The 96535-nt window shown below is 72.6% G+C and carries 92 protein-coding genes (1 of these 92 cut by a window edge); 38 read left to right on the forward strand and 54 right to left on the reverse strand.

Annotation, left to right across the window (positions count from 1 at the left end):
* The 3 genes from ACFYXC_RS07955 to ACFYXC_RS07965 all read left to right on the forward strand — a co-directional run.
* Window positions 1–336, forward strand: partial view of an SDR family NAD(P)-dependent oxidoreductase gene (locus ACFYXC_RS07955; RefSeq protein WP_388905410.1) — the 3' portion only. The gene continues 441 nt to the left of window position 1, outside the view; the window shows 336 of its 777 coding nt (coding positions 442–777); its start codon lies off the left edge, out of view; the stop codon is at window positions 334–336.
* 66 nt (window positions 337–402) lie between these two features.
* Window positions 403–1263: a pentapeptide repeat-containing protein gene (locus ACFYXC_RS07960; protein ID WP_388905412.1), complete on the forward strand. Its 861-nt coding sequence runs from the start codon at window positions 403–405 to the stop codon at window positions 1261–1263.
* Window positions 1264–1367: 104 nt separating this feature from the next.
* Window positions 1368–2093: a DUF2470 domain-containing protein gene (locus ACFYXC_RS07965; RefSeq protein WP_388905414.1), complete on the forward strand. Its 726-nt coding sequence runs from the start codon at window positions 1368–1370 to the stop codon at window positions 2091–2093.
* Between the two features lie 42 nt (window positions 2094–2135).
* On the opposite strand, the gene ACFYXC_RS07970 is transcribed toward ACFYXC_RS07965, so the two are convergent.
* The 4 genes from ACFYXC_RS07970 to ACFYXC_RS07985 form a co-directional block, all read right to left on the reverse strand.
* Window positions 2136–3206: a hypothetical protein gene (locus ACFYXC_RS07970; RefSeq protein ID WP_389548198.1), complete on the reverse strand. Its 1071-nt coding sequence runs from the start codon at window positions 3204–3206 to the stop codon at window positions 2136–2138.
* A gap of 84 nt (window positions 3207–3290) precedes the next feature.
* Entirely contained in the window at window positions 3291–4538 is a 1248-nt protein-coding gene (locus ACFYXC_RS07975; RefSeq protein ID WP_389548202.1) for an aromatic acid exporter family protein, read from the reverse strand.
* 82 nt (window positions 4539–4620) lie between these two features.
* A complete protein-coding gene (locus tag ACFYXC_RS07980; protein WP_388905417.1) occupies window positions 4621–5115 on the reverse strand; it encodes an FBP domain-containing protein in 495 nt (164 codons plus the stop codon).
* 111 nt (window positions 5116–5226) lie between these two features.
* A complete protein-coding gene (locus ACFYXC_RS07985) occupies window positions 5227–5613 on the reverse strand; it encodes a hypothetical protein (RefSeq protein ID WP_388905418.1) in 387 nt (128 codons plus the stop codon).
* A 262-nt stretch (window positions 5614–5875) separates the two neighbouring features.
* On the opposite strand from ACFYXC_RS07985, the gene ACFYXC_RS07990 reads away from it, so the two are divergent.
* Window positions 5876–6838, forward strand: coding sequence for a phosphotransferase family protein (locus ACFYXC_RS07990; RefSeq protein ID WP_389548466.1), 963 nt, complete (start codon window positions 5876–5878; stop codon window positions 6836–6838).
* Window positions 6839–6841: 3 nt separating this feature from the next.
* Here ACFYXC_RS07990 and ACFYXC_RS07995 read toward each other — a convergent pair whose 3' ends face one another.
* From ACFYXC_RS07995 to ACFYXC_RS08010, 4 genes are all read right to left on the reverse strand, one after another.
* Entirely contained in the window at window positions 6842–8200 is a 1359-nt protein-coding gene (locus ACFYXC_RS07995) for a GH1 family beta-glucosidase (protein WP_389548205.1), read from the reverse strand.
* Between the two features lie 50 nt (window positions 8201–8250).
* The gene (locus ACFYXC_RS08000; RefSeq protein ID WP_388905421.1) at window positions 8251–9090 is read right to left on the reverse strand and encodes a carbohydrate ABC transporter permease; all 840 of its coding nucleotides are present in this window, start codon (window positions 9088–9090) and stop codon (window positions 8251–8253) included.
* Window positions 9091–9175: 85 nt separating this feature from the next.
* Window positions 9176–10165 carry a carbohydrate ABC transporter permease gene (locus tag ACFYXC_RS08005; RefSeq protein WP_388905422.1) on the reverse strand — a complete coding sequence of 330 codons (990 nt, stop codon included), beginning with the start codon at window positions 10163–10165 and terminating at the stop codon, window positions 9176–9178.
* Between the two features lie 7 nt (window positions 10166–10172).
* Window positions 10173–11489, reverse strand: coding sequence for an ABC transporter substrate-binding protein (locus ACFYXC_RS08010; RefSeq protein WP_389548209.1), 1317 nt, complete (start codon window positions 11487–11489; stop codon window positions 10173–10175).
* A 168-nt stretch (window positions 11490–11657) separates the two neighbouring features.
* Between ACFYXC_RS08010 and ACFYXC_RS08015 the strand changes: the two genes are divergently transcribed.
* Both ACFYXC_RS08015 and ACFYXC_RS08020 read left to right on the forward strand, forming a co-directional pair.
* The gene (locus tag ACFYXC_RS08015) at window positions 11658–12998 is read left to right on the forward strand and encodes an ROK family protein (RefSeq protein WP_389548211.1); all 1341 of its coding nucleotides are present in this window, start codon (window positions 11658–11660) and stop codon (window positions 12996–12998) included.
* 141 nt (window positions 12999–13139) lie between these two features.
* The gene (locus tag ACFYXC_RS08020; protein ID WP_389548214.1) at window positions 13140–13439 is read left to right on the forward strand and encodes a hypothetical protein; all 300 of its coding nucleotides are present in this window, start codon (window positions 13140–13142) and stop codon (window positions 13437–13439) included.
* 337 nt (window positions 13440–13776) lie between these two features.
* Here ACFYXC_RS08020 and ACFYXC_RS08025 read toward each other — a convergent pair whose 3' ends face one another.
* Window positions 13777–14454: an HAD family hydrolase gene (locus ACFYXC_RS08025; protein WP_389548217.1), complete on the reverse strand. Its 678-nt coding sequence runs from the start codon at window positions 14452–14454 to the stop codon at window positions 13777–13779.
* Window positions 14455–14505: 51 nt separating this feature from the next.
* Window positions 14506–15543 (reverse strand): PHP domain-containing protein, encoded by a 1038-nt coding sequence (locus tag ACFYXC_RS08030; RefSeq protein ID WP_389548220.1) that lies wholly within the window; start codon window positions 15541–15543, stop codon window positions 14506–14508.
* A 195-nt stretch (window positions 15544–15738) separates the two neighbouring features.
* On the opposite strand from ACFYXC_RS08030, the gene ACFYXC_RS08035 reads away from it, so the two are divergent.
* The 4 genes from ACFYXC_RS08035 to ACFYXC_RS08050 all read left to right on the forward strand — a co-directional run bounded on the left by ACFYXC_RS08035 (window position 15739) and on the right by ACFYXC_RS08050 (window position 18067).
* Complete coding sequence (locus ACFYXC_RS08035) at window positions 15739–15975, forward strand: hypothetical protein (protein WP_388905431.1); 237 nt, start codon at window positions 15739–15741, stop codon at window positions 15973–15975.
* A 599-nt stretch (window positions 15976–16574) separates the two neighbouring features.
* Window positions 16575–16937: a hypothetical protein gene (locus tag ACFYXC_RS08040; protein WP_389548223.1), complete on the forward strand. Its 363-nt coding sequence runs from the start codon at window positions 16575–16577 to the stop codon at window positions 16935–16937.
* 3 nt (window positions 16938–16940) lie between these two features.
* Window positions 16941–17693, forward strand: coding sequence for a hypothetical protein (locus ACFYXC_RS08045; protein ID WP_389548226.1), 753 nt, complete (start codon window positions 16941–16943; stop codon window positions 17691–17693).
* 2 nt (window positions 17694–17695) lie between these two features.
* The gene (locus ACFYXC_RS08050) at window positions 17696–18067 is read left to right on the forward strand and encodes a peptidase inhibitor family I36 protein (RefSeq protein ID WP_389548469.1); all 372 of its coding nucleotides are present in this window, start codon (window positions 17696–17698) and stop codon (window positions 18065–18067) included.
* 199 nt (window positions 18068–18266) lie between these two features.
* On the opposite strand, the gene ACFYXC_RS08055 is transcribed toward ACFYXC_RS08050, so the two are convergent.
* The 5 genes from ACFYXC_RS08055 to ACFYXC_RS08075 form a co-directional block, all read right to left on the reverse strand.
* Window positions 18267–19538 (reverse strand): RICIN domain-containing protein, encoded by a 1272-nt coding sequence (locus ACFYXC_RS08055; RefSeq protein WP_389548229.1) that lies wholly within the window; start codon window positions 19536–19538, stop codon window positions 18267–18269.
* Window positions 19539–19778: 240 nt separating this feature from the next.
* Window positions 19779–20399 (reverse strand): VanZ family protein, encoded by a 621-nt coding sequence (locus ACFYXC_RS08060; RefSeq protein ID WP_388905435.1) that lies wholly within the window; start codon window positions 20397–20399, stop codon window positions 19779–19781.
* Between the two features lie 172 nt (window positions 20400–20571).
* On the reverse strand, window positions 20572–21222 hold the full coding sequence (locus ACFYXC_RS08065; RefSeq protein WP_388905436.1) for a DUF4230 domain-containing protein: 651 nt from the start codon (window positions 21220–21222) through the stop codon (window positions 20572–20574).
* A 153-nt stretch (window positions 21223–21375) separates the two neighbouring features.
* On the reverse strand, window positions 21376–21756 hold the full coding sequence (locus ACFYXC_RS08070) for an STAS domain-containing protein (RefSeq protein WP_388905438.1): 381 nt from the start codon (window positions 21754–21756) through the stop codon (window positions 21376–21378).
* 353 nt (window positions 21757–22109) lie between these two features.
* Window positions 22110–23060 (reverse strand): NADP-dependent oxidoreductase, encoded by a 951-nt coding sequence (locus ACFYXC_RS08075; RefSeq protein WP_389548234.1) that lies wholly within the window; start codon window positions 23058–23060, stop codon window positions 22110–22112.
* Window positions 23061–23129: 69 nt separating this feature from the next.
* Between ACFYXC_RS08075 and ACFYXC_RS08080 the strand changes: the two genes are divergently transcribed.
* Complete coding sequence (locus ACFYXC_RS08080) at window positions 23130–24176, forward strand: GlxA family transcriptional regulator (protein WP_389548236.1); 1047 nt, start codon at window positions 23130–23132, stop codon at window positions 24174–24176.
* A 107-nt stretch (window positions 24177–24283) separates the two neighbouring features.
* Here the strand turns inward: ACFYXC_RS08080 and ACFYXC_RS08085 are convergent, their stop codons facing one another.
* The 3 genes from ACFYXC_RS08085 to ACFYXC_RS08095 form a co-directional block, all read right to left on the reverse strand.
* Window positions 24284–24850, reverse strand: coding sequence for a TetR/AcrR family transcriptional regulator (locus ACFYXC_RS08085; RefSeq protein ID WP_388905442.1), 567 nt, complete (start codon window positions 24848–24850; stop codon window positions 24284–24286).
* The gene (locus ACFYXC_RS08090) at window positions 24847–25209 is read right to left on the reverse strand and encodes a DUF1304 domain-containing protein (protein WP_389548240.1); all 363 of its coding nucleotides are present in this window, start codon (window positions 25207–25209) and stop codon (window positions 24847–24849) included. The genes ACFYXC_RS08085 and ACFYXC_RS08090 overlap by 4 nt, the downstream gene beginning before the upstream one ends.
* A gap of 84 nt (window positions 25210–25293) precedes the next feature.
* Window positions 25294–25491, reverse strand: a complete 198-nt coding sequence (locus tag ACFYXC_RS08095) for a helix-turn-helix domain-containing protein (RefSeq protein WP_389548472.1) — start codon at window positions 25489–25491, stop codon at window positions 25294–25296.
* A 267-nt stretch (window positions 25492–25758) separates the two neighbouring features.
* On the opposite strand from ACFYXC_RS08095, the gene ACFYXC_RS08100 reads away from it, so the two are divergent.
* The 5 genes from ACFYXC_RS08100 to ACFYXC_RS08120 are packed head-to-tail and all read left to right on the forward strand — an operon-like array spanning window position 25759 to window position 29896.
* Entirely contained in the window at window positions 25759–27276 is a 1518-nt protein-coding gene (locus ACFYXC_RS08100) for a sensor histidine kinase (RefSeq protein ID WP_389548243.1), read from the forward strand.
* Window positions 27273–27683, forward strand: a complete 411-nt coding sequence (locus tag ACFYXC_RS08105; protein ID WP_388905445.1) for a roadblock/LC7 domain-containing protein — start codon at window positions 27273–27275, stop codon at window positions 27681–27683. The genes ACFYXC_RS08100 and ACFYXC_RS08105 overlap by 4 nt, the downstream gene beginning before the upstream one ends.
* Window positions 27680–28051, forward strand: a complete 372-nt coding sequence (locus tag ACFYXC_RS08110) for a DUF742 domain-containing protein (RefSeq protein ID WP_388905446.1) — start codon at window positions 27680–27682, stop codon at window positions 28049–28051. Before ACFYXC_RS08105 ends, ACFYXC_RS08110 begins: the two co-directional genes overlap by 4 nt.
* Window positions 28032–28646, forward strand: coding sequence for an ATP/GTP-binding protein (locus tag ACFYXC_RS08115; protein ID WP_389548246.1), 615 nt, complete (start codon window positions 28032–28034; stop codon window positions 28644–28646). Before ACFYXC_RS08110 ends, ACFYXC_RS08115 begins: the two co-directional genes overlap by 20 nt.
* Window positions 28643–29896, forward strand: coding sequence for a cytochrome P450 (locus ACFYXC_RS08120; protein WP_389548249.1), 1254 nt, complete (start codon window positions 28643–28645; stop codon window positions 29894–29896). The genes ACFYXC_RS08115 and ACFYXC_RS08120 overlap by 4 nt, the downstream gene beginning before the upstream one ends.
* Window positions 29897–29998: 102 nt before the next feature.
* Here ACFYXC_RS08120 and ACFYXC_RS08125 read toward each other — a convergent pair whose 3' ends face one another.
* The gene (locus ACFYXC_RS08125; protein WP_389548252.1) at window positions 29999–31030 is read right to left on the reverse strand and encodes a 7-epi-alpha-eudesmol synthase; all 1032 of its coding nucleotides are present in this window, start codon (window positions 31028–31030) and stop codon (window positions 29999–30001) included.
* A gap of 297 nt (window positions 31031–31327) precedes the next feature.
* Here ACFYXC_RS08125 and ACFYXC_RS08130 point away from each other — a divergent pair, with 297 nt between their 5' ends.
* On the forward strand, window positions 31328–31720 hold the full coding sequence (locus tag ACFYXC_RS08130) for a VOC family protein (RefSeq protein ID WP_388905450.1): 393 nt from the start codon (window positions 31328–31330) through the stop codon (window positions 31718–31720).
* Between the two features lie 20 nt (window positions 31721–31740).
* On the opposite strand, the gene ACFYXC_RS08135 is transcribed toward ACFYXC_RS08130, so the two are convergent.
* From ACFYXC_RS08135 to ACFYXC_RS08145, 3 genes are all read right to left on the reverse strand, one after another.
* On the reverse strand, window positions 31741–32208 hold the full coding sequence (locus ACFYXC_RS08135) for a peroxiredoxin (protein ID WP_389548256.1): 468 nt from the start codon (window positions 32206–32208) through the stop codon (window positions 31741–31743).
* A gap of 63 nt (window positions 32209–32271) precedes the next feature.
* Window positions 32272–32568, reverse strand: coding sequence for a DUF4235 domain-containing protein (locus tag ACFYXC_RS08140; protein WP_388905452.1), 297 nt, complete (start codon window positions 32566–32568; stop codon window positions 32272–32274).
* Window positions 32569–32660: 92 nt separating this feature from the next.
* Complete coding sequence (locus ACFYXC_RS08145; protein WP_389548259.1) at window positions 32661–33677, reverse strand: glutathione S-transferase family protein; 1017 nt, start codon at window positions 33675–33677, stop codon at window positions 32661–32663.
* 101 nt (window positions 33678–33778) lie between these two features.
* On the opposite strand from ACFYXC_RS08145, the gene ACFYXC_RS08150 reads away from it, so the two are divergent.
* Complete coding sequence (locus ACFYXC_RS08150) at window positions 33779–34759, forward strand: cation diffusion facilitator family transporter (RefSeq protein WP_389548261.1); 981 nt, start codon at window positions 33779–33781, stop codon at window positions 34757–34759.
* 50 nt (window positions 34760–34809) lie between these two features.
* Here ACFYXC_RS08150 and ACFYXC_RS08155 read toward each other — a convergent pair whose 3' ends face one another.
* Window positions 34810–35259, reverse strand: a complete 450-nt coding sequence (locus ACFYXC_RS08155; protein WP_388905455.1) for a nitroreductase family deazaflavin-dependent oxidoreductase — start codon at window positions 35257–35259, stop codon at window positions 34810–34812.
* A 138-nt stretch (window positions 35260–35397) separates the two neighbouring features.
* Here ACFYXC_RS08155 and ACFYXC_RS08160 point away from each other — a divergent pair, with 138 nt between their 5' ends.
* The gene (locus tag ACFYXC_RS08160; RefSeq protein ID WP_389548263.1) at window positions 35398–35862 is read left to right on the forward strand and encodes a nuclear transport factor 2 family protein; all 465 of its coding nucleotides are present in this window, start codon (window positions 35398–35400) and stop codon (window positions 35860–35862) included.
* A 24-nt stretch (window positions 35863–35886) separates the two neighbouring features.
* Here ACFYXC_RS08160 and ACFYXC_RS08165 read toward each other — a convergent pair whose 3' ends face one another.
* Together ACFYXC_RS08165 and ACFYXC_RS08170 are read right to left on the reverse strand one after the other, a co-directional pair.
* Window positions 35887–37347: an aldehyde dehydrogenase family protein gene (locus tag ACFYXC_RS08165; protein WP_388905458.1), complete on the reverse strand. Its 1461-nt coding sequence runs from the start codon at window positions 37345–37347 to the stop codon at window positions 35887–35889.
* A 116-nt stretch (window positions 37348–37463) separates the two neighbouring features.
* A complete protein-coding gene (locus tag ACFYXC_RS08170; protein ID WP_389548266.1) occupies window positions 37464–38036 on the reverse strand; it encodes a TetR/AcrR family transcriptional regulator in 573 nt (190 codons plus the stop codon).
* A 105-nt stretch (window positions 38037–38141) separates the two neighbouring features.
* On the opposite strand from ACFYXC_RS08170, the gene ACFYXC_RS08175 reads away from it, so the two are divergent.
* A complete protein-coding gene (locus ACFYXC_RS08175; RefSeq protein ID WP_389548269.1) occupies window positions 38142–38600 on the forward strand; it encodes a nuclear transport factor 2 family protein in 459 nt (152 codons plus the stop codon).
* A 22-nt stretch (window positions 38601–38622) separates the two neighbouring features.
* The gene (locus tag ACFYXC_RS08180) at window positions 38623–39138 is read left to right on the forward strand and encodes a flavoprotein (protein WP_389548272.1); all 516 of its coding nucleotides are present in this window, start codon (window positions 38623–38625) and stop codon (window positions 39136–39138) included.
* A 35-nt stretch (window positions 39139–39173) separates the two neighbouring features.
* Here the strand turns inward: ACFYXC_RS08180 and ACFYXC_RS08185 are convergent, their stop codons facing one another.
* Window positions 39174–40019, reverse strand: coding sequence for an endo alpha-1,4 polygalactosaminidase (locus tag ACFYXC_RS08185; RefSeq protein ID WP_389548275.1), 846 nt, complete (start codon window positions 40017–40019; stop codon window positions 39174–39176).
* 286 nt (window positions 40020–40305) lie between these two features.
* On the opposite strand from ACFYXC_RS08185, the gene ACFYXC_RS08190 reads away from it, so the two are divergent.
* On the forward strand, window positions 40306–41322 hold the full coding sequence (locus tag ACFYXC_RS08190; protein WP_389548278.1) for an NAD(P)-dependent oxidoreductase: 1017 nt from the start codon (window positions 40306–40308) through the stop codon (window positions 41320–41322).
* A gap of 10 nt (window positions 41323–41332) precedes the next feature.
* On the forward strand, window positions 41333–41980 hold the full coding sequence (locus ACFYXC_RS08195) for an HAD-IA family hydrolase (protein ID WP_389548281.1): 648 nt from the start codon (window positions 41333–41335) through the stop codon (window positions 41978–41980).
* Between the two features lie 19 nt (window positions 41981–41999).
* On the opposite strand, the gene ACFYXC_RS08200 is transcribed toward ACFYXC_RS08195, so the two are convergent.
* On the reverse strand, window positions 42000–42827 hold the full coding sequence (locus tag ACFYXC_RS08200) for a phytanoyl-CoA dioxygenase family protein (protein ID WP_389548284.1): 828 nt from the start codon (window positions 42825–42827) through the stop codon (window positions 42000–42002).
* A gap of 64 nt (window positions 42828–42891) precedes the next feature.
* Here ACFYXC_RS08200 and ACFYXC_RS08205 point away from each other — a divergent pair, with 64 nt between their 5' ends.
* Window positions 42892–43815 carry a helix-turn-helix domain-containing protein gene (locus ACFYXC_RS08205; protein ID WP_389548286.1) on the forward strand — a complete coding sequence of 308 codons (924 nt, stop codon included), beginning with the start codon at window positions 42892–42894 and terminating at the stop codon, window positions 43813–43815.
* A 58-nt stretch (window positions 43816–43873) separates the two neighbouring features.
* On the opposite strand, the gene ACFYXC_RS08210 is transcribed toward ACFYXC_RS08205, so the two are convergent.
* Window positions 43874–45760, reverse strand: a complete 1887-nt coding sequence (locus ACFYXC_RS08210; protein ID WP_389548289.1) for a glycoside hydrolase family 9 protein — start codon at window positions 45758–45760, stop codon at window positions 43874–43876.
* Window positions 45761–45898: 138 nt separating this feature from the next.
* Window positions 45899–47113 carry an arsenic transporter gene (locus ACFYXC_RS08215; protein WP_389548292.1) on the reverse strand — a complete coding sequence of 405 codons (1215 nt, stop codon included), beginning with the start codon at window positions 47111–47113 and terminating at the stop codon, window positions 45899–45901.
* A 292-nt stretch (window positions 47114–47405) separates the two neighbouring features.
* Here ACFYXC_RS08215 and ACFYXC_RS08220 point away from each other — a divergent pair, with 292 nt between their 5' ends.
* Window positions 47406–50012 (forward strand): RICIN domain-containing protein, encoded by a 2607-nt coding sequence (locus ACFYXC_RS08220; protein WP_389548295.1) that lies wholly within the window; start codon window positions 47406–47408, stop codon window positions 50010–50012.
* Window positions 50013–50141: 129 nt separating this feature from the next.
* On the opposite strand, the gene ACFYXC_RS08225 is transcribed toward ACFYXC_RS08220, so the two are convergent.
* The gene (locus ACFYXC_RS08225; protein ID WP_389548298.1) at window positions 50142–51752 is read right to left on the reverse strand and encodes a cytochrome bc complex cytochrome b subunit; all 1611 of its coding nucleotides are present in this window, start codon (window positions 51750–51752) and stop codon (window positions 50142–50144) included.
* Window positions 51749–51946, reverse strand: a complete 198-nt coding sequence (locus ACFYXC_RS08230; protein ID WP_389548301.1) for a sigma factor — start codon at window positions 51944–51946, stop codon at window positions 51749–51751. Before ACFYXC_RS08230 ends, ACFYXC_RS08225 begins: the two co-directional genes overlap by 4 nt.
* A gap of 474 nt (window positions 51947–52420) precedes the next feature.
* On the opposite strand from ACFYXC_RS08230, the gene ACFYXC_RS08235 reads away from it, so the two are divergent.
* On the forward strand, window positions 52421–54286 hold the full coding sequence (locus tag ACFYXC_RS08235) for a ricin-type beta-trefoil lectin domain protein (protein WP_389548304.1): 1866 nt from the start codon (window positions 52421–52423) through the stop codon (window positions 54284–54286).
* Between the two features lie 69 nt (window positions 54287–54355).
* Here ACFYXC_RS08235 and ACFYXC_RS08240 read toward each other — a convergent pair whose 3' ends face one another.
* The gene (locus tag ACFYXC_RS08240; RefSeq protein WP_388905481.1) at window positions 54356–55525 is read right to left on the reverse strand and encodes a lactate 2-monooxygenase; all 1170 of its coding nucleotides are present in this window, start codon (window positions 55523–55525) and stop codon (window positions 54356–54358) included.
* A 123-nt stretch (window positions 55526–55648) separates the two neighbouring features.
* On the reverse strand, window positions 55649–56680 hold the full coding sequence (locus ACFYXC_RS08245) for a hypothetical protein (protein ID WP_389548307.1): 1032 nt from the start codon (window positions 56678–56680) through the stop codon (window positions 55649–55651).
* A gap of 683 nt (window positions 56681–57363) precedes the next feature.
* On the opposite strand from ACFYXC_RS08245, the gene ACFYXC_RS08250 reads away from it, so the two are divergent.
* Window positions 57364–57792, forward strand: coding sequence for a protease inhibitor (locus ACFYXC_RS08250; protein ID WP_389548310.1), 429 nt, complete (start codon window positions 57364–57366; stop codon window positions 57790–57792).
* Between the two features lie 166 nt (window positions 57793–57958).
* On the opposite strand, the gene ACFYXC_RS08255 is transcribed toward ACFYXC_RS08250, so the two are convergent.
* Window positions 57959–58345, reverse strand: coding sequence for an STAS domain-containing protein (locus ACFYXC_RS08255; protein ID WP_388905487.1), 387 nt, complete (start codon window positions 58343–58345; stop codon window positions 57959–57961).
* 314 nt (window positions 58346–58659) lie between these two features.
* On the opposite strand from ACFYXC_RS08255, the gene ACFYXC_RS08260 reads away from it, so the two are divergent.
* Entirely contained in the window at window positions 58660–59139 is a 480-nt protein-coding gene (locus tag ACFYXC_RS08260) for a hypothetical protein (RefSeq protein WP_389548313.1), read from the forward strand.
* A 184-nt stretch (window positions 59140–59323) separates the two neighbouring features.
* Here ACFYXC_RS08260 and ACFYXC_RS08265 read toward each other — a convergent pair whose 3' ends face one another.
* The 5 genes from ACFYXC_RS08265 to ACFYXC_RS08285 form a co-directional block, all read right to left on the reverse strand.
* The gene (locus tag ACFYXC_RS08265) at window positions 59324–60832 is read right to left on the reverse strand and encodes an MFS transporter (RefSeq protein ID WP_389548316.1); all 1509 of its coding nucleotides are present in this window, start codon (window positions 60830–60832) and stop codon (window positions 59324–59326) included.
* Between the two features lie 201 nt (window positions 60833–61033).
* Window positions 61034–63916, reverse strand: coding sequence for an NHLP bacteriocin export ABC transporter permease/ATPase subunit (locus tag ACFYXC_RS08270; protein WP_389548318.1), 2883 nt, complete (start codon window positions 63914–63916; stop codon window positions 61034–61036).
* A gap of 1 nt (window position 63917) precedes the next feature.
* Window positions 63918–66188 (reverse strand): NHLP family bacteriocin export ABC transporter peptidase/permease/ATPase subunit, encoded by a 2271-nt coding sequence (locus tag ACFYXC_RS08275; protein ID WP_389548321.1) that lies wholly within the window; start codon window positions 66186–66188, stop codon window positions 63918–63920.
* Complete coding sequence (locus ACFYXC_RS08280) at window positions 66185–66991, reverse strand: HlyD family efflux transporter periplasmic adaptor subunit (RefSeq protein ID WP_389548324.1); 807 nt, start codon at window positions 66989–66991, stop codon at window positions 66185–66187. Before ACFYXC_RS08280 ends, ACFYXC_RS08275 begins: the two co-directional genes overlap by 4 nt.
* 125 nt (window positions 66992–67116) lie before the next feature.
* The gene (locus ACFYXC_RS08285; protein WP_388905500.1) at window positions 67117–67332 is read right to left on the reverse strand and encodes a type A2 lantipeptide; all 216 of its coding nucleotides are present in this window, start codon (window positions 67330–67332) and stop codon (window positions 67117–67119) included.
* 630 nt (window positions 67333–67962) lie between these two features.
* Between ACFYXC_RS08285 and ACFYXC_RS08290 the strand changes: the two genes are divergently transcribed.
* Window positions 67963–69330, forward strand: a complete 1368-nt coding sequence (locus tag ACFYXC_RS08290) for a S1 family peptidase (RefSeq protein WP_389548327.1) — start codon at window positions 67963–67965, stop codon at window positions 69328–69330.
* A gap of 93 nt (window positions 69331–69423) precedes the next feature.
* On the opposite strand, the gene ACFYXC_RS08295 is transcribed toward ACFYXC_RS08290, so the two are convergent.
* The gene (locus ACFYXC_RS08295; protein ID WP_389548474.1) at window positions 69424–71586 is read right to left on the reverse strand and encodes a SpoIIE family protein phosphatase; all 2163 of its coding nucleotides are present in this window, start codon (window positions 71584–71586) and stop codon (window positions 69424–69426) included.
* Window positions 71587–71939: 353 nt separating this feature from the next.
* On the opposite strand from ACFYXC_RS08295, the gene ACFYXC_RS08300 reads away from it, so the two are divergent.
* The 7 genes from ACFYXC_RS08300 (at window position 71940) to ACFYXC_RS08330 (ending at window position 81920) form a co-directional block, all read left to right on the forward strand.
* Window positions 71940–74414 carry a SpoIIE family protein phosphatase gene (locus tag ACFYXC_RS08300; RefSeq protein WP_388905505.1) on the forward strand — a complete coding sequence of 825 codons (2475 nt, stop codon included), beginning with the start codon at window positions 71940–71942 and terminating at the stop codon, window positions 74412–74414.
* 60 nt (window positions 74415–74474) lie between these two features.
* Entirely contained in the window at window positions 74475–74984 is a 510-nt protein-coding gene (locus ACFYXC_RS08305) for a metallophosphoesterase family protein (RefSeq protein ID WP_389548330.1), read from the forward strand.
* 203 nt (window positions 74985–75187) lie between these two features.
* The gene (locus ACFYXC_RS08310; RefSeq protein ID WP_389548333.1) at window positions 75188–77269 is read left to right on the forward strand and encodes a GTP-binding protein; all 2082 of its coding nucleotides are present in this window, start codon (window positions 75188–75190) and stop codon (window positions 77267–77269) included.
* Window positions 77270–77382: 113 nt separating this feature from the next.
* Window positions 77383–79245, forward strand: a complete 1863-nt coding sequence (locus ACFYXC_RS08315) for a cellulase family glycosylhydrolase (RefSeq protein ID WP_389548336.1) — start codon at window positions 77383–77385, stop codon at window positions 79243–79245.
* 179 nt (window positions 79246–79424) lie between these two features.
* Window positions 79425–80870, forward strand: a complete 1446-nt coding sequence (locus ACFYXC_RS08320) for a M6 family metalloprotease domain-containing protein (protein ID WP_388905513.1) — start codon at window positions 79425–79427, stop codon at window positions 80868–80870.
* A 423-nt stretch (window positions 80871–81293) separates the two neighbouring features.
* Entirely contained in the window at window positions 81294–81575 is a 282-nt protein-coding gene (locus ACFYXC_RS08325; RefSeq protein ID WP_389548339.1) for a hypothetical protein, read from the forward strand.
* A gap of 120 nt (window positions 81576–81695) precedes the next feature.
* Window positions 81696–81920, forward strand: a complete 225-nt coding sequence (locus ACFYXC_RS08330; protein WP_389548342.1) for a hypothetical protein — start codon at window positions 81696–81698, stop codon at window positions 81918–81920.
* Between the two features lie 44 nt (window positions 81921–81964).
* Here ACFYXC_RS08330 and ACFYXC_RS08335 read toward each other — a convergent pair whose 3' ends face one another.
* From ACFYXC_RS08335 to ACFYXC_RS08370, 8 genes are all read right to left on the reverse strand, one after another.
* A complete protein-coding gene (locus tag ACFYXC_RS08335; RefSeq protein ID WP_389548345.1) occupies window positions 81965–83182 on the reverse strand; it encodes a hypothetical protein in 1218 nt (405 codons plus the stop codon).
* Between the two features lie 130 nt (window positions 83183–83312).
* Window positions 83313–84389 (reverse strand): polyprenyl synthetase family protein, encoded by a 1077-nt coding sequence (locus ACFYXC_RS08340; RefSeq protein ID WP_389548348.1) that lies wholly within the window; start codon window positions 84387–84389, stop codon window positions 83313–83315.
* Window positions 84386–85600, reverse strand: a complete 1215-nt coding sequence (locus tag ACFYXC_RS08345) for a tetratricopeptide repeat protein (RefSeq protein WP_388905524.1) — start codon at window positions 85598–85600, stop codon at window positions 84386–84388. The genes ACFYXC_RS08340 and ACFYXC_RS08345 overlap by 4 nt, the downstream gene beginning before the upstream one ends.
* A gap of 213 nt (window positions 85601–85813) precedes the next feature.
* Window positions 85814–86323, reverse strand: a complete 510-nt coding sequence (locus ACFYXC_RS08350; RefSeq protein WP_389548351.1) for a DinB family protein — start codon at window positions 86321–86323, stop codon at window positions 85814–85816.
* 67 nt (window positions 86324–86390) lie between these two features.
* Window positions 86391–86849, reverse strand: a complete 459-nt coding sequence (locus ACFYXC_RS08355) for a Zn-ribbon domain-containing OB-fold protein (protein WP_389548354.1) — start codon at window positions 86847–86849, stop codon at window positions 86391–86393.
* Window positions 86850–86953: 104 nt separating this feature from the next.
* Window positions 86954–87694, reverse strand: a complete 741-nt coding sequence (locus ACFYXC_RS08360; protein WP_389548477.1) for a TetR family transcriptional regulator — start codon at window positions 87692–87694, stop codon at window positions 86954–86956.
* Between the two features lie 194 nt (window positions 87695–87888).
* Complete coding sequence (locus ACFYXC_RS08365; RefSeq protein ID WP_388905531.1) at window positions 87889–88263, reverse strand: hypothetical protein; 375 nt, start codon at window positions 88261–88263, stop codon at window positions 87889–87891.
* 323 nt (window positions 88264–88586) lie between these two features.
* The gene (locus tag ACFYXC_RS08370) at window positions 88587–89522 is read right to left on the reverse strand and encodes a MurR/RpiR family transcriptional regulator (RefSeq protein ID WP_389548357.1); all 936 of its coding nucleotides are present in this window, start codon (window positions 89520–89522) and stop codon (window positions 88587–88589) included.
* Window positions 89523–89677: 155 nt separating this feature from the next.
* Here ACFYXC_RS08370 and ACFYXC_RS08375 point away from each other — a divergent pair, with 155 nt between their 5' ends.
* Complete coding sequence (locus ACFYXC_RS08375; RefSeq protein ID WP_389548360.1) at window positions 89678–90388, forward strand: ribonuclease H; 711 nt, start codon at window positions 89678–89680, stop codon at window positions 90386–90388.
* A gap of 135 nt (window positions 90389–90523) precedes the next feature.
* Entirely contained in the window at window positions 90524–90718 is a 195-nt protein-coding gene (locus tag ACFYXC_RS08380; RefSeq protein ID WP_388905538.1) for an antitoxin, read from the forward strand.
* Window positions 90719–90788: 70 nt separating this feature from the next.
* Here ACFYXC_RS08380 and ACFYXC_RS08385 read toward each other — a convergent pair whose 3' ends face one another.
* The 6 genes from ACFYXC_RS08385 to ACFYXC_RS08410 form a co-directional block, all read right to left on the reverse strand.
* Window positions 90789–91694 carry a hypothetical protein gene (locus tag ACFYXC_RS08385; protein ID WP_389548363.1) on the reverse strand — a complete coding sequence of 302 codons (906 nt, stop codon included), beginning with the start codon at window positions 91692–91694 and terminating at the stop codon, window positions 90789–90791.
* A complete protein-coding gene (locus tag ACFYXC_RS08390) occupies window positions 91652–92302 on the reverse strand; it encodes a helix-turn-helix domain-containing protein (protein ID WP_389548366.1) in 651 nt (216 codons plus the stop codon). Before ACFYXC_RS08390 ends, ACFYXC_RS08385 begins: the two co-directional genes overlap by 43 nt.
* A gap of 77 nt (window positions 92303–92379) precedes the next feature.
* Window positions 92380–93036 (reverse strand): DUF3105 domain-containing protein, encoded by a 657-nt coding sequence (locus ACFYXC_RS08395; RefSeq protein ID WP_388905541.1) that lies wholly within the window; start codon window positions 93034–93036, stop codon window positions 92380–92382.
* A 114-nt stretch (window positions 93037–93150) separates the two neighbouring features.
* The gene (locus ACFYXC_RS08400) at window positions 93151–93531 is read right to left on the reverse strand and encodes a hypothetical protein (RefSeq protein ID WP_388905544.1); all 381 of its coding nucleotides are present in this window, start codon (window positions 93529–93531) and stop codon (window positions 93151–93153) included.
* A gap of 70 nt (window positions 93532–93601) precedes the next feature.
* The gene (locus ACFYXC_RS08405; RefSeq protein ID WP_389548369.1) at window positions 93602–94777 is read right to left on the reverse strand and encodes a damage-control phosphatase ARMT1 family protein; all 1176 of its coding nucleotides are present in this window, start codon (window positions 94775–94777) and stop codon (window positions 93602–93604) included.
* Between the two features lie 19 nt (window positions 94778–94796).
* The gene (locus ACFYXC_RS08410) at window positions 94797–96209 is read right to left on the reverse strand and encodes a S1 family peptidase (RefSeq protein WP_389548372.1); all 1413 of its coding nucleotides are present in this window, start codon (window positions 96207–96209) and stop codon (window positions 94797–94799) included.
* Between the last annotated feature and the right edge of the window lie 326 nt (window positions 96210–96535).

Genomic DNA, 96535 nt, shown 5'->3' on the forward strand with positions numbered 1-96535 from the left:
GCCGAGCAGCACTTCGGGTCCCACGCGTACAGCGCGGCGAAGGCCGGCCTGGCCTCCCTCACCCGCACCGTCGCCGTCGAGGTCGCCCCGCGCGGGGTGCGGGTGAACTGCGTCGAGCCCGGCACCATCCGTACCGACGCCTGGGCCGGCCGCGGAGCGTTCCTCGACGCGGCCACCGCCCACTACCCGTTGGGGCGGGTCGGCGAACCCGCCGACATCGCGTCCGCCGTCGCCTTCCTCGCCTCGGCCGACGCGTCCTGGATCACCGGGGTGACACTGCCGGTCGACGGCGGCCTGCTGGTGAGCAACCTGGCGATGCTCCGCGACATGTCGTAGGCCGGTGCGGGCGGGCGCCGGAGCACTCCCTGATCAGTGCGGACGCGCGCTGCGTAGGGTGGAGGCATGCGAGACGAACCCGGTGGCACGGCACCCGCCCGCGCCGAGCTGACGGCGGACTGTGCCCGGTGTTTCGGACTGTGCTGTGTCGCGCTGCCCTTCGCCGCCTCGGCGGACTTCGCGATCGACAAGCCCGCCGGGAGCCCGTGCCGTCATCTCCGCACCGACTTCGGCTGCGGCATCCACCCGGAACTGCGGCAGCGCGGCTTCAACGGCTGCACGGTCTACGACTGCTTCGGCGCGGGCCAGAAGGTCTCGCAGCTCACCTTCGGCGGGGAGGACTGGCGCTCGGGCCCGGGGGAGCGCGCCCGGCTGATGTTCGACGTGTTCCGGTCCGTACGGCAGTTGCAGGAGCTGCTCCGGTACCTCACCGAGGCACTCGGCCTGCCGGCGGCCCGCCCGATCCGGGCCGAACTGCGCGGCGCGCTCGACCGGACCGAAGAACTCACCCGCAGGCCCCCGGAAGAGCTCGCCGAGCTGGACGTGCAGGCGGTCCGTCAGGACGTCAACGTGCTGCTGCTGCGCGCCAGTGAGCTGGCCCGCGCCGGTCACGGGAACGGCGGGAACGGCGGGAAGGGCAGGAAGAAGAAGGAGCGCCGGGGCGCCGATCTGATGGGGGCCCGGCTCAGGGGCGCCGATCTGCGCGGCGCCGACCTCCGTGGCGCCTACCTCATCGCGGCCGACCTGACGGACGCCGACCTGCGCGGCGCGGACCTGATCGGTGCCGACCTGCGGGACACCGACCTCACGGACGCCGACCTGACGGACGTCATCTTCCTCACCCCACCGCAGCTCGCGGCGGCCAGGGGCAGCGCGGGCACCAGAATCCCGCCGTCCTTCACCCGCCCCGGTCACTGGAGCGGGTGAGTCCGACGCCGACTGTCACAAAGGTGCCGTGACCGGCGCCGCGTGGTTGGCGTACACCCCGATCTTCGGTAGGTTAGGCAAGGCTTACCTAAGGGAGGTTTGGGATGGGTGACCGTCACAGCTGGACGGCCGCACCGGCCACGGCGGAACGTGCCCGGTCGGTGCTCGCCGCGGCCTGGTCCTGCGCGGTGACCGCGGAAGGCGGCCGGGAGGAGTTCATCGGCGTACACACCGTCGCGCGGGACGGCCGGGTGCTGCTGCACCTGCCGGACGACAGCGTGCTCACCACGGCCGCGATCTGCGCGCCACGCGGCGAGCCGTCCGCCGTACTGGAGTTCGCCGACGTCGCGCCCGTCCCCGTACGCCACCGCATCCGGGCGCGCCTCTGGATGGCGGGCTGGTTCGCACCGCAGGACGAGCACCTCACCTTCCATCCGACACGCGCCGTACTGCGCGAACCGGGTGGCGCGGTCGTCGTCGACCTCGACGAGTACGCCGCCGCCGAACCCGACCCCCTGACGCTCGCCGAGGCACAGCTCCTCACCCACCTCGCCGACGCCCACCCGGACGCGGTCGAGCGGCTCACCCGGCTCGTCGAACCGGACAGCCTGCACGGCGCCGTCCGGGTGCAGCCCCTCGCCGTCGACCGTCACGGACTCACGCTGCGCATCGAGCGCGCCCGCGGCCACGGCGACGTGCGGCTGCCCTTCCACCGGCCCGCGGACGACGTCGGACAGCTCACCGAGCGCATGCACGTCCTGCTCACCCAGGCCAGCACGGCGAGCTGCCCGCGTACGCTGCAGCGCCTGCGCACGGAGAGCGACGGGTGACGCGGACGCACCCGTCGCCCACCGGGGTGAGCGTGTTCGCCGTCACCAGTCGCCGTCGCCGACCGGCTTCCCCGGTGCGTCGCCCAGCGGCTTCACCTGGCCGGGCGACGGCGGCTCCCACGGCGTGTGGTCGTCGCCGAGCCAGTCGCCGACCGGCTTGACAGCGCTGAGCTCGTCCGGCGGAGCGAGATCCGTGGCGTCCTGGTCGTAGTAGTCGAACCAGGGCAGCCCGGCGCGGGTGTAGGCCGCACGGTCCACGGGGGACGGCGGAGGCGCCTCACCGGTGATGCGCCGCCACTCGGGCGGCGTCACCAGGTGGACGAAGACCCGGCCGGCCGCGGTGGTGGACCAGTCGGACAGCGGGCGCTCGTCCTGGTAGACCTCCTGGCGCATGGAACCGCCGACGCCGAGTCCCATGGCCGCCGCGGCCCGGGGCGGGGCGCCTGCCGCGGCCGGCACCGGACCGCCCGGCGCGGGCATGGCGCCGGGCGCGGCCATCATCGGGGCCGGGGCGCCGTAACCGCCCGGGGCGGACATGCGCCGTTGGCGTTCCGCCGCCTCCGCCAGCCGGCGCTGCTCCTCCCGCCAGGCGTGCAGCGCGGTGTCGTTCAGCGGGAACGCCTGCAACTGCACACCGCCCCACACCTCCTCGCCGGTCACCTGGCCCTCGACCGTGGCGCCCAGCCCGAGCGGCACCGCCACGAACTGACGGACCGTGCCCTTGCCGGAGTTGATGCCGTCGAGCCACGGCTGACGCGGCAGCACCACGTAGTTCTGCGGATCCCGCGCCGGCCGGGGGCTCCACGGCTTGCCGGACACCGCGCACACCTTGCCGACGCCCACCTGGAGGGCCGCCGGTTCCGTCGTGCCGCCGAAGCTCAGCCACATCGCCTCGCGCAGGTGGACCGGCAGCATCACCCCGCCGCGTGCCAGCCACTCGGCGGGCACCGTGTCCGGGTGGTCCTCCACGCGCCGCAGCGGGAACTCGCCGAGCCCCGGGGGCAGTGCGTGCGTGCCCGTCTCGGGCAGGCGCAGGGTGCGGATGAACCGCACCCGCACACCGCCCGCCAGCAGCAGTGAGTTCCCGTCGATCCGCACGGTGCCGTCGGCCATCCGCACTCCCTCTGTCGTCATGCGTCCCGGGGCAGGCCGCCCCGGCTCGTCACCGTGCCGGTACGTCGCACGGTGCTCGGTACGTCACTTAGTACGACTCGCGGGGGCCGGGCGGTTCCGCCGTGCGGAGCGCAGGCGCCGGTTGAGGCGGTCGAGGCGCGGCATGCGCTCGCGCTGTTCGCGTGTGCAGCGGTCCAGTTCCTCCAGGAGCCGGTGGGAACGGTGCTCCATGTCGAGCTCGTCGAGGATCCGGGTGACCTCGGTGACCACGGCCCCGTACAACTGCCACTGGCGTGCGTCCCGCTGCACCTCCTCCAGCAGGAGCTGCGCCAGCTTGTCGCGGGTGGCCGTCGCGGCGGTGAGTTCCGAGGCGAGCCGGGACTCCGCGGACTCGGCGCTGCGGCTGACATCCGTGGTGACCAGCACGGCGAAACTGACCACGGCGTCACCGACCTCGGACAGCAGCTGTTCGAGCGCCGCCCCGACGCTCGGCTCGAACAGCGGCTCGGGCTCGCGCTCCTTGGCGAGGTCGGTGAGGGTGCGCGTGAGCACCCGCAGGACCACCGTGCAGATCTCCAGCGTGTCGAGGCCGGTGCGCAGGACGACCCGGTGCAGCAGCCCCTCCCGGACGCGCGGATTGAGCCGCAGGCTGTCCTCGGCCTGTTGCAGGGCCGCGTCCACGTCGACGATGTCGTGGTCGAGCCGGCGTGCCTCGTGCAGCCGCTCGGCGGCGACGGCCGCCGGTGGCCGGCCGGCCGCCTCCTCGCCGACGCGCCGCATCAACTGCCGCATCCGGCGGGCCAGATCCTCGATGGACTCACCGGCGGCGCCGACCCACACCGGGGGAGCGAACAGCAGGTTGCAGCCGAGTCCGACCAGGGCGCCGATCAGCGTCTCCAGGATCCGTGCCCAGGCCGTGTCGCCGTGGCGGGTGACGCCGAGGACCAGCATGGCGCTGATCGCCACCTCGGGCACGAACTCGCTGACCCGCACCAGGTGACCGACGGCCAGCGAGGCCAGGATGAGCAGTCCGAGGCTCCACCAGGTCAGCCCCACCAGGGCGCTGAAGCCGATGGCGACGAGGACGCCGGCCACCACCGAGTTCACCCGCCGCACTCCGGTGGTGAGGGTGGAGTAGAGCGTGACCTGGACGACGAGCAGGGCGGTCAGCGGAGCGGTCAGCGGCGCGACTTCGGGGCTGAACTGCAGAGCGACCACGTATGCCACGGTCGCGGCCGCCGCCGACCGGACCGTCTGGACGATCACGGGCTCCTGGCGCCACTTCGTCACCCGGGCGGCGCCGGCAGCCCACACTTCACGTACATCTCGCATCCTTGGCCACTTCCCGTTCGACGGCCGCGCCGAACACATCCGGAGCGGGCAGCTCCGCCGACTGCCCGTACCATCCGGTCGGTCAGGAGTGCAGGCGGTCCAGAAAGGCCGACAGATGGCCGGTCGTGCGGCTGATCTGCTCCTCCACGGTGAGGGTCTCCTCGAAACGCGACCCGGACTCGGGGGACTTCTTGCCGCGTACGTAGAGGGAGCAGGCGAGGTCGGCGCACAGGTAGACGCCGACCGAGTTGCCCTCGCGGCCGGCCGCGCCCACCTTGCGGGCCGTCATCAGGGAGACGCCGTTGCCCGGGTGGGTGGTCAGGCACAGCGAGCACATGCTGCGGTGCAGGAAGCCGCGCTGCTGCGAGGGGAGGCGCAGGGACACGCCGACGAGTCCGCCCGTCCGCTCGGTCACCAGGTAACTGCGGTCCGGCGCCCCGGGGTCGCGCCATCCCAGGAAGTCCAGGTCGTCCCACGGCCGGTCCGCCAGGTCGCGCGGCACCGCCAGCCGTTTGGCCTCGCCCTTGGAACAGTTGACGAAGGAGCTGCGGATGTCCTGCTCGGTGAGCGGCTTCATGGCGGGGTTCTCCTGGGGAGGGCTTGAGAGCAGATGCTGGCGAACCTAGGGGTACTAGGTTCTGGCCTAGGCTACGTAGCCGATCCGGTGAGAGCCAATGGTTTTTGGCGGTCACGCCTCGCCTTCGCGGTCCGCGTCCGGGCCGGCGTTCGAGTCCGTCGTGGACAGGCGCAGGGCGAGGGTGCGGAGGAGTTCGGTGCTCTTGATCTCGGAGCGGCCCGTGTCGTGGACGTCGGCGAGTTCCGAGAACAGGAAGGCGAACGCGCCCACCAGGGAGATGGCCGCGGGCATCAGCGCGTCGACGACGGCCTGGCCGGCCTCCGCGGGGGTGGCGTCGCCGGGGACCTCGACCGACGGGAAGACCTCGGTCACCAGCCGGCCCAGCTGGGCTTCGCCGGCGTCTATGTCGACCTCGGTCTCCTCGTTGAGCCTGCGCACCATTTCCTGGGTCTCGGTCAGGACGCCGATCGCGCGGAGGATGATCTCGCTCTGTTCCATGCGCCGAGCCTATGCGCTCCGCTTGGGTGGCGGTTTTGGGTGCGGGTGGGTGGGGGCTGGTCGCGCCGTTCCCCGCGCCCCTGAAAGCAAAAGATTGCGCCGTTCCCCGCGCCCCTGGGAGTGACAGGTCCGCGCCGTTGCCCGCGGCCCTGAAAGCAAAGGATTGCGCCGTTCCCCGCGCCCCTGTAGGCGAAAGACTGCGGCGTTCCCCGCAGCCCTGGAAGGGGTAGGGGAGGGTGGGGTGGTGGCTGTGGGTGAGGGGCTGGTTCGGTGGGTGCTTGGGGTGGGTGGGGTTTCGGTGGGGGGTGTCTCGTGTCGGGCGCTCAGCGGGGGCACGTACAACACCGTCGAGGAGGTGCTTCTCGACGACGGGAGCCGGTACGTGCTGAAGACCCCGCCTCCTGAGACCGTGCCCGGGCTGCGGCACGAGCGGGACCTGCTCGTCTCGGAGGCCGAGTTCTACCGTGCGGCCGCCACCGTCGGTGTGCCCGTGCCGCGGGTGGTGGCCGCCTCCTTCGACGCCGCCGGCCCGGCCGGGCGGTACCTGCTGATGACCGCCTGTCCGGGGGACACGTGGGACGACACCCTCACGGCGGACGAACAGGGCGCGCTGCGCGCCCTGTTGGGGCGGCACGTGGCGCGGCTGCACCGCGTGACCGGGCCCGCGTTCGGATACCCGTCCGGCGCGCTCGGGCCGCTGTCCCCCGACTGGCGATCCGCCTTCGCCGGCATGTACGCGGCCGTCCTGGACGACGCCCGCCGGTACGGAGCGTGGTTGCCGCGCCCGCTGGACGAGGTGGCCCGTACGGCCGCCTCCGCCTACGACGCCCTCGACGAGGTGACCGTCCCTCGCTTGGTCCACTTCGACCTGTGGCGGGGGAACATCCTCGTCGAGCGTCCGGCCGGCCCCGGCGGGCCCGGCATCGGCGGACTGATCGACGGCGAGCGGATGTTCTGGGGCGACCCGCTCGCCGACTTCGTGTCCCTGGCGCTGCTCGACGACATCGAGAAGGACCACGACTTCCTGGCGGGGTACCAGGAGGCGGGCGGACGGGCCGAGTTCACCCGCCCGGCCCGCCGTCGTCTCGCCCTCTACCGCAGCTACCTCTGCCTGATCATGCTCGTCGAGACGGTCCCCAGGGAGATGGGCGAGGAGCACGACACCTGGCTCCGGGACGCGGTGGCCCCGGAACTCCTCGCCGCGCTCGACGAGCTGGCCCGGTGAGGGTCAGGCGGCCCGGCGCTCCCTTCCGCCGTGCTCACGGATGATCTCCGCGTACCGGCGCCCGCTGCCCTTCACCGTGCGCCGCTGCGTCCGGTAGTCGACGTGGACGAGCCCGAACCGCTTGTCGTAGCCGTACGCCCACTCGAAGTTGTCCAGCAGCGACCACGCGAAGTAGCCCGCGAGCGGTGCCCCCTTGCGGACCGCTGAGGCACAGGCCGCCAGATGCTGCTCCAGGTACAGCGTGCGCTCGGGGTCGTCCACGGTGCCGTCCGGGCGTACGACGTCCGGGTACGCGGAGCCGTTCTCGGTGACGTACAGCCTGCGGGCGCCGTACTCGTCCGTGAGGCGCAGCAGCAGGCTCTCGATGCCGGCCGCGTCGACCTCCCAGTCCATGGCCGTGCGCGGGACACCGTGACGGCGCACGTCGGCCGCGTACGGGGCCGGGCCCGTCGGGTCGTCCCGGATGGCCGACGGGAAGTAGTAGTTCAGCCCCAGCCAGTCCAGCGGCTGCGCCATGGTCGCCAGGTCGCCCTCGCGCTCCGGGAGTTCGACGCCGTACACCTCACGCATGTCCGCCGGGAAGCCGCGGCCGTGCACCGGGTCGAGCCACCAGCGGTTGGTGTGGCCGTCCATGCGCCGGGCCGCCGCGATGTCCTCGGGGCGGTCGGTGGCGGCCTCGATGGAGGACAGGTTGTTGACGATGCCGACCTGGGCGCCGGGGGCCGCGGCGCGGATCGCCTGGGTGGCGAGGCCGTGGCCGAGGAGCAGGTGGTAGGAGGCGCGGACGGCCGTCGTGAGGTCGGTCAGGCCCGGGGCCATCCGGCCCTCCAGATGACCGATCCAGGCCGAGCAGAGCGGTTCGTTGAGGGTGGTCCAGTGCTGGACGCGGTCGCCGAGGCGTTCGGCCACGACCTCCGCGTACGCCGCCAGATGGTGTGCCGTGTCGCGCTCGGACCAGCCGCCCCGGTCCTGGAGCACCTGCGGCAGGTCCCAGTGGTAGAGGGTGACCGACGGGGTGATGCCGGCGTCCAGCAGGCCGTCGACCAGCGCGTCGTAGAAGTCGAGGCCCTTGGCGTTCACCGGTCCTTCGCCGCCCGGCACGACCCGCGGCCAGGCGACCGACAGCCGGTAGGCGTTGGTGCCCAGCTCCTTCATCAGGCCGACGTCCTCGCGCCACCGGTGGTAGTGGTCGCAGGCCACGTCCCCGTGGTCGTCGCCGTCGACCTTCCCCGGTGTGTGCGAGAACGTGTCCCAGATGGAGGGCGAACGGCCGTCCTCGGCCACCGCCCCCTCGATCTGGTACGCCGAGGTGGCCGTGCCCCACAGGAAGTCCTGGGGAAGTGCGGCGAGATCGATGGTCACAGAAGTCCTCTCGGTACGGGGGGAGCGGGGCGGTACGGGGGAGGGGATGGTCACTTGACGGCCCCGGCGGTCAGTCCGGCGACCAGATAGCGCTGGAGCAGCAGGAACCCGGCGACCACGGGCACGCTCACCACGAGCGAGGCGGCCATGACCTGGTTCCAGTACACGTCGTTCTGCGTCGCGTAGCCCTTGAGTCCGACGGCCAGCGTGCGGGTGGTGTCGTTGGTCATCACCGACGCGAACAGCACCTCGCCCCAGGCCGTCATGAACGCGTACACGGCGACGGCCACGATCCCGGGGACCGCGGCGGGCACCACGACCCGGAAGAGCGCGCCGAGCGGCCCGCAGCCGTCGACCGTCGCCGCCTCGTCCAGGTCGCGCGGCACCGACTCGAAGTACCCGATCAGCATCCAGATCGAGAACGGCAGGGAGAACGTCAGGTACGTGAGGATCAGACCGAGCCGTGAGCCGAAGAGCGCGATGCCGGTGGCGTTGCCGATGTTCACGTAGATCAGGAACAGCGGCAGCAGGAAGAGGATCCCGGGGAACATCTGGGTGGACAGCACGGTCACGGTGAACAGGCGCTTGCCGCGGAAGCGGTAGCGGCTCACCCCGTACGCGGCGAAGATCGCGATCACCACCGAGAGGACCGTCGCCGCGCCCGCCACGATCAGCGAGTTGACGAAGTACCTCGCCAGCGGGACCGTCGACCAGATGTCGATGTAGGGGCGGATCGTCAGCCCGCTGGGCAGCCAGCGGAACTTGCCCGACACGTCCTGGAGCGGTTTCAGCGAGCTGGACAGCATCACGTACACCGGCAGCAGGACGAAGCCGGTGAGCAGGGTCAGGAAGATCCGGCGCGACCAGACGAAGGACGGGGGCGCGGCCATCGGCGACGCCCTGCGAGGGCGCGGGGAACTGCGCGACCAGCCACGGCGCACCCGCGGACGGGTCACCGGACCTTCGGTCGAGAGCCTAGACATCGGCCGTCCTCCGTCCGCGGGAGGTCAGGACGAGATAGACACCCGTCACGACCAGCAGGAAGAGCAGAAGCAGCACCGACATCGCGGACCCCGTCCCGAAGTTCCACGTCACGAACGACGACTGGTAGATGTGGATCGAGATCAGGTCGGCGGCTTCCGGCGCCGCCTGGCCGAACAGCACATAGGGCGTGTTGAAGTCGTTGAACGTCCACAGGAAGAGCACGAGGACCAGCACCTGGTTGACCGGCTGCAGCGACGGCAGGGTGATGCGGCGCAGTTGCTGGAGCAGGCCGGCGCCGTCGATGGACGCCGCCTCGTACAGCTCCCTGGGGATGTTCTGCAGGCCGGCCATCACGATGAGGAAGGCGAACGGCCAGCCCTTCCACACCGACACGACGAGCAGTGCGACGAAGCTGTTGTCGCCGATCAGCCAGAAGGACGGGCTGTCGGTGAGGCCGAGCTGGTCGTGCAGCACGTGGTTCACCAGGCCGTTGTCCCGCTGGAACATGAAGGCCCAGGTGATGACGGCCGCGTACACCGGAAGCGCGTACGGGACGAGGAACACGGCCCGCAGGAAGCCCCGGCCGCGGAAGTTCTCCTGCATGTACACCGCGGCCGTCGTGCCGATCAGCCAGCACAGGCCGACGGACAACACGGTGAACGCGCAGGTGACGAAGAACGAGTGGAGCAGCGCCTTGCCGACGGGCGCGTCGAAGTCCACGGACAGGCTGTAGTTGTCGAACGCCGCCCAGGGCGCGGCGCCCCAGTCGCGGATGTAGAACTGCGTGAGCTCCTTGAAGCTCATGACGATGCCGATCACCATCGGCACCAGGTGGACGAGGAGTTCGAGCAGCAGGGCGGGCAGCAGGAGCAGATACGGCAGGACGTTCCGGCGTACCCGCCCGGTGCGGCGGCGCGGGGCGGGCCCCGTCGCACCGGGCGGTGCTTCCTTCCCGACCGCGGGCTGTGCGGTCACGGTCATCGAGCGCTCACTTCTTCGGCATCTGCTGCTGGGCCTCGTCGAGCTTCTCCTTCACCGAGGCCGTGGTCACCGGGCGACCGGCCGCCGCCTCCGCGAAGAGCTCCTTCACGGCCGTGCCGACCGCCGTCTCGAACTGGGACTCGTTCGGCACCTGGGGCAGCGGGGCCGCGCTCTTGGCGAGCGTCTCCCGGATCACCTTCAGGGCGGGCGTGTTGAACGCCGGGTCCTCCTGGGCCGCCTTGACCGGCGGAATGGAGCCGTAGGTCTTGTTGAGCAGCTTCTGCTCGGCGTCGCTCGTCATGAACTTCACGAACTTCTGGGCGCCGTCGATGTTGTCGGTGTTCTTGAAGACGGCCATGTTGATGCCCGCCACCATGGAGTTGACGGCCGTGTCGGGCCCCGGGGTGCCGGACTGGACCGGCACCGGGGCGACCCCCCACTCGTCGTCGCTCATGCCGTGCGCCTTGAGCGTGGTGGCGGCCGTCTGCCACAGCACCATCGCCGTCTTGTCCTTGGCGAAGTCCTGGAGGGACTGGTTCTGCGCGTACTCGGCGTTGCCGGGCGCGATGACCTTGTCCTTGCCCATCAGGTCGACGTACTGCTTGACCGCCGCGACGGCCCCGTCGGAGGTGAAGTCGGGCTTGCCGTCGGCGTCGAAGAAGTCGGCGCCGTGCTGCTTGGCGAGGACGAAGACGTGGTGGATGTTCTCCGACGGGTTGGACCCCTCGGCGGCCAGCGCCCACTTGCCGCCCTTGGAGATCTTCTTCCCGTCGGCGACCAGTTCGTCCCAGGTCGCGGGCGGTCCGGATATCCCGGCGTCCTCGAACATCTTCTTGTTGTAGTAGAGCGCGTACGCCATCGAGTACAGCGGGACCGCCGCCGGGTCGGAGCCGGTCGCGCCGGCCGAGCCGAGCGCGGACTCCACGAACCGGTCCTTGCCGCCGATCTTGTCGAAGTTCTTCGCGTCCCACGGCAGCAGGGCGCCCGTCGCCTGCAGCGAGGCGGACCAGGTGTTGCCGATGTTCAGGACGTCCGGGCCCTGGCCGGAGGTCGTGGCGGCGAGGATGCGGTTGAGGAGGTCCGACCAGGGGACGACCTCCAGCTTGACCTTGATGCCGGTCTGCTTCTCGAACTTCTTCAGCTCGGGCGTGAGGATCTTCTTGTCGGCCTCGATGCTCGGACCCTGGTTGGAGGCCCAGTAGGTGAGCGTCTTCGGCGAGTCGTTGGACCCGCCGTCCGTCGACGAACCACCGCCGCAGGCGGTCACGGCGGCCAGCAGTGAGACGGTGACCGCGCTCGCGGCCACGGCTCGGGTTCTGCGCATGACGTCAGGCGTCCCTTCCTGAGGGGGAGCGGGAGGGTGGCGTGCGTTCACTTCCCGAACGACCCTCACGGCTTAATTTAGGACGTGAGTTAAGACCCGGAAGAAAGTCGCGTCAAGGGTTGGCGCAGCGGTATCTTGCAGGTCGGGGGTACGGCGGGAAGGAACCACATGGCGGGGCGGAACGGGCGCACGGTGCGTGACCTGCGGCGGGGCAATCGCACGGCCGTGCTGAGGCGGCTCTACTTCGACGGACCGATGAGCCGGTTCGAACTCGGTCCTGCCACCGGACTCAGCTCCGGCTCCGTCAGCAACGTCGTCGCGGACCTCGTCGCCGACGGTCTGGTGGAGGAGGCGGGCAGCGTCGAGTCCGACGGCGGCCGCCCGCGCACCCTGCTCCGGGTCGCACCCGCCAGTGGCCACATGATCGGCGTGGACGTCGGCGAGACCCGCGTCCGCGTAGAGCTCTTCGACCTGGCCCTGACCGAACTCGCCCGCACCGACAGGGCGTTGGAGCACCAGGACTACGACGTCGGCGTCATCGTCGGGCACATCCGGGACGGCATCGCGGAGGTCCTGGCCACCGCCGGCATCGCCCCGGAGCAACTGCTCGGCGTCGGTATCGGCGTCCCCGGCATCGTGGAGCGCTCCGGGGCCGAGGGGGCCGTCGTGCACGGCCAGACCATCGGCTGGCCGTCCGTCCCGCTGGAGTCGCTGCTCCGCACCGCCTGCGGCCTGCCGGACTCCGTGCCGTACTTCACCGACAACGGCGCCAAGACCCTCGGCCAGGCCGAGATGTGGTTCGGCGCGGGCCGCGGCGCGCGCAACGCGGTCGTGGTCCTCTTCGGCTCCGGTGTCGGCGCCAGCCTCGTCTCGGACGACGTGGAACTGGGCCGGGCCGTGGAGTGGGGGCACCTCACGGTACGGGTCCGGGGGCGCCGCTGCCGCTGTGGCGCGCTCGGCTGTCTGGAGGCGTACGCCGGTGCGGAGGCCCTGCTGGAACGCTGGGAGGAGGCGGGGGGACGGCCCCCGAAGGGTGTCGACGAGGAGACGGCCCTGACGGCCATGCTCGCCGCCGCCTACCCGGCCGACGATCCGTCCGCCGGCGATCCGTCCGCCGGGGGCACGTCCCGCGAAGGCGCCGCGGCGGCCGACCCGGTGGCGCTGGCCGTGCTGGAGGAGACGGCCGAGTACCTGGGCGCGGGACTCTCCGACCTGATCAACCTCTTCCAGCCGGAACGCATTCTCATCGGCGGCTGGGCCGGACTCCAGCTGGGATCCCGCTTCCTGCCGGCCGTCCGCGCCCACGCCGTCTCGTACGCGCTGCGCCATCCGGCCGGGCGGGTCACCATCGAGCTCGGTGCCCTCGGCCCCGACGCGGTCACGGTCGGCGCGGCGATCCTTCCGCTGGCCGACTTCTTCGCACGCGGCGGACGCCGGGCGGGCACGGGCGCGGAGGACATCCCGCTCCCCGCCTGGCGCACGGCGCTGGAGGAGCGGGCTCCGCACTGACCTCCGTACCGACCCTCCGCACTGAACCTCCGGACGGGGCCGGGGCGGGTTTGGCAGGCCGTTGCGGCAGGTACTCGCACCCTTGCCGACAAGGCATTTCTGCCGACACGGCAGTTCCGCCGACGAGGAGGGGAGCCCACCGTGAGTGAGTACGGGACCAGGACGACGCCCGAGGAGAACGACGACCCCGTGCCCCGGGACCTGCCGGATCAGCAGGTCCAGGAGGGCGAGGACCCCTGGGACGTCATCACGCCGCCCGACTCCGGGCAGGACGAGGGCTCCGGCGACGGCTCGGGCGGGAAGGGTCCGGAGGAGCAGGGCACGGGCACTTCCGGCACCGGCGTGCCCGACACCGACGAGGCCGGCACCGGACGGCAGGGCGACTCGCACACCAGCACCGTGCATCCCGAGGACCCGGAGCCGGAGGAGTCCCCCGCCTGAGAGCCGCCTGCCCCGTCCCGCCCGGGAGGGCGGGACGGGGCGGCAAGGAACGGGAAAGGCCCCGACCGGACGGGGGAATCGCGGTCGGGGCCGTCTGTGGGTGGCCACGGATGGCGGTCGCCTCTCGGCGGAGTGCTCCACAGGGCTTCAGCCGAACGATCTTCCCTGTGGGCGGAAGGTGAGGCCCGGGGACACTGTCCCATCCGCACCCACAGCTGATTTAACGGGAAACTACTGACGAGTGTTCCCTGGTCCGAACCGTGCGGGTCGTGATCTGCGTCACGACCCTCCTCCCGTCATGTCCTCCTGGCGCCGGGTGCGCCATCCACGCTCCGGGTCAGCCGCCCGGTCTGCCCTCCGACCCCAGCGGGCTGCCGGACAGCGACGCGAGGAGATGGGCCGGGTCCCGGTAGACGGCGGACGCCCCGGCCTCCTCCAGGTCGGCGCGGGGGATACCGCCGCACAGCACCCCCACGCACCGGACTCCCGCCCTGGTTCCCGCGCGCATGTCCCAGACCGTGTCACCGACGAAGACCGAGTGCTCGGCGGAGGCTCCGACCAGTTCCAGGGCATGCTCCACCGGCTCGGGTGCAGGCTTCCCGGCGTCCACGTCGTCGGAGCTCGCCGTCGCCCGGATGACGTCGTCGGCGTCGATGGCCCGCCGCAGCGCCGTCAGCTCCGCCCCGCCCGCGGAGGTGGCGAGCACGACCGCCCAGCCGTCCCGGTCCAGCCGCCGCAGCAGGTTCCCGGCGTCGGACAACGCGGGCAGCCGTTCGAAGTACGTGCCGTACAGGGTCTTGTGCGCGGCGCTGATCGCGGCGTCCTCCTCCGTGTCCCGGCCGTCGCCCAGCAGATGGGCGATCAGGTCGTCGGAACCGAGGCCCACCGCCCGGTGGACGGCGTGCATCGGCACCTGGTGTCCGGCCTGCCGGAACGCCTCCCACCAGGCCGTCACATGGAGGTGGTTGGTGTCGACAAGAGTGCCGTCCACATCGAACACGGCCGCCCGCTGCATACGTCGTCCCTTCACGTCTTCCGTCGTTGTCCAAGATCTCCGATTACCGCGTCAGCGGGTCCGCACGCCCGGCGGAGTCACCCGATCCCGCGTCCAGGCGAGCAGTTCCTCCGCCGACCAGGTGGTGACCACCCGCTCCGGCGGCACACCGCACTCCTCGGCCCGCGCACATCCGTACACCTGCCATCCGAGCTGTCCGGGGGCGTGCGCGTCGGTGTCCACGGAGAACAGCACACCCGCCGCGACGGCCCGGCGGAGCAGCCGGCGTGGTGGGTCGAGCCGTTCCGGGCGGCTGTTGATCTCGACCGCCGTGCCCGTCTCGGCGCAGGCGGCGAACACCTCATCCGCGTCGAACTCCGACTCGGGCCGCCCGCGTCCGGTGACCAGCCGGCCCGTGCAGTGCCCCAGCACGTCGGACCGCGGGTCGCGGACGGCGGCGACCATCCGGCGGGTCATCGTGGCCGCGTTCATCCGCAGCTTGGAGTGCACCGACACCACGACGACGTCGAGCCGGTCCAGCAGCTCCGGCTCCTGGTCCAGCGACCCGTCGTCGAGGATGTCGCACTCGATGCCGGTGAGCAGCCGGAACGGGGCCCAGCGCTCGTTCAGCTCCGCCACCACGTCCAACTGCTCGCGCAGCCGTTCGGGGGACAGGCCGTGGGCCACCGTGAGACGCGGCGAGTGATCGGTGAGGACCGCCCACTCGTGCCCGAGCCGCGCCGCGGTACGGCCCATGTCCTCGATGGGACTGCCGCCGTCCGACCAGTCCGAGTGCAGATGACAGTCGCCGCGCAGCAGCGCCGTCAGTTCCTCGCCGCCGCGGACGAGGGGGTCCTCGGCCGCTCCCTCCAGTTTCTCCAGGTAGCCCGGGACCCCTCCGGCCAGCGCCTCGCGCACCACCTGCGCGGTCTTCGGTCCGATGCCCTTCAGCGACTCCAGGGATCCCTCGGCCGCCCGGCGGGCCACTTCGCCGGCGGGCAGGCCCGTCACGACGTCCGCCGCCGTGCGGAACGCCCGTACGCGGTAGGTGGGCTCCTGGGACCGCTCCAGCAGGAAGGCGATGCGGTCCAGTGCCTCGGCCGGATCCATGCCTCCAGCGTGCCCCGGCCCGCCCGGCCCCGCACGGCAGCCGACCGGGGCGGCCGACCCGGGCGGCCTGTGCCACCATGAACTGCGGACCTCGTACGGACGCCGCCGTGTCGGCGCCGCCGAGCACCACGACGACCGACAGCGCCGCCGCGGCAGGCAGGCTTATCAGCGGTAAGCGTGTGGAACCGGTGGATCATGACTGAAATCGCCAGCCCTCATATGTCGCACCCGCGGATCACGGTCCTGGGCGTCCAGCCCGGCGATCCGCCCTTCCGCATCGTGGAGATCGACGGTGCCGTCATCGGCGAGGCCAAGAACTTCACGGACGTCCTGATGGCCGCCGCGGCGTACGGCATCCCGGTGCACGACGCGGACGACCCGGCGGTGGTCCGCTGGGTCGGCGGCGACAAACTCACCTGGCACCTGCGCTGATCCCTTCGGGAGAGCCGTCAGATCGCCGAGCGAGTCCTCGGCGAGGCGACCCCTACCGGCGGCGTCCCCTTCCGGCGTCCCCCTCCCGGCCCCCCTCCCGGGGCCCACTCGGCGTTCCCCTCCGGGCGCTCCTTTTCGGGCGCGCATCCGGGCGGGAAGCGCATCCGGCTGGGAGCGACGCTCCGTCGCCGTCTTTGCCTCTCCCGGCGCCCGCGTCCCGTCTGCGGCCCGGTGGGGGCCGTTCGCGCAGTTCCCCGCGCCCCTGAAGGGGCAAAAGCCGGGGCGCAGCCCCGCTTTTGAGGGGCGCGGGGAACTGCGCGGCCGGCCCCCACGCACCCGCAGGTTCAGCATCCTCCCGGCAGCGGAGCCGGTGGCGGCGCGTCCGGGTGAGTCGTGGTGGGGGCGCGTTGACCAGCGGGTTCGCGCCGTTGTGAGCCGTCGCGGGTGACATCGCGGCACGCATCCGAGGGGTGCGGAAGACGAGGGCGGCCGCGCTTGGCGGCGTTCCCACGAGGGAACTTTGATCTTGTCGGCCGCCGGTGATCAAGGCGCGGTCACGTCCTCCACGCCCGTTCCGCCCTCGCACCACAGGAGTCGTCATGTTCCGCCGCCTCGCCCTGCCCGCAGCCCTGCTCGCCGCCGTGGTCACCCTGGGCACCGCCCCCGCGACGGCCGCCCCCGCAGCCCCGGCCGCGGGCTCCGTGTGTTTCTGGACCGGGGCCGGGCAGCACGGCTCGTCCTGGTGCTACACACCACCCGGTTACACGGACGTGCCGGAGTTCCTCCACGACAAGGCGGCCTCCTTCCGGTCGGACGCGGACCGCGCCGTGTACGCCATCGACTGGGCCCGCGACACCTGCTACCACCGCCTGATCCGCGCCCACGACGTGGCCGACAACTGGGCCTGGGGAGCCCGGATGGACGGGGTGTCCGACACCACGATGGGCTGCGAGGTCGGCTGAGCCGTGCGATCTCCCCGCGCCCCGGGCGCCGCCGCGCTGGTCGTGCTCGTCCTGCTCGTGCTCGGCGGATGCGCCACGACCACGGACGGCGGACGTGCCGGGCCCGCCCTGCCGAGGAGCGAACGGGAGCGGGACGACCTCATCAAGGCCGCCCAACAGGTGCTCGTCGAGCGGTGCCTGGTCCGGCGAGGTCTCTTCCCGGAGCGGCCGTCCGACGGCAAGCGGCCGTCCGAGGGCAGGGGCCGGTCCGGCGACGAGGACCCGCGCCTTCGGGGCGCCCTCTTCGGCAGGGGCCGCCCGGAGCTGGCCGTCACCCTCCCCACCGGCTACACGGTCAGGGCACACACCGACGGCTGCCTGGCCGCCGCCCAGCGTGAGCTGTACGGGGACGAGCGGCGCTGGTTCCGTAGCCAGGTCGTCGTGAACAACCTCCGCACGGAAGCCCGGCAGCGCATGGAGCGCGACCCCGACCACCGCGCGGCGCACGGCCGTTGGCTCCGTTGCGTCACCCCGGCCGAGGGGCCGAGACCCGACCGCCCCGACCCGGGCGTGGCCGCGCGGTGCGGCCACGACAGCGGCCTCGACGCGGTGCGCGCCCGGCTCGAACCGGTCCTGCTGGCCCGGGTCCGCACCGAGCGCCGCGACCAGTTGACCACCTACCGGCAGCTGCGCTCCCGCGCACTGCACCGTGCCGCGGATCTGTACGCCGCACGGACCGTTCAGCACGACCGACAGAAAGGCAGTACCCCTTCGTGATCATCAAGCGCCTCGCCCTCACCGCCGCGGCGGCCGTCCTCGTCCTGAGCGGCGGTCTGGCCCTCGCCGCGCCCGCCGGTGCCGCGAGCTGTCCCAGCGGCGAGTTCTGCGTGTGGGAGCACGCGAACTTCGGTGGCCAGCGGGCCAACTGGTCCGGCGACGACGGCTGGTGGGAGAGCTGGATCGCCGACAACGACTCCTCGTGGGCGAACCACGGCATCTCGGGCCCCGGCGTCAAGGACCACGTCCGGGTGTACCAGGACGCCTACCGGGGCGGTGCCATGACGATCTGCCTCACCCCGGGACAGGAGGCCAACTACAACGGCGTGGCCAACGACCGCGGGGACTCCCACACCTGGGCCATGAACTGCTGACGGAGCCCGCGCGCGTACGGCAGGTGATCCGAGGAGGGGAGCGGCACGCCCGGTGGGGCCGGGCGTGCCGCAGGCGACACGGATCACCTGCCGTAGCACGGGAGGAGCCCGGCCGGGTGGCCCCGGCCGGGCTCTGTCGCAGCCGGCCCTCCGCGCCGGCCGGCTGCTCCTCCTGGTGGTCGGTCGGCGTCCCGTCCGGTCAGCCGACCGTCCACTTCTGGTTGGCCGCGCCGGTGCAGGTCCACAGCTGCAGCCGACTGCCGTTGGCCGAGTTGTTGCCCGTCACGTCCAAGCACTTGTTCGCCTGGGGATTGACGATGTCGCGCGCCCCGGAGACCGTCCAGCGCTGGGCGGGTACGTTCGCGCAGTCCCACAGCTGGACGGGTGTGCCGTCGGCCGTGCCACCGCCGGCGGCGTCCAGGCACTTGCCCAGCGCCCGGATGGTCCCGTCCGCCCCCACGGTCCACTGCTGGGCCGCGGTGCCGTTGCAGTCGTAGAGCTGGACGGGCGTGCCGTTGGCGGCATTGGCGCCCGCCACGTCGACGCACTTGTTCGCGAGCCCCCTGATGGGCGAGCCGCCCATGGAGCCCTCGCCCGTCGTCACCTTCACCTCGTCCACGACGAGCTGCGAGGGGAAGGGGGTCGAACCGTCCGGGTCGCCCGGCCAGTAGCCGCCCACCGCGAGGTTGAGGATCAGGAAGAACGGCTTGTTGAACACCCACTGCCTGCCGCCCAGGTCGGCCGGGGTGCGGGTCTGGTAGACGGTGCCGTCCACGGACCAGGTGACCCTGTCGGGCGCCCAGTCGACGGCGAAGGTGTGGAAGGCGTCGGCGAACGCCTGTCCGCCGGGCAGCGAGTAGCCGGCGCCGATGCCGCCGGAGCCGGAGTAGCCGGGTCCGTGCAGTGTGCCGTGGACGGTCCCGGGCTCGAAGCCAACGTTCTCCATGACGTCGATCTCACCCGAGTTGGGCCAGCCGACCTGCCCGATGTCGTTGCCCAGCATCCAGAACGCGGGCCACATCCCCTGTCCGCGCGGCACCTTCAGCCGGGCCTCCACCCGTCCGTAGGTGGTGGTGAACTTGCCGGAGGTGTTGAGGCGGGCCGAGGTGTACTCGCACCGCCCGTACCAGCACTGGTAGTTGTTCGGGTTCTCGCGGCGGGCCTCGATGACCAGGTGGCCCTGGCCGTCGAGCTTCGCGTTGTTGTTGCCGGCCGTGTAGTACTGGCGCTCGTGGTTGTTGACGTTGTCGCCGGTCTCGATCTGCCACTTCGAGGAGTTGACGGCCGATCCGGCGGGTCCGTCGAAGGTGTCCTGGAAGGTGACCGCCGCGGCGGCACTCGGTGCGGGGGCCGCCTGCGCGAGGCCCGCCCGCACCGGATCCGCTTGCGCGGGTCCGACCGCGGCGGAGCCGATGAGCACGGCGGACAGGGCGGCGAGGAGACATCTGCGGAGCAGGCGTGGTGAGTCCACGACTCTCCCTTCCGTACGGCGATCCCCGTGGGGGAGGAGCCGACTGAGGTGTGGGGGGTGCGCTTCGACTCTTGATTTAAGGAGTGAACTAAGGGCACGTCAAGACTTTGGTCCGGACCATCCGTTCACACCCCCGGCAGACCCTCACGTCCTGCCGCTTTCCGCTCCCGCACCCGCCCCGCCCTCCCGCCGCCCGGCCTTCACTCCTTCAAAGCGGCCTTCCGGGCGGCCTTCAATGCTTCATGCCTTCCGGTCGAGCCGCCGAGGATGCACCGCCCGGCTCAGTCGGCGGCCGATGAGCAGATAGCCGATCAGGGCGCCGGTGGTGTTGAGGATGACGTCGTCGATGTCGAAGGCGCGTCCGGTGATCAGCGCTCCCTGCACCAGCTCGACCAGCAGCATCACGGTCGCGGTCAGCAGGATCACCCGCAGGATGCCGCGGGTCCCCGGCACCAGGACGGGCAGCAGGACGCCGAAGGGGAGGCCGAGCAGGATGTTGCCGCCGACCTGCTTGAACGCGTCCCGCAGCTCGGGCTGGTCCAGATAGGCGCGCAGTGAACGGCCCGGGTGGAAGTTGCTGTGCGTCAGCGCCTCGGAGGCCGGTGACGGCTGGAGCGTGACCTGGGCCAGCGCGGCGGCGAAGGCCACCATGGCGGCGAAGGCGATGAGCATCACCAGGAGGCGTACCAGGAAGTGCGGTCGTGGCCGCTCGCGTGGGGGCTCCGAGGGCCGACGGTCGGCCTTCCCCTTCCCGCCGCGGAACCGTGACTTCGTGGCGCGGGGGGCCGCCTTCGTGGGGCCCGAGCCTGACGTCGAGCGGAGACGAAAGGCGGTACGGGGGCGTAGTGCTGCGCGGGCCATGCAACCCTCCAGTTTTCAACTGCGTTCCGGTGGAAGCCGGTTACCCTCGCCGCGCCTGAAGATGCGGCCGTGATCCGTGCTCGGGAGGCACTCTGCACGAGTGCGCCCGCGAGCGGCACACGGCTGCTCGCGGGCGCGGTCCTGCGCGGGTCATCGGCCCTGGTCAGGGCGCTCATGTCCCGTAGGTCACGTGCACCTCCTTGAAGCCGAGCGAACCCAGCAGCCCCTTGAGCATGCTCGTCGTGTTCTCCTCGGCGCGGGCGGTCAGCTCGCTGTCCTTCGCGGCCTCGCCGATGTGCCGTGCGGCGAGCCGCTGGACGGCCCGCTCGTCGTTCGGGTTGTCCGAGAAGACGTCACCGAGCCGGTCGAGGAGGCCGCGCTGCTTGGAGACGGCGTACGAGTGGTCGGGGTCGAGCGCGGGCTTGCCCAGGGCGGCGTGGGGGAGCCTGATCGTGGCCGTCGTACGGTCCTTGTCGACCTTCACGTCCTTGTCGCGGATCTTTCCGAGGTCGACGTACGAGTCGACGGTTCCCGCACCCACGTACAGGGTGCGTTTGCCGCGGACCGCGTCCGGCAGGTACTTGGTGTCCTTCTCCAGATCGACGACCACCTGGAAGTTGCCCGAGGCGGCGTCGTAACGGCTGATGTCCTGGATGGACTTGAGGAGCGTGGGCCCCGTCCGGTCGTGGGTGTCCTCGCGGAACACGTCGCCCAGTCCGGGCAGTACGCTCCACCGCAGACCGGCGAAGATCACCACCAGAACCAGTACGACGGCACTCACGATCTTCGCCCATCCGGGCACGCGTTCAAGGGACGTCGTCATGTGGACCGTCCTCCTTCCTCCTTCCTCTTGCCCCCCGATTTCCGCCGCAGACAGGCTTGTCGGCCGAAGGGCCGGGGCCGGGAGCGGTTCCGTACGTACGGGTGCCGTCGGCGTCGCCGTGCGGCAGGGTGCCGAGGTCCGGCGCGGGTCGCGTCAGAGCAGGCCCGAGGCGGCTTCCGGGTGTCCCAGGGCCTCGTCCATGCTCGACAGCGGTGGCATGAGCCCGGCGAGCTCGGTGACGCGCAGGATGCGCAGGGTCAGCGGATGGGTGCAGATCAGGTGCACCCGGCCGTCGTTGTCGAGGACCCGGCGCCGGGCCCGGTACAGCAGGCGCAGGCCCGAGCAGTCGAAGAACTCGATGTGCCGCAGGTCGAGGACGACCCGGGCGCCCGGATGTCCGGTCGCGGCGTCCAGTACGGGGATGATGTCCAGCGCGGCGAGGATGTCGATCTCGCCGTGGAATTCCAGCACCGTGTGTCCGCGCTCCCGGTGAACGCGCAGGTGCGGGGAGTGCGGACCGGAGTCGTCAGGCACGACGACATCACCTCCATCTGGGTCACCGGGGACCAGGGTGACGTCGTGCCGCGAGCATAGAGCCGAGATGGTGCGACATGAGACCGCTCCACCGTCCCTCACCCTGCAACTTACCCTCGTTCGGGTGAAGTTCAGCATGTTCGCTTGACATATGTCGGCCATTTAAGAGATGCGCCCTGAAGGGGCGCGGGAAACGGCGCGCTCAGCCACACCGGACCCGCACCCGAACGCAGACGGCCGCAACGCATCGCAACGGCCGGTGCCCCGCGACACCACCAGGGATGTCGCGGGGCACCGGGCAACAGGCGCCGAGCATCAGACACCGGGCATCAGACACCAGGCACCGAAAACACCTACCGAACCTGAAGCACCAGCTTCCCCACAGTCCTCCCCGTGTCACCCACCGCATGCGCCTTCGCGGCCTCCGCCAACGGGAACACCTCGGCCACCGTGGCCCGCAACCGCCCTGAGGCGACCAACTCGGCGACCGCCCGCATCCCCGCCTGGTCGGCCTCCACGAGCATCTCCACCGCCCGCACGCCGAGCCCCTCCGCCTCCTCGGCCAGCTCCGGTGACCCGGACGGCAGGATCGACACCAGCAGCCCACCCGGACGCAGCGTCCGCAGCGAACGCGACCGGTAGTCGCCCCCGACCGTGTCGAGGACGACATCGACGTCCCGCACCGTCTCGGCGAAGTCGGTCTCCCGGTAGTCGATCAACTCGTCGGCGCCCAGCCCCCGCAGGAACTCGTGCTTCCCCGAACTGGCCGTGCCGATCACGTACGCCCCGCGCTCCTTGGCGATCTGGACCGCAAGATGCCCCACCCCGCCGGCCGCGGCATGGATCAGCACCCGCTGTCCCGGCCGGACGTCCGCCGTGTCGGCCAACGCCTGCCAGGCGGTCAGCGCGGCGAGCGGCAGGGCTCCCGCCTGCGTGTGGTCGATCTCGGCCGGCTTGCGGACGAAGGCGCGTGCGGGCGCGGTGACGTATTCGGCGTGCGCCCCTACGCCATACGGGTAAGGCAGCATGCCGAAGACCTCGTCCCCGGGCCGGTGGACGGTGACGCCGAGGCCGACGGCCTCGACGACCCCGGAGACGTCCCAGCCGAGGACGAACGGCGGCTGTCCGAGGAACAGGCCGCCGGCCCGGTGCTTCCAGTCGGTCGGGTTCAGGCCCGCCGCGTGCACCCGGACCAGCACCTCGCTCGGGCCCGGCTTCGGGATCTGCAGTTCCACCTCCTTGAGGACCTCGGGACCGCCGAGGACGTCCTGACTGATCGCGCGCATCGTGTTCTCAGTGCTCATGCGCCCAGCCTGCCCAACTTCGACGACCGGGGAAATGGCAGGATTGCCATTGTCCGATAGGATCGTGCCATGGTGCAGACGTACTGCGGGGAGCGCCCCGCCCCTTCCGGGCCCCGGGGCCGTTCGGCGGACCGTTCCGAGGAATCCGAGGAACAGGAGTACGACGGACGCGTGGAGCGAGTCGTCGTCCTCGCCCTCGACGGCGTCTACCCCTTCGAGCTGGGCATCCCCAGCCGGGTCTTCGGCTCGGCGGAGGGCCGGTACGACGTGCTGACCTGCACGGTCGACGGACGGCCGGTCCGCAGCAACTCGGACTTCTCGATCAGTGTCGAGCACGGCCCCGACGTGCTGCGGACGGCGGACACCGTGGTCATCCCGCCCTTCGCGCTGTCGGCCATCAGCGCCGAGCTCCCCGACGCGGTGGCCGACGCGCTCGCCGCCATCGGACCGGACACCCGGATCGTCTCCATCTGCACGGGCGCCTTCGTGCTGGCGGCGGCGGGCATGCTGGCCGGCCGCAGGGCGACGACCCACTGGCAGCTGGCCGGGCTGTTCCGGGAGATGTTCCCGGAAGTGGACCTCGACGCCGATGTGCTGTTCGTCGACGAGGACTCCCTCCTCACCTCGGCGGGAGCCGCGTCCGGCGTGGACGTCTGCCTGCACCTCGTGCGCAAGGACCACGGCAGCGCCCTGGCCAACCGGGTGGCACGGTCCTGCGTGGTGCCGCCGTGGCGGGACGGCGGTCAGGCGCAGTACATCGAACAGCCCGTGCCGGAACCGACGGCGGCGAGCACCGCCGCCACCCGGCACTGGGCCCTGGAGCGCCTCGGTGAGCCGCTGACGCTGGCGGAGCTGGCCGACCATGCCCGGATGAGCATGCGCACCTTCGCCCGCCGTTTCAACGACGAGGTCGGAATGAGCCCCGGACGCTGGCTCATCCAGCAACGCGTGGTCCGCGCGCGGCAGTTGCTCGAATCCAGTGATCTGCCCGTGGACCAGATCGCCGGCGAGGTCGGCTTCGCCACGGGCACCTCGCTGCGCCAGCACCTGCACGCGGCGATCGGGGTGTCGCCCCAGGCGTACCGGCGCACGTTCCGGGCGGACCGGCGCACCTGACCGCCGCACCTGACCGTCCCCGCAGTCCCCCGCCCTCCCCGCCGTCCCCCGGGGAGCGCTGGGCCGCGCCCGGCCCGCTGCGGATTGCCCCTGGGTATTCCGTCCGCCTACCGGCCGTTGTCCCACGGGACCGCGTGCAGGGCCACGAGCAGGCGCCACACCTTGTGGGCGATCTCCTCCGGGGTGCCCTCGACGAGCCCGTGCAGCCAGTCGGCGAGGACGCCCGCGAAAGCCGCGGCGACGGCGGAGGCGACGAGCGGGGCCTCCGGCGCGCCGGCGAGCTCGCGCTCCGTGCGGCTGCGGGCGCGCAGATCCCGGTGCAGGACGCGGCCGAGCGGTCCACCGCCCCCCGGGCTCAGCAGGGCGCGGTACAGCGGGGCGTGCGGGGGCAGGTCCGCGAAGAACGCGCGCAGGGCGTCCGGCGCCGACCTGGGGTCGGGCCTGCCCCGCCAGGCGTGCAGGGCGTCCACCGCGTCGCGTACGACGTCGGCGCACGCGTCGACGGCCAGCGCCTCCAGGTCGGCGTAGTGCACATAGAACGTGGCCCGGCCGACCCCGGCCGCGCGCGCCAGCGCCGCGACGCCGACCTCGGCGAGCGGCCGTCGGGCGCACTCGTCGAGGAGGGCCTGCCGCAGCTTGGCCCGGGTGCGTTCGGCCCGGGGGTCGGAGGTCACCCGGCGACGAGGACGGCGGCGAGGGCGAGCCCGCCGGGCAGGGCCTGCGCGAAGAGGATGCGGCGGTTCGCGGTGACCGCCCCGTACACGCCGGCGACGACCACGCACACCAGGAAGAAGACCTGGGCGCGGAACCCCGTCGGGTCGTCGGAGACCAGGCCCCAGACGAGACCGGCCGCGAGAAAGCCGTTGTAGAGCCCCTGGTTGGCGGCGAGCGGGGCGGTGGCCCGCGCCATCTCCGGATCGAACCCGTGCAGTCCGCGCCCCGGACTGCGCTCCCACAGGAACATCTCCAGCACCAGGATGTACGCGTGCAGGACGGCGACGAGACCGACCAGCACGGTGGCGAGCGTCTGCATGGGGAGGGGCTCCTTCGGGCGGACCGGGTCACACTTCTTGGACAGGTGTCCACTATACATGGACACCTGTCCAAGAAGTGCGCGTCATCGCACCGCGGAGGCCCGCCGGAGGTTCATCGCCCGCAACGCCGGCTGCATCTCGAACTGGGCGGTGGGCTCGTGGAGTCGGTGCCCGAAGAGCTCGTCGAGCCGGCGCATCCGGTAACGGACCGTCTGGGGGCGGACGGCGAGCCGCGCGCCGACCTCGCTCGCGTTGTGGCCGCACTGGAGCCGGCTGAGCAGTTCCCGGGTCCGGGCGCCTCGCTGCGGGGATTTGTCGACTCATAACGCCTGGTCGGAGGGTGGCGAAAGCTTCACAGTGACGGGTCGGACGGTGTGATCCTCCGAAGATCAAACCCGATAAGGTGCCCTGAGGTGCGGTGAGTTGACGCGACAGTGACCAGTTGTCACGCACGGCCCGCGCCTGCCCGTCGCGGGGTCGACCACCTCGTGACGCACGCTCCCCCCGAGCTTCCCCCCTGCTCGATCGTGTTGTTCTGAAGGATGCAGATGGAACTTGCCACTCCGCCACCGGCGGCGCGGGCACCGGTCCCCTGGTACGGCTGGTGGCTGCTGCCGCTGGCCTTGGGGGCCGGCACCGTCGTCGCCGCGGTCGTGGGCCCCGACCAGGCCCGCGCACCGTCGATCGTCTCCGGAGTCGTGGTCACGGCCGCGAGCGCGGTCGCCGTACGACTCCTGATCCGCTCCCAGTGTCAACTGGGGTCCGTCGCCGCCGAGTTCGGAAAAGCTCAGGCCGAACAGGCCCGCGCCTGGCAGGACCAGCTGGACCGCCGCCTCGCCGCGGTGACCGAGCTCGCCGACCGTCAACTGCCCGAAGCGCTGGAGCGGTTGCGGGCCGGCGACTCCATCGACGACCTCCTGCCCGTCGTCGACCAGGACGCCGGGACCGGCGCCGAGCTGCAGGCGGCGCTCCGCAAGGTGCTCAGAACCGCGCTCATGGGCGTGGAGCGGGAGTTCGACCGCTCCACCTCCGCCGAGCAGGCCGTCATCAGCATCGGCAGCCGCATGCACGTACTGACCGGCAAGCTGCGCGGCCGGCTGCACGAGATGCAGGGCGAGCACGGCAGGCTGCCCTCCGTCGCCCAGGGCCTGATGGAGCTGGACCAGGAGCTCGGCCCGGCCGACTCCCTGGCGGCGAGCATCGGCGTGCTCGGCGGGTCCGACCGCCCGGGCCGGCAGTGGCAGGAGCCGCAGCGGCTGCTCAGCGTGGTGCGCGGCGGCATCGGCCGTATCAAGGACTTCGACCGCGTCCAGGTGGGGCAGCTGCCCGAACTCGGCGTCGACGGCGGTCTGGTGGACCACCTCACGCTGATCTTCGCCCACCTGCTGGACAACGCGGCGCGCTACTCCCCGCCCACCGAACCCGTGCTCGTCTCCGGCCGGGAGGTGCCGAACGGCGTCGGCGTCGAGATCCAGGACTCCGGCAAGGGCCTGAGCGGGGAGAGGAAGCAGGAGGCTCTCCGGTCGATCGAGGGCGCGGATCCCGGCCCCGGCCTGGGAGGCGTGTCCGAGGACGCCCACCTCGGCCTGCGGGTCGTGGGAGTGCTGGCCCGCCGCTACGGCATCAGGGTCACCTTCACGGACTCCCCGTGGCTCGGCACGTCGGTGGTGGTCGTGGTACCACACAAGTACTTCAGCCGCTTGCCCGCCGCCGTCACGGCCCCGGCCGCGCCGGGCACCGCGAGCGCCGGGAACGCGGCGGCGGACGGGGCCGGGCCGGCGGAGACGGAGGAGACCACACCCGGCGGCCTGCCCAGACGCCGCAGGCGGACCGGGTCCGGACATCCCAGGGCGGCCGTACGCCAGGAAGCCTCCGTCGCCACCGCCTCGCACGCGGTGCCGCCGGACGAGTCCTTCGCCGGACTGGCCGCCTTCGCCACGGCGGGACGTGAGCCGGCCGCCGACCGCGAACCCACCACCGGCCGCGAGCCGGGCACCGACCGTGAGCCGGCCTCCGGCGACGAGTCCACCGAGCACCGTACTGAAGAGAGCGACCAGTCCTCATGACGCAACAGGGAAACGACGTGAGCTGGGCGCTCCGCGATCTGGTCGAGAGCGTCCAGGAGATCCGCTTCGCCCTCGTGGCCTCGAGCGACGGCAAGGCCATCACCTCCTACGGCGCCGAGGACCCCGACGACGTGGACCGCTTCGCCGCCGTCGTGGCGGGACTGCAGGCGCTGGCCCAGCCGGTGGCCGAGCAGTTCCCCCGGTACGCCGGGCAACTGCGCCTGGCGATGATCGAGGTCGACGGCGGCCACCTCTTCGTGGTGCGCGCGGGCGTGGAGACGTACCTCGGCGTGCTGGCCAGGGAAGGGCTCGACCAGGGCCTCCTCGGCCACCAGATGAGGGACCTGGCGCGCAGGATGGGTGAGCTCCTGGGCACCACCGCCCGCCGGGAGGAGCACTCTGGATGAGTGGTCCCAGCCGGCCCACGGACCCGTCCGGTCTGGAGCGCTACTACGTCCTCACGGGCGGCCGCAGCGGACCGGGCGGCGCGGCGTCGAGCCTCGACGTGGCGACCCTCATCACCTCCCGTGCGGCGGCCGGTCCGGGTCTGCAGCACGAGCACGAGGAGATCCTCCGGCGCTGCCGTGCTCCGCTGTCGGTCGCCGAACTCGGCGCCCACCTCGAACTGCCCTTCAACATTCTCGCGGTGCTCCTGGCCGATCTGCTGGACGCAGGCCGGGTGGAGGCCCGTGATCCCATCCCGGCGTCAGGTGCCGGCCGCGGGCCCGACCTCGCGCTCCTCGAGGAGGTACTCAGTGGACTTCAGAGGCTTTGACCGTCCCGACCGCGACCCGGCCGGCGACGCGGCCGGTGCCCGCTCGGTGAAGGTGATGATCGCCGGCGGATTCGGTACCGGCAAGACCACCATGGTCGGCTCCGTCAGCGACATCAGGCCGCTCACCACGGAGGAGACACTGACGCAGGCCGGCGCCGGCGTCGACGACCTGGTCGGGGTGGCGGACAAGCAGGAGACCACCGTCAGCCTGGACTTCGGCAAGATCGGCCTCAACGAGCGGCTGACGCTCTACCTGTTCGGCACCCCGGGGCAGGAGCGGTTCTGGTTCCTGTGGAACGGCCTCTTCAAAGGGGCTCTGGGGGCCGTCGTCCTGGTCGACACCCGCCGGCTGGCCTCCAGTTTCCGGGCCATCGAGGAGATGGAACGTCAGGACGTCCCGTTCGTGATCGCCCTGAACGTGTTCCCGGACTCCAGGGACCATCCGGTCGAGGAGATCCGGGACGCCCTCGACATCTCCCCGGACATTCCGGTCGTGGCCTGCGACGCCCGCGACCGGGCCTCCAGCCGTGATGTGCTCGTCGCGCTGATACGGCACCTCAAGGACCGTTCCGCCGTCGCACTGGAGTCCCGATGACCGACCAGCCCCTGAACGGTCCCGACACCCCGCGCGGCTGCCCGGTCGCGCACGGCGGCGGGGGCGGCCGCACGCGTCTGTACGGGCCCGGGGCGGCCGTGGACCCGATCGGCATCTACGGGAGGCTGCGCAAGGAGCACGGGCCCGTGGCGCCGGTCCTGCTGGAGGGCGACGTGCCCGCCTGGCTGGTGCTCGGCTACCGGGAGAACCGGCGGGTGCTGGACAACCCCCGCCGGTTCAGCCGGGACTCACGGATCTGGCGGGACTGGAAGGAGGGGCGCGTCGAGAGCACCTCGCCGCTGATCCAGATGGTGGGCTGGCGCCCCGACTGCGTCTCGCAGGACGGCGAGCCGCACCGCAGGCTGCGCGGCGCGGTCACCGACAACCTCCAGGCCGTCTCGGGCCGCGGCATCCGCCGCCATGTCGCGCACTTCGCCCACAAGCAGATCGACGCCTTCGCCGGCACGGGCAGCGCCGATCTGGTGCCGCAGTACGCCGAGTACCTGCCGATGCTCGTACTGACCAGGGTGTTCGGGCTCGCGGAGAGCGAGGGGCGGCGGCTGGCCGAGTCGTCCGCGCAGGTCATCAAGGGCGGCGCGAAGGCCCTCGCGCACAACGACCGCATCATGCGGATCCTCGGCGAACTCACCGGCCGCAAGCGGGTTGAGCCCGGTGCCGACTTCACCACCGGTCTGCTGGAGCACCACGCAGGACTCGACGAGGACGAGATCGTCAACCATCTGCGGCTGGTGCTGATCACCGCGCACACGACCACCAGCAACCTGCTGGCCCGTGTGCTGCAGCTGGTCCTCACCGACGCGGGGCGGCTCTCCGGGCTGGTCGGCGGGCAGCTGAACATCTCCGCGGTCGTGGAGGAGGTCATGTGGAACACCCCGCCGCTGGCCGTGCTGCCGGGCCGTTTCGCTACCGCCGACCTCGAACTCGGCGGGCACCGGATCCAGGAGGGCGACCTGCTGGTGCTCGGTCTGACCGCCGGTAACACCGATCCGGAGATCCGGCCCGACGTCGGTGTCTCCGTGCACGGCAACCAGTCGCATCTCGCGTTCAGCGCGGGGCCGCACGAGTGTCCCGGGCAGAGCATCGGGCAGGCGATCATCGAGACGGCCGTGGACGTGCTGCTGCACCGGCTGCCGGGGCTGCGGCTCGCGGTGGCCCCCGAGGAGCTCACGGTCACCGCGTCCACGTGGGAGGCGCGGCTGGACCGGTTGCCGGTCCGTTTCGCGTCGTGACCCGCTCGCCGGCCGCGGGCCGTCGAGGACTGGTCGCGCAGTTCCCCGTGCCCCCGGAAGAGGGCCCTGGCGGGCCCTTTCCAGGGGGTCCGGGAAACGTTGTCAGACGGCGAGGAGGTCGTCCAGGGAGCCCTGGCCGGTCAGTTCGGCCCGGGCCGCCGGGGACTCCTTGTCGGCGGCGTAGCGGCCCGAGGTCAGGGCCCACTCGTAGTTGCCGTTGATCCAGTGCTGGATGGCCTCGACGCCCATCCCGACCCGGACGCGCTCCTCCTCGTCCAGACCGAGTTCGTCGCACATCCGCGGTACCTGTGCCTCCAGGGCGAGGTACTCGGCCAGGCGGTCCGAGGTCATCCGGTACGCCTCGTCGGCGGCCTCCTGCCAGGTGCCGCGGCGCTCGCGGTGCAGGACGGCTATCAGGTTGTGGCCGTCGCCCCGGCGTCTCTCGCGCTCGAAGGAGTGGATGTCGTTCATGAACCCGATGGTGTCGGCGGCACGGTCCCGCATCCGCTCCATCAGCGGATGTGCCTGCACCGCCGCGGGCACCTCGAAGCCGCGGCTGCGCTCCCCGGCGTCGATGCTGTGGTGGATGCCCACCGTGCGGCGACGGAACGCGGCGTACTCCGCCAGGTCCAGCGTGCCGGCCAGACCGCGGGCGGCCAGGTCGACCTCCTCGGTGTGCGCCACGAGGAAGCGGCCCCAGGAGGCCGCGAACCGCGTCCGCCACGTCAGGGACATGCCGTCCGAGAGCTGGGCCCAGACCTCCGCCCAGGCCGTCGTGATCGGGCAGACCACCCGCGGGGTACTGCCCGCGGGCCGCAGAGGGGTCACGACGAGTTCCCGCGCCACCTCCGCTATGCGGTCGGCGCGGTCGGGTCTGCCGGAGTCGAACTGGTCGTCGAAGAGGAAGGCCAGCGAGAACCAGTTCATCAGGACGACCATGTCGGCGGCCGAGGCGTGGGGATAGGTGCGGGCCGCCGCCTGGGGCAGGTCCCAGGACCGGTACTCCTCGAAGCCGGCCTGACTGCGCACCAGACCCTTGTCCCACACCCAGCGCAGATGGCGGGCCCGGGCGTACTCGAGATGGTCACTGACGGGGGTGGCGAAGGGGAGATCGAACCTGACGTCCTGCGGCATGCGCGTCCTCTCTTGCGATGAATCACAGGGCCCCCACCCCCTGCGCGCGGACGTGCGAAGATGCCGCCCGCTGACTCGAACTGCGTTCACCGGCACGAGAGTTGACCCGAATCACGCCACGAGACCGCTCCGATCGTAAATGATCTAGGCGACAGCTCCGCCGACTCCGCCGTGACCTGCGACACACCACCTCGTGACCGGGCCGCCCGGGCGGGCTGTTCCGCGCACGAGGGGGTACCCGGACAACGGAGCAGTGGGCGGACGGCCGTTCGCGCTCGGTCGGTCTACGGAGGAGATATGGCACTGGTAGTGGCAGGGTTCGTGGTCCTGGACTGTTCCGAGCCCGAGAAACTCGCCGCGTTCTACACCGAGTTCCTGGAAGGCGCGGAGACCGACGCGACGGCGAACCGCGTGGAGATCCAGGGAGCCGGCGGGATGCGGATGGCGTTCCGGCGGGACGTCAACGCCACCCCGCCCAGCTGGCCGCGCCCGGAGAACTCCCTCCAGGCTCACCTGGACTTCTACGTCGAGGACCTGGACGAGGCCGAGCGCAAGGTCATCTCCCTCGGCGGACGGCCGCTGGAGACCAAGGACGCGGGCGGCCCGTACGAGGAGCGGGGCTACTCCGACCCGTCCGGGCACTCGTTCACCCTGCGCTGCACGCGGGACACGGCACCCAAGCAGGGCTGAAGGCCGGCGTCCGCCCGATGTCAGCCGCGGTGCGCGCGCAGGGCCGCCAGGGCGCGGTCCGCGTGCGCACTCGGCCGGATCTCGCTGCGCACCACGTCGAGGACCCTGCGGTCCTCCGCGATGACGAAGGTGACCCGCTTGGTGGGCGCCAGGGAGAATCCGCGCCGCACCCCGAACCGCTCACGGACCGTCCCGTCCGGGTCGGACAGCAGCGGGAACCCCAGAGTGTGCTGCCGCGTGAACTCCTGCTGGCGCTCGACCGTGTCACCGCTGATCCCCACCGGCCGGGCCCCGGCGGCCGCGAACTCGGCGGCCAGGTCGCGGAAGTGGCACGCCTCGGCGGTGCAGACCGCGGTGAGGGCCGCGGGATAGAAGAACAGCACGACGGGGCCTTCGCCCAGCAGCTCGGAGAGCTGCCGGGGCGTGCCCGTCTCGTCGGGGAGGGCGAAGTCCTCGACGGTGTCACCCACCGCCGGCTGGTTCGTCACGACTGGTTCCCCCGACTGTCGGCCACCTGAGTGAAGGCCAACCGTACCGGACGGTACGGCAGGTCAGTCGCGGCCCCCCTTGTCGTCGCCGGGCCACACGCCGGTGGACCGCTCGATGGCCGTCGCACCCGCGCGGTCGACCGCGCTGCGGACGAGCGCGAAGATCGCGCCCTGCACGGCCGCGGCGAGCAGTACCTCGCCCCAGCCGCGGTCCTTGTCCAGCGCGTCGGGCGCGTCGTCCTCGTGGCGGATCATCTTCCAGGTCTTCTGGAACGCCATCCCGGCGAGGGTTCCGCTCGTCCAGCCGAGCAGGAATCCGACGGGCTTGTAGACGACGGGCAGGCTCTTCTTCTTCGGCACCTGGCTCTCCTTCGGGTCGTGTCCCCGGTCCGTGTTCTCCGGGACAACAGGCGAGTGTCCAGTTCAGCGGCGAATACGCCGCCCGGCTCCCGTCAGGGGCGGCCCGCCGCCGGTACCTCCTCACCCTTGCGTACGGGCCCCGGCGGGCTGCCGTCGCCGAACGGGCGCCCGCCCAGGCTCTCGCGGCCGTGGGAGGTCAGCCAGCCGGAGAGGTCGGGGCCGAGCGGCACGATGCGGGTCGGGTTGATGCCTTCGTGGACCTGGTAGTAGTGCCGCTTGACGTGGTCGAAGTCGACGGTGTCCCCGAACCCGGGCGTCTGGTAGAGGTCACGGGCGTACGCCCACAGGACCGGGTCCTCCGTCAGCTTCCGGCGGTTGCACTTGAAGTGGCCGTGGTAGACGGCGTCGAAGCGGACCAGCGTCGTGAACAGCCGGATGTCCGCCTCCGTGATCGTGTCCCCGACCAGGTACCGCCGCTCCGCGAGGCGCGACGACAGCAGTTCCAGCCGCCGGAACACGCCCTCGTACGCCGTCGCGTACTCCTCCTGAGCGGTGGCGAACCCGGCCCGGTACACGCCGTTGTTGAGGTCCTCGTAGATCTCCTCCATGACGTCGTCGATCTCGTCGCGGAGCCCTTCCGGGTAGAGGTCGGGCGCCCCCTCGCGGTGCAGGTCCCGCCACTCGGTGGCCAGGTCCAGGGTGAGCCGCTGGTAGTCGTTGGTCACCAGCTGTCCGCTGGGCACGTCCACCACCGCGGGCACGCTGACGCCGCCCGGATGGCCCGGCTCCCGTGCCTCGTACGCCTCGGCGAGGTACCGGATGCCCAGCACGGGATCGCGGCCGCCCGGATCCAGCGTGAACCGCCAGCTGCGGTCGTCCTGGACCGGGTCGGTGACCGCCATCGGCAGGGCGTCCTCCAGGCCCAGCAGCCGCCGCGAGATCACCGCCCGGCTCGCCCAGGGGCAGGCCCGGCTGACGACCAGTCGATAGCGTCCGGCCTCGACGGGCCAGCCGTCGCGGCCGTCGGCCGTCACCCGGTCCGAGAAGTGGCTCTTCGACCTCTTGAAGGACTTCTTCCCGTACGCGCTGTTGCCGTCGGTGTCGCTCATCCGGCGTCTCCTTCTCGTCCTCGTCGGTGCGCCCTGGTCAGGGTTCCCCCAAATCCGGCGGCGTCTCGTGTGAGGCAGGGGGGTGGGGGCATTCGGCGGAGGTGAATCGTGAGTCCTCCTCCCAGTCGGACCGCCGGACCCGTGTCACCGTGCTGGTGGCGCTGGCCGCCAACCTCGTCATAGCCGTGGCCAAGACCGTGGGCGGCCTGTTCGCCGGATCACCCGCGCTGCTCTCGGAGGCCGCACACTCGGTGGCGGACAGCCTGAACGAGGTCTTCCTCCTCGCCGCCCTGCGCCGCAGCCGGCGCCCCGCCGACAGCCGCCATCCCTTCGGCTACGGGAAAGAACGCTTCTTCTGGTCCCTGCTGGCCGCCGTGGGCATCTTCCTGATGGGCGGCTGCTTCTCCTTCTACCAGGGCTGGGAAGCGCTGGGCAGTGAGAGCTCGGAATCGCACGGCGGATATGTGGCGGGGCTCGTGGTCCTGTTCGTCGCGCTGCTCGCGGAGGGCGGCTCCCTGCTGCGCGCGCTCCACCAGGTGCGCCGGCAGGGCGGCTTCTCCGCCGAGATCCGCGACCCCGCGCTGCGCACCGTCATCGCGGAGGACGGCACCGCCGTACTGGGCGTGCTCCTCGCGATCGCCGGCATGGCCCTGCACATGGTGACCGGCCGGATCGTCTGGGAGGCGTCGGCGTCGCTGGCCATCGGGGCGCTGCTGGTCTACGTGGCGTACCGGCTGGGCCGTGACGCGCGCGACCAGCTGATCGGCCAGGCCACCGACGAGGAGTCGGCCGGCCGCATCCGTGCCCTGCTGGAGGCACAGCCCGAGATCGACTCCGTGGAGTCCCTGCTGACGATGCAGCTCGGCCCCGACTCGACCCTGGTGGCCGCCCGCGTCGACCTGACGCCGGGTCTGGACAGCGAGGAGGTCGAGCTGGTCGCCGTACGCATCAAGGGGTCCGTCTCCCACCTGGTCCCCGAGGCCGACCAGATCTTTCTCGACGTGACGGACGCCCGCGCCGCGCGCCGCGCGGCCGCACACGAAAGTGGCCCCGCCGCGACGGGGGAGCGCGGCGGGACCTGAACACCGGGTGCCCGGCGCTCCCCGCATCATGCACACTTTCTCCATGCGCGTCACGCGTCGGCGACAGGCTCCAGGACGAAGAGCGGGATCTCCCGGTCGGTCTTCCGCTGGTAGTCGGCGTAGTCCGGGTAGGCGGCGACCGCCCGCTCCCACCACAGGGCCTTCTCCTCGCCGGTCACCTCCCGTGCCGTCATGTCCTGGCGCGTCGGGCCGTCCTGGAGTTCCACGCGGGGATCACTGACGACGTTGTGGTACCAGACGGGGTGCCTGGGTGCGCCGCCCAGCGAGGCGACGGCCGCGTAACGGCCCTCGTGCTCGACCCGCATCAGCGGCGTCTTGCGGATCTTCCCGCTCTTCGCGCCCCGGGTGGTCAGCACGATGACGGGCAGTCCCGTGTCCCGCAACGTCGTTCCCTCGGTACCGCCGGAGCGCTCGTACAACTCCACCTGGTCGCGCACCCACTTGGTGGGGCTGGGCTCGTATTCGCCCTCAAGAGGCATGTCATCCGTCCCATCGCTCGTCGTTGCTTGCCCGAGGCTTACCCCGAGGGTAATTGCCGGGTCGCCCGGAGGTCGGCAGGGTGGGGATCACCGCGAAGGACACAGTCCGGAGAACACAGTCCAGAGAAGAGGGAACGCATGACCACCAGCCGTACCGGCACCAGCACCAGCATCACCCCTGGCACCGACACCCGCACCGTGGTGGAGGACCTTTTGCGCCGCATCGGCGAGGGAGACCCCGGGCACATCGCCGAGCTGTACGCCGAGGGGGCCGACTGGAAGCTCGACTGGCCGCAGGGCGAGCACGGGCGGGCGCAGACCCCCTGGATCCGGCAGCGGTCCACGCGCGCCGACGCGGCCGACCACTACCGTCTGCTCGCCGAGTTCCACGTCCCCGGTCAGGCGGACACCACGGTCGAGCGCATCCTCGTGGACGGCGACGACGCGGTCGTCCTGGGCGAGATCCGCCAGACCGCGCGGCCGACCGGGCGCGCCTACCGCGCCCGGTTCGCCCTGCACCTCACCGTCGAGGACGGCCTGGTCGTACGCCACCACGTCTACGAGGACAGCCTCGCCGTGGCCCGGGCGTTCGACACCGAGTAGCCCCGCGGACCGGGCCCGGCCCGGTCAGAACGGGAAGTGCGCCTGCTGCGTGGCCAGGGTCACCCAGCGGGTGTTGCTGAACGCCTCGACGCCCCAGCGTCCGCCGAAGCGCCCGTACCCGCTGCCCTTGAAGCCGCCGAAGGGGGCGTTCGGCTCGTCGGCGACGGACTGGTCGTTGACATGCACGATGCCGGTACGGATCCGGCGGGCGACCCGGAGCCCGTGGGTGCCGTTCTCGGTGATGATCCCGCAGGTCAGGCCGTGTTCCGTGGCGTTGGCGAAGGAGATCGCCTCGTCGTCCGTGGTGAACGTGCTGAGCACGGCGAGCGGGCCGAACGCCTCGCCGCGGTACAACTCGGCCTCCTCCGGCAGGTCGGTCAGGACGGTCGCCGGATGCACGGCTCCCTCCGGGGCGGCGCCGCCGGTCAGGACGGTCGCACCCTTCGCGACGGCGTCCTCCACGAGCGCCGCGACCCGGCGGGCGGCGTCCCGGGTGACCAGCGGGCCGACGACGGTGTGCGGATCGGCCGGGTCACCGGACGCGAGCGACTCGGTCTTCGCGGTGAACTTGGCCGAGAACTCCTCGGCCAGGCTCTCGTGCACGAGGATCCGGTCGGCGGACATGCAGATCTGGCCGGCGTTCATGAAGACGGAGAAGACGGCGGCGTCGACCGCGTAGTCCACGTCGGCGTCGTCCAGCACGATCACCGAGTTCTTCCCGCCGAGTTCGAGGACCGCAGGCTTCAGGTGCCGGGCCGCGTGCACGCCGATGATCCGGCCGACCCCCGTGGAGCCGGTGAAGTTGACGGCCCGTACGCGCTCGTCGGCGACCAGCGCCTCGGCGACGGCTGCCGCGTCCTCGGGGGCGTTCGTGACGACGTTCAGGACGCCGTCGGGCAGGCCCGCCTCGCGCAGGACGTCCGCGATGAACAGACCGCACGCGATCGGCGCGTCCTCGCTCGGCTTCATCACCACGGTGTTGCCGGCCGCGAGTGGCGCGGCGACGGCCCGGACGCCCAGGATGACCGGGGCGTTCCAGGGGGAGAAGGCGGCCACGACACCGACGGGTTCGCGCACCGCGAGCCCCAGGGCGCCCGCCTCCTGCGCGCTCAGCACCTCACCGCGCGGAGCGGTCACCGCGGCGGCCGCCTCCCGCAGGATGTTCGCCGCGAGACCCACGTTGAACATGGCCCAGGGCCGGGTGCCGCCGACCTCGCCCGCCATGATCCGTACGGCGTCCTCGGTGCGGGCCTCCAGGAGGTCCGCCGCCGCGAGGAAGATCTTGCGCCGCTGCGCGGGGCCGAGTGCGGCCCAGTCCTCGAACGCCGCGTCGGCGGCGTCCACGGCCCGGGTGACGTCCTCGACGCCGGCCGCGGCGACCGTGGCGTACACCTCGGAGGTGTAGGGGCTCACGTCCTCGGTGGTGCGGCCGGAGGCCGCGGGCAGGTCCTTGCCGCCGATCAGCAGGTCACGATGGAGGGTCATGCGCGGCTCTTCCCGTCGTGCGACGCGACGCTCTCCGCCGAGGGAAGGTGCGCCCGTTCGCCTGGTGAACAATCGTCCATTGAACTTTCAATCGGAGTCTGCAACCCGGCGCGGCATCAGTCAATGCCCGGCCGCCGCCCGCAGGAGTCGACCAGGGTGCGGGCCGCCCGCCCGGCCCGGAGCGCGGGTTCCGGGCTCTGTTCGACGGCGGCGGCGACCATGGCGCCCTCCGCCAGGAGGTGCAGATGGCCGGCGAGCTCCGCGGGCAGCCCCGCGTCGCCCACAAGACCGGTCAGGTACTCCCTGAAGGCGCGCTTGTGGCCGCGCACCTGCCCGGCGACCCGCTCCGACGTGGCGCCGAGCTCGCCGTACGAGTTGATCCAGGCGCAGCCGCGGAAGCCGGGCTCGCGGAACCACCGGTCCAGCCAGTCGAAGACCGCGAGCACACGCTCCCGCGCGTCCCCATGACCCGCCACGTGCTCGGCGAGCCGCTGCCGCCAGCGGAGGTCGCGCCGCTCCAGGTAGGCCACCACCAGGTGCTCCTTGGCGGGGAACAGCTGGTAGAGCCGCTTGAGCGAGACCCCCGAGGCGCCGCGGATGTCGTCCATGCCGACGGACTGTATGCCGCGCCCGTAGAACAGGGTCTCCGCCGCGTCCAGGGCACGTTCCCTGGCGACCGCGCTGTCCATGTGCCCGCCCACTCCTCGACGTCTTGACGAGAGAACCACCGTTCTCTACGGTAGCAGCCGCCCCGGAGAACGCACGTTCTCCGGCCGTCGCCGAAAGGACTCCGCATGGCCGACCGACCGCCCCTGCCGCCGTTCACCCGGGAGACCGCCGCGCAGAAGGTCCAGGCGGCCGAGGACGCATGGAACACCCGGGATCCGCACCGGGTCTCGCTCGCCTACTCCGAGGACTCGGTCTGGCGCAACCGCGACACGTTCGTCACCGGCCGGGCCGCGATCGTGGAGCTGCTCACCGCGAAGTGGCGGCGCGAGCAGGAGTACGCCCTGCGCAAGGACCTCTGGGCCTTCGACGGCAACCGCATCGCCGTCCGCTTCCAGTACGAGTGCCGGGACGTCGGTGGCCGGTGGTGGCGCTCGTACGGCAACGAGCTGTGGGAGTTCGACGAGCACGGCCTGATGACCCGGCGCGAGGCGAGCATCGACGACGTGCCGATCGAGGAGGGGGAGCGCCGGATCCACGGACCGCGGCCGGACGCCGAGCGGGGGCGGCCCCTGCCGGTCCGGTAGCGGCGGTCAGTAGGGTTCCCGGGTGACCGAACAGGCCCAGAAACCCTTCCTCTACGTCGTCGTCTGCGCCGCCTGGGCCGCCGAGGGCGTCGGCGAGCTGATCACCCTGGCGCAGGAACGGGGCTGGGAGACCGGCGTCATCGCCACCCCGCTCGCGACGCGCTTCTTCGACACCGCGGCGGTCGCGGCGCGGACCGGGCGGCCGATCAGGTCCGCCTGGCGTGCGCCGGGCGACCCGCGTCCGTTCCCGGACCCGGACGCCGTCACCGTCGCGCCCGCGACCTTCAACACCGTCAACAAGTGGGCGGCCGGCATCTCCGACACACTCGCCCTCGGCACGCTCTGCGAGGCGTACGGGATGGGCGTACCGATCTCCGTACTGCCCTGCGTGAGCGAGGCGCTGACGGCCCATCCCGCCTACGGGGCGAGCCTGGAACGGCTGCGCGGGATGGGAGTCCGGTTCGGCGAGCACGCCTTCGGCGGCCCGCGGCAGGACGGATTCCGCTGGGAACGGGCGCTGGACCTGCTGGCCCGCTGACCCGGCCGCAGGCCGGGGCCGGGCGGCGGGACCGCTCAGCGCGTCCTGCGGACGTAGTCGTCGCTGTCCGGCGCCGACACCGCCAGGTCCCGGCGCACGATGCTCAGCCGGTCGCCGAACCCCGCACGGGCCTTGCGCATCCCCTTGTCGGTGTACTCCACGACGACCACCCGGTCGTCGAAGGCGTCGGCGTACTCACCGCACTCGTCGTAGGCCCCGCACTCCTCCACCACCGCGAAGTCGAGCCCCGCGCGGACGCGTTGCCCGGCCAGTTCCACGGTGTTCTTCTGGGCGATGGCCAGCCCCCGCGCGTGCGCGCGCGTCGAGAGCAGCCTGATGAAGGACGTGGCGTCGTCCGCGCCCAGCAGCCCACGGGAACGGGTGTAGCTGTCGTAGTTGTCCGGCTCGACCGCGTCGTAGCCCTTGTCCGCGCAGCCGTCGATCCACCGGCCGACCCGGGCCGCGACCCGCTCGCGCTTGGCGGGGGTGCCGATGTCGAGCAGCGGCTCGTCCCAGTCGGTGTCGATGACGAGCTCGCCCTCCCCGTCCCGCAGCAGCAGGTCCTCGGGCCAGTCGTCCTGCTCCTCGGGCTGGGCCTGGAAGGCGTTGACGTAACAGACGTTGTAGAGGCCGCGCGCGGGGTCGGCGCCGCGGTCGCGGGCGACGATACGGACACCGGACGGCGGCGGGTAGGCGCCGCCGATCTGGTAGTCGAAACCGGCGTGCACGGGCGGCAGCCGTACGGCCCCGGCGGCGGACTCCGCGGTGTCGCCGGGGTCCCCGTCGTCCGCGTTCGACGTACAGGAGGCCAGGGCCGTGAGGACGAGCAGGGCGGCGGTCGCCCTGAGGAATCCCGCACGGGGGGCACGATCGGCGGGCATGTCCGCTCCATCGGTCGGGAGTACGGCCCCGCCTCGGACCCCGTGACGGTCCTGGCGACTGTGGCCGGACTGAGAACCATGTCCGCTACCGGCTGGGCGCACCTCTGGTGCCGGGCTGCGCGCCTCGGCACGTCGCGATCAAATCGCGTGGAAACCCGCACGTCAAGTTCGCCCGCCCTGCTCCACCGCGGCGCGGTTCTCCCCGCGCCTGCCGCGGCGGGGCCGGATAGGGACGCGTCCGCCGGGTACGGATGCCAGGACGACCGCGACGGACGCAAGGAGAACCGTGGGCACCCCGCACAAGCCGCTCGTGATCCTGCGCCCCGATCCGCATCCGCGCGAACGCGTCTTCGGACCGGACGCGCTGGCCCGGCTCCACGATCGCTTCACCGTCGCCGAGCCGGACACCGAGGAAGCCCTCGACCAGCTCCTGCCGGACGCCTTCGCCGTGGTCGGCCAGCCCGACCTGCCCGCCGAACGCCTGGCCCGCGCGGGCGCGTTGCGGGCCGTGCTCAACGTCGAGGGCAACTTCTTCCCGAACGTCGACTACGACGCGTGCTTCCGACGCGGCATCCACGTCCTGGGCTGCGGACCCGCCTACGCCCAGGCCGTCGCCGAGTACGGCCTCGGGCTCGCCCTCGACCTGGCACGCGGCATCAGCCGCGAGGACCGCGCCTTCCGCGCCGGACGGGAGCGGTACGTGTCCGACGGCAACGCCGACGCCGTACTGCTGCGCGGCGCGGACGTCGGCCTGATCGGCTTCGGCAACCTCGGCCGCGCCCTCCACCCGCTCCTCGCGCCGTTCCGCCCGACCCTGCGGGTCTACGACCCCTGGCTGCCCCCCGCCGTCCTGCGCGAGCAGGGCCTCGTGCCGGCCACGCTCCACGAGACCCTGTCCCACAGCACGTTCGTCTTCGTCCTCGCCACCGTCACCGACGACAGCCGCCGGCTGCTGGGCGAGCACGAGCTGGGACTGCTGCCCGACGGCGCCCGGCTGGTCCTCGTCAGCCGGGCACCCGTCGTGGACTTCCCCGCCCTGCTCACCCGGGTCGCAGAAGGACGCCTCCTCGCGGGCATCGACGTCTGGCCCGACGAGCCCGTCGCTCCCGACGACCCCGCCCGCTCCCTGGAGGGCCTGGTGCTCTCCGCCCATCGTGCCGGCGGCATCCCGGACGCGTTCCTGAGCATCGGTGACATGGTCGTCGACGACCTGACCCTGCTGGCCCGAGGGCTGCCGCCCGCCCGGATGCAGCCGGCCGCCCGTGAACTCGTCGGCCGCTACCGCAACCGTCCCGTCACCTGAAAGGCCCCACATGAAGATCGCCTGCGAGGGCCTCCTCTTCGACAACGACGGCGTCCTGGTCGACTCCGACCTCGGCGTCGACCAGGCATGGAGCACCTGGGCCCGGGCCCGCGGCCTGGACGCCGGGCAGGTCACGGCGATGGTGCACGGAAGGCGTTCCGCCGACACCGTGGCCCTCCTCGTCACCGACCCCGGGGAACGCCCCGCCGCCCTCGCCGAGGTCGACCGCCTGGAGATCGAGGCGGCCGCCACCACGACCGCCCTGCCCGGCGCCCTCGGCCTCCTGACCAGCCTGCCGCGCGGCAGCTGGGCCGTCGTCACCTCCGGGGTGACCGGCCTTGCCAGGGCCCGCCTCGCCGCCGCGGGGCTCCCGCTGCCGCCCGTGCTCGTCACCGCGGACGACGTCAGCCACGGCAAACCCGCCCCCGACGGCTACCTCGCGGCGGCCGGCAGGCTCGGCGTGGACCCGGCACGGACCGTCGTCCTGGAGGACAGCGCCGCCGGCGCCACGGCCGGGGCGGCGGCCGGCGCGTACGTCATCGGCGTCGGGCGGCGCGGCCTGGACACGGCCGCCTCCGTCGTCGTACGCGACCTGCGCGGCCTGACCTGGCACGACGGTGTCCTCGACCTCGGTGCGGCGGACGTGCTGCGCTCCTGAGCCGGGACGGTCCCGCACGTCAGTGCGGCCCCGCCGGGGCGAACTCCGTCCCGCACGGTCCCGCGCCCTCGCTCTCCAGCAGGGGAACGGGATCCCCGCTCATCGACAGGGTGGGGTAGTGGCGGCCGATGCGTTCCGTGGAGCGGCCGACGTAGTGGCCGATGAACGAACGGCGGAAGCGGTCGGTGCTGCGGTTGGGCGGGGAGCCGTGCACCAGGCTGCCGTTGAAGAAGAGGACGTCGCCCGGTTCCATGTCGACCGGGACGGCGGACAGGCCGGGCGGCGGCGGTACGTACTCGCGGGCGAACGACAGCCCCTCGTCGGCCTCCTCGGGGCAGAACACCTCCATGCGGTGGGTGCCGGGGACGACCTCCAGACCGCCGTTCCCCCGGTCGATCGCGTCGCAGGCCACCCAGGCGGCCACGCACGTGCCCGGCTCGGTGCGCAGATAGAAGTTGTCCTGGTGCAGCGCCTGGCCGCGGGCGCCCGGCGGCTTGAAGTAGAACATGCTCTGTGCGGCCAGCACCTCCTCGCGCAGCAGGAGTTCGAGGACGGCACGCAGCCGGGGCGCCAGCAGGAAGCGCCGGGCCAGACCGTTGATCCGGTGCGGATGCATGACCCGCGGCCAGACGTGCAGCGGGTCGGCGGACCCGGCGGTCCCGGCCGCGCGGGGCTCGAAGTGCCCGGGTACCGGACCGGCGGCGTGCAGCGCGGTGAACCCGGCGCACAGCGCCTCGATCTCCGCCGGCGCGAACAGCTCCCGCACCACCGTGAATCCGTCCTCCTCGAAGCGCCGTACGAGGTCCTGACCCGGCACCCGGCCCGTGCTCCTGTCCGTGACCGCCATACGCCCGCCCCTTCGCCTCGGTGTCCTGTATGCCTCACGCTAGGCGGGAGCGCTCTGCGGGAGGATGCCTGTGCGTGCTGAGGAGTTGCCCGAGGCTGCCGCCCCGTCGCCGCCGCCGGGGCTGGTGACCGTCGGCCGCTACGACCAGGGGCCGGGATACCGCGTCAGCCGGCCGCGCGGCGCCGACAGCTGGCTCTTCACCTGGACCACGGGCGGTGCCGGGCGACTGGCCCAGGGCGCCACCGGGATCCGGGCCGGCGCGGGCGACCTGGTCGTCCTGGGACCCGGCGTGCCCCACCACTACGCGCTCGCGCCGGGTGCCGGGCGGTGGACGTTCTGGTGGGTCCACTGCCAGGCGCGGGCGGCCTGGACGGACTGGCTGCGCCCGCACGCCCTCGGCGACCGGCTGTATGCGGTCACGCCGGTTCCCGCCGGTGTCGGGGACCGCCTGGAACAGGCGTTCCGGCGGATGCTCGCCGACGCACGATGGACCGGCGAGGGCGCCCCGCCGCCGGCCGGGGAGCCCGCCGGCGGCACGGCCGCCGGCGCCGGCCAGGTCGCCGTGGCGCACGGCGCCGCCGCCCGTGAACTGGCGCTCTGCTCCCTGGAGTCGATCGTCCTGCTCAGCACAGCGACGGCACGCGGAGCGGCGGACCGGTCAGGTGTCGATCCGCGGATCCGCCGGGCCGAGGCACGCATCGCCGCCGACCCGGGCGCGCCGCACACCGTGCGGACCCTGGCCGCGGGAGTGTCGCTGTCCGCCTCCCGGTTCGCCCACCTCTTCAGCCGGCAGCTGGGCCAGTCACCGATGCGGGCGCTGCTCGCCGCCCGGCTGCTGCACGCGGCGCGGCTGCTGGAGGCCACCGACCTGCCGGTGGAACGGGTCGCGGCGGCCGCCGGCTTCAGCAGCCCGTTCCACTTCAGCCGGGTCTTCCGCCGGCGGTACGGAGTCCCGCCCGGCGCGTACCGCGCGGGACTCCGGGACTGACGGCACCCCCTGAGGACGGACGGTCACCGGCCGTCCCCGGGAGCGCCCGGGCGTGCGGTCAGCGCTCCGCGGCGAAGGCCGCCAGCCAGGCCAGCGGGGCGTTCCAGTTGATCGTCACCTCGTTGGTGGAGTACGACCCGATGTCGTCGATGTAGCAGGCCGCGGGCGAGCACCCGGCCAACTGCTCCTGCGCCACCGGGTCCTGCAGGGCGCTGTTGGGGCCGCCCGCGAGGGAGCCCGCCGGCGGGTTCGGCAGCGAGGCGTCGTACTGGTTCGCCCAGAACCGGTGGTGCTGGTTGCGGGCGTACGAGTCGCCGTAGCCGGTGACGTACGACAGATCCAGGGTGTTGCGGCCCAGCAGGTAGTCCATCGACTCCAGCACCCCTGCCCGGTACCGCTGCCGGCCGGTCAGCGCGTAGGCGGTGGCGATGACGATCGCGTTGTTGGTGACCTGGCTGTTGGAGCCCCACACGTACCCGTTCGCGGGGATGGGCACCGCGTAGCCCTGTCCGGCCATGGTGGCGAGATGCCCGTCGGCCGCGGCCGTCACGGACGCCCGTACGCGCCTGATGTCGGCGGCGGGCAGCCCGTTCGGCACGGTCGCCAGGGTCAGCCGGCCGAGGGCCGCGGTGTCGGCCCAGTTGAAGCCGGTCGGGGTGAGCGCGCCGGCCGAGGTGTGCCAGGACGACGAGGTGACCGCGTCCCGGTAGGCACGCTCGCCGGTGGCCGCGTACAGCTCGCTCGCCGCCCAGTAGAAGTCGTCGGTGACCTGGGTGTCGTTGTAGGGGCCGCCACCCGTGCTGTCCGATTCGGGCGCGTAGAGCTCGGGGTTCGCCCGCGCCGCGGCCCACGCCGTGCGGGCCACGTCCAGGCACCGCTTCGCGTACGCGGAGTCGTACGGCCTGAAGACGCGCGCGCACTGGGCGGCCGTGGCGGCGAGGTTGAGCGTGGCGGCGGTGGACGGACGGTGCAGCTCGCGGGGCTGGGGGTCCAGTTCGGGGCGGGTCGGGATACCCGTCCAGGCCGCGTCATGGATCTTGTGGAAGGCCATGCCCGCGTAGGGCTTCCCCTCCGGGACCTGCATCCGCATCAGGAAGTCGAGCTCCCAGCGGGCCTCGTCCAGGATGTCGGGCACGCCGTTGCCGCGCTCGGGGATCCGCTGGGTCGAGTCGCCCAACGCGGACGCGGTGCCCGCCCGCTCGGCCCGGGCGAAGGAGTCGACGAGCAGCCAGACGGAGATCCCGCCGTTGACGACGTACTTGCCGTGGTCACCGGCGTCGTACCAGCCGCCCCGGACGTCCCGCGTGTAGTCGCACACTCCCGCCTGGCACGGCACGTTCGTGTCGCCCTGGTTCGGGGCGACCCCGACATGCCCGGCGGGCCGCGCGTAGGCGGGACCGACCAGCGACGCCTCGATCGGTGTGCCGCTGCGCTGGTGGTAGAAGAAGGCCAGCGCGTCGGAGCGCATGCCGTCGTAGAGGTCCGCGCGGATGTCGAAGGGAGCGCTGCTGCTCCCGTCGACCACCAGGACGTGCCCCCGGCCCGTCTTGCGGTACGCGGAGAAGTCGGCCAGGTGGGTCGCGTCGCCCGAGGCCGCGTCCGTGCCGTGTACGACGGTCCGGCCGGACGCGGCCACGGCGCCCGAAGCGGTGCGCAGTTGCCAGGTCAGCGGCTCGGTGGCGGCGGTGACCACCGTGGCGCGCTTCGGGCCGTCCGGCAGGTAACCCGCCTGGTTGACCCGTACGGGCGTGATCGCGGCGACGGGATCCGCGGCGGACGGCACTGCGGCGGCGCCGGGTGCGAGAGCGAGTCCGCCCGACAGCAGGACGGCCGTGAGCAGGCCCGCCGTCACGCGTCTTCCGGTACGCCGTCCCGTACGACGACGGCTGTGCACGTGCGGGAACGTGAGCATGGAGCGCCTCCCGGTGCCTGGAACGGGGTCCATGGATGCCGTCCTGTGGCGGACGGCAGAGTAGTGGGAGCGCTCCCAAAACCGGAGCATTGCATGACCATGTCACAGCGTCAATGCCCCGCGCACGCCGCTCGCACGCTGCCTCCCGAACGGTCCCGCCGTTCGCCCACCTCACGTCCCGAACACCTGCAGCGAGGCCCAGAGGGCGGCCACCGCCGGAAGCAGCGCGGCGGGCACGGTGATCAGGCCGAGGCGGGTGAACTCGCCCAGTCGCACGTCGTGGTCGTGCTGATGGACGATCCGCCGCCACAGCAGGGTCGCCAGCGAGCCGGCGTACGTGAGGTTCGGACCGATGTTCACCCCCAGCAGGACGGCGAGAAGCGGCCCGGGCCCCGCCGCGGCGGCCGGCGGCAGCAGTACCAGGACCGCCGGGAGGTTGTTGATGAGGTTCGCCAGCACGGCGGCGAGGACCGCGACGCCGAGCAGTGCGGGCAGGCTCGCCGAGTCGGGGACCAGATGCCCGAGCACGTCCGAGAGGCCGTTGTCGACCACGGCCCGCACCACGATGCCCAGGGCCAGGACGAAGGCGAGGAAGGGCAGCGAGGTGGCCCGTACGACGGTCCACGGCGTGGTGTGCCCGCGGGCCAGCGCCCGGACGGCCAGGACGAGGGCTCCGGCGAACGCCGCCCAGGCCGGTTCGACGCCGAGCGCGGACGTCACGACGAAGCCCGCGAGGGTGCAGGCCACGGTCGCCAGCGCGAACACGGGCACCTCGACGGGGTCGTCCCCGGTCTCGGCCGGTTCCACGGCGTCCCGCGCCAGGTCGGCGGCGAAGAAGCGGCGGAAGACCAGGTACTCGGCGGCGATGGCGACCGCCCACGCGGGACCCATCAGCAGGGCGAACCGGGTGAAGCTCAGACCGCTGGCCGTGAACGCCAGCAGGTTCGTGAGGTTGGAGACGGGCAGCAGCAGCGAGGCCGTGTTCGACAGATGGGCGCACGCGTACACGTGCGGCTTGGGGCGGGCGCCCAGGCGGGCCACGGTGGCGAACACGACCGGGGTGAGCAGCACGACCGTGGCGTCCAGGCTCAGCACGGCCGTGATGACCGAGGCGAGGAGGAAGTCGGCGGCCAGCAGGCGCTGCGGCCGCCCCCTGGACGTACGGGCCAGCCAGGCGCCGCAGGCTTGGAAGAGTCCCTCGTCGTCGCAGAGCTTGGCGAGCACGAGCACCGCGGCGAGAAAGCCCACGACCGGGCCGAGCAGCTCGGCCTCCTCGCGCGCGTGGTCGAGGGGGAGGGCGCCGGTGGCCAGGACCAGGCCCGCGGCGGGGACGGCGACGGTGGCCTCCGGCAGGCCGAAGGGCCGGATCACGGCGGCGGCCAGCACCGCGACGAGCAGGACCGCGGAAAGGGCGGTCGCGAGTGTGGAGCTCAGGGTTCGTCCTTCGGAAAGTGCGTTACCTCAGGTAACTTCAGTTCGTCATTTGCACGGGCCATTCTCGCCTGTTCTTGTTGACACTTTGTCTCTGTCAAAACCTCCCCGCGCGACGGGAATTGGTGGACGTTCCCTTGTTGCCCCGACGCCCGCTGTGCCAGGGTGCTGCTCGTCGGCATGCGGACGTGAAGTCCCTGCCTTTGGTACGGACTTATTCTGCAAAAGGCAGTGGAGGAAACCGCACGTGAACGACGCGACCCCGTCGAATTCCCCCGCGATCGGCGGTGCGCCCAGGAGTGCGACCGGTAGCCTGTTCGAAACGACCGATGAAAGGCTCGCAACGGCGTTGCAGAAGGGGCCGGGCGGCAAGCCCGCCCGCTATCCCGCGGAAGAACTCCGCGGCCGGCACTGGACGCCCGTCTTCTCGTACGCCCGGCTGTGCACGAACGGTGTGCGGTACGCCGGAATGCTCACCACGGCCGCATTCACCCGGCTCTTCGAGGAATCGGCCCGGCAGGTCGGGCCCAGGGCGGTCTGGCGCCCCGAACTGCTGGTCGCCGTGCGCCGGACGGCGGGTGAATGGGACGCGGACGCCCGCCGGGGGATGCTGCACCCGGAGTTCCGGTCCGCCGCGGGGCGCGGCGGGCGTGACGGGGTGGCCGCGGCGCGGCTGCTCCCGCCGGAGAACCGGCGACTGGTGTCCCTCGCGTTCCAGCGGCTCCCGGAAGCGGCCCGCTGCCTCCTGTGGCACGCGGAGGTCGAGGCCGAGGAACTCGCCGTGCCGGCCCGGCTGCTCGGGCTCCCCGCCGCGGACGCCGCACGGGCCCTGGAGCGGGCCCGGGCCCTGCTGCGCCAGTACTGCATCGAGGCGCATCGCGAACTCGCCCCCGACGACGCGTGCCGCCGCTACAGCCGGCTTCTGGACGTCTCGCTCCGGCGCGGCGGCAACAGCGTCGATCCCGATCTGCGGCGCCACCTCGCGGACTGTGAGCACTGCGCGCGCTCGGCCGGACAACTCGACCACTCGGGCGGGCGGCCGGCCGTGCTGCTGGCCGAGGGGGTGCTGGGCTGGGGAGCCCGGCAGTACCTCGACGCGAGGCCCGGCCGCGCCGCCGGGGGCGAGAGGACGACGGCGGGGCCGGTGCTCTCCACGACACCGGACCGGGACCCGTACGCCGGGCCGCCCGCGGGGGCGGGCCGCCGTCCGGACACCGCGACCCGGCCGGGGACCGACCCCGAACGCGCCTCCGAGGACTGGCCGACTGCGGCTGAGGCTGGGGTTGAGGCTGCGGCTTCCGGGCGGGCCCCGGAGCCCCGCCCGGAGACCGCAGCCGAGCGGATATCCGCGTTCTGGCCGGGTCCGGACACCAGGACCGGGGCCGGGGCGGGCACACGCCCGGACATCGGGGCCGTGGGGGAGACGGACCCCGGACAGGGGGTCGGCTCGCAGTCGGGCGGCACGCAGCCGGGCGGCGTGCAGTCGGGTGGCATGCGGGGCCGCGGTGAGGATGCCCACGCGTCGGCGGAACTCGCCGCGGAAGCCGGCCTGTACGCGGATTCCGACTCGGTCTGGGGCACCGCTCCCGGGCGGCGGCCCGACTCCCACGCCGGCACCGGCTCCCGCCCTGTCACCGGCTCCCATCCGGTCGGCGGTGCCCCGCCGGGCGCCGCGCCCGGCTCCGGTGCGGACGCCGGTCCAGGTGCCGGCGCCCGCCCGGGCACCGGCCGTGCCGTGCACGCCAGGGCCCCGCACACCGGGGGCCCGCACGCCAAGGTCCCGCATCCCGGCCCCCGCCACGCCCTGCGGCCTTCCCCGGCCGGGGAGCGCCCCAGCGGTCCCGCGCCGCGCTCCCCGTGGCGGCGCCGCCAGCTCGCTCCGGTACTGCTCGCCGTCAGCGGATGCGTCCTCGTGCCGCTGGTCCTGTGGTCCGGCGGCGGGGGCGACGCCTCCCCCTCGTCCGCGCCGGGCTCCGGGACGGCGTCGGAGCAACCGGACGGCCGCCCGAGCGGGATCGGTGCGGGCGGCGCGGAGCCCGGCACCCTGAGCGGACGGCTCCGAAACCTGGGCAGCGGCGACTGCGTCGGGACGGCCGAGGGCAAGGTGAGCGCGGGCACGGAGGTCGTCCTCGGCACCTGCACCTCATCGAAACGGCAGCAGTGGTCGTACGAGAGTGACGGCCTGCTGAGGAGCCTGGCCGACGACGGCCTGTGCCTCGACTCGCGGCTCCCCTCCTCGGTCCGGCTGGGGCCGTGCGAGGGCGGGGGGAGCCGGGCGAACGCCCGCTACGACTTCACCCGGGAGGGCCAGCTGGTGCCGCTGGAGCGGCCCGCGCTCGCGCTGGTCCCCGTCTCGGACGACGAGGAGACCGGGCTCGTCCTGAAGACCCGTGGTACCGGACGAGCCCAGCGCTGGGAGATCGACAAGTCCGTGGACTCGCTCCAGATGGAGTGGATCACCTCGCGCACGAACAGGGACACGGCCGAGCCCGCGCCGGACGCTGCGCCGAGCCCCAGCCGCACACCGCCGCCTCCCGAGCCGGAGCCCACACCGTCCGGCACGCCGCAGGCCCCGCGGCCCACCGCCTCCGCTTCCGGCCGGACGTGCTACGGCTACCACTGCCGACCCGACGGACACGACGGCGACGGACACGACGGCGGCGGACACGGAGGGGGCGGCTACGGCGGTGGCTACGGGTACGGCGGCGCCTACGGCTACGGCGGTGGCTACGGGTATGGCAGCGCCTACGGCTACGGCGGTGGCTACGGGTATGGCAGCGGATACGGGTACGGCGGCGGCTATGGCTACGGCAGTGGTTACGGTTACGGCTACGGCTACGGCGGCGGTCGCTGACGACCGCGCGTGGCCTGTGCCTCGTAGTCCGTGCTCCCCAGCCGGCCTCCCCGCCCCCCCCGGCGCCGCGCACCTTTTGTCAGTCCTCGCCGGACGCCAGTTCCGCCCAGATCGTCTTGTGCCCCGCCGTCAGGACCCGTTCCGGTACTCCTCCGGCGTGGGCTTCGGGACCTGGGCGCCGTCGCCGTACAGCGCGCGGGAGAGGCGGGTGCGCACACCGGGTGCCCGGCCGTTCGGGTCCGGCACGCCGTTCGCGTCCCCGGCCGGGCCGGGGGTGAGCGGCCGGGGCTGCTCGTGCTGGGTGAGGGTGTGCAGTTCGGCGGGGGAGAGGGGCCGGTGCACCTCGACGTACTCACCGTGCGGGAGCCGCTTGATGACGCCGGTCTCCCGGCCGTGCAGCACCAGCTCGCGGTCCCGGAGCTGGAGGGCGAGACAGACGCGCCGGGTCACGACGAAGACGACGACCGGGGCGACGAGGAGCGCGATACGGACGGCCCAGGTGACCGTGTTGATCGACAGGTGGAACCGGGTGGCCACGATGTCGTTGCCGCCGCCCGCGAGCAGGACGAGATAGACGCTGATCCACGCGGCGCCGACGGCGGTCCGGACCGGCCGGTTGCGCGGCCGGTCCAGGAGATGGTGCTCACGCCGGTCACCGGTGACCCAGGACTCCAGGAACGGATAGGCGCCGATGAAGACCAGCAGGAGCGGGAAGACCAGGATGGGGATCAGCACCCCGAGGGCCAGCGTGTGCCCAGCCACGGTGATCTCCCACCCCGGCATGATCCGTACCAGTCCCTCCGCGAAGCCCAGGTACCAGTCCGGCTGCGCCCCCGTGGAGACCTGGTCGGCGCGGTAGGGGCCGTACGACCAGACCGGGTTGATCGACGCGATCGCCGAGATCAGCGTGATCACACCGAACACCAGGAAGAAGAAGCCGCCCGCCTTGGCGAGGTAGACCGGCATGAACGGCGCCCCGACGACGTTCTGTTCGGTCCTGCCGGGCCCGGGGAACTGCGTGTGCTTGTGGTACACGACCAGGATGAGGTGCGCGACCACCAGGGCCGCCATGACGGCGGGGATCACCAGGATGTGCAGCGCGTAGAAGCGCGCGATGATGTCGTGCCCGGGGAACTCGCCGCCGAACAGGAAGAACGACAGGTACGTCCCGACGATCGGCACCGACAGGATCGCGCCGTCCACGAACCGCATCCCGGTGCCGGACAGCAGATCGTCCGGCAGCGAGTAACCGAAGAGCCCCTCGAACAGCCCGAGGAACAACAGGGTCCAGCCGAACAGCCAGTTGATCTCACGGGGCCTGCGGAACGAACCCGTGAAGAAGTGCCGCATCATGTGCATGAGCATCCCGGCGATGAAGATCAGCGCCGCCCAGTGGTGGACCTGCCGGATCAGCAGTCCGCCCCGCACGTCGAAGCTGATGTCCAGCGTGGACGCGTACGCGTCCGACATCCGTACGCCGTTCAGCGGGACGTAACTGCCGTGGTACGTCACCTCGTTCATCGACGGGTGGAAGAACAGTGTCAGGTAGACGCCGGTCAGGATCAGGATGACGAAGCTGTAGAGGCAGATCTCCCCGAGCAGGAACGACCAGTGGTCGGGGAAGACCTTGCGCAGGTACTTCCTGCCCAGGCCGTGGGTGCCGAGGCGGCCGTCGAACCAGTCGGCGACGCGCTGACCCGAGGACGCCTTCGCGGGCGGCCGCGTGGAGGTGGCGGTCACGCGTCCGCCTCCTTCCGCGCCGTCTCCACCGGCAGGACGTGGGTGAACCAGGTCTCCTGGAGTACGTCCTCGGTGTCGGCGACGCTGCCGAGCAGGTTGTAGACGATCGCGAACAGCAGCTCGCGGTGATCCATGAACAGCCGGGTCGCCGTGGTGGATACCCGGTCGGTCGCCGGTGCCTGACTTTCGGACATGCCTGTGCCTCCCGTAGCGCGCTCATCACTGCGAGGGCCACGGGGGCCGGGGATGTGACAGCCCGGGGGGAAATGTGACCCAGGTCTCAGCGCTCCCGGGAGGCGGGCGTGCGCCCGGGGGGGCTCGGCGGCCGGGGCCGGCGGCGCGCTTTCGCGCGACGCGGGCCGACCGGGATGGACACCGTTTTTTCCCGGCTGCTCGAATGTTGCTGAAGTGGCCCAGGTGTCTTGTTGGGCGTAAGCGTGATGTGCAAGGGTGAACATCCCTCACATGGCCCATGGCCAGGTTTGATTCACCGCTCGGTATTCCCTCGTGCCGCCGGGCCGAGAAGGCTCACGGCCGACGGATGCCGAGTGGCCGACAGCCCGTCCGCTTTCCGTGGGCACGCCCAAAAGGTACGCACCAATCAGGAGCTCCTTTTCGGCGGCCAGAACTTTTGTGCGCCACCTTGTGCCGTGGAAGGAAATAGCTCAGTGCACACCCCCCACCCGCCTCGTCCGCCCGGTCCCGGCGCCACTCCCGGAGAATCCGACGAGAGCCTCGTGGCACTCCTCAGGGCACAGCCGGAGGGTGAACTCACCGATTCCGTCGCGCTGCTGCTCGCACGGCACTGGCAGCCGACGCACGACTACGCGGTCATCTGTCTCGCCTCCTCGGCGGACGTCGCCTCGATGGTCACCGCGGCCGCGTTCCAGCAGGTGCTGGAACGCCTCCGGCACGGCGGGTCCGCCGTCGCCCTGCGTCCCCGGCTCCTGGTGGCCGTGCGGGACGTCGTCACGGCGTGGTCCGCGCGGGACCGGGTCACCGAGGCACTGCCCGATCTCCGGAAACCGGCCGGCGGGCGCGGTATGCGCGTCACGAAGTTGACGACACCGGAAAACCGCCGGCTCGCGGAACGTTCTTTCCAGGCTCTTCCGGGACTCGCCCAGTGCCTGCTCTGGCACACCGAGGTCGAGGCCGAGCACATATCCGTACCGGCCGGTCTGCTGGGTATGGACGCCGACACCGCGTCGGTCGCGCTGGAAGAGGCCCGGGAGAAATTCCGGGAGGGCTGCGTACGGGCCCATCGTGAACTCGCGCCGAACAGGGAATGCCGTCACTACAACCGGCTGCTGGACGTTCCGATTCGGCGTGGCGGTGCCCTGCTTCCCGATGTGCAGCAGCATCTGCTGACGTGCCGCTACTGCCGTTACGCGGCCGAACAGCTGAGCCATTTCGAGGGCAGCCTCGGCGGGCTGCTCGCCGAAGGTGTACTGGGCTGGGGTGCCCGGCGGTATCTCGAATCGCGGCCGAGCCCCGGTCACCCGGTGCTCCGGGCCGCCCGCCGCACCGGCAGACGCCCCAACCGTGCCGGTCGCCGCCGGCCGCCGTCCCCGTTCTCCCCGCGGCAGGGGCGGCACTCCTCACCGGGCCCGCGGCGCTCGACGGTGCTCCTCACCGGAGCGGGCCTGGTCGCGGCGGCGCTGCTCGCGACCGCCCTGGCCGCCGGCCTGTGGTCGTGGGGCGACGGCGGCGCGGACCCCTCGGCCTCCGCGGGGGCGTCCAGCGGCCTCGTCCCCGGCGGACAGGCACCCCCCGACCGGTCGTCGTCCCCGCCGGACTCGGCGGGGCTCCCCACCGGGCCCGTCCGGACCCGGCTGCGCAACCTCGCGGCCGGCCTCTGCCTCGACATCAAGGGCACGGCGAGGACCGGCGCCGGCACCGTACTGGACACCTGTTCCGCGGCCCGGACGCAGCGGTGGTCGTACGAGAGGGACGGGCTGCTGCGCAGCGCCGCCGAGCCGGGGCTGTGTCTGGACTCCCGTGCGGACGCCGGGGTGGTCGTCCTGGGCCGCTGTGCCGCCGCGTCCGCCGAGCGGGGCGACGACGTGCGCTACGACCTCACCGTGCGGGGCGAGTTGCTGCCCCGCCGGCAGGCGGGGCTCGCCGTCGCTCCCGCCGCCGAGGACGCCGGAGCGGAGGCCGTGGTGAAGATCCGCGACCGGAGCGACGCGCAGCGCTGGCTCACCGACGCCGCCGCGGCGACGCCCGACTCGCTGTCGATAGCGGGAACGGGCGCACCGGCCGGGGAGCCGGCGGCCGACCCCACGGCGGCGGACACCCGCGTCGGCGCGGACCCCGGGTGCGCCGAACCGGCCTGCGGCACGCCGCCGCGGCTCTCGCGACCGGACCGGGAACCGGAGCGGGCACCGGACGAACGGACAGAGCCGGCTCCCTCCGCGCCGGACCCCTACACGCCGCGCCGCGCCACCGCGGTCGCCGACTCCGGCCCACCCCCCGCCGGTCCGCTCCCCCTGCTGCTGCCGCTGGTGGTGTCGGTCACCGGACCCGGTCTGTAGCGACGGCGTCGACTACGGGGGGCTTCGCCGCGGCGAGCGCGCGTGCCGGCCGGCGGGGGCGGGTCGGGGTCAGGCGCTTCCCTCCTCCAGGTCGTCGGGGCCGAGGGCCGAGGGGCCCGCGTGCCCCGACAGGGCGAGCGTGAGGTCGAGTTCGGCGAGCAGACAGCGGATGACGTGTTCGACACCGGCCTGGCCGTCGAGGCCGAGCCCGTAGGCGTACGGGCGGCCGACGAGCACCGCCTCGGCGCCCAGTGCCAGCGCCTTGAAGATGTCGTCGCCCGTGCGGATGCCGCTGTCGAAGAGGACGGTCAGCCGGTCCCCGGCGGCTTCCACGACCCTCGGCAGCGCGTCGGCGGCGGCGACGGCACCGGCCACCTGCCGGCCGCCGTGGTTGGAGACGACCACGCCGTCCATCCCGGCGTTGACGGCCCGCCGGGCGTCGTCCGGGTGCAGGACGCCCTTGAGGACGATCGGGCCGTCCCAGTTCTCCCGCAGGAACTCCAGGTCGGGCCAGGTCTTCGCGGGATCCGCGAACATCTGGACGAAGTGCATGACCGCCGCGTTCGGGTCCTCGTGCACGGGTTTGGCGAGACCCGCCCGGAACGCCGGGTCGGAGAAGTAGTTGGCGGTCCCCACACCGTGCAGGAACGGCAGGTACGCCTGGTCCAGGTCGCGTGGCCGCCACGCCAGCAGGGGCGTGTCCAGCGTGACGAACAGCGCGCTGAACCCGGCCGCCTTCGCCCGGTCCAGGAAACTCCGGGTGACCTCGCGGTCCTTGGCCCAGTACAGCTGGAACCAGCGTTCCGCGTCGCCCATCGCCTCCGCGACCTGTTCCATCGGCGTGCTGGACGCGGACGACAGGACGAACGGCACGCCCTGTGCGGCGGCGGCCCGGGCGGCCGCCGTCTCGGCGTCCGGGTGCATGATCGACAGGACCCCGACCGGCGCGAGCGCGAGGGGCGCGGGCAGCGGACGGCCGAGCACCTCGACGGACAGGTCGCGCTCGTGCACGTCGCGCAGCATACGGGGCACGATCCGGCGGCGGTCCAGGGCGGCCCGGTTCGCGCGCGCCGTACTGCCGGTGCCCGCGCTGCCCGCCACATAGCCCACCGGGCCGGGCCCCAGCCGCTGTTCGGTCAGCTCCTCCAGCCGGGTCAGGTCGGTGGGCAGCCGGGGCACCGCGCCGGTCATCCCGTTCAGATAGATCTCGTACTGGAAGTCCGCCCAGTGTTTCGTCATCCGTACGCTCCGCCTCTCGCCCCGGACGGTCCGTCCCCGTCCCGCGACGATCCTGACGAGCCGGACAAGATCCGTCCAGCACGGGGGCGTACCGGACGCGGGCGCGGGTGCCGGCGACCGGACTCAGTCCGGGAACGCCACGCGGACGGCGACCGGCCGGCCCGTCGGGCCGAGCTCCGCGGACACCGGGAACCAGCCGTCACCCTGCCCGGCCATCGCGCACAGCACCCGCGCGCCGCCGACCTCGACGGTGCCGGCCTCCGCCGCGGAGGCGCGGACCGCGCGCATGATCTGCCAGTGGTGGGAGTGCGGGCGGAAGTCCACCATCAACCGCCTGCCGGGGTCCGCGTCCTTCCAGTCGAAGAGCGCTCCGGCCAGGCGCATCGCCTCCGGCACCGGCAGGCCGGTCCAGCCCCGCACCCCGTCCTCGCCCGGCCCGCCCAGGCAGGGCGCGGCGAACTCCGCGGCGGCGGCCTCCTCGGCGGCGCCCCAGAACGCGACGTCGGCCAGTCCGTCGACCGGTTCGTCGTGCCGCCAGGCGCTCAGCGCGTCGGCGTCCCCGAAGAGCAGCCGGGCCCAGTCGACGCGGATCTCCCCGAGCTCCACGGTCTCGCCGGCGGCGGGAGGACCGAGGAGGCAGTGGGCGTCGGAGGGCGGGTCGACGGGGATCACGATGCCGGTGCCCGTCGCGAGCACCGGCAGCGGCCGGTCACGGGGTACCCCGCCGAGGGCGACGACCGGCACGCCGTGCATGAGGAAGCAGCCCCCGCCCCGTTCCGTGCACCGCCGTACCCGTTCCCGGTGGGGCACCCGCTCGGCACAGGCGTCGAGTGCGGCGTCGAGCCCGTGCTCCCGGCAGTGCGCGTCGAAGAGCTCGACCAGCCGTGCGACCCCGGACGCCGGGATGTCGTGGAGCGTCCGGCCGGGCTGCCGGCCGAAGGAGCGGGCCGCCGTGTCGGCGTCGGGGCCGGTGATCACGAAGTCGGTGGCCGCGGTCACGTCCGCGGCGACCGCCGGTTCCAGGATCCCGAACGCTCCCGGGTCCACCAGCGCCGGCGAACCCTCCCCGCTCCACATGCCGAGGTGACCGCCGTCGACGATCACCAACTCACCGGACGGACAGGTGATCTCGCCCAGCCCGTAGATCTCTCCCATGGCCGCGCAGTCTACGAAGGCCGTGATCCCCGACCGCGCCCCCGCCGCGGGAGCTGTCCGGTTCTCGCCGTCGGGAATCGGCGGCGGGCGGGGCGAGCGGGCCCGGCCCCGGGACCGGCGGCGGGTCCGGCGCCGGAGCCGTCCGGGGCGCGGGCCCCGCGTCCCGTGGCCGGCGTCACCGGCATGTCCACGGTGCGGACCAGCCGCGCACCCGGCGGACCGTACGCCGCTCCCGGACCAGGGAAGAACCACGGCAGCGCCGGGAACAGGACGGCCGCGGCGGCCGGCGGGATCGGCGGCCCGACGCCCACCCACCCGGCCGGACCGGGCGGGGCCTGGCCGACAATGCCCGCCGTCGCCCGCAGGACGACCCCGTGGCGCCCGGCCGCCCGTCTGTTCCGAGGGTGGCAGAACTCGGCGCACGGCCGGAAGCGGAATGTTTCCAGCCTATTGCCGAGCAGCGGAGATCCGGCCAGTGGGCCCGCACGGCGAGCCCGGTGCCGCTCTGTCCCAAGGGCGCCGTGTTCGCGTTCCGTCACTTCGCGCCACTGATTCAATACGCAAGGTTACCGAAACGCGAGGGGTCGAGGTGTGTTTCCGTCGCGGACTCGGCAGACTCGCGCTCGCCGAACCGGCAAACACCGAGCCGGTCCGGCGATCTACCGAGCGGAAGGATGCACACAATGCCGAACACCGCGCGCTGGGCAGCGACGATCACCCTGACGGCCACCGCCGTCTGCGGTCCCCTCACCGGGACCGCCCTCGCCGGCCCTTCGCCGACCGCGCTCTACGCCCCCTCGTCCCTGGTGCTCACCACGGGCCACGGTGAGATCGCGGCCGACGCCACACCTGAACGCGCGGTCACCCTGAGCTGTGCGCCGAAGCCTTCCGGGACGCATCCGGCCCCGGCGGCGGCCTGTGGGGAACTGCGGGCGACGGGCGGGGACTTCGACGCCCTGCAGGCCAGAACGGACGTCCTGTGCACCCGCGAGTACGACCCCGTCGTCGTCACGGTCAAGGGTGTCTGGCAGGGCAAGCGGGTCTCCTACGAGCGGACCTTCTCCAACGAGTGCGTGAAGAACTCCTACGGGACGACCGTCTTCACGTTCTGAGAGGCCGGGGTCGCGCGGTCCTTCCGAGTGCGTCGACGGAGGCCCGCGGATGCGGATGGGGAGTGCGAGTCCCGTCGCGGAGTGCCACGCGACCTCGCAACAGGGGCCGGCGGAGACGGAGTGGGGCCGTCTCCGCCGGCCCTGGCGTCGTTGCGGAGCGGTGCGGTCACCGCTGCCGCCCGCCTCCCGCGGGCGGCGCGGGCGGCTCACGGGGCAGGTCCGCCAGGGGAGGGAAACGGCCGAGGAGGCCGCAGGCGCGGAGCAGCCGGTGGATACGGGGCTGGTCGGAGACCAGGCGGAAAGTGCCGCCGCGCTCCCTGGCCCGGCGGTCGGCCCGGCACAGTACGCGCAGCCCCGAGCAGTCGAAGAAGTCGACTCCGCGCAGGTCCACCACGACCTGGGGTGCCTCGACGGCGGTGACGGCGTCCAGATACTCGGCCAGAACGCCGGCCGTCGCCATGTCGATCTCGCCCCGCACCTCGACCACCGTGTACCCGGCGCGTGACCGGCTGCGGGCGTACGGATTCGGCGGAGGTGCCTGGAACGTCTCCACGTCACTCTCGGACGGTCCCGGCCCAGCGGCATGGTCATGGCATTTCGGTGGCACGGGCCCCACCTCGGCAAGAGCAGGCGATTTCGAGATCTCGGTTGTTCCCCGGCCGCGCCGGAACGATCCATACCGCGCCCATCGCGCAATTCGGTTCACTCGACTCAGTGAAATTCGGGCCGCAACTGTTGACTTTTGGTCTTTGTGTTAGCGCAACGTGCCCTGTTCACCCGGGTGTTGTGGACGTACAGTCGCCGTGCTGCCCCAGTCCCCGGCCGCACCACTCGTTCGTACGACTGTCTGGCCAAGGAGGGTTGGCGGTGGGAACGCCGGTACACGCTTCCTCGTCCTCGGGCGGTCCCGCGCTGCTCACCGAGCACGGGCCGATGGAACCCGTCCGGGAGATGGAGTTCACGGCCCACTTCGCCCGTGCGGACGGGGAGTTCGCCGCCCAGGCCGCCGCCGTGGCGGTGACGCGGGTGATCGACGCCCCGCTGTCCTTCGTCTCTCCGGTCCTCGACGCGGGCTGCTCCGCGAGCAGGTGCCTGCTGGCGCGCAGCGCCGCCGACACCTGCCGGATCGTCCTCACCGCGGACCTCTCGGGCATCACCGTCGCGGCCACCGACGACGTCGCGGTCTCGCTGGACGCGGGTGACCGGGCCGGCGCGAAGAACCTGCCCCTGCTCGCCGTCGTCGACGGACTGAACGTGCACCACGGCCCCGACGGGCACATGTGGGTCGTGTGGAAAGGTCCGTGGCGCCGCGACGGCCGCACCCCGGCCGAACCCGCACCGTCTTGATGCGTATGCAGCGCAAGTGCCTGGACACGGGTCTGCCGCCCCGCTCTCCAGGGGCGCGGGGAACTGCGCGACCAGCCCCCGGGCCGCCGCGGACAACGACGCTTCCCGGCACCGCACACAGCAAGGAGGGGTCACCGTCTCCCTGAAGACGGTGACCCCTCGGCCTTGCGGCGACGCGGACGCGTCACATGTGGACGACCGGCGCTGTTTCGGGATCCTGCTCCGGAACCCCCGGACGGAACAGCAGGAACGTGACCAGCGCGCCCGCCGCGAAGAACCCGGCGGACCACCAGAAGGCGGTGGTGTAGCTCTCGATCGACGACTGGGCCCGGACCAGCGGGTCGCTCACGTCCTTGCCGGCCAGGTAACTGGTCGCGGCGCTCGCGGCGAGGGTGTTGAGGAGCGCGGTACCGATGGAACCGCCCACCTGCTGCATGGTGTTGACCGTCGCCGAGGCGACCCCCGCGTCCTCCGCCGCGACCCCGCTCGTGGCGAGCGCCATCGCGGGCGGCATCACGATGCCGAGTCCGGCGCCCATCAGGAGCAGCGGCGGCAGTACGGCGGTCGAGAAGGCGGAGTCGACGTCGATGGCGGTCAGCCAGGCCATCGCGACCGCGGCGAGCGCGAAGCCCGCCGGGATGACGGTCCTCGGCCCGATGCGCGGCACCAGGATCGTGGTGGAGACCTGCGCCATGACCATCAGGGCCGCCATCATCGGCAGGAAGGCCACACCGGTCTTCGTCGGGCTGAAGCCCAGGTTCAGCTGCAGGTAGTAGGTGAGGAAGAGGAAGACACCGAACATGCCCGCACCCGTCACCAGGACGGCGATGAACGAGGCCCCGCGGGTCCGGTCGAGCAGGACGCGCATCGGCAGCAGCGGGTGCGCGGCGCGGGTCTGCCACCAGCCGAACACCGCCAGGAGCACGGTGCCCGCCACCAGGAAGCCCCAGGTCTCGGGTGAGCTCCAGTCGTGGGTCTCGGCGTTGGAGAAGCCGTAGACCACGGAGAAGAGACCGGCGGAGACCAGCAGGGCGCCCGGCAGGTCCAGCCGGGAGTTCGCGGCGTCACGGTGGTTGTTCAGCAGCACCCAGCCGCCCGCGAAGGCGACGACGGCGAAGACGACGTTGACGTACAGCGTCCAGCGCCAGTCCAGCGCGTCCGTCAGGACACCGCCGAGCAGCAGTCCGAGCGCGCCGCCCGCACCGGCGATCGCGCCGTACACGCTGAACGCCTTGGCGCGCTCCTTGGCCTCGGTGAACGTCGTGTTGAGGAGGGAGAGCGCGGCGGGCGCGAGGAGGGCGCCGAAGACACCCTGGAGGGCGCGCGCGGTGACGAGCATGCCGAAGCTGTTCGCCGCGCCGCCGAGCACGGAGGCCGCGGCGAAGCCGGCGACCCCGACGAGGAAGGCGGGCTTGCGGCCGAAGAGGTCGGCCAGCCGGCCGCCCAGCAGGAGCAGCGAGGCGAAGGCCAGCGCGTACGCCGTGACGATCCACTGCCGGTTGCCGTCGGAGAATCCGAGGTCCGCCTGCGCCGACGGCAGTGCGATGTTCACGATGGTCGCGTCCAGCACCACCATCAGCTGTGCGATGCCGATGATCGCGAGGATCCACCACCGGTTCGCCGGCGGTGTGGCGCCGGGTGCGTCCGCCGCGCCCTTGCGGGCACCTTCGGACAGGGTCTGGGTCTTGGACATGGGAGCCACTCCAGGGAAAGGTCGCTCGGAACGTGACGTACGTAAACGAAACTGTTTCGTACTCATCGAGGCTAGACCACTTCCATCGAAACGACAAAGTTTCGCTGACGAGAGGGAGATCACACGGACGGCGGCGGTCCCGGCGCCCGGACCGGGCGCCCGGTCCCGACGCGCCCGGTCCGGGCGCCGGGTACTGCCCCGCTACTGCAGTTGCCGCCGTACCAGCTCGTGCAGACGCCCCCCCGTGTCCGCGAGGAGTTCTGCGGGCGTGCCCTGCTGGGCGATCCGGCCGTCCTCCATCACGATCACCCGGTCCGCGTCCATGACGGTGGACAACCGGTGCGCGATCACCACGCGGGTGGCGTCGAGCGCGCGCGTGCTCTCGATGACCGTGCGCTGCGTCTCGTTGTCGAGGGCGGACGTCGCCTCGTCGAAGAAGAGGATGCGCGGGCGGCGGAGCAGGGCCTGGGCGATCATCAGCCGCTGGCGCTGGCCGCCGGAGACCGCGCCGCTGCCGGAGACGATGGTGTGCAGCCCCATCGGCATGCGCCTGATGTCCTCGGCGAGCCCCGCCATCTCCGCGGCGGCCATCGCCTCCTCCGGCGTGCAGGGCTCCGTACCGCTGATGACGTCCAGGATCGAGCCGGTGAACGGCTGCGCGTGCTGGAGCACCACCCCGCACTGGCGGCGTACGGCGGACCGGTCGAGCGCGGCCAGGTCCTGGCCGTCGTACAGGACGCTGCCCGAGACCGGCCTGTCGAAGCCGATGAGCAGCCGCAGCAGGGTGGACTTGCCGCAGCCGCTGGGGCCGACCACCGCCACGAACTCGCCGGGCCGGATCGCGAAGGACACGTCGTCGAGGACCAGCGGACCGTCGTCGGTGTACCGGAAGGACAGTTTCTTCGCCTCGACGGCGCCGGACAGCTCGGCGGGGCGCGTACTCGCCCCGCTCACCTCCGGCTCCGCGTCCAGGACCGGCTTGATCTCCTCGAACAGCGGCAGCGCGGCGACCACCGACACGAAGGAACCGGTCAGCTGGGTGACCGAGGTCAGCAGCATGGTCAGCGACGTGTGGAACGTCAAGAAGGCCGCCGCCGACAGCGACCCGCGCGCGGGTCCCGCCAGCAGCATGAACATGATGAGGGAGCAGAGCGGCAGGTACACCGAGCCCAGCACGGTCGTGAGGTTCTTGATCCGCCCCACCTGCCGCTGGAGCTCACGGCTGCGCGCGAACTCGCCCGCCCAGGCCGCGTACGCGTAGTTCTCCGCCGCCGCCACCCGCAGCTTGGGCAGCCCGCGCAAGGTCTGGAACGCCTGATTGTTGAGCTTGTTGCTCAGCACGATCAGCCGGCGCTGCCGGCGCACCTGCCACAGACCGAGTCCGAGGAACACCGCGGCGATCACCACGAGCATGCCGACCGCGGCGAGCGCCAGCGGGACGCTGAACCAGAACAGCAGCGCCACGTTCATCGCGCCGACCGTGACCGACTGGACCACCACCGGACCGACGCCCGCCATCAGCCGGCGGATCGCACTGACGCCCATCGCGGCACTGGCCAGCTCACCGGTCGAACGCGAGGTGAAGAAACCCGTGGGCAGCCGCAGCAGCCGGTCCCACACGGCCGGCTGCAGCGTCGCCTCGATACGGCCCTCCAGACGCAGCACGGTGAGGTTCTGCATCAGCATGAACGCCGCCGACACCACACCGGCGACCATGACGGCCAGGCAGACCTGCGCGATCAGACCCTCCTGGGCCTTCGGCACGAACTCACCCAGCACCTTGCCGGTCGCGATCGGCACCAGCGCGCCCAGCGCCACCGTCACCAGACCGCCGAGCGCGAGGTTGCGCAGGTCCCCGCCGGTGCCCCGCAGGCAGAACCGCAGCAGCCGCAGCGGGGTCAGCCCGCGCTCGGGCAGCGGCCGGTAGAACATCACCGCACGCGGCTCGAACTCCGCCGCGTTGGCCTTCTCGACCGGTGTCTCCCGGCCGCTCGACGGATGCACCGCCACATAGCCGCCGCGCCGCCACAGCAGCGCGACCGGCGCCCCCGACGCGACCCGGTGCCCGACCAACGGGCCCACGTCGTCGCGCCACCAGCGCCCGTCGAGCCGCACGGCCCGCGCCCGGACCCGGGAGGCGAGCGCGATCCGCTCGACCGGATCGAGCCGCTCGCTCTCCGCGCCGCCCCGCGCCGGATCGGAGAGGGTGATCCCGGCCGCGCGGGCGACGAGCCTGCACGCCGCGTACGTGGCATCGGCGTCGGCCGCGCCCGGACCCGGGCCCGACCGCTTCGCCACGGACGCCAGCAGCGTGCGATCGGCCTGCGCGCGGACCGCCTCGCCCGCCTTGATGCCCGCCGCGGTCCGCGTCTCGTGGGTGCGCTCCAACTGTTCGATCCAGCGGTCCAGGGTGGCCAGCAGCCGGTACTGCCGGTCGACCATCGCCTGCCACAGCGCCGGGTCGACCAGCAGGTCCGCCGCGGCTTCGGCGCCGTACAGGGAGCCGTACCGCACACTGCCCGGCGGCACCTGCGTCCACAGGACGTCCTCGTCCGTCGGTGCCGCGCCGTGCTCGGTGGCGAGGGGCGCCTCGAACAGGACGGCGAGGCCCCGGCCGATGCCGAGCGAGAGGGCGTACTCCAGGGGGCTGGTCCCAGGAGGCACGTACTGGGGGTTGCCGTACGCGTCGTACGTCCAGTTCTCGGTCTGCGGCGGCCGCTGCAGCTCGCGCAGTTCGATGCGGCGCAGCACGCACCCGCGCAGCGGTCTGCCGACCAGCGTGTGCCGGGGCCCCGTGACCGGGCCGAGCAGCAGCGCGCCCGCTTCGAGCCGGCCGAGGTGGTGCCAGTGGCCCTGCCCGTCGGCGTCGACGGCGAACAGGTCCATGGCCCCGGCCGCGACGAGCCACAGGACGTGCGGCCCTTCCAGACCGAGACGGGTGAGGCCCGAGCCGTCGACCGCGGTGCCCGTGCCGCCGAGCGCGGCGAGTACGTAGTCGCCCTCGGTGACCGGCTGCCGGTGCTGCTCGTGCGGTGGGTACCGCTCGTCGGGCCGCCGTTCGTCCGGCGGGTACGCGGACGTCATCTCATCGCTCCCTGACCAGCTCGGCGTAGACGCCGCCGGACGCCACCAGGGCGTCGTGACGCCCGCGTTCCACGACCGTGCCGTGCTGCAGCACCACGATCTCGTCGCTGTCTCGCACGGTGCTGAGCCGGTGCGCGATCACCACACAGGCGCAGCCGCGCCGGCGCAGATTGTCCATCACCAGCTGCTCGGTCTCCGCGTCCAGCGCGCTCGTCACCTCGTCGAGGATCAGGATGCTCGGCCGGCGGACCAGCGCCCGCGCGATCTCCAGGCGCTGGCGCTGGCCCCCGGAGAAGTTGCGGCCGTCCTGTTCGACCCGGCTCCGGATGCCGCCCGGGCGGCGCGTCACCACGTCGTACAACGCCGCGTCCCGCAGCGCCTCGACGACCGCCTCGTCCGGGACCGACGGGTCCCACAGGGCGACGTTGTCGCGGACCGTGCCCTCGAAGAGGAAGACGTCCTGGTCGACGAAGGAGACCGAGGAGGCGAGCGCGCCGCGCGGGATGTCCTGCAGCCACTGCCCGTCGATACGGATCACGCCCTCCCAGGGCGCGTACAGGCCCGAGATCAGCCTGGACACCGTCGACTTGCCGCTGCCGGACCCGCCGACGAGGGCGACCTGCTGACCGGGCCCGACCGACAGCGAGAACCCGGACAGCAGCGGCTTGTCGAGCGGGCTGTAGCCGAACGTGATGTTCTCCAGCTCGACATGGCCGCGCAGCCTGCGGGTGCTGTCGCCCGCGCCGCGCCGCGAGTAGAGCGGGTCGGCGGCGAAGTTCTCGACGTCCTTCAGACGGGCCACGTCGGCCGCGAAGTCCTGGATACGGCCGGCGACCCCGTTGAGCCGGGTGATCGGCGCGGTGAAGCGCGTCACCAGCGCCTGGAACGCCACCAGCAGACCGATGGAGATGTGCCCCTCCACGGCCCGCATCCCGCCGATCCACAGGATCAGGGCGCTGTTGAACGTCGCCAGCGTCGGCGCGACGACCCCCAGCCAGGCGCTCGGCACACCGAGGCGCTGCTGCTCCTCCAGGGTGGTGGCGTGCTGCCCCGCCCACTTGCGGAAGTAGCCGTCCTCGCCGCCGGTCGCCTTCATCGTCTCGATCAACTGCAGTCCGGTGTACGCCGTGTTGGTCAGCCGTGCGCTGTCGGCCCGCAGTTTCGCCGTACGGGTCGCGCGCAGCCGGATCACCACCCGCATCGCCACCACGTTGAGCAGGGCGACCCCGACGCCCACCGCCGTGAGCTGCGGGTCGTAGGTGTAGAGCAGCACGGCGTAGAGGACCACGACGACGGCGTCCACGCCCGCCGCGGCGAGGTCCCGGGCCAGCGTCTCGGCCACCGCGTCGTTGGACTGGAGCCGCTGCACCAGGTCGGCCGGGCTGCGCTGCGAGAAGAACGTGACCGGCAGGCGCAGCAGGTGCCGCAGGAACCTCGCGCTGCCGAGCGTGGAGGAGATGAGCCGGCCGTGCAGCAGGTTCGCCTGCTGCAGCCAGGTCAGCACCACCGTCAGCAGCACGCTCGCGCCCAGCGACGCGAACAGCACCCCCAGCAGCGAGGTCCGGCCGCCGATGAGGAACATGTCGATGTACGTGCGGCTGAGCGCGGGCACGGCGGCGCCGACCGCGACCAGCAGCAGGCTCGCCAGCACGGCCGCCGGCATGGTGCCCGACGTGCCGCGCAGCCGGGCCGGCATGGCACCCAGGACACCGGGTCTGCGGCCGCCCTTCTCGAAATCGGGCCCGGGTTCCAGGACGAGCACGACACCGGTGAAGCTGGTGTCGAAGTCCTCCATGGGCACGAACCGCCGGCCTTTGCCGGGGTCGTTGATGTGCACCCCGCGCCGGCCGAAGCGGCGCCCGATCCCGTCGTAGACGACGTAGTGGTTGAACTCCCAGAACAGGATCGCCGGAGCGCGGACCTCGGCGAGCGCCGCCGTGTCCATCTGCATGCCCTTGGCCGTCAGGCCGTAACTGCGCGCCGCCTTCAGCAGGTTGCTGGCCCGCGAACCGTCGCGCGAGACACCGCAGGCGATGCGCAGCTCCTCCAGCGGGACGTGCCGCCCGTGGTGGCCGAGCACCATCGCGAGGGAGGCGGCGCCGCACTCCACGGCCTCCATCTGCAGGACGGTGGGCGTACGGGCACGTCCGCCCCGGCCCTTGGGGACCTTGCGCCTCGGGGGCGCGGCGCGGCGGCGGCCCCGTACGGGAGGCGGCGGCTGCGGGGGGCCGGCGGCGCGGGTGGCGGACGAGGTGTCCTGGGACGCGGTCACGGCAGCAGCCAGTCGATCGGGCGCTGGTCGTCCAGGCGGATCGAGCCGGAGGCCAAGACCATCGAGTCGAGCCGGAACGGCGGTCCCTCGGCGGACGACCACGTGTACCCGGACTTCGTGCCGGACGACCGGTCGAGCCGCACCAGGACGGCCACCGGCCTGCCCTTCTCGGTGAACTGCTCGCCCAGCTGCCGGTCGCCGAGGAAGGCGGCGATCTGCTGCGACGACTGGGCGGTCCGGTCGACCGACTTCACCCGGCCGCGCAGCACCCCGTACTCCTGCGTCGGCACGGACTCGACGGTCAGGTCGACGGCGGCGTCCGCGGGGATCGAGGCGGCGTTCTCGGCGGGCACGTACACCGTCGCGTACAGCGGGTCGTCGGCGTCGGCCACCTTCTCCACCGCGGCGACGTTCGTGCCGGTGCTGATGATCGCGCCGATCGTCGCGGCGAGCCCGGTGACCCGGCCCGCGGCGACGCTGCGTACCACCGTCTCGCCCTTGGCCGTACGGACCTTGAGGACGGGCGCGTTCGCCCTGATCCGCCGGCCCTGCTCGGTGAGGACCGCGGTGACCTGTCCGGAGACGGGGCTCTGCAGCAGGTAACTGCCCTGCCCGTGCGTGAGGACGGCGGGCGCGCTCACCGTGGACGCCACCGAGCCCGTCACGGCCCAGACCGACGCGGCCGCCATGACGACCACCGTCACGGCCAGCACGAGCCAGCCCTGGGGACGGGCGAAGCGCACCGGCAGGTCGAGCTCCTCCGGCGACTGCAGCTTGGCCAGGGCCTGTTGACGGAACTGCACGGGTCTCTCTCACCTGCGAGGAACGAATACGGGGCCGTGTCCGGGGATCCCGGCACGGAACCCGCGAGTCCCGGAACCGGGAAGCGGTTCCGGGACTCACGGCACGCCTTGCGATCACACAGTGATCAGAGACCGGCGACCAGGCCGGTGACCGGGGCGGTGTTCAGGCCGGTCGTACCCTCGACGGTGCCGACGACCGTGTCGACCAGGCCGGCGACCGGGGCGATGCCGCCCACGACGCCGGTGACGGTGCCGACGGCGTGCACCGAGAGGCCACCCGAGACGTTGTCGAGGTCGGCGTCGGAGATCTCGGCGGTCTGGACCTGGGGGGTGGAGTTCATGATGAACTTCCCTTCCTATCGGAATTCACAAGGGGGGAGCGGCCCCCTCTGGGGACAGATGGTCGGCCGCGACCACGAGAGCCCGGAAACCGGAACCATAAACGGAACCGACCTCGTGAACGGCCCCCGCGGTGCAATGGATCAAAGCACGGTGCCGCGTCACGCATCCAATCAACGGGCCACGTGATCCGCGTATGTGCGGGCCCGGCGAGTTCATTCGTGCAGGCTCCCGCACCGCCCGGTGGCGAATTCTTCACACGGCCCGGGGAGTTGTTCACATATCCGCGACACGGGCCCGGACGCTGAATCGGGCACACCTCTCCAATGGCCCGGCACGCGACATCGATGTGTGCGGATCCTTCGCACGCCGTGACCCGGCTGCGTATTCGCTGTGCAGATTTCCCGCAGCCAGGATGCGGGGACGAACGGCGAACGGACCGTCACCGCCCGATCGCGTGGCGTGAGGAGGGTGCGCGGCACGTGAGTCCGGCGACTCCCGCTTTCGCAAAGGAAGTTGAGGAAGCGCGTTGAACGCCCCACGCACCGCTTGCGTATCAACAGCCATCCAGGCGCCCGCAGTCAGCTGCCACCCGGCGGCTCGGACCCCCCAGTCCCCAGGAGGTCAAGAAGTTGAGTCACAAGCGGATACCGAAGCGCAAGGCCGTCATCGCCGCAGGAAGCGTGGTCGCGCTCGGCGCGGCGGCGCTGATCCTGCCCAACGCCATGGCGTCCCAGAACGGTGCGACGGAGGGTGCCGCCCCCAGAACGCTGAAGGCCGCGGACGCGTCGGACCTCGCCTCGCAACTGGCCGAACAGCTCGGTGAGGCGTTTGCCGGTGCGTACTACGACACCGGCAAGCAGCAGCTCATCATCAACGTCGTGGGCGACGACAACAACATCATCCTGGCGGAGAAGGCGGGTGCGGTCGCCCGGCAGGTCGACAACAGCACCGCCGAACTCAAGTCGGCCTCGCAGACCCTGAAGGCCGAGGCGACCATCCCCGGCACCTCCTGGGCCGTCGATCCGCGGACGAACAAGATCCAGGTCACCGCCGACAGCACCGTCACGGGCGCCAGGTGGGACCAGCTCGAGTCGACGGTGCGGACCCTCGGGTCGGGCATGGCGACCATCAAGAAGTCCGCCGGTGAGTTCAAGACGTTCGCCGAGGGCGGCGACGCCATCTTCGGCGGTGGCGCGCGGTGTTCGCTCGGCTTCAACGTCGTCGCCGACGACGGCGCCCCGGCCTTCCTGACCGCGGGCCACTGCGGGGTCGCGACCGCCGAGTGGTCGGACGCCCAGGACGGCGCGCCGATCGGCACGGTCGACACCGCCACGTTCCCCGGCGCCGGTGACTTCGCCCTCGTCAGGTACGACGACCCGGCGACCGAGGCCCCCAGCACGGTGAACACCGGTGAGCAGAGCGTGGAGATCGTCCAGGCGGCGGACGCCGCGGTCGGCCAGGCCGTCATCCGGATGGGCAGCACCACCGGGCTCGACGAGGGTGAGGTCACGGGGCTCGACGCCACCGTGAACTACCCGGAGGGCACGGTCACCGGTCTCATCCAGACCAACGTCTGCGCCGAGCCCGGGGACAGCGGCGGCTCCCTGTTCACCGCGGACGGCAGCGCGATCGGCCTGACCTCGGGCGGCAGTGGTGACTGCACCATCGGTGGCGAGACCTTCTTCCAGCCGGTGACCACGGCGCTGACCGCGGTGGGCGCGACGCTCGGTGCGGGGGGCGCCGGAGCGGGCGCCGGTGAAGAGGCCGGTGCGGGTGAGGAGGCCGGTGCCGGCGAGGAAGCGGGTGCCGGTGAGGAGGCCGGTGCCGGCGGTGACGCGGTCGGTGGCGAGGAGGCCGGCGGCGAGGAGCAGGTCGGCGGGGCCGGTGACCAGGCCGGCGAGGAGCAGGTCGGCGGGGCCGGTGACCAGGCCGGCGAGGCCGGTGACGAGCGCGGTGACGGTGCGGACGACGGGTCGGGCCTGGGACATGACCAGTGATCTGAGCGGTTGTCCGTAGCGGTGCCGTTCGGAGCGGGCCGGCCCTTCGGCGGAAGGACCGGCCCGCTCCGTGTCACGCGCTTCCCCGCGCCCTCAACGGGGCCCCTGGGCGGGGGTCGCGCGGAGCAGGAGCAGGGCCACGTCGTCGACTCGTTCGTCCGCTGTGCCGCTGTGCCGGACGAGACTGTCCGCCACCTCGTCCAGGGGACGGTCGCCGATCTCGGCGAGACGGTCCGCGAGACCCGCCAGGGCGTCCTCGATGTCGACGCCCGGGGACTCGATCAGGCCGTCGGTGTAGAGGGTCAGCAGTGAGCCGGGCGGCAGCGCCACCTCGGTCGTCGGATAGGTGGCGCCCGGGTCGATGCCGAGCAGGGGCCCGCCCGCCAGGTCGAGCACCCGCACCTTGCCGTCGGGCCTGCGCAGCAGCGGTGGCGGGTGCCCCGCGCGGGCCATCACGACCCGGCCGTTCGCCGGGTCCAGACGCAGATAGACACAGCTCGCGAAGAGTTCGGCGCCCAGGTCGATCAGCAGCCGGTTGGTGCTGCTCATGACCTCCCCGGGCGGCTGGCCGACGGTGGTGTACGCGCGTACCGCGGTGCGGATCTGCCCCATCAGGCCCGCCGCGGTGACGTTGTGTCCCTGCACGTCCCCGATCACCGCCGCGGCCTCCCCGGCCAGCGGGACCAGGTCGTAGAAGTCCCCGCCGATCTCCATGCCCTGGGTGGCGGGCAGATAGCGGGCTGCCGCCTCGATGCCGGGCAGCGCGGGCAGCGACGGAGGCAGCAGCGCGGCCTGCAGGCCGTGTGCCAGCCGGTGCTTGGCGTCGTAGAGGCGGGCCCGGTCCAGCGCCTGCGCGACGAGCCCGCTGAGGCTGGTCAGGACGGCCCGCTCGTCCGCCGGGAAGGGATGCGGCTCGGCGTACGCGAGTACCCAGGTCCCTACCGGCCGCCCCGACGCGATGAGCGGCAGATAGGCCCAGGCCGCCATGGAACCGGCCGGCGGGTCGTTGTCCGGATAGTGGCGCTCCAGCTCGGCCAGGGACTCGAAGAAGGCCGGCACACCACTGCGCAGGGCGTGCGTGCCGGGCGTCCGCTCGGTCAGGGACATCCCGTCGAACCGCTCCACCGCGTGCGGGTCCGGATAGCCGCGGTGTCCCAGCACGTGCAGCCGGCCCGCCCCGGAACCGAGCATCACCAGCCCCTGGCTGCCGACGGCGGGCGCGATCTCGTCGGCGACCAGCTGCACCACGTCCTGCACGCCCACCGCCTCCGTGAGCGCCCCGGCGAGGCTCAGCACCTGGGAGATCGTGACCAGACGGGTGCCGGTCTCCCCGTGCTGGAAGGCCGCGCGGCCCTCCCGTGCCACGGCCCGCGCCCGGGTGATCCGCAGCGACAGCCCGTTCGTACTGGGATGCAGCCGGAACGACAGCCAGTCGGCGGGCGGCCGCAGCGCCACGAACGACGTCGGGTGCTGGCTGAGCAGCGCGGCACGGTAGCGGTCCTCGTAGACCGGGTCGTTCAGCCAGGCCACCGCCGCCCACAGCTGGGTGCCCAGCAGCGTGCTCACCGGCACCCCCAGCAGCTCGGCCGCCGCCGCGTTGGCGAAGGTGATCCGCCCCTGCAGATCCAGCGCGCACAGCCCGTACGGCAGCCGGGCCACCATCCGGGCGGCCTCCACCGTGCCGAGGGTGCCGGCCACGCTCGCCATCGGCGCCGGGGCGAGCAGATCGGGTTCGGGCCGGACCGGGTGGCCCTTCTCGTGGGCGCGCTCCAGCCGCATCGCGAGCCGGGCGCAGGCGGCCGTGAGATGGTCCCGCTCCCACTCGGACAGATCCGGGGGATGGGCGCCCGGCCAGGTCACGAAGACCGCGCCGTACATGGCCCGGTCGGTCGCCACCGGCAGCGCGGCCAGGGCGAACGGGTACGGCAGGACCATAGAGATCCGCGGATAGCGGCGGGCCATCTCCTCCTCGCCGCCGACCCACACCAGCCGCCGGTCTCGCGCCGCCTCCGCCACCGGGATCGGCGCGCTCAGCCCGAGCCGCTCCCAGGGGGCCGCGAACGCCCTCGGCAGCCCGGCCATCACCGCCATCTCCAGAACCGGCTCGTCGGGGGTGAGCAGGTACACGGCGCCCGAGTGCGCGTGGACGTCGTCCATCAGCGCCGCCAGGGTCAGCGAGAGCAGCGGTCGGCCGACCGGCATGGGGGTGGCCCGGAACGGAGGCCCGGACGCTCGCCGGTCGGTCACGCCGACCACCTCCTCCCTCGGACACACGAAGGAGTCCAGAGGCTCCAGGCTCCCCCGTACGGGCGTTTCCCGCACGGCGAGGACGCTTCCCCCGCGCACGGCGGGCGCGACGGGGGCGCGACCAGGGCGCCGGGGCGCGCCGGTCCGCCCCGCGCGCGGTGGCGGTGGCCCGCCGCGTTCGCCCGCCGCGCCCGGCCGACACGCAGCGTGACCCCTGTCGGCGGAACCCCCGGACGAGAGCCGGGAACTCCCCGTGACAGCGCCGGCGGGCCCGTGGACACGGCCCCGCGCGTGCTCCGCCGACGCGCCACCCGGGCCCGGAACGGTCACAAGGGCTGCGCCCGCGTCCCGAAAGCGCTCTAATGACGGACGTGGTCAGTGAGGGCGGTGCGGGACGCAAGACGAGAACGCTGCGTGCCGAACGCGCCCTCAGGACCCTCCGCGCGGACCTCGGCTCCCCGGAACGACTGCGGAGCGTGCTCGAACAGGCACTCGTCTACGGTGGTGCCGCCCTCGCGCTCGTGTACGCGCCGGGGGAGCACGGTGACCAACTGTGTCTGATCGAATCCGCGGGCGTGCCCCGGTCCCTGTACGGCGTACGCGACAGTTATCCGCTCTCGGGCCGCTCGCCCGCGGCCGAAGCCTGCCGTGCCGGACAGCCGCTGTGGCTCGGCCCGGCCGAGCTCGCCGCGCTCCCCGGCGCCCGGCACACCCCGGTGGGGGACCACTGGCTGGCCGCCCTGCCCCTGCCGTCCGACCCGCGCGGCGGCTGTCTGGTGGCCGTGAGCGAGAACCCGGGCGGCTTCGACACCGAGGACCGCACGTGCCTCGAACTGTTCGCCGGGGCGATCTCCTTCCCGCCCTCGTCCGGGACCACCGAGTCCGAGGCGCCGCCGAGCTCGTTCAGCCTGGCGATGGACTCCGGGCGCGTCGCGGTCGACGACGAGATGCTGGAGCTGTTCGGGCTCGTTCCCGAGGAGTTCGACGGCAAGGTCGAGACCCTGCTGAGCATGACCGTGCCGGAGGACCTGCCCACGCTGATGTCCGTGGTGGAGGCCGACCACATGTCCATCGGCGAGCGGGAGCTGGAGTTCCGCATCCTCCAGCCCTCCGGCGAGCAGCGGTGGCTCAGACTGCGCGCCCGGCTGCTGCCCGCCGCCGACGGACGTCCGTCCCGGCTGGTCGGCACCGTCGCCGACGCCTCCAAGCTGCGCTCCGGCGGCAACGAGGTGGCCCGTGTCCAGCGCCTCGCCGCCGCCCTCGCGACCGCGGGCACCGTCCGCGACGTCGGCCAGGCGGTCGTCACGGCCCTGCGCCGGCCTCTGATGGCCGACCGCATCGCGCTGGCCGAACTGGAGGGCGACCGGCTCGTCGTCACCGTCCTCGACCCGCCGGAACCGGAGGCGTGGCCCGAGGTGTGGCGCACCGAGTGGCGCTCGGAGTGGCCCGACGCCCCCGTGCGGAGCATGCCGACCCTGGCGGCGGCGCTGCGCGAGGGCCGCGCGGCGATCTGGCCCGCCGGAACCCCGCTGGAACCCGCGCTCGCCGAGGTCGGGCCCGGCGGCCTCGCCGTCCTGCCGCTGCCGGCCGGCGGCCGCATGGCCGGTGCCTGCCTCATCGGCTGGGACACCCCGCACGACTTCGGCCCCGACGAGCGCGCCCTGCTCACCGCCTCCGCCGGCCTCGCGGGACAGGCCCTGACGCGCGCCCACGCCTTCGACGCCGAACACGAACTCGTCGGCATGCTCCAGCGCACCCTCCTCCCGCGCAGACTCCCGCCGCTGCCCGGCGCCGAGGCCGTCGCCCGCTACCTGCCCACCACGGCGGGCCTGGAGGTCGGCGGCGACTGGTACGACGTGATCCCGCTGCCCGACAACCACGTCGCCCTCGTCATCGGCGACGTCCAGGGACACAACGCCCAGGCCGCCACCCTGATGGGCCAGATGCGGACCGCACTGCGCGCGTACGCCGTGGAGGGCCACCCCCCGGACGTGGTCGTCTCGCACGCCAACCGGCTCCTGACGGGCATGGAGACCGACCTCTTCGCCACCTGCTGCTATGTCGACGTGGACATGGCGGAGGGCACGGCCTGGTGCGTACGCGCCGGGCACCTGCCGCCGGTCCTGCGCCACCCGGACGGCACCACCGACATCGTCGTCACGGAGGGCGGCCCGCCCCTCGGCGTCATCACCCAGGCCGACTTCCCGATGAGCCCGCTGCCGCTGCAGCCCGGCACCGTGGTGGCCCTCACCACGGACGGTCTGGTCGAGTCCGCCGAACTGGACCTGGAGGACGGCCTGCGCCGGCTGGCCGGCCGGCTGAGCACCGCCGACCCCGCCCACCTCGGGCTCGTCGCGGACGCCCTGCTCACGGGCGCCAACCGCAGTGACGACGTGGCCCTGCTCCTGATGCGCTACGACGGCCTCGAACTGCGGCCGCTGCGCGAGAGCTGGACGGTGTGGCGGGTGCCCGAGGCCGTCCGCCACGCCCGCCGCTTCACCCGCCGCGCCCTGCGCGCCTGGCGCGTCACGGACGAACCCGACGCGATCCTCCTGATCGTCTCCGAGCTCGTCACCAACGCCCTCGTGCACACCGACGGCCAGGTCCGTCTCGACCTCACCCTCATCAACAGCCGCCTGCGCGTCGCCGTCGTCGACGCCTCACCCCGTACGCCCATCAAGCCCACGAGCATCGGCTGGGAGGCCACCGGCGGCCGGGGCATCCTCCTTGTCGAGGCTCTCTCCGCCACCTGGGGGACCGTGCCGGTCAGCGGCGGCAAACAGGTCTGGGCCGAGCTCCCGCTGACCGAGCCCGTAGCCGGCCCCGCCGCGGACTGAGCGGCGACGACGGAGCGGGGAAGACCGAGAGGCGAAGACGGAGCGGGGAGACTGATCCGTATGCGTCTCCTGCTGATGTCCGACACCCACATCCCCAAGCGCGCCCGGGAACTTCCCGCGCCGCTCCTCGCCGAACTCCCGCACGCCGACGTGGTGATCCACGCCGGGGACTGGGTCGACACCGCGACCCTCGACCTCCTGGAGAGCCGCTCGCGCCGGCTCGTCGCCGTGTACGGCAACAACGACGGACCCGGTCTGCGGGCCCGCCTCCCCGAGGTCGCCCGCGCCGAACTCGACGGTCTGCGCCTCGGGGTGATCCACGAGACGGGCGCCGCCCGCAACCGCGAACAGCGGTGCGCCGACCTCTTCCCCGACCTCGACGTGCTGGTCTTCGGCCACAGCCACATCCCCTGGGACACCACGGCCGCCACCGGCCTGCGGCTGCTCAACCCGGGCTCGCCCACCGACCGCAGACGCCAGCCGCACTGCACGTACATGACCGCGACCGTGACGGACGGCGCCCTCGACGACGTCCGTCTGCACCGCCTGCCGCTCCGCGTCCCGCGATAGCGCGCCCGTCGAGCCCGCCCTCCCGGAGCCGCTCCACGCGGTTTTGTTGAGCGTTAATCCGTTGCTGCCGTGGGCTGTCGCCTGCTGCACTGCGGGGGACCGGTCGCAGGGACCGGCCGGCCGAGACCGAGGAGCAGCAGTGCGCGCACCGTTCATGTCCGTCCAGGAAGGAAACCCCCTCATCACAAAGGACATGACACGCGGTGCACTCACTCAACCTCGGCATTCTGGCGCACGTCGACGCAGGTAAGACGAGCCTGACCGAGCGGCTGCTGCACACCGTCGGGATCATCGACGAGATCGGCAGCGTCGACGACGGCAGCACACAGACCGACTCCCTCGCGCTGGAGCGACAGCGCGGCATCACCATCAAGTCCGCCGTCGTCTCCTTCGAGATCGACGACGTCACGGTCAACCTGATCGACACCCCCGGCCACCCGGACTTCATCGCCGAGGTGGAGCGGGTGCTGAGCGTGCTCGACGGCGCGGTGCTGGTGATCTCGGCCGTGGAGGGCGTCCAGGCGCAGACCCGCGTCCTGATGCGGACGCTGCGGCGGCTGCGCATCCCGACGCTGGTCTTCGTCAACAAGATCGACCGCCGTGGCGCCGACACGGACCGCGTCCTGCGGGGTGTCGCCGAGCGGCTCACCCCGGCGATCGTGCCGATGGGCACGGCGCGCGGCCTCGGCACGCGCGACGCCCGGACGGTCCCGCACGCGGGATTCACCACCGGCATGCTCGACGTCCTCTCCGCGCACGACGACGACCTCCTCACCTCCTACGTCGAGGACGGCACGGTCCCGTACACCCGGCTCCGTGCCGCGCTCGCCGAGCAGACCGGGCGGTCGCTGGTCCACCCGGTGTTCTTCGGCTCCGCCATGACGGGCGCGGGCGTGGACGCCCTGGTCTCCGGGATCAGGGAGCTGCTGCCGGCCGCCGCGGGCCACCCGGCAGGCCCGGTCTCCGGCACCGTCTTCAAGGTCGAACGGGGCCCCGCGGGGGAGAAGATCGCGTACGCGCGCCTGTTCTCGGGGACGGTACGCACGCGGGACGTGCTGACGTTCGGTGACTTCTCCGACCCGGGCGACACGGGTGACTCCGGTGACTCCGGTGATGCCGGAGGGGACGGCGGCCGCGGCGGCGGTCGGCGGCAGGGCAAGGTCACCGCCGTCAGTGTCTTCGAGAGAGGTGCCGCCCGGCCGCGGACGTCCGTGGCCGCCGGGCGGATCGGCAAGCTGTGGGGCCTCGGCGACATCCGGATCGGCGACACCGTCGGCGTGCCGCGCGAGCACGTCGAGGAGTTCTCGCACACGCGTCCGGCGGGGCGCCACCACTTCTCCCCGCCCACGCTCGAGACGGTCGTCGACCCGGCCCGGCCCACCGACCGGGGCGCCCTGCACACCGCCCTCACCCAACTCGCCGAGCAGGACCCGCTGATCGACCTGCGGCACGACCCGGTGCGGCGGGAGATCTCGGTCTCCCTCTACGGCGAGGTGCAGAAGGAGGTCGTCCAGGCCACGCTCGCCGACGAGTTCGGCCTCGACGTCGGGTTCCGGGAGACGACCACGATCTGTGTCGAGCGGCCCGCGGGCAGCGGGGAGGCCGTCGAGTTCAACGGCAAGGACGCCAACCCGTTCCTCGCCACGGTCGGTCTCCGTGTCGATCCGGCGCCGGCCGGCGCCGGCGTGCGGTTCCGGCTGGAGGTCGAGCTCGGGGGGATGCCGTACGCCTTCTTCAAGGCCGTCGAGGACACGGTGAGGGAGGCACTGGGCCAGGGGATCCACGGCTGGCAGGTCACCGACTGCACGGTCACGATGACGCACTCCGGCTACTCGCCCCGGCAGAGCCACGCCCACCAGGGCTTCGACAAGAGCATGTCGAGCACCGGCGCGGACTTCCGCGGCCTCACCCCGCTCGTGCTCATGGCCGCCCTGCGGCAGGCCGGGACCCGGGTGTACGAGCCGATGCACCGCTTCCGTCTCGAAGCCCCGGCGGACACGCTGGGCGCGCTCCTCCCGGCTCTCGCGGCGCTGCGGGCCGTGCCGCGGACCACACGGACGCACGGTACGGCGTGTGTGCTGGAGGGCGCGGTCCCGGCGGCCCGGGTGCACGAACTGGAGCAGCGGCTGCCGGGGCTGACCAGTGGTGAGGGCGAGCTGGAGGCCGCCTTCGACCACTACGCGCCGGTCGGCCGCGGCGCCGTCCCGGAGCGGCCGCGCACCGACCACAACCCGCTGAACCGCAAGGAGTACCTGCTGAACGTGACCCGGCGGGTCGGTGGGTGAACGCCACGGCGACCGTGCCGGGCGACTCGTCCCAACAGCCGCCGAAAGAAGGTGACTTACTCTCAAGTCAGGAACCTTGACGGGCCGGAGACGCGCACGCGACTGTTGTGTACATGTCGAAGTTGCGTGCGCATCCGCTCGGCGTCCTCGTCCTCCTGACCGGTCTCCTGTCGACCGCGGGAACCCCGTCCGCCGCCACCCTCCCCGACGACCTGTGGTTCGACCCGGCGGCCGCCGCGGCCCTCACGGTCCAGAACGGCCGGTTCACCGACGGTCTCGGCCGCGAGGTCGTGCTGCGCGGCTACAACGTCTCCGGTGAGACGAAGCTGGACGAGAATCACGGCCTGCCGTTCGCCTCGGTCGCCGACGCCAGGAAGTCGGCGACCGCCCTGCGCGCCCTCGGCGGCGGCAACTCCGTGCGCTTCCTGCTCTCCTGGGCGTACGCCGAACCGGTGCGCGGCCAGGTGGACACGGCGTACCTGGCCGCGGCCACCGACCAGATGCGTGCCTTCCTGGACGCCGGGATCCGGATCTACCCCGACTTCCACCAGGACCTCTACTCGCGCCATCTCTTCGACCCCGACAGCTGGTACACGGGCGACGGCGCCCCCGAATGGGCCGTCGACGCGGGCGACTACCCGGACGAGTACTGCGGCATCTGCCCCTTCTGGGGCCAGAACATCACCTCGAACGCCGCCGTGACGCAGGCGTCGTACGACTTCTGGCACAACGCGCACGGACTCCAGGACGCGTTCCTCACCACCGCGCAGACCACCATGGCGTACGTCGAACAGCACCTGTCCGAGGACCAGTTCGCCGGGATCATCGGCTTCGACCCGTACAACGAGCCGCACGCGGGCAACTACGACCAGGGCCAGACGAGCCGGGCGTGGGAGAAGGACGTGCTGTGGCCGTTCCACGTGCGCTTCCGGGCGCGGATGGACGCGGCGGGCTGGCAGGACAAGCCCGCCTTCGTGGAGCCGAACCTCTTCTGGAACGCCAACCTCGACTTCCAGAAGCAGGAGGGCGGCCTCCTCGACGCGGGGACGCTCGGCCCCCGCTACGTCTTCAACACCCACTTCTACGACCAGAAGGCGATCTCGGGCGTCTTCATGTGGGGCAAGGCCAAGGACGGCCAGTACACCGGCGACTTCGGGACCGTGCGCGACCGGGCCGCCGCCACCGGTACGGCGGCGGTCGTCAGCGAGTTCGGCCACCCGCTCGCGGGCACCGTCGCCGACAAGGCGCCGACCGTCCTCAAGGCCATGTACCAGGCCCTCGACTCCCGGGTTCCGGGCGCCAGTTGGTGGACCGGTCCCCGGCAGTCCGGCCCCGTCCTGTCCGGCTCGCAGTGGCAGTGGGACATCTACCACGGCCGCCACCACGAGCTGATGAACGGCAACCCCGACAAGGTGCTCACCGCCGGTGACGCCTGGAACGACGAGGATCTCTCCGCCGTACGCCTCGACGACTCCGGGAGCGCGGTGCTGCGCCAGGACGCCAGGCTCCTCGACCGGGTCTACCCGAGCGCGACCGCGGGCCGGACGGTCGCCTTCACCTACGAGGACCGCTCGCGGGACGGCTCCACCACCCTGACCTGGAACCCGGTCCCGGGCTCACTGCCGCGGGTGGCCGAACTGGTCGGCTCCGGACAGTACGCGCTCCAGGTGTGGCGCTCCGACGGCAGCGCGGAGCCCACCGAACTGCACCTGCCGGCGTCCTTCCCGACCGCCTCCACGACGGTGGTCTCGGACCTCGGCGTGACGGCCGCCCCGCCCGCGTACACCAGGAGCACACCGGTCGCGGTCGCCCGCGAGCCGGGCGGCACGGGCAGCCGTCGTCTGCTGCTGACCGCCCCGGACTCCGGCACCCTGCACTACGCCCTCGTCACCAACGGCGCCACGGCCCCCTCCGCGGCGCTGCTGGGCGCCGCCCGCACGGAGCTGGCCAACTGGGCCGCGACGCACCTGGGTTGACGGCGACGGCGGCGCCGGACCGCCCCATGCCGCTCACGCGGACGGAGATTGACAGTGACGCCGCCGCACGGCTATGAGAGGGCGTACGGCCTTCACATGGCCTGATTTTTCTGGATCCTTCGATCCATGCATGCTACGTGTCCGGCAAAGAGGGGTTCGTCCCCTGAAGGGGGTGCCTGATGCGCCATACGCTCAGCCCCGTACGACCCGCCCATGACTGCACCGCCGCGTGCCCCGTACCGCTGTCGCCCCAGGCCCTGGCGCAGTTGTACGCCCGCTACCTCGAACTGAGCAAGGAACGCCGCCTGCCCAGGAACATGACCTTCGAGGAGTACTACTCCGTATGGCGCGCGGGCCGGCGGGGCGAGAACCTCGTCGGTCTCGACGACGGGGCGGTCGACCCCGGTCCCAGCTCCGACAAGCAGCTGCTCACCCGGCCCACGCACCAACTACGGGGCACGGTACGGACCCTGGTGCTGCTGGTCGACTTCCCCGACCGGCCGCACGACGCCGACCACGGTCCTGGTCACTACGACAGCATGCTCTTCGGCCTGGACGAGTTCCCGACCGGCAGCATGCGCTCCTTCTACCGCCAGGTCAGCGCCTTCGACACCTCGCCCAGTACCGGCATCGACATCCAGGGCGCGGTGCACGGCTGGTTCCGCATGCCGCAGCCGCTGTCCTTCTACGCCGACGGCAACTCGGGCATGAACGCGGGCTTCCCGCGCAACTCGCAGGGGCTAGCGCGGGATGCCGTCCTGGCGGCCCGGGACGCCGGAGTCGACTTCAGCTCCTTCGACGCGCTCGGCGAGGGCGTCGTCACCGCCCTGTTCATCATCCACGCCGGACGCGGCGCCGAGCAGACGACCCAGCGCGGCGACCTGTGGAGCCTCAAGTGGACGATCCCCGACGGCGTCGAGGTCGCGCCGGGTCTGTCCGTCCGCACCTTCCTGACCGTGCCCGAGGACTGCGCCGTCGGAGTGTGCGCGCACGAGTGGGGCCATCTCGCGGCGCGCTGGGCCGACTACTACGACACCGGTCAGCAGCAGCTGACCCGGTCGGCCGGGCTCGGCAACTACTGCCTCATGGCGGGCGGTTCCTGGGGCAACGGCGGGCTCACCCCGGTGTTCCCGACGGCCATGCTGCGGATGTTCCACGGCTGGATCGAACCCCAGGTGGTGAACAAGACCACCCGGGACATCAGGCTGCGGCCGGCCGCGGAGGACGGCGACGCGGTGTTCGTCCAGAACCCCGAGACGATGTCCGACCAGCAGTACATCCTCGTCGAGTACCGGCGCAGGCGGGGGCAGGACGCCTTCCTGCCCGACGAGGGGATCGCCGTGTACGTCGTCGACGAGTCCATCGACAACGTCAACGACGAGGAGAACCTCGCCATCGAGCTCCTCCAGGCCGACGGCCGGGGCGACCTCTCCCGCATGTTCGGCCGGGGCAACCGGGGCGACAGCGACGACCTGTATCCGGTCCAGGACAAGAACACGGTCGGCGAGAAGACGGAGCCCCCGCTCGACCTGCCCGACGGCAGGTGGACAGGGGTCACGGTCGAGACGGTGGGCACACCGGGTGCGGACGAGATGACGATCCACATCACGGTGACCCCGGCCTGACCGCCGCCACCGGCCGGTGGGGGCCGTTCGCGCAGTTCCCCGCGCCCCTTCATGGGGCGCGGGGAACCGCGCGACCAGCCACGACGCACCCGCAGGCGACGACGCACGGAGGCGAGCCCGTCCATCGAGGTCACCGCGGAATCCTCTCCGCGGCCCCGATCCCGGGATGGTGCAGATCGGAGGCCGGGGATTCGGAACGGATCCGCGGCAGCACGACGACATCGTGCCGAGGCGGCGGACAGGACGTGGCCCACTCCAACGAGCGGCCGAACCCCCACGGGTCGCCGACCTGCCCGGCCGCACCCGCTCGGCCGGACCGGGTCCGGCCGGGACCCGGTGCGCCCTCCCGGGTGAGGTGCCGGCCGGGGCCGTGTCCGCGGACCGCCCGGCACCGTTGCTGAAGACATGATCTCAACACGACGTATGATCGCCGCCGTTGGCCTCGCCCTCAGTGTCACGGGCTTCGCCGTCCCGGCCGCGAGCGCCGCCGCGCTCCCCCAGACGGGAAAGCTGGACCCGATCGGGAAGCTCGACTCGATCGCCGTGAGCGACCTCCCCGCCGAGCACAGGAACGAGGTTCCGAAGATCTCCGACGGGGTCGACGGCCTCAACCAGCTGAAGGGTCTGCGCCAGCTGGACGAGCTCTACCAGGTGGCGGCCCTCGTCGCGCCCGTCACCGGACTGCTCCCGGCCGTACACGGCTGAGCCGTCCGGCACCGGGCGGAACGGGGAACGACACCGGCGTGCACCTCACGAAGAGGTGCACGCCGCCGTCGTTCCGTCCCCCCGGATGCGCGCGCGGGCGGCCTGGGCGAGGCTGTGCGCATGTCGGAACATCCGGTGGTACTTGTGCATCCGCCGCGCGGCGACGGCGGCCGGCGCGTGACGGTCCACGGCGAGGCGGTCGGCGCCGCCACGAACCTCGCGGACGTCGTCGAGTTCCTGCGCCGCGCCGGGCTGGAGTTCGACGAGAACGAGGTCGTGGCGTCGCCCCTCGTCGAATGGCGTGGGGGAGGCCCCTCGTACTGGGGACCGGAGTCACGCCTGTGACGCGGGTGCGAGCCGTACCGGCCGGTGGTGTGCGGGACCGGCCGTCAGCAGATGCTCTGTGAGCTGTTGACCAGCGTGTTGTTGCGGAACGTCGTGTTGTCGCCGCACGGACTCTCCCTGATCGCGGAGTTCGTCACCGTCAGGTTCTGGACGGTGATGTCCGCGTTGTTCGGGAACTCCGAGCGTGCGGCCAGCCGGATCTCGCCGCCGCCCGTGACGCTCCCGCTCTGCGCGGCGAGGTTCACGTTGTAGCAGTTCTCGATCAGGATCGCGTTGTTGCCGGTGTTCGAGATAGTGACCCGGTCGATGGTCGCGCCACCGCTCTCCGAGACGCAGAACACGCCCCGACCGCCGCCGCGCGCGACGACCTCACCGACCCGTACGTTGGTCGCGTAACTGCTCCCGATCCGGCCGTTGCGGTTGGCCATCCGGAAGGCCGCGTAGCCGGTGCCGGCGCCCGCCCCGTCCGCGTCCACCTTCGTGACGGTGGCGTTGACCGTCTGGTTCAGCAGCAGACCGGACTCGCCCACGTTGCGTGCGGTGACCGTACCGATGGTGATGCCGTCGACCCCGTACGTCTCCACGGCGTGGCTGCTCGCCCCGGACACGTACACGCTGTCGATACGGACGTTGCGGGTCCACAGGCTGGTGTCGCCGCGGTTGTCGATGCGTACGCCCAGACCGGCCGACAGGCGCATGTCGATCTGGCCGAGCACCACGTTGGTGACGTTGCGCATGAAGATGCCGTACAGCGGGGCGCCGGTGACGTTGAGGTGCTGGACCTCCACGTCCCGTACGCCGCGTGCGTAGACGGGTGCCTGGTCGCCGGAGCCCGAACCGGTGACGTTGATGGTGCCGCACACGTCGAGCACGGTGTAGCTCGGCAGGGAGACCCGCGACCCGGCGCCGATGGTGCCCGAGCCGCGTACGACGACCCGTTCCTTCGAGGTGCGGCCCGCCGTGAGGCTGCCGACGGCCGCCTGCATCGCGGCCCGCATGTCGGTTCCGGTGTAGACGGCGGTGCTCCCGCGCCGGGCGGTCCAGGTGCTGCCGCTCAGCGTGGCCTCCGCGTGGTACGAGCCCTCGCCGCACGCTGCCGCCGCCTGCTGCGGGGCGGCGCTCGCGGGAGCCGTGAGCACGGCCGCCGCCGTGGCCAGGACCGTGGCGCACGTGCCGATGACACCGGCCCGCTTTCCGCGCGTTCGCGGGCGCCTGGTCCGTGCGGCCGCGTGGGGGAGGTGAGGTGCGGCGCTGCGTCCCATCTCGTCTTCTCCTGTGTGGGGGTCGGACGCCTGCCAGACGTTGGGCCTTAGCAAGCGTTTTCTATGGCGGGCCGTGAGTGTGGCAAGGGCTTTCTACGGCGTCAAGGGGGTTGTGCGGCACAGGAGTTGGTCACCCCTCGCGGCGCACGAGGAAATCGAGCAGTGCGCGCAGCTCGTCGGTGGTGCGGGGCGCCGGGGCGAGGTCGGCGAGACAGGCGTCGACCTCGGCCATGTGGCGGTCGGCCTCCGCCACGGCGGCCTCGCGCCCGCCCGACTCCTCGACCAGGACCGCGGCGCGACGGGCCGCCGCCTCGTCCAGGGGCCCGCCGGAGTCCAGGAGCCGGGCGAGCGGCCCGGCGGCCGGGGTGCCGAGGGCGGCCAGGACCGGAAAGGTCTTCTTGCCCCGGAGCAGGTCCGCGTGGACCGGTTTGCCCGTGACGGCCGGGTCGCCCCAGATGCCGAGCAGGTCGTCGACCACCTGGAAGGCCACGCCCAGATGGCGGCCGGCGCGGTCGAGTGTCGCGACGGTCCCCGCCGGGGCGCCGGCGAGGACGGCGCCCAGGGCGGCGGCACAGCCCAGCAGCGCGCCCGTCTTGTGCTCGGCCATCGCGCGGTACTCGTCCGGCCGGACCGCCCCGGGGCCGGTCCATGGGCGGGTCTCGAAGAGCAGGTCGTCCGCCTGGCCGCGTACGAGGTCGTCGAGCGCGGTGGACAGGTGGCGCACCGCCGACGGGATGTCCGTGCCGGGGGTGGCGGCGAGGGTCCGCACGGCCAGGGCGAACAGCGCGTCGCCCGCGAGGACGGCCGGGCCCGTGCCGTACGCCTTCCAGGCGGTGGGGCGTCCGCGGCGGGTCGGGTCGCCGTCCATGATGTCGTCGTGGAGCAGCGAGAAGGTGTGCACCAGCTCCACGGCGACGGCGGCGGTCACTCCCGCGTCCCGCGGGGCGCCGGCCGCCTCCGCGCCCAGGACGGCGAGGGCCTGCCGCAGCCCCTTGCCGCCCGCCGGCCCGGACACGGGCGCGCCGCCCGGCTCGCACCAGCCGAAGGAGTAGGCGGCCATCTCGCCCACCCATGGATGCAGCCGCCCGACCGCCTCGGCCAGCGCGGGACGCACCAGCGTGCGGCACCGCGCCAGCAGTTCCGCCGCGTGCCCGGCGTCGCCCGCCGCGGGCAGGGAGGGGGAGAGCGCGGAGGAGAGGATGGTCATCGCCCGCTCCTCGCGCCCGCCGCGGGGCCGGCCGGGGTGGGCCGGTCCCCGTGGGGGACCGTGCCGGTGGCGCCGGGAGCCCGCGTGGTCGCCCGGGGGACGGGTCCTGGCCGCGCGGCCGGTCCGCTCCCGGGGTCGGACCGGTGGTTCGCGTCGGGGGAGGGCCCGGTGTCGGAGGGGGCCGGCGGGACGATGCCGAGTTCCTGCTGCGCGCGGGCCACCATGCGGTGTGCGTGCCGCAGGCCGAGGCGGTCCAGCACCCGCGCCAGGTCGGCCAGTTCCGTCGCCGTCTCGTCCAGGTCGCGGCCCAGGTGGGCGAGGGACTTGGCCAGGCCCAGGCGGGACAGGGCCTCCCCGCGGGGCTCGCTCATCGCGCGGAACTCGGCCAGCGCCTGCTCGTAGACGTCCCGGGCCTGCGCGTACCGCCCGGCGCGGTAGAGGACGTTGCCGCGCATCTTGTGGTTGTACGCCAGCGCGCTCGACAGGTTCATCTCACGGCAGGTGACCTCGGCCTCGGCGAGCAGGCCGAGCGCGCGGTCGGCGTCCCCGTCGCGTACGGACACGATGTCGGCGAGCCCCCGCAGCGCCCACGCGTGACCGCGCCGGTCGTCGGCCCGGCCGGCGATCTCCGCGGCCTCCTCGAACATCGCGTACGCCGTGTCGTACGCGCCGGTGTTGCGGTGCATCTGCGCGATGCCCTCCAGCGCCCACACCGTGTGGCGCGCCTCGCCGCGTGCGCGGGCCTCCGCCAGCAGTCGCTCGTGCAGCGCGCCGACCGCCGCGTAGTCGCCCTGGATGCGGCCGGTCTCCGCCATCCCGGCGAGCGAGTAGCCGCGTACGACGATGTCGCCGCCGAGCTCGCCGAGTTCCGCGGCGAGGTTCAGCAGCCGCCAGGCCAGCGGGAACGCACCGCGCTGGCGTGCCAGCGTGCCGCCGCTCCACAGGGCCCACGCCATCGCGGCCGTGTCCCCGGCCGCACGGGCCGCCCGGTAACTCGCCTTCCACGCCCGGTCCGCGTCGCCCACCTGACCCAGCCGCCGGTGCGCCTCGGCGACCGCGAGGCCCGAGCGGGCCGCCTCCGCGGGTGCCCCGGAGCGCTCGGCCGCCCGCAACTGCTCGGTGCCCGCGGCCAGTACGTCGACCAGTGAGGAGTTCACGGACAGGGTGGTGAGTGCGCCTTGGTACTCGGGCGCGAATGCCTTGCCGTACATGGGTGCCTTTCGGTCCGCCGGTGCCGGTGGACACGGCGAACCTGTCTATACACAGCATGTATACATGATGTGTATAGTGCGCCGGTCCGCCGCCTCGGATCTCTGTCCGGGAGTGACGGGTCACCGGCGCCGCCGCGCCACCTCGTTGTGGATCAGGACGAGGACGGCGGCGGCGAGGTTGCCTCTGAGGCGCACATCACAGCGGGCCGGGGGTCAGCGGCCGGCCGACAGCCCCCGGGCGAAGGCCGCCTGGCCCACGTGCTGCAGGTCGTCGGAGAGCACGCTGACCAGGCGGGCGCCGAGGGTGACGGCCGGGGTCCAGTTCTCGTCGACGATGCGGTCCAGGTCGTCGGCGTGCAGGCCGCGCAGCGCCCGCAGGGTCTGCTCGTGCACGGCGTCGTAGTAGCCGGTCAGGAGGTCGCCCGAGTCCACCCGGACCTCGGCCACCTGCTGCGGGGTGTGGCCGTAACCCGTGTCGTCCTTCGGGAGGGCCAGCGCGAAGCGGTCCGCCCAGCCTCCGGACAGCCAGAGCTGTTCGAGTCCGAAGGCGTCCGCGACGTGGTCGTCCTGGACGCGGGTGAGATGCCAGACCAGCCAGGTGACGGAGTTGGCCCGGCCGTCGGGCCGGGCGTTCAGGTCGTCGGGGGAGAGGCCGTCGACGGCGGCGTGCACCTCGTCCTTGATGCGGCCGTACGCCTCGACCAGGACGTCCTTGGCGTGCATGGGTTCCTCCGGGCTCCGAGTGGACAGGGTGTCCCGGCCAGTGTCCCCCGCGACGCCGCGGAATGCCTCAGTGCCAGGCGGGGTACGGCGGCCCGGAGAACGGCTCCTCGCACAGCGTGAACACGGGCTCCCGGCGCACCGGATCCATCGCCGTGACGAGTTGGACGCGGTCACCGGTGCGGATGGCCACCAGGGGCCCCGAGACCCGGCCCCGCACGGTGAACCCCTCCGCCAGCTCGACGAGCGACACGTTGCGCGCAGCCGGGGTGTTGCGCTGTACGACGCTCGTGTGGCGGATGACGCCGAGGCCCGCGCTGCGTTCCGTGCGCAGGTCGCTGCCCGCGCAGACCGGGCAGAGCAGCCGGTGGAACATGCTGGTCCCGCACCAGCGGCAGCGCTGGTAGGAGAGCCCCTCCTCGACCGGAGCCGCGAGCGCCGTCGTCGTCACCGCCGGCGTGGCCGTGGCCGTCGCCGTCGTCTCCGGGTCGAGTACGCCCGTCGTGGTCCCGCTTCCTCGGTGGAACACGATGTCATCTCCCTGCGCCTGGCCGGAATCCGAAGGTGCGCGGCGCGCCGTGCACGACGTCAGAATATGGCACGCAGTGTCACGGGTAAAGGCACTGAGTACCCTCAATCGGCCGGAATCCCGCGCTCGGGGCCGCCGTTCAGCGTGGTCTCGATCTCCCGCACCACCCGCCACAGCGGGGCGCCGCGCCGGGAGACGACGACCACCACGTCGTCGTCCCCGGCGCCCTCGGGAACCGGCGTGGCCGACGTCCCGGCCAACGTCCCGGTCGACGTCCCGCCGGCCGGGGCGTCGGGCCCGAAGACAGTCTGGACGTGGGCGAGGGCGTGGTCCACCTCGGCCGTCGCGTCGCCCCGGCCGTCCGAACGCAGCCAGGCCCGCAGCCCGTTGTTGTGTGCGGCGACCACGGCCGCGGCGATGACGTCGGCCCGCAGTGTCCCGTCGCGCAGGCCCGCGAAGCGCCCGCGCAGATACTCGGCCAGCGCCCGCTCGTAGCGCCAGACCACCGACAGCTCGTACGCCCGCAGCCCCGGGACCTTTCTGGTGAGGCGGTAGCGCTGGACGGAGAACGCCGGGTTCTCGGCGTACATGCGCAGCACCAGGCGCGCGGCGTCGCAGACCCGCTCCACCGGTTCGTGGGCGGGGCCGCTGTCGCGCAGGAAGGCGGTCATCGCGGCCAGGCAGCCCTCGTGGTCCGGGAAGACCACGTCCTCCTTGGACGGGAAGTACCGGAAGAAGGACCGGCGCCCCACACCCGCGAGAGCCACGATGTCGTCGACCGTGGTCTGTTCGTACCCGCGCTCCACGAACAGCCGGAAGGCGGCCGCGACGAGGGCCTCGCGCATCGGCGGCCTCGGGTGTGTGGCGTCGGCCGCGTGGTGGGAACGGGGTGCCTCGCTCATGGTGGGGAACCTAGCACCGGCCGAGGGGCCCATGGCACTCAGTGTGCTCCGACCGGGGAACTGAGTGCCAGGTCGAGTGTCGTGGTGACTGGTGAGGGTCTTCGGGCTCCGGGCCGTGGGGATCGGTTTCAGTGGCCCTATCGGGTGCTGTGGTTCTCCATGAGCGCCTGGGTGATCACGCGGACGCCCCGCGCGATGTGGTGCAACTGTGTCAGCTCGGCCGCGTACATCTTGATCGTGTGCTCGATGACGGACTCCGGCATCCCCAGGGCGGGCAGTTCGGCCCGCGCGCTGTGCAGCGCGGTGCGCACGACCCGGATCTCCTGCTGGAGCTGGATCTGCGCGTGCCGGGCGAGCAGGACGGGCTGCCGGATCAGCAGCGGATAGCTGGCGTAGCGGCTCGGCACCAGTTCGCGCAGCCACTTGACCGCCGACCGTTCCCAGTCCCGGCTGCCGGGTGTCTTGACCTGACAGGGCCAGTCCGTGCTGATGGGCGAGTACGTCAGGGACATGGGGTTCGCTTCCGAGGTGGCCGGCGGGCGGTTCTGGGCGTTCTTGGCGGCCCCGGCCCAGGGGAGTGACCGGAGCCGCCACGGGCGTTGCGAGCGGTGCCCGTTCCGACGCGCCCGGGCCGGTGCGAGGCGGGAGCGCCGTACCCGGGCCGACCGGGACCCACCGGATCCCGATCAGCCAGAAGTATTCATATATACCGTCCGGTACGCAAGGGTATGAAAAAATTCATGTGCGAGCACGGCTGAATTTCGTCTTGCGAAACGCTCCGCCCGTATGAGGGAGGGGAGTCCGGTCGAGGGTTTCGGCCGAGGAGTCCGGCAGGTCAGTCCTTGAGGAAGAAGGCGTGCTCGTCCGCGACCTGCTCGTAGTCCTCCAGACGGGCCTGCGTCCGCTCGGGATCGGCGTCGGTCATGGCCTGGAGCAGCGCCGCGGAGAGCACCACGGGCGCGGCGTAGGAGTCGAAGACGAGCCGGGAGCCGGTGCCGGTGGCGAAGACGACGTCCGCCTCGTCGGCCAGCGCGCCGAGCCCCAGGTCGGTGACCAGGGCCACCCGCAGGCCGGCCCGCCGGGCGACCCGCACGGCCGTCAGCGTCTCGTGCGCGTGCCGGGGCATGGTGAAGGCCAGCACCCACGTGCCGCCGGCCTCGCGCGACTGGAGCAGGGCGTCGTAGGCGACGCTGCCGCCCCGGGTCACCAGCCGGACGTCGGGGTGGATCCGCCGGGCGGCGTACGCGAAGTACTCGGCCAGTGATCCGGAGATCCGCAGCCCGAGGACGGTGAGCGGGGCCGACCGGGACAGGGCGCGGCCGGTCTCGATGACCTGCTCGGGATCGGCGAAGTCGCGGCGCAGGTTCTCCAGGTTGTCGATCTCCGCGTCGACGGCGGCCTGCAGTTCGTTGGGCCTGGTCTCCTCGGCGGCGGCGTCGTCGGCGTCGGGGGTGCCGGCGAGTTTGCTGAGCGCGATCGACTGCAGGCGTTCCCGCAGGGCGGGGTAGCCGCTGAAACCCACCGCTGTGGCGAAACGGGTCACCGAGGGCTGGCTGACGCCGACGCGCTCCGCCAGGTCCGTGATCGACAGGAAGGCCGTCTCGGTGATGTGCTCGATGAGGTACTGGGCGATGCGCCGCTGCCCGGGAGAGAGCCGGGGGCCGTCGAACAGGGCCCGCAGCCGCGTGGTGGGCGCGGCCTCCGCCTCCGTGACCGGTCTCCCCGAACTGATCGCAGACGCCTGCGCGCGGGCCTGCTGCGGCGATGGCACCGGTGCGCCTCCTTCGTGTCCCACGATGCCTCAACATAGCTCTGTTTCCGGGGGCGCGGGGAACCGTGCGACAAGCCGCCGCGGACCCGCGTACGGCCGTGCGCCCCACCCGCCCCCCTCCCCGCGGGCACCCACCGGGCTGGCATGATCTGCGCATGGCTGAACGTGTGATCGCCGCGTGTGACGGGGCGTCGAAGGGAAATCCAGGCCCCGCCGGCTGGGCCTGGGTCGTAGGGGACGGGACGGGGACCCCCACCGAATGGGAGGCGGGACCGCTCGGCACCGCGACCAACAACGTCGCCGAACTGACCGCGCTGGAACGGCTGCTGACGGCGGTGGACCCCGCCGTGCCGCTGGAGATCCGGATGGACTCCCAGTACGCGATGAAGGCGGTCACCACCTGGCTGCCGGGCTGGAAGCGCAAGGGCTGGAAGACGGCGGCCGGCAAGCCCGTGGCCAACCAGGAACTCGTCGTACGCATCGACGAACTGCTCGACGGCCGCTCGGTCGAGTTCCGCTACGTGCCCGCGCACCAGGTGGACGGCGACCCGCTGAACGACTTCGCGGACCGGGCGGCGAGCCAGGCCGCGTTCGTGCAGAAGCCGGCGGGCAGCGAGCAGGGCTCTCCGGAACCGCCCAGGTCCCCGGCGGCCAAGAAGGCGGCACCCGCGAAGAAGCGCACGTCCACGTCGTCCACCTCGTCGGCGCCGTCCTCGTCGTCCGCGCGGTCCTCGTCCGCCTCCGCGCGCACGCTCAAGGCCAAGTTCCCCGGCCGGTGCCGCTGCGGCCGCTCGTACACGGCCGGGGAGACCATCGCGAAGAACGCCGACGGCTGGGGCCACCCGGAGTGCCGTACGGAGGCGTAGCGGCGCGGATGCCGCCGGGCCCCGGGCCCGAGGTCCGGTGAGGGCCGGGGCCGGTCCGTGTCCCTCCCGGATGCGGAACCCACCACCTGCGGTGACCCTGGAGACGTAGGGGCGAACTGATCAGGAGGATGACTCATGTCCGTCATGGACAAGATCAAGGGCATGCTCAAGGGCCACCCGGAGCAGACGAACAAGGGTGTCGACAAGGCCGGCGACCTCATCGACGACAGGACTCAGGGAAAGCACAGCGGGCACGTCGATACGGCCCAGGACAAGCTCAGGGACCAGTTCGGCGGTTCCGGTCAGGGCGACCCGCCGCCGCGGTCCTGACACCGCGCACGCGCACCGGCGGGCCGGTCCCCTCGCGGGGACCGGCCCGCCGTCCGTGCCGTCCCCGGTGTCAGTGTCCGGGGGACTCCGTCGAGCGGCAGGTGACCGTGGGGCCGGCCAGCATGCCGCCGGTGTAGAGGCTCTGGCCCCGCGGCATCCAGTACCCGAGCTTGGAGACGACGCTCGTGCAGGCGTGCGCGACCCTGGCACGGACGACCACCGTGGCGGGCCGGCCCGGCTGGAGGTCGGTGAGGGCGCAGTCCAGGGCGTACATGCTGCGGGCCGTCGACGGATGGCGGCCGGTGAGCGGGTTGACGCAGCGGCTGTCCGACGTGGTCAGTTCCACCCCCGAGGTCTCCTCCCCGATGAGCCCGAAGCGGGCGCTGCCGTCTCCCGCGTCGCTGTCGCGCGCGACGGTGTAGGTCAGCGTGGCCGTCGCATGCGTCCGCAGGGTCCGCCGGTCGACCTCGATGCGGTGCGTGGGCACGGGCTTCGGATCGGTGAGGGTCAGCTTCGCGCGGACCGTGCCCCGCAGGTCGACACCGGCGGGCGAGGAGCGGACGTGCACCGTACCGCTGACGTCGTACGTACCGGGTCCGGGGGTCTCCCGGCCGCCGGGCAGCGGTCCCGTGGCGACGGTCCGGCCCTCCCGCCGCAGGGTCCAGGTGCCCGAGGTCAGGCAGGCGTACCGGACGGAGGTGCCGGTGCGGCGGCAGGTGGCCGGGGCGGACAGGGACGTCCCCGCGCCTCCGCCGTTCGCGCAGAGACTGACGAGGGCGTGCTGCCCGCCGGGCCCTCTCAGGGTGCCCGCGGGGGCGCAGACGGTCGCCGCGGCCGCCGGCTCCGGTGCCCGGTGGTGGGGTGCCGCCCCGGCCTGGCGGCCGGAGGGTCCCACCGCGGTCCAGCCCGCGGCGGCCAGCACGGCCGCCGCGGTCAGCAGCAGAGATGTCCTGCGGGATGTGGGGCGTACCGGCACGTGGCCTCCTCGTCGCGGTGGCGAACGGCCGGTCGCCGGTCGCGTTCGCTCGTGTGCGGTCGTATGCGGGCGCACTCCGGTCGCCGTGCGGTCGTATGCGGTCGCCGTACGGGCGCGTGCGGTCGCGTGCGTCGAGGAGAGGATGCGGGAACGCCCCGGCGCCCGGCCGCTCCCACGCCGGGCGGGACGGGGCGGGCCCGATGGGTGTCGCCCGGATGGGCCAGGTCGCACGGGCGGGCCACCGCGCGGGCGGCGGGAGAGCCTGGTCGGTGACCGTCCCCCGGCGCCCGCCCCGGTGGCGCCGGCGCCGGGCCGGCCGGCGGCGACGGCCCCTGACGGGGCACGGGGGCGGACGCCGGGCACAGAACCTGTCGTACAGGACGGCAAGGAACGGCGCACCGACCTGGTGCGGAGCGCGCGTCGAGGCGGAAGAGCGGGTCGTCCAGCTTCTCCCCGTACAGGGCGGCGAACCGGCGCAGCCGGTTGCGGGCGGTCCGCGGATGGATGCCCAGTGCGGCGGCCACCTCCGAAGCCGTGCGTCCGCGGGAGTCGAGCAGCGCTCCGAGCGTGTCCGTGAGCCGCTCCGCCGTGCCGGGCTCGTCGCCCACCCCGGCGACAGGAACCGGCCGCTCACCGAGCCGGCCGCGGCGGCGCCGGGCTCCCGGTGGAGCCCGGCGCCACCGCGTCAGGCCGCGTCGACGCCGTTCGTGCAGGCGGCCCCCGGCTCCGGGGTCTGCGCGCCCTGCACGTACTTCGTCAGGAACTGCTGGACCCGCGGGTCGGACGCCTTCTCCACGGTCAGCTGCTTGCCCCAGGCCGACAGCATGAGGGCTCCGGCCTGGTCCCGTACCGGGCTCATCAGCGTGTACGGGGTCTTGGCGACCTTGTCGGCGAGGGTCTTCACATCGGCGTCCGCGGCCTTGTCGTTGTACGTGATCCACACCGCGCCGTGCTCCAGCGAGTGCACGGCGTTCTCGTTCGGTATCGCCTTCGTGTAGACCGAGCCGTCACACGTCATCCACGCCTGGTGGTGGTCTCCGCCGACCGGCGGGTTCATCGGGTACGACACGGACTTCGTGACGTGGTTCTGGGTCAGCTTCTTCGCGTCCCAGGTCTTCTCGCCCTTGACGGGCTTCTTCGCGGCGGCCTGCTGCCGCTCGTCCTTCTCGTTGGCGTCGTTGATGTAGTACGCGCCGAAGCCGACGAGGCCCGCGACGATGACCGCGCTGACCGTGACGGTCAGGACGCGGTTCCTGCGCTCGCGGGCCTGCTCGGCGCGGCGCATCTCCTCGATGCGTGCCTTGCGGGCCGTGGCGGCCGACTTCTTGCTGGTTCTGCTCATGGGAGTGCGTTCCTTGTCCCCGCCGCGCCGGATCGTGCGGGCGGCGGTGGGAGCGGGTCGGACGGACGTCGTCGTTGTCGTACGGACTACGGACTACGGACCACGGACGTCGGTCTAGATCCGCTGCACCTGCAGGACATGGAGGTCGGGAGCCCCGCGCGCGGGCGGCAGCACGGGGGCCGGGGACGACGTGGCGGGCTGCGCCACGACCGGCATCCGGGGCGCCACCGCGGGAAGGGGGTGGGCCCCCACGGGCAGTACGGCCCGGGCCTCGCGGGTGGGCAGGCCGCAGCACCGGTCGTGATCGGCGGGGGAGCCCAGCCGTTCATGGGCCACCGAGACGGTGACCACCGGCGCGGAGGACACGGCCGGCCGGCCGTGCGCCGGCACGTACCCGAGGCACGCCACCAGCACCGCGAGCAGCACGGCCAGGGCAGGGCACAGCGCCGCGTCCCGCGTGACGCGGCGCGCTCGCTGCGGTGCCCGGCTGCTCATCACGCAGATGGTATGCGGTGCCTGTGCCGGGGCCCGCGGGCCCCCGTCGCGCAGCGGCTCCCCGGGCCGGTCAGGCCCTGACCTGGATGAGGGCGTGCGTCCCGCTCGTACGCCAGGACTCCGCGCCCGCGTCCAGTTCCGCCAGGGTGTCGGCCGGCAGCCCGGTCACGACGTCGCACTTGAGCGTCCGCAGCGCCGCCACCGGGCCGGGGAAGTACGCGGTGACCTCGGCGAACGGTGTGGTGGCCGGCCAGTGCCGGTCACCCACCAGACGGCGGTAGTTGAGGTCGCCCTTCATGACGGTGAGCGTGGCCGACGCGAAGTCCTCCCGCAGGTCGGCGGGCATCCGGTCGTAGGCGTGCGGCGCGCAGGAGAACGGGTGGGCGCGCAGGACCAGCCGCCCGTCGCCCACGGCCTGCCGCAGCCGTGCGCCCACCGCCGTGGCCCGGCCGGGCGCCCCGGCCAGCCGGTCGAGGCAGGCGAGGGTGTCTGCGGTGGTGGCGTCGGAGACGTAGTACGGGTACGGCTTGAGGTGCAGGACGACGGACGTGGCCCGCCCGCCGGTCAGCAGATGGTCGACGAGGACCAGGTCGGGGAGGAGTTCGGGGCCGGCGTTGTCGGCGACGAGACAGACCCTGCCGGGCCGGCCGCCCGCGAGGGTGTCCCACAGTGCCTGCGAGTCGTCGACGACGAGACCCCGCGCCGGGTCGGCCGGCTCCGCCCCGCCCGCGGACAGCCGGAAGCCGAGGTCGGCGCGGTTGCCCCAGAGGGAGGAGAGCAGGAGCGTGCGGTCCTGCTCCGCCGGCGGGAGCCCGGGGAGGCGGTCGAGCGCCGCGAGTTCCCCGTCGACGCCGGCGCCGGCCAGTTCGGCGCTCTTGAACGGGGCGAAGGGGTCGATGCCCCGCCACGGGCCCGGTGCGAAGTACCGCAGCGCGGCGAGGAGTTTGCGGTAGAAGTAGCTCTCCGCCCAGAGGAAGGGCACGTCCGCCCAGCGCTGCCCGTAGTACGGCTCGTCCTGCCAGGACCCGGCGCCCGGTTCGTCGTCGGCCAGCCGCTCGACGGATCCCTTGGTGATCTCTTCGAGGAGGGCGTCCAGTGCGCGCTGCGGCCCGGGTGGGTACGGGACGGCCCGCCGTACCCGCTCGACGAGGGCCGGGTGGCGCTCGTCGAGCACGCCGCGGGCGAAGGAGCCGGGGGTGCCGACGACGACGGGGGCTGGGGCGGAACCGTTGCTCGGGTGCGTCATGCCTTCAGTAAACGCTCCGTCAGCCCCAGCTCTGCGAGTACGTGCTGCGGTAGTGGCGGCGACCGCGCTCCGAACGGATCCGCAGGGCGACCAGCGCGAGCAGGCTTCCGGCGATGACGAACAGCCCGGGGCCGAGGTTGCGGTACTGCCCGAGCCGCTCCAGCGCCGAGGCCGCACTGTCGGTCCGGCCCTCGGGCACCGAGTCCACCGGTCCCATGGCCCCCGGCAGGACCGCGCCGCCGGGGGCGGTCGAGGACGTGCCGGGCGGTACCGCCGCGCCCGCGCCGTCGCCCGTGTCACCGGTGGCGCCGGACGAGGGCGCGGCCCGGCCGGCCGAACCGGGGTCGCTCGCCAGCTTCACACCGAGCGAGTCCAGCGCCCGGGTCACCGGCTGGAAGAACGTCGTCCCGCCGTTGGTGCAGTCCCCGCTGCCGCCCGAGGTGACGCCCAGGGCCAGTCCGTCGGCGAACATCGGGCCGCCGCTGTCGCCCGGCTCGGCGCACACCGTGGTCTCGATGAGTCCGGTGACCGTGCCCTGCGGGTAGTTCACCGTGGCGTCGAGGCCGGTCACCTGGCCGGACCGGAGGCCGGTCGTGCTCCCGCTGCGGAAGACCCGCTGGCCGACGGCCGGATCGGTCGCCCCCGTGATCCGTACGCCCTGGCCGCCGCCGACGGCCACGACGTCGGCGCCGCGCAGGGTGGTGCCGGGGCTGTACCGCACGAGCGAGAAGTCGCCGCCGGGGAACGAGCCGGAGACGGTGTCCCCGACCTGCTCGTTCCCCTGCTGGTCCGAGAACCACGTCGTGCCGACGGGACCGCAGTGGCCGGCGGTGAGGATGAAGTTGTTCTGCCCGTCGGTCACGTTGAAGCCCGCCGAGCAGCGTCCCGAACCCGCGAAGAGCGGGTCGGCGCCGTTCAGCCGCGGAGTGAACGTGCCCTTCGTACGCTCCATGCGCACGGACGCGCCGATGCCCTCGGCCACCTCGGTCAGCCGCGCCCACTCGGCCGCGGACACGGTGCTGTCGGCGCGCACCACCACCTGGTTGGCCGCGTAGTCCATCGCCCAGGAGGTGCCGGCCACCTTGGGCGCGTCCTTCAGCGTCTCGGTGGCCGACCTGAGGTCGCGCATGGTGTGGCGGACGACCTTCGCGACGGCGCCGGCGTCGCGTACGTCGGCCGCCGCCTTCTCGTCGGTCACCGCCACCACCGGGCGTCCCCGGTCGTCGATCCAGCTGCCCGCCGTACGCGCGGTGCCCAGGTCGGCGACGAGTTCCTGTCCCGTCCGCGCGGCCCGGGTCTCGGCGCCCGGAGTCCGCGCATCGCCCGACGTCCCGCTCGCCATGGCCTGCGAGACCATCAGCCCTCCGCAGGCCAGCCCGCCGATGGCGGCGAACCGTGCGATTCGCTGAACATTCCGTCGTGCATGCCTCATCCACGGCTCCCGTGCGACTGTCCTGACACAGCGTCACTCCTGGGACCGCTCACGCGAGGTGAACGCCCTCCTCCAGTACGTGCCGTCACCCGGTCCGGTTCACCGGGCCGCCGGGACGATCGGAGTCGGCGTGAATCCGCCGTTCCCCGGCGCGCTTTTGCCGGAACGGCAACGTCCTTCGCCCCGCGGGTGCGGGCGCCGCAATGATCGGCCGCAGTGGAACCATCCCGAGGAGTCTCAATGATGAAGTCAAGCCGCTTGCGCGACCGGCAGCTCGGGGGTGAAGACCCGGTTGTCGCGCAGGAGTGCCCACAGCACGCTGGCCC

It is taken from the genome of Streptomyces sp. NPDC002701, from assembly GCF_042889045.1.
Lineage (GTDB): Bacteria > Actinomycetota > Actinomycetes > Streptomycetales > Streptomycetaceae > Streptomyces.

Coding starts and splice junctions, on each gene's coding strand:
- ACFYXC_RS07960 (WP_388905412.1), top strand. CDS start 403: ATGCGAGACGAACCCGGTGGCACGGCACCCGCCCGCGCCGAGCTGACG.
- ACFYXC_RS07965 (WP_388905414.1), top strand. CDS start 1,368: ATGGGTGACCGTCACAGCTGGACGGCCGCACCGGCCACGGCGGAACGT.
- ACFYXC_RS07970 (WP_389548198.1), bottom strand. CDS start 3,206: ATGGCCGACGGCACCGTGCGGATCGACGGGAACTCACTGCTGCTGGCG.
- ACFYXC_RS07975 (WP_389548202.1), bottom strand. CDS start 4,538: ATGCGAGATGTACGTGAAGTGTGGGCTGCCGGCGCCGCCCGGGTGACG.
- ACFYXC_RS07980 (WP_388905417.1), bottom strand. CDS start 5,115: ATGAAGCCGCTCACCGAGCAGGACATCCGCAGCTCCTTCGTCAACTGT.
- ACFYXC_RS07985 (WP_388905418.1), bottom strand. CDS start 5,613: ATGGAACAGAGCGAGATCATCCTCCGCGCGATCGGCGTCCTGACCGAG.
- ACFYXC_RS08000 (WP_388905421.1), bottom strand. CDS start 9,090: ATGGCCGCGCCCCCGTCCTTCGTCTGGTCGCGCCGGATCTTCCTGACC.
- ACFYXC_RS08005 (WP_388905422.1), bottom strand. CDS start 10,165: ATGACCGTGACCGCACAGCCCGCGGTCGGGAAGGAAGCACCGCCCGGT.
- ACFYXC_RS08010 (WP_389548209.1), bottom strand. CDS start 11,489: ATGCGCAGAACCCGAGCCGTGGCCGCGAGCGCGGTCACCGTCTCACTG.
- ACFYXC_RS08015 (WP_389548211.1), top strand. CDS start 11,658: ATGGCGGGGCGGAACGGGCGCACGGTGCGTGACCTGCGGCGGGGCAAT.
- ACFYXC_RS08025 (WP_389548217.1), bottom strand. CDS start 14,454: ATGCAGCGGGCGGCCGTGTTCGATGTGGACGGCACTCTTGTCGACACC.
- ACFYXC_RS08030 (WP_389548220.1), bottom strand. CDS start 15,543: ATGGATCCGGCCGAGGCACTGGACCGCATCGCCTTCCTGCTGGAGCGG.
- ACFYXC_RS08035 (WP_388905431.1), top strand. CDS start 15,739: ATGACTGAAATCGCCAGCCCTCATATGTCGCACCCGCGGATCACGGTC.
- ACFYXC_RS08040 (WP_389548223.1), top strand. CDS start 16,575: ATGTTCCGCCGCCTCGCCCTGCCCGCAGCCCTGCTCGCCGCCGTGGTC.
- ACFYXC_RS08060 (WP_388905435.1), bottom strand. CDS start 20,399: ATGGCCCGCGCAGCACTACGCCCCCGTACCGCCTTTCGTCTCCGCTCG.
- ACFYXC_RS08065 (WP_388905436.1), bottom strand. CDS start 21,222: ATGACGACGTCCCTTGAACGCGTGCCCGGATGGGCGAAGATCGTGAGT.
- ACFYXC_RS08075 (WP_389548234.1), bottom strand. CDS start 23,060: ATGAGCACTGAGAACACGATGCGCGCGATCAGTCAGGACGTCCTCGGC.
- ACFYXC_RS08080 (WP_389548236.1), top strand. CDS start 23,130: ATGGTGCAGACGTACTGCGGGGAGCGCCCCGCCCCTTCCGGGCCCCGG.
- ACFYXC_RS08090 (WP_389548240.1), bottom strand. CDS start 25,209: ATGCAGACGCTCGCCACCGTGCTGGTCGGTCTCGTCGCCGTCCTGCAC.
- ACFYXC_RS08100 (WP_389548243.1), top strand. CDS start 25,759: ATGGAACTTGCCACTCCGCCACCGGCGGCGCGGGCACCGGTCCCCTGG.
- ACFYXC_RS08105 (WP_388905445.1), top strand. CDS start 27,273: ATGACGCAACAGGGAAACGACGTGAGCTGGGCGCTCCGCGATCTGGTC.
- ACFYXC_RS08110 (WP_388905446.1), top strand. CDS start 27,680: ATGAGTGGTCCCAGCCGGCCCACGGACCCGTCCGGTCTGGAGCGCTAC.
- ACFYXC_RS08120 (WP_389548249.1), top strand. CDS start 28,643: ATGACCGACCAGCCCCTGAACGGTCCCGACACCCCGCGCGGCTGCCCG.
- ACFYXC_RS08125 (WP_389548252.1), bottom strand. CDS start 31,030: ATGCCGCAGGACGTCAGGTTCGATCTCCCCTTCGCCACCCCCGTCAGT.
- ACFYXC_RS08130 (WP_388905450.1), top strand. CDS start 31,328: ATGGCACTGGTAGTGGCAGGGTTCGTGGTCCTGGACTGTTCCGAGCCC.
- ACFYXC_RS08145 (WP_389548259.1), bottom strand. CDS start 33,677: ATGAGCGACACCGACGGCAACAGCGCGTACGGGAAGAAGTCCTTCAAG.
- ACFYXC_RS08155 (WP_388905455.1), bottom strand. CDS start 35,259: ATGCCTCTTGAGGGCGAATACGAGCCCAGCCCCACCAAGTGGGTGCGC.
- ACFYXC_RS08160 (WP_389548263.1), top strand. CDS start 35,398: ATGACCACCAGCCGTACCGGCACCAGCACCAGCATCACCCCTGGCACC.
- ACFYXC_RS08165 (WP_388905458.1), bottom strand. CDS start 37,347: ATGACCCTCCATCGTGACCTGCTGATCGGCGGCAAGGACCTGCCCGCG.
- ACFYXC_RS08170 (WP_389548266.1), bottom strand. CDS start 38,036: ATGGACAGCGCGGTCGCCAGGGAACGTGCCCTGGACGCGGCGGAGACC.
- ACFYXC_RS08175 (WP_389548269.1), top strand. CDS start 38,142: ATGGCCGACCGACCGCCCCTGCCGCCGTTCACCCGGGAGACCGCCGCG.
- ACFYXC_RS08185 (WP_389548275.1), bottom strand. CDS start 40,019: ATGCCCGCCGATCGTGCCCCCCGTGCGGGATTCCTCAGGGCGACCGCC.
- ACFYXC_RS08195 (WP_389548281.1), top strand. CDS start 41,333: ATGAAGATCGCCTGCGAGGGCCTCCTCTTCGACAACGACGGCGTCCTG.
- ACFYXC_RS08200 (WP_389548284.1), bottom strand. CDS start 42,827: ATGGCGGTCACGGACAGGAGCACGGGCCGGGTGCCGGGTCAGGACCTC.
- ACFYXC_RS08205 (WP_389548286.1), top strand. CDS start 42,892: ATGCCTGTGCGTGCTGAGGAGTTGCCCGAGGCTGCCGCCCCGTCGCCG.
- ACFYXC_RS08210 (WP_389548289.1), bottom strand. CDS start 45,760: ATGGACCCCGTTCCAGGCACCGGGAGGCGCTCCATGCTCACGTTCCCG.
- ACFYXC_RS08230 (WP_389548301.1), bottom strand. CDS start 51,946: ATGTCCGAAAGTCAGGCACCGGCGACCGACCGGGTATCCACCACGGCG.
- ACFYXC_RS08240 (WP_388905481.1), bottom strand. CDS start 55,525: ATGACGAAACACTGGGCGGACTTCCAGTACGAGATCTATCTGAACGGG.
- ACFYXC_RS08245 (WP_389548307.1), bottom strand. CDS start 56,680: ATGGGAGAGATCTACGGGCTGGGCGAGATCACCTGTCCGTCCGGTGAG.
- ACFYXC_RS08250 (WP_389548310.1), top strand. CDS start 57,364: ATGCCGAACACCGCGCGCTGGGCAGCGACGATCACCCTGACGGCCACC.
- ACFYXC_RS08265 (WP_389548316.1), bottom strand. CDS start 60,832: ATGTCCAAGACCCAGACCCTGTCCGAAGGTGCCCGCAAGGGCGCGGCG.
- ACFYXC_RS08270 (WP_389548318.1), bottom strand. CDS start 63,916: ATGACGTCCGCGTACCCGCCGGACGAACGGCGGCCCGACGAGCGGTAC.
- ACFYXC_RS08285 (WP_388905500.1), bottom strand. CDS start 67,332: ATGAACTCCACCCCCCAGGTCCAGACCGCCGAGATCTCCGACGCCGAC.
- ACFYXC_RS08300 (WP_388905505.1), top strand. CDS start 71,940: ATGACGGACGTGGTCAGTGAGGGCGGTGCGGGACGCAAGACGAGAACG.
- ACFYXC_RS08305 (WP_389548330.1), top strand. CDS start 74,475: ATGCGTCTCCTGCTGATGTCCGACACCCACATCCCCAAGCGCGCCCGG.
- ACFYXC_RS08315 (WP_389548336.1), top strand. CDS start 77,383: ATGTCGAAGTTGCGTGCGCATCCGCTCGGCGTCCTCGTCCTCCTGACC.
- ACFYXC_RS08320 (WP_388905513.1), top strand. CDS start 79,425: ATGCGCCATACGCTCAGCCCCGTACGACCCGCCCATGACTGCACCGCC.
- ACFYXC_RS08325 (WP_389548339.1), top strand. CDS start 81,294: ATGATCGCCGCCGTTGGCCTCGCCCTCAGTGTCACGGGCTTCGCCGTC.
- ACFYXC_RS08330 (WP_389548342.1), top strand. CDS start 81,696: ATGTCGGAACATCCGGTGGTACTTGTGCATCCGCCGCGCGGCGACGGC.
- ACFYXC_RS08335 (WP_389548345.1), bottom strand. CDS start 83,182: ATGGGACGCAGCGCCGCACCTCACCTCCCCCACGCGGCCGCACGGACC.
- ACFYXC_RS08340 (WP_389548348.1), bottom strand. CDS start 84,389: ATGACCATCCTCTCCTCCGCGCTCTCCCCCTCCCTGCCCGCGGCGGGC.
- ACFYXC_RS08345 (WP_388905524.1), bottom strand. CDS start 85,600: ATGTACGGCAAGGCATTCGCGCCCGAGTACCAAGGCGCACTCACCACC.
- ACFYXC_RS08350 (WP_389548351.1), bottom strand. CDS start 86,323: ATGCACGCCAAGGACGTCCTGGTCGAGGCGTACGGCCGCATCAAGGAC.
- ACFYXC_RS08360 (WP_389548477.1), bottom strand. CDS start 87,694: ATGCGCGAGGCCCTCGTCGCGGCCGCCTTCCGGCTGTTCGTGGAGCGC.
- ACFYXC_RS08365 (WP_388905531.1), bottom strand. CDS start 88,263: ATGTCCCTGACGTACTCGCCCATCAGCACGGACTGGCCCTGTCAGGTC.
- ACFYXC_RS08375 (WP_389548360.1), top strand. CDS start 89,678: ATGGCTGAACGTGTGATCGCCGCGTGTGACGGGGCGTCGAAGGGAAAT.
- ACFYXC_RS08380 (WP_388905538.1), top strand. CDS start 90,524: ATGTCCGTCATGGACAAGATCAAGGGCATGCTCAAGGGCCACCCGGAG.
- ACFYXC_RS08395 (WP_388905541.1), bottom strand. CDS start 93,036: ATGAGCAGAACCAGCAAGAAGTCGGCCGCCACGGCCCGCAAGGCACGC.
- ACFYXC_RS08400 (WP_388905544.1), bottom strand. CDS start 93,531: ATGAGCAGCCGGGCACCGCAGCGAGCGCGCCGCGTCACGCGGGACGCG.
- ACFYXC_RS08405 (WP_389548369.1), bottom strand. CDS start 94,777: ATGACGCACCCGAGCAACGGTTCCGCCCCAGCCCCCGTCGTCGTCGGC.
- ACFYXC_RS08410 (WP_389548372.1), bottom strand. CDS start 96,209: ATGAGGCATGCACGACGGAATGTTCAGCGAATCGCACGGTTCGCCGCC.